Origin of the sequence: Aeromonas sp. BIGb0405, from assembly GCF_024807335.1 — a bacterium.
Lineage (GTDB): Bacteria > Pseudomonadota > Gammaproteobacteria > Enterobacterales > Aeromonadaceae > Aeromonas > Aeromonas rivuli.
In genome coordinates, this window is sequence record NZ_JANUEP010000003.1 from 1 (window position 1) to 115,343 (window position 115,343).

At 61.1% G+C, this 115,343-nt stretch carries 91 protein-coding genes, 4 tRNA genes and 1 riboswitch (1 of these 96 running past the window's edge); of the genes, 43 read left to right on the top strand and 52 right to left on the bottom strand.

The window, feature by feature from the left end; all coding sequences use genetic code 11:
* From rsxC to M2366_RS08520, 5 genes are all read right to left on the bottom strand, one after another.
* Positions 1–2,315 (bottom strand): electron transport complex subunit RsxC (gene rsxC / locus M2366_RS08495; RefSeq protein ID WP_259269461.1); only part of this gene is annotated, 2,315 nt, incomplete at its 3' end.
* 2 nt (positions 2,316–2,317) lie between these two features.
* Entirely contained in the window at positions 2,318–2,881 is a 564-nt protein-coding gene (gene rsxB / locus M2366_RS08500; protein WP_042042231.1) for an electron transport complex subunit RsxB, read from the bottom strand.
* A gap of 4 nt (positions 2,882–2,885) precedes the next feature.
* Positions 2,886–3,467, bottom strand: coding sequence for an electron transport complex subunit RsxA (rsxA, locus tag M2366_RS08505; protein WP_042042230.1), 582 nt, complete (start codon positions 3,465–3,467; stop codon positions 2,886–2,888).
* Between the two features lie 327 nt (positions 3,468–3,794).
* Positions 3,795–5,093, bottom strand: a complete 1,299-nt coding sequence (locus M2366_RS19900) for a PAS domain-containing methyl-accepting chemotaxis protein (RefSeq protein ID WP_396021339.1) — start codon at positions 5,091–5,093, stop codon at positions 3,795–3,797.
* Between the two features lie 343 nt (positions 5,094–5,436).
* Positions 5,437–6,474 (bottom strand): AraC family transcriptional regulator, encoded by a 1,038-nt coding sequence (locus M2366_RS08520; protein ID WP_259269462.1) that lies wholly within the window; start codon positions 6,472–6,474, stop codon positions 5,437–5,439.
* A 299-nt stretch (positions 6,475–6,773) separates the two neighbouring features.
* Between M2366_RS08520 and M2366_RS08525 the strand changes: the two genes are divergently transcribed.
* Entirely contained in the window at positions 6,774–9,194 is a 2,421-nt protein-coding gene (locus tag M2366_RS08525; RefSeq protein WP_259269463.1) for a glycoside hydrolase family 3 protein, read from the top strand.
* A gap of 84 nt (positions 9,195–9,278) precedes the next feature.
* Here the strand turns inward: M2366_RS08525 and M2366_RS08530 are convergent, their stop codons facing one another.
* Positions 9,279–9,716, bottom strand: a complete 438-nt coding sequence (locus M2366_RS08530) for a DUF4124 domain-containing protein (protein ID WP_259269464.1) — start codon at positions 9,714–9,716, stop codon at positions 9,279–9,281.
* A gap of 406 nt (positions 9,717–10,122) precedes the next feature.
* On the opposite strand from M2366_RS08530, the gene M2366_RS19905 reads away from it, so the two are divergent.
* Positions 10,123–10,206, top strand: coding sequence for a hypothetical protein (locus tag M2366_RS19905; protein ID WP_396021398.1), 84 nt, complete (start codon positions 10,123–10,125; stop codon positions 10,204–10,206).
* A gap of 146 nt (positions 10,207–10,352) precedes the next feature.
* On the opposite strand, the gene M2366_RS08535 is transcribed toward M2366_RS19905, so the two are convergent.
* Entirely contained in the window at positions 10,353–10,676 is a 324-nt protein-coding gene (locus M2366_RS08535) for a hypothetical protein (RefSeq protein ID WP_259269465.1), read from the bottom strand.
* A gap of 730 nt (positions 10,677–11,406) precedes the next feature.
* Between M2366_RS08535 and fabV the strand changes: the two genes are divergently transcribed.
* Positions 11,407–12,600: an enoyl-ACP reductase FabV gene (gene fabV, locus M2366_RS08540; RefSeq protein ID WP_259269466.1), complete on the top strand. Its 1,194-nt coding sequence runs from the start codon at positions 11,407–11,409 to the stop codon at positions 12,598–12,600.
* Positions 12,601–12,760: 160 nt separating this feature from the next.
* On the opposite strand, the gene M2366_RS08545 is transcribed toward fabV, so the two are convergent.
* On the bottom strand, positions 12,761–13,975 hold the full coding sequence (locus M2366_RS08545) for a pyridoxal phosphate-dependent aminotransferase (RefSeq protein WP_042042226.1): 1,215 nt from the start codon (positions 13,973–13,975) through the stop codon (positions 12,761–12,763).
* 369 nt (positions 13,976–14,344) lie between these two features.
* On the opposite strand from M2366_RS08545, the gene M2366_RS08550 reads away from it, so the two are divergent.
* Positions 14,345–14,587 carry a DUF1653 domain-containing protein gene (locus M2366_RS08550; RefSeq protein WP_224430665.1) on the top strand — a complete coding sequence of 81 codons (243 nt, stop codon included), beginning with the start codon at positions 14,345–14,347 and terminating at the stop codon, positions 14,585–14,587.
* A gap of 56 nt (positions 14,588–14,643) precedes the next feature.
* On the opposite strand, the gene M2366_RS08555 is transcribed toward M2366_RS08550, so the two are convergent.
* From M2366_RS08555 to M2366_RS08575, 5 genes are all read right to left on the bottom strand, one after another.
* A complete protein-coding gene (locus M2366_RS08555; protein ID WP_042042225.1) occupies positions 14,644–14,907 on the bottom strand; it encodes a GrxA family glutaredoxin in 264 nt (87 codons plus the stop codon).
* 140 nt (positions 14,908–15,047) lie between these two features.
* Complete coding sequence (gene dacB, locus M2366_RS08560) at positions 15,048–16,484, bottom strand: D-alanyl-D-alanine carboxypeptidase/D-alanyl-D-alanine-endopeptidase (RefSeq protein WP_259269467.1); 1,437 nt, start codon at positions 16,482–16,484, stop codon at positions 15,048–15,050.
* 166 nt (positions 16,485–16,650) lie between these two features.
* Positions 16,651–18,459, bottom strand: a complete 1,809-nt coding sequence (locus M2366_RS08565; protein WP_259269468.1) for a DEAD/DEAH box helicase — start codon at positions 18,457–18,459, stop codon at positions 16,651–16,653.
* A 103-nt stretch (positions 18,460–18,562) separates the two neighbouring features.
* Positions 18,563–19,600 (bottom strand): HlyD family secretion protein, encoded by a 1,038-nt coding sequence (locus M2366_RS08570; protein WP_224430663.1) that lies wholly within the window; start codon positions 19,598–19,600, stop codon positions 18,563–18,565.
* A gap of 10 nt (positions 19,601–19,610) precedes the next feature.
* A complete protein-coding gene (locus tag M2366_RS08575) occupies positions 19,611–19,940 on the bottom strand; it encodes a DUF3302 domain-containing protein (protein WP_084218196.1) in 330 nt (109 codons plus the stop codon).
* 233 nt (positions 19,941–20,173) lie between these two features.
* On the opposite strand from M2366_RS08575, the gene M2366_RS08580 reads away from it, so the two are divergent.
* A complete protein-coding gene (locus M2366_RS08580) occupies positions 20,174–21,811 on the top strand; it encodes a mechanosensitive ion channel family protein (protein ID WP_259269469.1) in 1,638 nt (545 codons plus the stop codon).
* A gap of 86 nt (positions 21,812–21,897) precedes the next feature.
* Here the strand turns inward: M2366_RS08580 and M2366_RS08585 are convergent, their stop codons facing one another.
* The 6 genes from M2366_RS08585 to M2366_RS08610 form a co-directional block, all read right to left on the bottom strand.
* Positions 21,898–23,331, bottom strand: coding sequence for a carbon starvation protein A (locus M2366_RS08585; protein ID WP_259269470.1), 1,434 nt, complete (start codon positions 23,329–23,331; stop codon positions 21,898–21,900).
* A gap of 234 nt (positions 23,332–23,565) precedes the next feature.
* Entirely contained in the window at positions 23,566–24,270 is a 705-nt protein-coding gene (gene btsR / locus M2366_RS08590) for a two-component system response regulator BtsR (protein ID WP_042042218.1), read from the bottom strand.
* A 61-nt stretch (positions 24,271–24,331) separates the two neighbouring features.
* A complete protein-coding gene (locus M2366_RS08595) occupies positions 24,332–26,002 on the bottom strand; it encodes a sensor histidine kinase (RefSeq protein ID WP_042042217.1) in 1,671 nt (556 codons plus the stop codon).
* A 354-nt stretch (positions 26,003–26,356) separates the two neighbouring features.
* A complete protein-coding gene (locus M2366_RS08600) occupies positions 26,357–27,595 on the bottom strand; it encodes an HD-GYP domain-containing protein (protein WP_259235900.1) in 1,239 nt (412 codons plus the stop codon).
* A 110-nt stretch (positions 27,596–27,705) separates the two neighbouring features.
* A complete protein-coding gene (gene adhE / locus M2366_RS08605; RefSeq protein WP_259269471.1) occupies positions 27,706–30,381 on the bottom strand; it encodes a bifunctional acetaldehyde-CoA/alcohol dehydrogenase in 2,676 nt (891 codons plus the stop codon).
* Positions 30,382–30,675: 294 nt separating this feature from the next.
* Positions 30,676–31,305 (bottom strand): 2OG-Fe dioxygenase family protein, encoded by a 630-nt coding sequence (locus M2366_RS08610; protein ID WP_259235902.1) that lies wholly within the window; start codon positions 31,303–31,305, stop codon positions 30,676–30,678.
* A 267-nt stretch (positions 31,306–31,572) separates the two neighbouring features.
* Between M2366_RS08610 and M2366_RS08615 the strand changes: the two genes are divergently transcribed.
* The 7 genes from M2366_RS08615 (at position 31,573) to M2366_RS08645 (ending at position 39,422) form a co-directional block, all read left to right on the top strand.
* Entirely contained in the window at positions 31,573–32,208 is a 636-nt protein-coding gene (locus M2366_RS08615; RefSeq protein WP_005906182.1) for a YchE family NAAT transporter, read from the top strand.
* A gap of 281 nt (positions 32,209–32,489) precedes the next feature.
* Positions 32,490–34,109, top strand: a complete 1,620-nt coding sequence (locus tag M2366_RS08620) for an ABC transporter substrate-binding protein (protein ID WP_259235903.1) — start codon at positions 32,490–32,492, stop codon at positions 34,107–34,109.
* A gap of 99 nt (positions 34,110–34,208) precedes the next feature.
* Complete coding sequence (gene oppB / locus M2366_RS08625) at positions 34,209–35,129, top strand: oligopeptide ABC transporter permease OppB (RefSeq protein WP_042042214.1); 921 nt, start codon at positions 34,209–34,211, stop codon at positions 35,127–35,129.
* A gap of 14 nt (positions 35,130–35,143) precedes the next feature.
* Positions 35,144–36,055 (top strand): oligopeptide ABC transporter permease OppC, encoded by a 912-nt coding sequence (gene oppC / locus M2366_RS08630; RefSeq protein WP_042042212.1) that lies wholly within the window; start codon positions 35,144–35,146, stop codon positions 36,053–36,055.
* Between the two features lie 92 nt (positions 36,056–36,147).
* On the top strand, positions 36,148–37,128 hold the full coding sequence (locus M2366_RS08635) for an ABC transporter ATP-binding protein (RefSeq protein ID WP_042042211.1): 981 nt from the start codon (positions 36,148–36,150) through the stop codon (positions 37,126–37,128).
* A complete protein-coding gene (gene oppF / locus M2366_RS08640; protein ID WP_042042210.1) occupies positions 37,129–38,124 on the top strand; it encodes a murein tripeptide/oligopeptide ABC transporter ATP binding protein OppF in 996 nt (331 codons plus the stop codon).
* Positions 38,125–38,468: 344 nt separating this feature from the next.
* A complete protein-coding gene (locus M2366_RS08645; RefSeq protein ID WP_259235905.1) occupies positions 38,469–39,422 on the top strand; it encodes a TerC family protein in 954 nt (317 codons plus the stop codon).
* 131 nt (positions 39,423–39,553) lie between these two features.
* Here M2366_RS08645 and alr read toward each other — a convergent pair whose 3' ends face one another.
* The 5 genes from alr to M2366_RS08670 form a co-directional block, all read right to left on the bottom strand.
* Positions 39,554–40,780 (bottom strand): alanine racemase, encoded by a 1,227-nt coding sequence (gene alr / locus M2366_RS08650; protein ID WP_224430655.1) that lies wholly within the window; start codon positions 40,778–40,780, stop codon positions 39,554–39,556.
* Positions 40,781–41,088: 308 nt separating this feature from the next.
* Positions 41,089–42,360, bottom strand: coding sequence for a dicarboxylate/amino acid:cation symporter (locus tag M2366_RS08655; RefSeq protein ID WP_259235907.1), 1,272 nt, complete (start codon positions 42,358–42,360; stop codon positions 41,089–41,091).
* A 187-nt stretch (positions 42,361–42,547) separates the two neighbouring features.
* Entirely contained in the window at positions 42,548–43,021 is a 474-nt protein-coding gene (locus M2366_RS08660) for a CC0125/CC1285 family lipoprotein (protein WP_042042206.1), read from the bottom strand.
* A gap of 186 nt (positions 43,022–43,207) precedes the next feature.
* Positions 43,208–43,284, bottom strand: a tRNA-Pro gene (locus M2366_RS08665).
* 236 nt (positions 43,285–43,520) lie between these two features.
* Positions 43,521–44,864, bottom strand: a complete 1,344-nt coding sequence (locus M2366_RS08670) for a dihydroorotase (protein WP_259269472.1) — start codon at positions 44,862–44,864, stop codon at positions 43,521–43,523.
* Between the two features lie 78 nt (positions 44,865–44,942).
* Here M2366_RS08670 and M2366_RS08675 point away from each other — a divergent pair, with 78 nt between their 5' ends.
* Positions 44,943–45,818 carry a 6-carboxytetrahydropterin synthase gene (locus tag M2366_RS08675; protein WP_259269473.1) on the top strand — a complete coding sequence of 292 codons (876 nt, stop codon included), beginning with the start codon at positions 44,943–44,945 and terminating at the stop codon, positions 45,816–45,818.
* A gap of 68 nt (positions 45,819–45,886) precedes the next feature.
* Here the strand turns inward: M2366_RS08675 and M2366_RS08680 are convergent, their stop codons facing one another.
* The gene (locus M2366_RS08680) at positions 45,887–47,887 is read right to left on the bottom strand and encodes a methyl-accepting chemotaxis protein (RefSeq protein ID WP_259269474.1); all 2,001 of its coding nucleotides are present in this window, start codon (positions 47,885–47,887) and stop codon (positions 45,887–45,889) included.
* A 261-nt stretch (positions 47,888–48,148) separates the two neighbouring features.
* Between M2366_RS08680 and hinT the strand changes: the two genes are divergently transcribed.
* From hinT to secF, 9 genes are all read left to right on the top strand, one after another.
* Positions 48,149–48,499: a purine nucleoside phosphoramidase gene (gene hinT, locus M2366_RS08685; RefSeq protein WP_259269475.1), complete on the top strand. Its 351-nt coding sequence runs from the start codon at positions 48,149–48,151 to the stop codon at positions 48,497–48,499.
* A 2-nt stretch (positions 48,500–48,501) separates the two neighbouring features.
* Positions 48,502–49,899, top strand: a complete 1,398-nt coding sequence (locus tag M2366_RS08690) for a COG3014 family protein (protein ID WP_259269476.1) — start codon at positions 48,502–48,504, stop codon at positions 49,897–49,899.
* Between the two features lie 51 nt (positions 49,900–49,950).
* Positions 49,951–50,352 carry a YcfL family protein gene (locus tag M2366_RS08695; protein ID WP_042042200.1) on the top strand — a complete coding sequence of 134 codons (402 nt, stop codon included), beginning with the start codon at positions 49,951–49,953 and terminating at the stop codon, positions 50,350–50,352.
* A gap of 93 nt (positions 50,353–50,445) precedes the next feature.
* A complete protein-coding gene (gene lpoB, locus M2366_RS08700) occupies positions 50,446–51,042 on the top strand; it encodes a penicillin-binding protein activator LpoB (protein ID WP_042042199.1) in 597 nt (198 codons plus the stop codon).
* On the top strand, positions 51,032–51,877 hold the full coding sequence (locus tag M2366_RS08705; protein ID WP_259269477.1) for a phosphotransferase: 846 nt from the start codon (positions 51,032–51,034) through the stop codon (positions 51,875–51,877). Before lpoB ends, M2366_RS08705 begins: the two co-directional genes overlap by 11 nt.
* 9 nt (positions 51,878–51,886) lie before the next feature.
* A complete protein-coding gene (locus M2366_RS08710; protein ID WP_259236208.1) occupies positions 51,887–52,744 on the top strand; it encodes a DUF6279 family lipoprotein in 858 nt (285 codons plus the stop codon).
* Positions 52,745–52,910: 166 nt separating this feature from the next.
* On the top strand, positions 52,911–53,309 hold the full coding sequence (locus tag M2366_RS08715) for a hypothetical protein (protein WP_259235914.1): 399 nt from the start codon (positions 52,911–52,913) through the stop codon (positions 53,307–53,309).
* Between the two features lie 140 nt (positions 53,310–53,449).
* Positions 53,450–55,261 (top strand): protein translocase subunit SecD, encoded by a 1,812-nt coding sequence (gene secD, locus M2366_RS08720; protein WP_259269478.1) that lies wholly within the window; start codon positions 53,450–53,452, stop codon positions 55,259–55,261.
* Positions 55,262–55,263: 2 nt separating this feature from the next.
* Positions 55,264–56,175, top strand: coding sequence for a protein translocase subunit SecF (gene secF, locus M2366_RS08725; RefSeq protein ID WP_259269479.1), 912 nt, complete (start codon positions 55,264–55,266; stop codon positions 56,173–56,175).
* A 72-nt stretch (positions 56,176–56,247) separates the two neighbouring features.
* Here the strand turns inward: secF and M2366_RS08730 are convergent, their stop codons facing one another.
* Positions 56,248–56,838, bottom strand: a complete 591-nt coding sequence (locus tag M2366_RS08730; protein ID WP_259269480.1) for a DUF924 family protein — start codon at positions 56,836–56,838, stop codon at positions 56,248–56,250.
* Positions 56,839–57,078: 240 nt separating this feature from the next.
* On the opposite strand from M2366_RS08730, the gene M2366_RS08735 reads away from it, so the two are divergent.
* From M2366_RS08735 to M2366_RS08745, 3 genes are all read left to right on the top strand, one after another.
* A complete protein-coding gene (locus tag M2366_RS08735) occupies positions 57,079–58,011 on the top strand; it encodes a DUF808 domain-containing protein (protein WP_042042192.1) in 933 nt (310 codons plus the stop codon).
* A 257-nt stretch (positions 58,012–58,268) separates the two neighbouring features.
* Positions 58,269–60,047, top strand: a complete 1,779-nt coding sequence (locus M2366_RS08740) for a M3 family oligoendopeptidase (protein WP_259269481.1) — start codon at positions 58,269–58,271, stop codon at positions 60,045–60,047.
* A 121-nt stretch (positions 60,048–60,168) separates the two neighbouring features.
* Positions 60,169–62,025 (top strand): M3 family oligoendopeptidase, encoded by a 1,857-nt coding sequence (locus M2366_RS08745; RefSeq protein ID WP_259269482.1) that lies wholly within the window; start codon positions 60,169–60,171, stop codon positions 62,023–62,025.
* Positions 62,026–62,041: 16 nt separating this feature from the next.
* Here M2366_RS08745 and M2366_RS08750 read toward each other — a convergent pair whose 3' ends face one another.
* A complete protein-coding gene (locus M2366_RS08750; protein ID WP_259269483.1) occupies positions 62,042–63,199 on the bottom strand; it encodes a diguanylate cyclase in 1,158 nt (385 codons plus the stop codon).
* Between the two features lie 177 nt (positions 63,200–63,376).
* On the opposite strand from M2366_RS08750, the gene ycfP reads away from it, so the two are divergent.
* The 4 genes from ycfP (at position 63,377) to M2366_RS08770 (ending at position 67,003) form a co-directional block, all read left to right on the top strand.
* Positions 63,377–63,916: an alpha/beta hydrolase YcfP gene (ycfP, locus tag M2366_RS08755; RefSeq protein ID WP_224430640.1), complete on the top strand. Its 540-nt coding sequence runs from the start codon at positions 63,377–63,379 to the stop codon at positions 63,914–63,916.
* A 77-nt stretch (positions 63,917–63,993) separates the two neighbouring features.
* Positions 63,994–65,286, top strand: coding sequence for an NAD(P)/FAD-dependent oxidoreductase (locus tag M2366_RS08760; protein WP_259269484.1), 1,293 nt, complete (start codon positions 63,994–63,996; stop codon positions 65,284–65,286).
* A gap of 389 nt (positions 65,287–65,675) precedes the next feature.
* Positions 65,676–65,993, top strand: a complete 318-nt coding sequence (locus tag M2366_RS08765; RefSeq protein WP_259269485.1) for a heavy metal-binding domain-containing protein — start codon at positions 65,676–65,678, stop codon at positions 65,991–65,993.
* Positions 65,993–67,003 carry a S66 peptidase family protein gene (locus tag M2366_RS08770; RefSeq protein ID WP_259269486.1) on the top strand — a complete coding sequence of 337 codons (1,011 nt, stop codon included), beginning with the start codon at positions 65,993–65,995 and terminating at the stop codon, positions 67,001–67,003. Before M2366_RS08765 ends, M2366_RS08770 begins: the two co-directional genes overlap by 1 nt.
* 124 nt (positions 67,004–67,127) lie before the next feature.
* Here M2366_RS08770 and M2366_RS08775 read toward each other — a convergent pair whose 3' ends face one another.
* Positions 67,128–69,389: an LTA synthase family protein gene (locus tag M2366_RS08775; protein WP_259269487.1), complete on the bottom strand. Its 2,262-nt coding sequence runs from the start codon at positions 69,387–69,389 to the stop codon at positions 67,128–67,130.
* A 253-nt stretch (positions 69,390–69,642) separates the two neighbouring features.
* Between M2366_RS08775 and M2366_RS08780 the strand changes: the two genes are divergently transcribed.
* A complete protein-coding gene (locus M2366_RS08780) occupies positions 69,643–70,719 on the top strand; it encodes a hypothetical protein (protein ID WP_259269488.1) in 1,077 nt (358 codons plus the stop codon).
* Between the two features lie 89 nt (positions 70,720–70,808).
* Here the strand turns inward: M2366_RS08780 and lysC are convergent, their stop codons facing one another.
* Both lysC and argA read right to left on the bottom strand, forming a co-directional pair.
* Positions 70,809–72,161: a lysine-sensitive aspartokinase 3 gene (gene lysC / locus M2366_RS08785; protein WP_259269489.1), complete on the bottom strand. Its 1,353-nt coding sequence runs from the start codon at positions 72,159–72,161 to the stop codon at positions 70,809–70,811.
* Positions 72,162–72,249: 88 nt separating this feature from the next.
* A riboswitch (Lysine riboswitch) is annotated at positions 72,250–72,475 on the bottom strand.
* 109 nt (positions 72,476–72,584) lie between these two features.
* Positions 72,585–73,913, bottom strand: a complete 1,329-nt coding sequence (gene argA, locus M2366_RS08790; protein WP_042042178.1) for an amino-acid N-acetyltransferase — start codon at positions 73,911–73,913, stop codon at positions 72,585–72,587.
* A gap of 286 nt (positions 73,914–74,199) precedes the next feature.
* Between argA and msrA the strand changes: the two genes are divergently transcribed.
* Positions 74,200–74,832, top strand: a complete 633-nt coding sequence (gene msrA, locus M2366_RS08795; RefSeq protein WP_259269490.1) for a peptide-methionine (S)-S-oxide reductase MsrA — start codon at positions 74,200–74,202, stop codon at positions 74,830–74,832.
* A 311-nt stretch (positions 74,833–75,143) separates the two neighbouring features.
* Here the strand turns inward: msrA and M2366_RS08800 are convergent, their stop codons facing one another.
* The 3 genes from M2366_RS08800 to M2366_RS08810 form a co-directional block, all read right to left on the bottom strand.
* The gene (locus M2366_RS08800; protein WP_224430632.1) at positions 75,144–75,479 is read right to left on the bottom strand and encodes a DUF3802 family protein; all 336 of its coding nucleotides are present in this window, start codon (positions 75,477–75,479) and stop codon (positions 75,144–75,146) included.
* A gap of 63 nt (positions 75,480–75,542) precedes the next feature.
* The gene (locus M2366_RS08805; protein ID WP_259269491.1) at positions 75,543–76,043 is read right to left on the bottom strand and encodes a GNAT family N-acetyltransferase; all 501 of its coding nucleotides are present in this window, start codon (positions 76,041–76,043) and stop codon (positions 75,543–75,545) included.
* Positions 76,040–76,396 (bottom strand): MmcQ/YjbR family DNA-binding protein, encoded by a 357-nt coding sequence (locus M2366_RS08810; RefSeq protein WP_042042173.1) that lies wholly within the window; start codon positions 76,394–76,396, stop codon positions 76,040–76,042. Before M2366_RS08810 ends, M2366_RS08805 begins: the two co-directional genes overlap by 4 nt.
* Positions 76,397–76,504: 108 nt before the next feature.
* Here M2366_RS08810 and M2366_RS08815 point away from each other — a divergent pair, with 108 nt between their 5' ends.
* Complete coding sequence (locus M2366_RS08815; RefSeq protein WP_259269492.1) at positions 76,505–77,293, top strand: alpha/beta fold hydrolase; 789 nt, start codon at positions 76,505–76,507, stop codon at positions 77,291–77,293.
* Positions 77,294–77,319: 26 nt separating this feature from the next.
* On the opposite strand, the gene M2366_RS08820 is transcribed toward M2366_RS08815, so the two are convergent.
* The 4 genes from M2366_RS08820 to M2366_RS08835 form a co-directional block, all read right to left on the bottom strand.
* Positions 77,320–78,273: a hypothetical protein gene (locus M2366_RS08820; RefSeq protein WP_259269493.1), complete on the bottom strand. Its 954-nt coding sequence runs from the start codon at positions 78,271–78,273 to the stop codon at positions 77,320–77,322.
* Between the two features lie 270 nt (positions 78,274–78,543).
* Complete coding sequence (locus M2366_RS08825; RefSeq protein ID WP_259269734.1) at positions 78,544–79,635, bottom strand: lipocalin-like domain-containing protein; 1,092 nt, start codon at positions 79,633–79,635, stop codon at positions 78,544–78,546.
* Between the two features lie 209 nt (positions 79,636–79,844).
* Positions 79,845–82,289: an FtsX-like permease family protein gene (locus M2366_RS08830; protein WP_259269494.1), complete on the bottom strand. Its 2,445-nt coding sequence runs from the start codon at positions 82,287–82,289 to the stop codon at positions 79,845–79,847.
* A 106-nt stretch (positions 82,290–82,395) separates the two neighbouring features.
* A complete protein-coding gene (locus M2366_RS08835) occupies positions 82,396–83,091 on the bottom strand; it encodes an ABC transporter ATP-binding protein (protein WP_404972795.1) in 696 nt (231 codons plus the stop codon).
* Positions 83,092–83,329: 238 nt separating this feature from the next.
* Between M2366_RS08835 and M2366_RS08840 the strand changes: the two genes are divergently transcribed.
* From M2366_RS08840 to M2366_RS08850, 3 genes are all read left to right on the top strand, one after another.
* Positions 83,330–83,794 carry a DUF4357 domain-containing protein gene (locus tag M2366_RS08840; RefSeq protein WP_224430625.1) on the top strand — a complete coding sequence of 155 codons (465 nt, stop codon included), beginning with the start codon at positions 83,330–83,332 and terminating at the stop codon, positions 83,792–83,794.
* Positions 83,795–83,957: 163 nt separating this feature from the next.
* Positions 83,958–85,388, top strand: coding sequence for a sodium:proton antiporter NhaD (gene nhaD, locus M2366_RS08845; RefSeq protein WP_224430624.1), 1,431 nt, complete (start codon positions 83,958–83,960; stop codon positions 85,386–85,388).
* 73 nt (positions 85,389–85,461) lie between these two features.
* The gene (locus M2366_RS08850) at positions 85,462–86,040 is read left to right on the top strand and encodes a pyridoxamine 5'-phosphate oxidase family protein (RefSeq protein WP_224430623.1); all 579 of its coding nucleotides are present in this window, start codon (positions 85,462–85,464) and stop codon (positions 86,038–86,040) included.
* Positions 86,041–86,150: 110 nt separating this feature from the next.
* Here M2366_RS08850 and M2366_RS08855 read toward each other — a convergent pair whose 3' ends face one another.
* The 12 genes from M2366_RS08855 to M2366_RS08910 all read right to left on the bottom strand — a co-directional run bounded on the left by M2366_RS08855 (position 86,151) and on the right by M2366_RS08910 (position 99,995).
* Positions 86,151–87,350, bottom strand: a complete 1,200-nt coding sequence (locus tag M2366_RS08855; protein ID WP_259269496.1) for a Bcr/CflA family multidrug efflux MFS transporter — start codon at positions 87,348–87,350, stop codon at positions 86,151–86,153.
* A gap of 121 nt (positions 87,351–87,471) precedes the next feature.
* Entirely contained in the window at positions 87,472–89,124 is a 1,653-nt protein-coding gene (locus M2366_RS08860; protein WP_259269497.1) for a hypothetical protein, read from the bottom strand.
* 76 nt (positions 89,125–89,200) lie between these two features.
* Positions 89,201–90,559, bottom strand: a complete 1,359-nt coding sequence (locus tag M2366_RS08865) for a hypothetical protein (RefSeq protein WP_259269735.1) — start codon at positions 90,557–90,559, stop codon at positions 89,201–89,203.
* 200 nt (positions 90,560–90,759) lie between these two features.
* Positions 90,760–91,332: a hypothetical protein gene (locus M2366_RS08870; RefSeq protein ID WP_259269498.1), complete on the bottom strand. Its 573-nt coding sequence runs from the start codon at positions 91,330–91,332 to the stop codon at positions 90,760–90,762.
* A gap of 128 nt (positions 91,333–91,460) precedes the next feature.
* Entirely contained in the window at positions 91,461–92,882 is a 1,422-nt protein-coding gene (locus tag M2366_RS08875; protein WP_259269499.1) for an FAD-dependent oxidoreductase, read from the bottom strand.
* 61 nt (positions 92,883–92,943) lie between these two features.
* Positions 92,944–93,774 carry an FTR1 family protein gene (locus tag M2366_RS08880; protein ID WP_259269500.1) on the bottom strand — a complete coding sequence of 277 codons (831 nt, stop codon included), beginning with the start codon at positions 93,772–93,774 and terminating at the stop codon, positions 92,944–92,946.
* Positions 93,774–96,767 carry a YncE family protein gene (locus M2366_RS08885; protein WP_259269501.1) on the bottom strand — a complete coding sequence of 998 codons (2,994 nt, stop codon included), beginning with the start codon at positions 96,765–96,767 and terminating at the stop codon, positions 93,774–93,776. Before M2366_RS08885 ends, M2366_RS08880 begins: the two co-directional genes overlap by 1 nt.
* Before the next feature lie 4 nt (positions 96,768–96,771).
* Entirely contained in the window at positions 96,772–97,221 is a 450-nt protein-coding gene (locus M2366_RS08890) for a hypothetical protein (protein ID WP_224430616.1), read from the bottom strand.
* A 213-nt stretch (positions 97,222–97,434) separates the two neighbouring features.
* Entirely contained in the window at positions 97,435–97,932 is a 498-nt protein-coding gene (locus M2366_RS08895) for a YqhA family protein (RefSeq protein WP_042042154.1), read from the bottom strand.
* Positions 97,933–98,233: 301 nt separating this feature from the next.
* A tRNA-Asn gene (locus M2366_RS08900) sits at positions 98,234–98,309 on the bottom strand.
* Positions 98,310–98,311: 2 nt separating this feature from the next.
* A tRNA-Asn gene (locus M2366_RS08905) sits at positions 98,312–98,387 on the bottom strand.
* Between the two features lie 204 nt (positions 98,388–98,591).
* Positions 98,592–99,995: a Na+/H+ antiporter NhaC family protein gene (locus tag M2366_RS08910; RefSeq protein WP_224430615.1), complete on the bottom strand. Its 1,404-nt coding sequence runs from the start codon at positions 99,993–99,995 to the stop codon at positions 98,592–98,594.
* A gap of 416 nt (positions 99,996–100,411) precedes the next feature.
* Between M2366_RS08910 and dauA the strand changes: the two genes are divergently transcribed.
* From dauA to M2366_RS08935, 5 genes are all read left to right on the top strand, one after another.
* Entirely contained in the window at positions 100,412–102,136 is a 1,725-nt protein-coding gene (dauA, locus tag M2366_RS08915; protein ID WP_259269502.1) for a C4-dicarboxylic acid transporter DauA, read from the top strand.
* Between the two features lie 285 nt (positions 102,137–102,421).
* Positions 102,422–102,509: transfer RNA gene (locus M2366_RS08920), tRNA-Ser, on the top strand.
* Positions 102,510–102,667: 158 nt separating this feature from the next.
* Positions 102,668–103,606, top strand: a complete 939-nt coding sequence (locus tag M2366_RS08925; RefSeq protein ID WP_259269503.1) for an AraC family transcriptional regulator — start codon at positions 102,668–102,670, stop codon at positions 103,604–103,606.
* Positions 103,607–103,977: 371 nt separating this feature from the next.
* The gene (locus tag M2366_RS08930; protein WP_259269504.1) at positions 103,978–106,119 is read left to right on the top strand and encodes a TonB-dependent siderophore receptor; all 2,142 of its coding nucleotides are present in this window, start codon (positions 103,978–103,980) and stop codon (positions 106,117–106,119) included.
* A gap of 98 nt (positions 106,120–106,217) precedes the next feature.
* Positions 106,218–107,003 carry a siderophore ferric iron reductase gene (locus M2366_RS08935; RefSeq protein ID WP_259269505.1) on the top strand — a complete coding sequence of 262 codons (786 nt, stop codon included), beginning with the start codon at positions 106,218–106,220 and terminating at the stop codon, positions 107,001–107,003.
* Positions 107,004–107,057: 54 nt separating this feature from the next.
* Here the strand turns inward: M2366_RS08935 and M2366_RS08940 are convergent, their stop codons facing one another.
* Complete coding sequence (locus M2366_RS08940) at positions 107,058–107,990, bottom strand: LysR substrate-binding domain-containing protein (RefSeq protein WP_259269506.1); 933 nt, start codon at positions 107,988–107,990, stop codon at positions 107,058–107,060.
* A gap of 161 nt (positions 107,991–108,151) precedes the next feature.
* On the opposite strand from M2366_RS08940, the gene metE reads away from it, so the two are divergent.
* A complete protein-coding gene (metE, locus tag M2366_RS08945; RefSeq protein ID WP_259269507.1) occupies positions 108,152–110,416 on the top strand; it encodes a 5-methyltetrahydropteroyltriglutamate--homocysteine S-methyltransferase in 2,265 nt (754 codons plus the stop codon).
* A gap of 101 nt (positions 110,417–110,517) precedes the next feature.
* Here the strand turns inward: metE and M2366_RS08950 are convergent, their stop codons facing one another.
* Entirely contained in the window at positions 110,518–111,636 is a 1,119-nt protein-coding gene (locus tag M2366_RS08950; protein WP_259269508.1) for a glycosyltransferase family 9 protein, read from the bottom strand.
* Positions 111,637–111,846: 210 nt separating this feature from the next.
* On the opposite strand from M2366_RS08950, the gene M2366_RS08955 reads away from it, so the two are divergent.
* Positions 111,847–112,968 carry an HPP family protein gene (locus M2366_RS08955; protein WP_259269509.1) on the top strand — a complete coding sequence of 374 codons (1,122 nt, stop codon included), beginning with the start codon at positions 111,847–111,849 and terminating at the stop codon, positions 112,966–112,968.
* A 30-nt stretch (positions 112,969–112,998) separates the two neighbouring features.
* Here the strand turns inward: M2366_RS08955 and M2366_RS08960 are convergent, their stop codons facing one another.
* Complete coding sequence (locus M2366_RS08960; RefSeq protein ID WP_259269510.1) at positions 112,999–114,930, bottom strand: amidohydrolase; 1,932 nt, start codon at positions 114,928–114,930, stop codon at positions 112,999–113,001.
* Between the two features lie 183 nt (positions 114,931–115,113).
* Between M2366_RS08960 and M2366_RS08965 the strand changes: the two genes are divergently transcribed.
* A protein-coding gene (locus M2366_RS08965; protein ID WP_259269511.1) for a TetR/AcrR family transcriptional regulator crosses the window boundary here: on the top strand, positions 115,114–115,343 show its beginning. It continues 469 nt past the right edge of the window; 230 of the gene's 699 nt are visible here — the first part of the coding sequence; it begins with the start codon at positions 115,114–115,116; its stop codon lies beyond the right edge, outside the window.

The window sequence follows — 115,343 nt, forward strand, 5'->3', positions numbered from 1 at the left end:
GCGCCGTCAGGCTGCGCTGCCTCTGCCGCCTTCTTGGCCTTGGCGCGGGCGATGGCGGCGGCAATGGCGGCTTTTTTGGGATCGGGTGCCTCGGTTGCGGGGGCGTCGTCACTCACCTGCGGTGAAACGGCATCGCTGGCACCGTCAGGCTGCGCGGCCTCTGCTGCCTTCTTGGCCTTGGCGCGGGCGATGGCGGCAGCAATGGCCGCTTTTTTGGGATCGGGTGCCTCGGTCGCGGGTGCGTCGTCACTCACCTGTGGTGAAACGGCATCGCTGGCGCCGTCAGGCTGCGCTGCCTCTGCCGCCTTCTTGGCCTTGGCGCGGGCGATGGCGGCGGCAATGGCGGCTTTTTTGGGATCGGGTGCCTCGGTCGCGGGGGGGTCGTCACTCACCTGCGAGGATGCGGTATCGACGGCTGCGCCAGGCTGAGCGGCCTCTGCCGCCTTCTTGGCCTTGGCGCGGGCGATGGCGGCGGCAATGGCGGCTTTCTTGGGATCGGGAGCCTCGGTCGCGGGGGGGTCGTCACTCACCTGCGGTGAAACGGCATCGACGGCTGCGTCAGGCTGCGCGGCCTCTGCCGCCTTCTTGGCCTTGGCGCGGGCAATGGCGGCTTTTTTGGGATCGGGTGCCTCGGTCGCGGGTTCATTGTCACGGACGGCGGAGGGGGAAGCCTGCGGCTCCGCCGCCTTGGCGGCACGGCGCGCCAGTGCCTCTTGCTTGCGCGCTTCCCGGGCTGCGGCCATGGCCGTGTTATCCAGGGCGCCCTCGTTGATGGGGGCATCCTGTTTGGCCTTGATCCGCGCCAGGGCGGCGGCGACCGGGTCTTCGCCACTGGCAGCGGCCATGGCCTGACGGCGCTGCGCCGCAGCCTCTGCGTGACGGGCCTCGCGAGCGGCCTTGTCCCGCTCGAAGCGAGCCTGCTTGGCTTCGAAGCGCAAGCGGGCACGTTCGGCCTTCTCGGCCTCTTCGCGAGCCTCGCGAATGTCATCCTTGGCAATCTTGTAGTACTGCACCAGGGGGATCTGGCTCGGGCAGACCCAGGCACAGGCGCCGCACTCGATGCAGTCGAACAGGTTGAGCTTCTCGGCCTTCTCATACTCCTTGGCACGGCTGTACCAGTAGAGCTCCTGGGGCAGCAGGGTGGCGGGGCAGACATCGGCGCAGGCGCTGCAGCGGATGCAGGACTGCTCGGGTTCGGGGGGGGGCAGCTCGACCTGGGTTGGCGCGAGCAGGCAGTTGGTGGCCTTGACCACGGGCACCATGGCATGGGGCAGGGTGAAGCCCATCATGGGGCCCCCCATGATCACCCGCTGGCCCGGCTCCGGCTGCAGCTCGAAACGCTTGAGGAGCCAGCGTACCGGGGTGCCAAGGCGCACCCAGGCATTGCCCGGCTGCTTGAAGGCCTCGCCAGTGAGGGTGACGATGCGCTCGATGAGCGGCTCGCCATCCATGACGGCGCGCTTGATGGCGAACACGGTGGCGACGTTGAGCACCATGATGCCAATATCGACCGCCCGGCCCCCCTTGGGTACCTGGCGACCGGTCAGCAGCTCTATGGTCTGCTTGGCGCCCCCGGAGGGGTACTTGGTCGGCACCTCTCGCACCAGGATGTCAGATTCGGAGTCGGCTATCTGCTGGCGCAGTGACGTGGCGGCGTCCGGCTTGTTGTCTTCCACGCCGACCAGGGTGAGCTTGGGTTTGAGCAGATGCTTGAGCACTCGGATGCCGTCGAGGATCTCGTCCGCGTATTCACGCATCAGCCGATCATCCGTGGTGATATAGGGCTCGCACTCCAGGCCGTTGATGATCAGGATCTCGGTGAGCTGACCATGGCCATCGAGCTTGCTGTGGGTCGGGAAGACGGCGCCGCCCAGGCCCGCTATGCCCGCACCTTGAATGCGCTCGAGCAAGCTGACCCTGTCCAGATTCCAGTAGTCAGGCTGAGGCTGACGTTCACACCAGGCATCTTCTCCATCGGGAACAAGGGTGATGCAGAGATCGGAGAGACCGGATGGGTGCGCAACGGTGTGCTGGCCGATGGCGCTGATCACCCCGGAGCTGCTGGCGTGCACCGGCACGAAGCGGCCACGTTCGAAGGCCGTGAGAGGTTGGCCCTTCTTGACCTTATCACCGACCTTGACCAGCAAGGCGCCAGCCTGGCCCGCGTGCTGGCGCACCGGAATGATAAGCTCGGGGGGCAGCCCGGCCTGCACGACAGGGTGCTGGCTCGACTGATGCTTGTTCTCTGGGGGATGGATGCCGCCATGAAAATCCCACAGGGCCCCGGCCTTGATGCGTTCGATAACAGACTGCATGACTACTCCACCATCTTGACCGGGATAACGACGCTATTGAGATCCCACTTCCAGTTATCGACCGTGGTGGGCACGGGGATCATCTCGATGCAATCGGTGGGGCAGGGGTCGACGCAGAGGTCGCAACCCGTGCACTCGGCGGTGATGACGGTGTGCATCGCCTTGGTTGCACCGACAATGGCGTCGACCGGACAGGCCTGGATGCACTTGGTGCAACCGATGCACTGATCCTCATGAATGAAGGCGACCTTCTTGATGGGCACGGCGGCGTGATCGCCCCCCATGGCCAGGGGTTCTACCCCCATGAGATCGGCGATCTTGCGCATGGTGGCATCGCCACCTGGTACGCACTTGTTGACGGCATCGCCATTGGCGAGGGCCTCTGCGTAGGGTTTGCAGCCCGGGTAACCGCATTGACCACACTGGGTCTGAGGCAGCAAGGCATCGAGCTGATCGACGATGGGATCGGCTTCAACCTTGAACTTGACGGCGGCAAATCCCAGGATGAGACCGAAGGCCAGGGCCAACAGCGCCAGAACCAGGATGGCAAACAATAAGTGAGTCATAGGGCTATATCTTGATGAGGCCGGTAAAGCCCATGAAGGCAAGGGACATCAGGCCCGCGGTGATCATGGCAATGGAGACGCCGCGAAACGGTGCCGGAACATCGGCGGCCACCAGGCGCTCACGCATGGCGGCAAACAGCACCAGCACCAGGGCGAAACCGGCGGCGGCACCAAAGCCATAGATGATGCTCTGGATGAAGTTGTGGCGCTCATTGATGTTGAGCAGGGCAACCCCAAGCACGGCACAGTTGGTGGTGATGAGGGGCAAAAAGATGCCGAGCAGGCGATAGAGGGTCGGGCTGCTCTTGCGCACCACCATCTCGGTAAATTGCACCACCACAGCGATCACCAGGATAAAGGCCAGGGTGCGCAGATAGCCGACCGAAAGCGGCAGCAGAATGTAATGTTCCACCAGGTAGGAGCAGGCGCTGGCCAGGGTCAGTACGAAGGTGGTCGCCAGTCCCATGCCGATGGCGGTCTCCAGCTTGCCGGAGACGCCCATGAAGGGGCAGAGGCCGAGAAATTTCACCAGCACGAAGTTGTTCACCAGCACGGTGCCAATCAGTAAAAGCAGGTACTCAGTCATCAGATTTGGATTATCCGCTGTGAAGGCGGGCGGTATTATCTGATGTTAGGGGGTCAGAAACAACCGCAAGCCCGCATGGTTATTATTGAATTCCTCCAGACGTTCCTGAAAAAGTCACTGGATGACCATGGCGCCGAGATGGGAAAGCAGAAGGGGCTGGGCAGGGCAACCGTTTATAGAGGCACGGCGCTGGGGTTGATGCTGACGCCATGGTGATACTGCGCACTGCCGGTTCCGTGGCGCCATCAGGCAGGGAATGCACCCTGCCCGATGGCCTCACTCCACTCAAGGCGCCGCGAAACGCGCCATCTCGGTTACGAAACTCCCTTACAAAGAGAGATTTTTGACGGTATCCGAGACCGAATTGGCATCCTTGATGATCTCTTCGATGACCTCCGAAATGATGCCTGCCTGTTCTTGACCCGCAATGGCATTGGTGGAGACCACGCCAACCGTCTGGGTGATCCGCGCGGTAATGCTGGAGTTCTGCTTGATCACCGCCCCTATCTCGCTGGTGGAGGTGCTGGTTCTGGCGGCCAGTTGCCGCACTTCGTCGGCGACCACGGCAAAGCCTCGTCCCTGCTCCCCGGCGCGCGCGGCCTCTATGGCTGCATTCAGCGCCAATAGATTGGTCTGATCCGCGATGCTGCTGATGGTGGAGATGATGGCTTCGATGCTTCTCGACTGCTGGTTGAGCAGTTCAATCTGGTTGGCCACATCACCGACGGAGGTGTTGATATGATTCGATGTGGTGAGCACCTTGTCGATCACCTGCCGGCCCCTGGCGGCGCTGGCCACCGTTTCGCCTGCAATGGCGCAGGCGGTGTGGGCGGCCTCCTTGATGGAGAGGGATTTCTCTACCCGCTCGGTGATGTCACTGGCCAGCTTGATGATTTTGACCACCTTGCCCTCATGGTTGAAGATGGGGTTGTAAGTGGCCTCGAGCCAGATCTTCTGACCCTGTTTGCCAAAGCGCATAAAGAGCCCGGTCTTGATGTCCCCTGAGCCCAGATCGCGCCAGAAGTGGGGGTTTTTCTTGTAAAAATCGTCATCACAAAACTGGCGGTGTGCCTTGCCTGTCACCTCGTCCAGCCGGTATCCGAAGCAATCGAGGAAATTCTGATTGGCGGTGATGACGGTGCCATCTGGCTCAAAGTCAATGACGGCCAGGGATTTGTCCAGTGCGGCCAGCAGCGCCTGGGTACGCTCCAGTGATGATTGCTGCGCAGTGACATCCGAAGCCACCTTGGCCACCTTGCTCACCTTGCCATCGACCATGATGGGGAAATAGGTGGCTTCGAGCCAGATGGCCTTGCCTGACTTGGATTGGCGGATAAAGCGACCATTGCGAAAGGCGCCGCCGCGAAGATCTCGCCACAGGGACTCATAGTCGCGGCTCTTGACGTCATCCGGGAAACAGAGTGCGCTGTGATGCTGACCCATCACCTCATCACGATTGAAACCCACAATCTTTAAAAAGAGATCGTTGACGAAGGTGACTATCCCCTCCGGGGTGAACTGGATGTAGGGAACCTGAGATTGGATGGCCTGTTCGAAGGCCCCCAGCTCCACCACTCTTGCCGCCTGTTCACTCGCTTCCTTGCTGGCTGTGCGTTTCCAGAACATAACAGAGCTCCTCCATGAGACCCTTGAATGACAGACTGACCGTAATCTGAGTAAATTAACAATAGCATCGCTATCCCATGAACCCTACTCGAATCACGGTGAACTTTTTGTATTTTTAATTTTCAGTGCCGATTAATTTATTGGATGAGGAGACTTGAAAATAGGCTAGTCCCTGCGTGGCCGGATAATCACAGGGTGATCTCCCAGTCATGCAGGATGCAGTCATAAATACGCATCAATTGGCACCCCATTATTATGGTGCCATTCGGGATGTGATTGCAGGCTTGGGGCGAGATTATCGGCGTCACACCCATTTACATGAGATCTATTTATATGAGGCCCATCAGATCCGCTGACCGAGCCGGCGCCGATAGTGCAGGGGAGAAGAACCCATATGGGTCGAGAAAAACCGCGAGAATACCGAGAGGGAAGAGAAACGCAGTCGTTCGCTGATATCCTGAACACTCAGGTTGGTTTCGGCCAGCCAGCGACAGGACTTATTTATTCGCACCTTTTTTAATAGCAGGCTGAGATTGGTTTCCTCCTGACCGAGGCGAATATTGATGGTCCAGCGACTCATGCCCATGACGGCACAAATATGATCCATGAAACTGGTCTCATCCTGGATATGGTCATTCTCGATGACCTCATCGAGCAGGGAATAGATCAGGGATGAAAAACCCTGTTCATGTTCCAGCGCCGCCACCTTGCGGGTGATCAGCTGGTGCTGATTCTTGTTGAGCAGGGGCAGATAGGTCTCGGCCGGGCTGGCCAGATCGGCCCCCTTGAAGTAGATGATGTTGGCCTCCTGCCCAAACTGGCAGTGGCAGCCGAAGGCATCATCGAGCCGCTTGCGCCCGCGCTCATCGCTCCCGCGCAGGGAAACGGCGCTCTTGGTGGTAGGGGCATAGAGACGGACGAGGGCCCTCAGCAGCATGAAATTGCCGATGGCGGAGTAGTTGCGCTGCGGCATGCCTGACTCCTCGACATAGCCGATGGCGAGATGCTCCCTCTCCTTGCGCAGGACGAAGTTGTCGCAGTTGCCGATGATGACCCGGTTGCGGATATAGCCGAGCACCGCCTCCTCGGCATTTTTCTGATTGAGGCAATAACCCACCAGCTCCGGAAATAGTGCGTAGGCCCCGCTGATGATCTGGTCATCTGCATCGGTTTGGCGCATGCGCTCTTGCCACAGAAAATCATATGGCTCCGTCTCTTTAATAAAGCGCAGATGCTGTTTGTCCGAGATGCGGCCATCACTCTTATCCAGCTCATATTGGCTGAGTTGACACTGCGCGCGGATGGCATCGGTATTAACGCCATTTTCGCGCAGGAAATGCAGCGTCGATCTGGCGATAATATTGGAAACGCTCTTCCCCATATAAGTCCCTTCATGCCTGATAAGTATTATTGTGCTGGCCAGGCAGCATCCTGCTGCGCTGCGCGATTAAGGCATCTTCCCGGTGAGATAACTGCGCGTCAGATCAAATGCAGTGAAACTTAACGTCTGTTGTTGTAACCAAATGTAACGCTGTGATGGCGGTGGTGATATTGAATATCACCACCGCCATGCACAATTCCCGCTCCCGGATGCAAAGCGGGCGCCCTTGTCTTCGCGCTACGCTGCGCAGGCTATTCTGGCTTGTTTGTTCACCTGAACATGGAATGAAAGGGAATCATATGAAACATAATAATAACCTCAACAGATGGAGTGGGGTTGCCATTGCCATCGCAGTGGCCCTGGTGGCGCAAGGATGTAATGACAACAGCTCCAGCGCCAAGACAGAGGTCAACAAGGATAACGCCTATTACCGCAATCTCGCCGAGGGGATGGTGCAGAAGATGACCCCCGAGGAGCGGCTGGGAATGCTGGTGGGGCCTGGCTATGTGTTTGCCAATGGCGCCTTCGTGGCCAACAAGGATGCCTTGAATAACCTCAAGAGCGATGTGCCCGGCAGCGTGGGCTACATCAACGGGGTTTACAACGCCGAGTCGGGTCTGGACATCGCGGCCAGCAAGCTGGCGGATGGGCCTGCCGGGGTGCGCATCACGCCGACCCGGGACGGGGAAGCGGGCACTTTTTATGGCACCGCCTTCCCGGTGGGGACCCTGTTGGCCTCGACCTGGGATGCGGCCCTGGTCAAGCAGGTGGGGGCCGCCATCGGCAACGAGATCAAGGAGTACGGGCTGGATGTCTGGCTCGCTCCCGGCATGAACATCCAGCGCGACCCGCTCAACGGTCGCAACTTCGAATACTTCTCCGAGGATCCGCTGGTGTCGGGAGTGATGGGGGCCGCCGAGGTGGCGGGGGCGCAGGCCCAGGGGGTGGGAACCACCATCAAGCACTTCATCGCCAACAATGCCGAGACCTCGCGCTCCATCGTGGACAACATCATCTCCCCAAGAGCCATCCGGGAGATCTATCTGCGGGGCTTCCAATACGCGGAGGAGCACGCCAACCCCTGGGCGGTGATGACCGCCATGAACAAGGTCAACGGCACCTACACCGGGCAGTGGGCCGATCTCAACACCGCTGTGCTGCGGGGCGAATGGGGCTTCGAGGGCTTCGTCATGAGCGACTGGTGGTCGGGGGACGGCAGCTATGCCGCGATGATCAAGTCGGGCAACGACCTGATTGAACCGGGTGGACCGGCCTTGCCATACGGTTACGGGGATGCCCTGACCGGCCTGCAGGAGGCCTATGCCGCCGGGGATCTGAGCGCCGATACCATAGCGCAGGGGGCGGTGCGGATCCTGACCCAGGTGCTGAAGATGCCATCGAACCAGGGCTATGTGGCCGGCAATGCGCCGGATCTCGACGGCCATGCTCGCCTCTCCCGGCAGGCGGCCAGCGACGGCATGGTGCTGCTGAAAAACAGCCAGGCCAGTCTGCCATTGACCAAGGGCAGCAAGGTCGCCTCCTTCGGGATCACCCAGATCAACACGCTGAAAGGTGGGGCCGGCAGCGGTGATGTGAACGCGGCCCATACCGTCAATATGGTGGACGGGCTGGCGCAGCAGTTCGCCGTCGATGCCGGGCTGAAGGAGTTCTATCGCAGCTTCTTCGAGGCGAACAAGACATCGAGCGACTTCGGTGGCATCTCCACCGTGGTGAGCTGCCCGGAGCCGGCGCTGAGCCTGAGCGACATCGGCGCCTACGCCGCCAGCAATGACGTCGCCGTCATCACCCTGGGCCGCAACTCCATGCAAGGGGTGGATCGCCAGAACCTGAAGGGCGACTACCAGCTGTCGGATGTGGAGCAGAGCCTGATCGACGACGTCGCGGCCGCCTTCCACGGCCAGGGCAAGAAGGTGGTGGTGGTGCTCAACATCAGTGGCGTCATGGACACCAGCGCCTGGCAGGATAAGGTAGACGGCATCCTGCTGGCCTACATGCCGGGGCAGGAGGCGGGCAATGCGGTGGCCGACTTGCTGTCGGGGGTCGTCAACCCCAGTGGCAAGCTGACCCAGACCTTCCCCCTCAGCTACACAGATGTGCCCTCGTCCAAGGGCTTCCCAGGTACCGACACCGACGGTGATGGCACCATAGATACCCACTACTACAACGAAGGCATCTATGTCGGCTATCGCTACTATGCGACCTTCGGCAAGGGGGTGAGCTATCCCTTTGGCTATGGACTCTCCTACACCAGCTTCGACTACAAGAACACGGCGATCACGGCCAACAACCTCACCGAGCAAGGGGGCAAGCTGAGCCTGACGACGACGGTGTACAACAGTGGCGACCTGCCGGGCAAGGAGGCCGCCCAGGTCTATGTGGCCGCGCCGGCGGGCACCCTCGGCAAGCCGGCCATCGAGCTCAAGGCATTCGCCAAGACCGGCCTGCTGGCGGCGGGGGCAAGCGAGACGCTGAGCTTCGAGATCCCGGCCACTTGGCTGGCCAGCTTCGACAACCTCAACAGCGAGTGGGTCATTGAGCCCGGCACCTACAAGCTGTATGTGGCCCGGTCCAGCGAGGTGTCGGCCATAGAGCCGCTGACCTTCACCCTGGCCAGCAGGCTGGTGGTCAGCAAGACCACGCCCGGCGCCCTGGCACTGCCGGCCGGGGTCACCGAGGCCGCTTTCGAAACCCAGTATTGAGGGGAGTAGCAAAGGGGGAGCCTTGGCTCCCCCTTTTCATTCCAGTTTGCAGGTTCAGGCGCCGACGTTGGCACCTGAGCCTGTCTATTTCTGCTGCTGAAGGGTCGTGATCTGCTTGTTCAGGGCCTCCATGTCGCTCTGATGGCGGCGGGTCAGGGACTGTATCTCGGCGGCGGAGCGTGGCTCGCCGGTCTGGGATGTCGTGGCCCCGTTGAACCTGGCGATCTCACCTTTCATCTTCTGCTGTTTGGCCTCCATCTCGGCGCGCAGGGTCGCAATCTGGCGCTGCTTCTGGCTGTCGGCCAGATTTTTTTCTATCTCCTGGGTCTGCTTGCTGGCCTCTGCCACCGCCTCGACCGGTGGGGTGTAGACGCGCAAGTCCATGGGTTTGGCGTCACCGCTGCAGGGGATGTCGCTGAAGCTGACGCGGCCGTTGACTGTGCATTGATAGACGGCGGCCTGGGTAACCAGCGGGGCTGTGAGAATCAGGCTGGTGAGGCAGATGACCAGAATGCGTGACATGGACTCCTCCTTGAATACGGTGCCTGCACAACCAAGCCTGGGCAGGTGACTTGCCGGTTGCATCGGGTATCTGAAACAGTAGTCGCTGCGGCTAGCTGCTTCATGACAGATTGCCACAGTTTATGAAGGTGTTCTGGCGTTGCCAGCCGGTTTGCCTGTGCGGTGGCTCTCATACAGCCCATCACTTCAAGGTGCTCCAGGGTAGTGACGGGGCTATGTGGGAAAAAACAGTACAAAATCCAATCGAAGTGCTAGTCCATCCACCGTTACATTCGGGCTATCGGCCCGGTCGCGCGGCCCTGCGCCATATTGTACCTATTGCTTGCCCCAGCCCGTGAGCCGGTGCTGATAGAGGTGCATTGCATGGGGGCGCGTTGATTACATTCCCAGCGGGGCGCACCCCAAGGTGACGTTGCGAGATAGGGCTATCCGGGATGAGTTCAACAGTCGCAATATAGCGAAATGGGGTCGCCAACATGGGCTGCCCTAAACCCATGCGGTAGTGGCGGAGCAGTGGCAATTGATCGGGCTCCGGTATCAGCCTGGATTGTTTGGATAGCAAGAGTGGTGCTGCTCATATCGAGTAAAACCCCGCCATGGCGGGGTTTTACTTTAAATAACCAGAGAGTCTTTATATCAGGCGTTGGCAGGGATGGTGCATGTAGCGAGGAATTGGCCGGAAGGTTGCTTTTGGTAAACAATGTGCCCACCTCGGCTATATATTTCCTCAACTATCTTAGTCCACTCGTCGCCATATTTATGTGTCACCTCCTTCTCCAGCGGGTCATGAATGACCAGAGACGGAGGGATTTCGAAGCCACTGCAGAGAATTGGCTTGATGCTATCAAGCTCTTCGAAATCACTAACAGAGATATCGCGAGCATCAATCGTAAATGTCAGTGAGCCGCCGTTTTTAATGAAACTTTGAAACTCTTGAGTTGTTGAGTCTATGATTGCCATCTCATCTCCTTAAAACATCAAGTCACAGTCATTTAAAATACTGCATAACAATATGCAGGAGCAAAAAAATACCCAGACGAGGGTCCTGTGTCAACCCTTTAATTGATGCCTAGATGTCGCGAAGTTATATTAATGTTTTTGAAAATTAAAATTAAAATTAAAATTAAACTTTAAATTTGTAATTAATATGTGTGAAGAACGTGTAATTAATGGCGTGGCACCTACTGAAATAGCAACCTTATTATACTTCTGTATTTCTAACCCATCATAAACCCTGTCATGGAGGCCCTCTGGTTCGCTGCGGATGACGTAACCAATCGAGGAGTCTTTATGTTGCCTGATATCTATTCTGCTACCACGGCTACCACCAGGACCAAAATAAGGCTGGTGACTATCAGGGAGTGATGTGGTGGTTGCATGAGGGGATGGGTGGCGATAGGCCCGAAGGCTTGCCATCTAGCCGGTGCTATCACTGGGCCTGCTGTTGATTCACCGGCCTTTTACCCCTCTCTAAACGGCTTTCGCACTGGGTCGTTTCCAGGTCGCTGAGGTTGATACACCCAATTGGGTTGAGGGTGTTGTCTTGCACCAACGGATTTTTCATTTTTCGCGGCGGGCGACGGCACTTTGCCGGTTTTCCAGGCAGTTCAACACATCAGAGCACCATAACGGGCCACAATGAGGTATCTTATGCCCCGATTTCATTCATTTAACGGTGTCGAGACCCAACATGATTATAAAACCCAAGGTTCGCGGCTTTATCTGTACCACCACTCACCCGGTCGGTTGTGAAGCCAACGTTCGTCGCCAGATTGCCTACACGAAAGCCAATGGCACCATTGCCAATGGCCCCAAGAAGGTGCTGGTGATCGGCGCCTCCACCGGTTACGGCCTGGCCTCGCGCATTGCCACTGCCTTTGGCTCCGACGCCGCGACCATAGGTGTCTTCTTCGAAAAGCCAAGCTCCGAGACCAAGACGGGTTCTGCCGGCTGGTACAACTCCGCCGCCTTCGACAAGGCTGCCAAAGAGGCCGGTCTCTACGCCAAGAGCATCAACGGCGATGCCTTCTCCCATGAGTGCCGTGCCAAGGTGATCGAGCTTATCAAGGCCGATCTGGGTCAAATCGACTTGGTGGTCTACTCCCTGGCCTCGCCGGTACGCAAGATGCCGGACACCGGTGAAGTGGTGCGCTCTGCCTTGAAGCCTATCGGCGAGACCTATACCACCACCGCCATCGATACCAACAAGGATCAGATCATCACCGCCACCGTCGAGCCGGCGAACGAGGAAGAGATCCAGAGCACCATCACCGTCATGGGCGGTCAGGATTGGGAGCTGTGGATGGCGGCCCTGCGTGATGCAGACGTGCTGGCCGATGGCGCCAAGTCCGTGGCCTACTCCTACATCGGCACCGATCTCACCTGGCCAATCTATTGGCATGGCACTCTGGGGCGCGCCAAGGAAGATTTGGACCGCGCCGCCACCGCCATCCGTGGCTCCCTGGCGGCCAAGGGCGGCACCGCCCACGTGGCCGTGCTCAAATCCGTGGTCACCCAGGCCTCCAGCGCCATTCCGGTGATGCCGCTCTATATCTCCATGGCCTTCAAGATCATGAAAGAGAAGGGCATCCACGAAGGCTGCATGGAGCAGGTGGACAGATTGATGCGCACCCGTCTCTACACCGGCGATCTGGCCCTGGATGACAAGGCCCGCATCCGCATGGATGACTGGGAGCTGCGTGAAGACGTGCAACAGACCTGCCGGGATCTGTGGCCTTCCATCACCACCGAGAATCTGTCCACGCTTACCGACTACACCGGCTACAAGCAGGAGTTCCTGCGCCTGTTCGGCTTCGGTCTGGACGAGGTGGATTACGACGCGGATGTGAATCCGGACGTGAAGTTCGACGTTATCGAGCTGTAATCTCGCCTGAGTTCCCGCCATGAAAAGGGCCCTGTCTGCTACGGACAGGGCCCTTTGCTATGAACGGCTCATGGGGCCGATAGGCGGGCCTCACCCGGTCCATCGCATCCATGTAAAGAGGCTCCCGTGGGAGCCTCTTTTCTACATGTCAATCAGCGACTTACTGCTTGTAACCCTTCAAGAAACGGGCGAGGCGACCAATGGCCTCTTCCAGTTCCTCTTCCCGTGGCAGGAAGGCCAGGCGGAAGTGATCCGGGGCAGGCCAGTTGAAGCCGGTCCCCTGCACCAGCAGCAGCTTCTCTTGCTGCAGCAGGTCGAACACCATCTTCTGATCGTCGCGAATGTCGTACACCTTGGGGTCGAGGCGCGGGAACAGGTAGAGCGCCCCCTTGGGTTTGACGCAGGAGACCCCGGGGATGTCGTTGATCAGTTCCCAGGCTTTGTCTCGCTGGCGACGCAGCCGCCCGCCCGGCAGGATCAGCTCATTGATGCTCTGGTAGCCACCGAGCGCCGCCTGGATGGCATGCTGCATGGGCACGTTGGAGCACAGGCGCATGGAGGCCAGCATCTCCAGCCCCTCTATGTAGCCCTTGGCACGGCCCTTGGGGCCGGTGAGGACCATCCAGCCCTGGCGGAAACCGCAGGCGCGGTAGGCCTTGGAGAGGCCGTTAAAGGTCACCACCATCACATCGTCGCACTGGGTGCAGACGCTGGTATGGGAGATGTCGTCGTAGAGGATCTTGTCGTAGATCTCGTCGGCGAAGATGATGAGGTTGTGTTGACGGGCTATCTCGATCAACTCCAACTGGAATTCGCTGCCGTAGACGGCGCCGGTCGGGTTGTTGGGGTTGATCAGCACCAGGCCGCGGGTGCGCGGGGTGATGCGGGCGCGGATGTCATCGAGATCCGGGTACCAGTCGGCCCCTTCATCACAGCGGTAGTGCACCGCATGGCCGCCGGAGAGAGTGATGGCGGCGGTCCACAGCGGATAGTCGGGGGAGGGCACCAGCATCTCGTCGCCGTTGTTGAGCAGCGCCTGCATGGCCATGACGATGAGCTCGCTCGCACCGTTACCGATGTAGATGTCATCGATATCGATCTTGCGCATCCCTTTTTGCTGGTAGTACTGCATCACCGCTTTGCGGGCGGAGAAGAGTCCCTTGGAGTCGCAGTAGCCCTGGCTCTGGGGCATGTTGAGGATCACATCCTTGATGAGTTCCTCCGGGGCCTCGAAACCGAAGGGGGCCAGGTTGCCGATGTTGAGCTTGATGATGCGGTGGCCTTCGTCTTCGAGACGGCGAGCCTCTTTATGCACAGGGCCGCGAATGTCGTAACAGACATCGTCGAGCTTGTGCGACTTGTCGATGGTGAGCATAGTGACTGAAATCCCCTGGAGCGCGTTGGCGAAAAGGCATGCTTAGAATCAAATTTCTTTGTCCCTATTCTTCACAGAATTGAATGCCAGAACAATCCTCTTTTTAGAATAATTCCCTGTTTATGACCGCTAAAACAGGGTTGCCAAGTTGTTATTTTTAGTGTTTTCGTTTGCTGATGATGCGGATTTCCAGTGAAAGATGGGGTGGTAGTGGTATATCAACCCTTACTGTATTGAATTACCACCCGCTTGTGGCACGATTAGCTTGCGTAAAAAAGTATCGTTTGGGGGCCTGGTTGGCCGCAGAGTGGTCGGTGTTCAGGGCAGTGCGGCGAAGTGCTCACCGATGGCACCATTGAGGAGAATAAGATGGCAGCGGACATGCAACCCCAGTTACCCGAGCCAGGCCGTTATCGTCATTTCAAGGGTGGCTACTATCGGGTGCTCACCCTGGCTTGGCACAGCGAGACCCGGGAGCAGCTGGTGATCTATCAATCCGAGCAGGATGGCGTGGTGTACGCTCGCCCCCTCGCCATGTTCATGGGGAGCGCCGAGGATCAAGGACAGGCCGTGAGCCGATTCGCCAGGGTGGCGAGTCAAGCCGGGGAATGATCGGCCATGAACATGAAAAAGGCGCCTCGGGGCGCCTTTTTGGTATTTCTATGGGTTTACTGATCGAGGCCCAGATTGGCTCTGGCATAGGCTTCGAAATCGGTGCAGCCACCGATGTGCTGCTCGTCCAGGAAGATTTGCGGCACTGTGGTGACGGGTTTACCCGCCTTGGCGGCCAAGTCATCCTTGGTGAGTCCTGCTACCTGGATATCCACGTATTTGAAGTCAAAATCATCGCGTTCCTCACGCAACTGCTCGGCCAGCATCTTGGCGCGCACGCAGTAGGGGCAACCGGGACGACCATAAATTTCTACAAACATCTTCTCTCTCCGATGATACGAGGGCGTTGATATGGGACAGGGCACAGCATAGCGGTGCCCCTGGGTCAGTCAAAGTGGAAATTGTCGATGCCTGCATTCGCCTTGTTCGATGGCACAGGCCCTGCCGGCATCGCGCCCAGTCACGGGCGATCGACGATCTGGAGCGGCTGCTGCTGGTAGATACCTTCGAGTATGCCTTTCTCAAAGACGGTCCATGGCCAGGGCGCCTTGCTGGCACGGTAGCGCTCATGGGTGGCGGGATCCTGGGAGAGGCCACGCTGGAACACCACGAACGCCTTGCGCTGTCCCCCGGCGGTATCGATGAAACCGGCCAGGTTGGAGGTGCCTGTGATGGTGCCCGTCTTGGCGTGCACCTTGTTTTTCATCATGGGGGCGGTGACGCTGCGTCGCCACGCCAGGGTGCCGTCAACCTGGGAGCTGGGCAGTAACTTGATAAAGCCCAGCTGGGCATCATTGCGCTGGATAAAGTTCAGCACAGACAGCATCTGGCGGGCACTGATGAGGTTATGGGCGGAGAGACCCGAGCCATCGGCCAGGGTGGCATTGCCCAGATCGATGCCCTGCTTGGTCAGGATGGCGCGGACCGCCATGGTGCCGCTGCGATAACTGCCCGGCTTGTTGTAGTAGTGGCGACCCACGGTCTTGAGGAAGGTATCGGCATAGGTGTTGTCGGATTTCTTCAGCATCTTGGCCAGCATCACCGGCAGCGGGGCGGAATAGTGGGTTGCCAGCGTCTCGGCACCCTCAGGCGCCTTGTGGGTCACGCGCAGCAGACCGTCATGCTTGACCCCGGCTCTGTCCATGGCCCAGCGAATGTTGTCCCAGCCCCAGGCCTCCACGTCGTGGATGGCAAAACGTAGCCCTTGAGGCTCCTTGTTCGGGGTGATACAGCCCTTGAGTTCGTAATGATTGCCCTTGGCCATGTCGACTTCCAGGGCGCAGAACTGGCGTGCCATGTCCCCATAGCTCATCACCTCCACGTTGTCGGCGCTGATGCTGATGGGTACCCCGGTGGCCACATGGCCGCTGGCGGGGCGGCCTATCTGGGTGGCGCTGACGGTGCCATAGGCACAGTTCTTGTCGATGATGACCGCAGAGACGGGGGCGGCGAAGCAGAGGGTCTGATCCCCCCAGGACCAGCCATTACCGCGTTCATAGCCGTTGTAGGCGCCGGTATTGACGTGGACATTGCCCTTGATGCGCGTGACGCCAAGCTGCTTGAAGAGGGCGAGCAGGTCCATCCGCGACAGGGTGGGATCGCCCACGAAGTTGATCCAGAGATCGCCATTGATGAGATCGCCCTGCTTAGCACCCGGCTTGACCTGGATATCGGTGGCGAAGCGAAAATCGGCGCCGAGCTCGAGTCGGGCAGCCAGGGCGGTGAGTACCTTCATGGTGGAGGCGGGGGCTATCATGTCATCGGCGTGGCGAGCGTACTCGACGCCATTGTTGCCCTGCACTATCACGGCATATTGACCGCCCTGGGGCGGGGTCAGCGGGGCAGCCAGAGCCGTCAGGGAAACGAAAGCACAAAAACCTGTCAAAAGCCGCTGCATAAAAACCTCTGTGTTAGCCGAGGGGCCGGCAGTGCGCTGTCGCCCCTCAGAATAGAAAAATCGTCTCTTTTACCCATCAGCCGGGTCCCGACCTTAGCCAAGGGTTGGCAGTGCGGCGCCTCATCATCGAGCATGGTCGCTGTCACCTGTCAGTCAGGCTCCGACGTTAGCCGAGGGTGTTGGCAGTGCGATACCGCCCCTCATAATCAAAAATCTTCTCTTTCACCTGCCAGAAGCGCCCTGACTTGCGGGCGATGACGAAATCGGGATGACGGAACTGGGCCTGTGCCGCAAGGACGCTATCCAGGGTGGCAAATTCGGGCTCCAGGCCCGGAGCGCGCCAATGATGACGCACAAAGGCCCGTTGAAACAAGCGTCGCGCCCCTGGGCTGTGGAAAGAAAAATACTCCATCAGGGTCAAACCATCCTCGTCGTGATAGGTCACCTCCAGCCGCTCCCCCTGTTTGCCGCGGCCGGCAGCCAGGGTCAGCCCGGCGGCGCGGATCACCATGCAGTCCTTGAGATTGAGGGCTTCCTTAAGCTTGTCATCCGGGTCGACCAGCAGCTGATCGCAGCTTTGGCAGCGGCGGGCAGCGATGTCGTTTTCACTGCCACAGCCGGGACAAATCTTGGCGCGAAAGCGGTAGTCGCACTCTTCCCGCGCGCCATCGTCATCCTCGAAGAATCCCTGGCAGCGCCGGCCATAGTGTTCAATCACCTGGCCATCCTCATCGGTCTTGCCCCAGAAGGTGTTGGCAAAACCACAGGCCGGGCAGGGTACCTGCACGGGTTCGGTGCCGGCATGGGGCCTGGGCTCCCCCACCTCGGGGGCGAACAGGTTGAAGTTGTTGCCCGCGTAGTCGAGTACCAGGCAATCCGTCTTGCCCGGCGAGAGGCGCAGGCCACGGCCGACGATCTGCTGGTAGAGCGAGACAGACTCGGTGGGGCGCAGCATCACGATGAGATCGACATGGGGAGCATCGAAACCTGTGGTGAGCACTGAGACGTTGACCAGAAACTTGATCTCCCGCCCTTTGAAGGCGCTGATGAGGGCATCGCGCTCAGGGCCCGGGGTCTCGCCGGTGATGAGGGCGGCGTGCTGCTCCTTGGCGACGAGCAGACCCTGGATCTCCCGGGCATGCTCGACGGTGGCGGCGAAGACCATCACCCCCTGGCGATCGACTGCGTACTCCAGCACCTGGCTGATGATGTGGGGGGTGACCCGCTGTTGGCGCTTGAGCTCGCCATTGAGATCCGCCTCGCTGAACAGGCCATTGCCCTTGGGAATCAACTTGCTGAAGTCGTAGTGGACTATGGGGGCATCAACCAATCGAGGCGGCGTGAGATAACCGTGTTTCACCATGTAGCGCAGCGGTAGCTCGAACACGCAGTCGCCAAACAGCCGTTCGCCCTGGCTCTTCACCATGCCGTGATAGTGGCGCCGGTAGATCCAGCCCAGCCCCAGTCGGTAGGGGGTAGCGGTGAGCCCGAGGATCTTGAGGGATGGATTGGCGATTTTAAGATGGTCGATCACCTGATGGTATTGGCTCTCCTCATCCAGTGATACCCGATGGCACTCGTCGATGATGAGCAGGGAGAAGCCTCCCGTGGCACTGATGGTGTCTACCGAGGTGGCTGCCACTGGTGAAACGGGATCGAAGGCGGCCAGATTGCGTGCCACAGATTGCACAGAGCCAAACACCACCTGGGCCTTGGCCTCCTTGCGATCCAGCCCGGCGGCGAAGATATCGGCCTTGAGCCCCCAGGCCTCATATTTGCCGTGATTCTGCTCCACCAGTTCCTTGACGTGGGCCAGCACCAGCACCCGGCCACGGGCTTTGCGGGCGAGCTCTGCGATCACCAGACTCTTGCCAGCCCCGGTGGGCAGCACCACCACGGCGGGATCCGGGTGCTTGCGAAAATGCTGGATGACGGCGTTGACCGCCTCTGTCTGATAGGGCCTGAGCACGAACATGATGGGGAAGCTGACTGATAAAAAGGGCTGGCGGGCATTATAGGGAGGGGAAGGGCTGGGCACAAACGACAGCGGGCCAGTCAGACTGGCCCGCTTGGGGTGATCAATGGAAGGGGAACAGGTAGTTGAGCCAGCTACCCATGCGCATCAGAATTTTACGCATGATGGCCACATGGTGGACATGTTCGGTGTAGATGGCGGCCTGGCCACTGGAGCCGGCGATTACCTGATACTTGGCCCACTCGGGATCGGTGATCTCGAGGACGATGGGCAGGCGACCCGGCAGCTGCGCCGTGGTCTGGTCGATGAGGCCCGCCTGAGCCTGAATGTTACCCGGCGCCATGGCGGGGATCACGGACTGCACCTTGGCTTTGAAGATCTTGCCTGGGATGCCGTCCAGCACCACTTCAGCCTCGTCCCCAGCCTTCAGTCGCTGCATGCTGTTCTGCCAGAACCAGCCGACATAGGAGTTGGCATCTTCATGAATGAAGGTCATCACGGGTCGATACATGAAGGGGGCGGCGATCATGCCGGGGCGCAACGCCAGTTGCACGATATGGCCATCGCTTGGGGCATAGACCACTGTCTGCTCCAGATCGTATTTGGCGATGTTTAGCTGGGCCTTGAGGTCATCCAGCGCTGCCTTTTGTTGATCAATCTGGGCGACGATATCGTCCACGTTGGCCTGGGTGACGTCGAGATCCCGTTGTTTGCCGATGCCACGGCGCATCAGCTCCTGAGCACGATCGCGATCCAGACTGGCAGAGCGCAGTCTGGCACTGAGGGCTCTGAGGAAATCTGTGTTGGAGGCGAGCCTGGCGGTCAGGCTGGCAACCCTCTCCTGGAATGGCTCTGCGTCGATACGAAACAGCACATCTCCTTTCTTGACAGGCTGATTCGGTTGGACTGGCACCTCGGTGACGCGGCCCTTGACCAGCGGCACCATGGGGGTGGAGACGTAATAGTTGCGTGCCAGCTCTGAATAGGGGTGGTTGTAGTTCATCAGTACGATGAGCGCCCCGATGATGAAGACCCCGCCCAGCACGGCCGTCGGCACAGTCCACTTGTTGAGGGGGATCTTGAAGAGCTTGAAGATACCGATACAGAGAGCGGTATAAGTAAGGATCAGTAGCAAGTCCATGAAATATTACCTATTTTTTGGGCTGTTCGAGCGTGGCCATACGGGCTTGCAAAGCGGCAAGCTCTTGCTTGATGGTAGAAAGATCATCTTCGTCCTGTTGCAGACGTTGACTGAACCCCCAGCCACGATCGGGGCGATAGATAGTGGCCCAGATCCACAGGAAAGGCCAAAGTACGTGCAATGTAAACAGACTGACCCAACCGGCCACGTGAATGGCATCTTGATGGGGGTGATTGCGATGTTTGGCAATTTCATACGGAATATCGTGAATGACGATAACTCCATAAAACATGACCAAGACGACGAATACCAAGATCCCCAAGGCAATGTAATCAAGCATCCTCAATTTCTCCCATATAAATTTCGAGCTGACACTTTCATCTCGTATCCGCAGTGTTCAGCGGCACATGATGACAGCATATTACCTCAGTGCAAGTGTGCAATAGAGGCGTCCATCTTCTGGTACAGCCTAGGTTCATTGGCCGGTTATTAATCACGCAAAAGAGTTTTTTTTCTGTAAAATCAAACAAGAAATTGATCCGGATCTGTGAGGAACAGAGAAATGGGGGCGCGATGAAAAAACTGTGCAACATGAGTTTGTGGTTGACCGGTCTGCTGTTGACTTGCCTGCTCTTGGCAAGAGTGGGCTGGGCGGCAGAGCCGAGGCGAGAGCCCACCGAGCAGGAGCTGGCCCGGACCCTGGTGCTGCTCCATGAACCTATCGTCATGTTTCAGGCCAAATTTGGTAGCCTGGACGGTGCGGATCGGGTGCGTCGGGTGCATGAACGCCTCGACACCATGAGTGCCGATGACTTGCAGACACCCATTACCGTCGTCGCAAGCCAGCGGCTCGGCTATGAGACACGGGAGTTCATGGTCAACGGCAAACGAGTCCTGGTGCTGGTGGACAAGGATCTGGACGATCTCGATGAGCTAACCCTGGATCAAGCGGCCGATCGCGTGCGGGGGCGATTGGAAGAGGTGCGACTCAAGTATCTGGAGCTGCACTCCACGCCTTATCTGCTCAAGGCCACCGGCAAGACTGTGCTGGCCAGCCTGGTTTTCTTCAGCCTTATATGGGGTCTGCAATGGATCCATCGTCGAGTCAGAAAGTGGCTCGCCAATCGACTGTTGCTGCAAAAGGGGTTGATCCCTCACCAGTGGCGCCAGGTGGCGGGCAATGTCGAGGTGCGACTACTGGGGCTGGTGACGCTGCTGCTGGTGTTCATGGTGACCTACGGCTGGCTCACCTACGTATTGGGGCTCTTTCCTCAAACCAGGGCCTGGAGCGATCGGCTGGGCAGCTCGCTGTTTACCCTGTGCGTCGACATGCTGGAGGGCATCATGGCCGCCATGCCGGGGCTGGTGACAGTGTTGCTCATCTTCGTCATGACCCGGCTCTTCATACGTATGCTGGGCATCATCTTTGATCGCATCGAACGTGGCCAGCTACGGATGCAGGGGCTGCATGCCGAGACGGTGGGGGCGACCCGTCGCCTGCTCTCCGTGGTGATCTGGTTGTTTGCCCTGACGGTGGCCTACCCCTATCTGCCCGGCGCCAATTCGGATGCCTTCAAGGGGGTGAGTGTCTTCTTCGGCCTCATGGTGACCCTGGGCTCGGCGGGGATCATGAACCACGCCATGAGTGGTCTGGTGCTCATCTACTCGCGGGCCTTGCGTCCCGGCGATCTGGTACAGATTGGCGAGGTGGAAGGCATGGTGACCGAGCTCAGCGCCCTGTCTACCAAGCTGGTGACGCGCCAGGATCACGAGGTCACCCTGCCCAACGCCGTGGTCGTGGGGGGCAAGGTGGTCAACCTCACCCGCCTCGCCGGCGAGAAGGGAGTGGCCCTGCTCACCAAGGTGACCATCGGCTACGACACCCCCTGGCGTCAGGTGCATGCCATGCTGGAACTGGCCGCCCGGCGCTGTGAGCGGCTCAATCAGGACGAGGCCCCGCTGGTGCGTCAGCTCAATCTGCAGGATTGGTATGTGGAGTACGAGCTGCAGGTGCGCATGAAGGCGGGGTTGCTGCCCGCGGTGGTCAAGACCGAGCTCCATGGCCATATCCAGGATGTGTTCAACGAGTTCGGGGTGCAGATCATGTCCCCCAACTTCATTGCCCAGCCGGAGCAGGCGGTGCTGGTGGCCAAGGAGCAGTGGTACCAGGCCCCGGCCGAAGCGCCCAAGGATCAGGCACCTGGCAACTGAGTCAGGGGTCTGCGTCTGATGACCTGACAAATGAAAAGGCCCGGCAGCGATGCCGGGCCTTTTGCTATTTCAGCGCGGGAGGGCGGTCAGCTCTCCTTGATTTCACTGGCGGTCTCGCTCGCATCGGTTGGCCTGAACTTGACCAGGAAGGCCAGGGTCAGCAGGGCAGTGCTAACCAAACCGATGATGGTCGAGATCTGCATCTCCATGCCAAAGCCGATGGGGGCATTGGCCAGGTAAGTGATGACCACGGCGGTCATGAACATGGCCGGTATGGTGCAAATCCAGTGCAGCTTGCCCTCCTTGGCGAGGTAGGCGGCGGCAGCCCACAGCATGATCACTGCGGTGGTCTGGTTGGCCCAGCCGAAGTAGCGCCAGATCACCCCGAACTCAGCCTTGGAGATGATGTAACCCAGCACAAACATGGGGATGGCAATCAGCAGGCGCTTGACGATGGGCTTCTGGGTCATGTTGAGGAAGTCCGCCACTATCAGGCGGGCACTGCGAAACGCGGTATCGCCGGAGGTGATGGGCAGGATCACCACGCCGAGGATAGCGAGGATGCCGCCGACGGTGCCGAGCAGGCCGGTGGAGACCTCGTGGACCACGGCAGAGGGGCCGCCATTGGCCAGGGTTGCGTTCAGGGCGTCCGTGCTCTCGTAGAAGGAGAGCCCCAGGGTGCACCAGATCAGCGCGATGACACCTTCGCCTATCATGGCGCCGTAGAAGATGAAGCGACCGGACTTCTCATTTTGCATGCAGCGCGCCATCAGTGGGGACTGGGTGGCGTGGAAACCCGAGACGGCACCGCAGGCGATGGTGATGAACAGCAGCGGCCAGAGCGGCAAGTCGGTGGGGTGCAGGTTGGAGAAGTCCATCCCTGTGTTGTAGAACCCCTTGCCCGATACCATGAGGCCGATCACCAGGCCGACCGACATGAACACCAGCAGGGCGCCGAAGATGGGGTAGAAGCGACCGATGATCTTGTCGATGGGGACTATGGTCGCGAGGATGTAGTAAGCAAAAATGGCCGCGATCCAGTAGACCATCTCGATGTGAGTCAGGCTGGAGAGCAGACCGGCCGGGCTCAGTACGAACACCACGCCGACCAGCATCAGCAAGATGACGGCAAACAGGTTCATGAAGTGCTTGGCGACCGTGCCCAGGTGCTCACCGACCACGGTCGGGACAGAGGCGCCCTTGGCGCGCACCGACAGCATGCCGGAGAAGTAGTCGTGCACCGCACCGGCGAAGATGCAGCCAAATACGATCCACAGCATGGCGACCGGGCCATAGAGGGCGCCGAGTATGGGGCCGAAGATGGGACCGACCCCGGCGATGTTGAGCAGCTGAACCAGGTAAATCTTCTTGTCGGACATGGGGACATAGTCCACCCCATCGGCCATGGTGATGGCCGGGGTTTTCAGCTCGGGTTTGGGGCCGAAAATCCGTTCGATGATTTTACCGTAAGTGAAATAGCCGGCGACGAGCAGGCCGACACAGAGGAAGAACCAGACCATTGTAACGCTCCATTACTTGTTATTGTGGTGTGCGCTGAGGAGTCTAGGTGGCCGGGCGGTGAAACTCATGGGAAAGAACCTGAGCGGCGTCTTGGCGTCCCGAGCGGCGAAGGATTGTGATCCGGTTCACGCTTGATGCCCGATGGGCCAGGCCTGCTGGAGGCCCGGCTTGCATGGCAAGGGGCCTAGCAGGGGTCTTTGGTCAAGGCGCCTTGGCCTGCTGGAGGAGGGCGGTTAGCTGAGACCGAACTGGTCTTTCAGTTCCTTGAGGTAGCGGCGGCTGACCGGCACCCGGGCGCCGCTCTGGGTGACTATCTCGGCCAGCTGGTTATCGAGCAGGGCGATTTCGAAGATGGCGGCAGGGTGGATCAGGTACTGGCGATGGCAGCGCAGCAGCGGACTCTTCTCCTCCAGGGATTTGAGGGTGAGCTGGGTGTGAAACAACTCCCCCTGACAGGCCACATGCACCCCGCCCAGATCCGAGAAGGCGTACTCCACCTGCGCCATGGGCAACAGTCTCACCCGGTTATGGAGATAGCCGGGAATATGGTGGATGGCCGGTGCCAGGGTCGCCATGGGTTGCGGCGTCATATCCTGCTTGAGCCGAGCCAGGGTCTTGTGCAGTCGGGCGGGTTCGACCGGTTTGAGCAGATAGTCGAAGGCCTGCTCTTCGAAGGCCTGAATGGCATAGTCGTCATAGGCGGTGACGAAGACGATGCGGGGCAGGGGATCGAGCATGGCGACCAGCTCCATGCCGCTGAGTTTGGGCATCTGAATATCGAGAAAGACCACGTCAGGTTTGAGGCTGTTGATCAGGCCGAGCGCCTCTATGGCGTTAGCCGCCTGCCCCAGGAGAACGATGTCATCATCCTGACCAAGCAGCAGGGCCAGCTCGTCGCGGGCATAGGGTTCATCGTCGACGATGAGAACGCGGATCATCTTCTCTCCTGGGACAAAGGGCTCTGTGTGGGACGGGTTGAGACCGGGGCGCAAGGCGGGTTCATGGGGTATCCCTGGGCAAGGTGAACGAGACCCGGGTCCAGTGCTCGGGTTCACAGTGAATGCTGATGCCATATTGCGGGCCGAAGGCGCTCTTGAGGCGCTTGTCGACAATGGAGATGCCTAACCCATCGCCATTGGCTCCCGGTTGCCAGCAACCGGCGTTGTCCTCGACGCTGATGGTCACGCACCCCTCATGCTCCTGGGCCAGCAATCGCAATCGCCCCTCGCCCAGCAGGGTGGAGATCCCATGCTTGATGGCATTCTCGATGAGAGGCTGCAGTGTGAAGCTCGGCAGACGCAGCTGGGCCAGATGCTCGGGGATCTCGTTGATGACCGTCAATCTGTCGCCGAAGCGGGCCAGCTCTATCTCTAGATAGGACTGGCAGTGCTCTTGCTCCTCTTGCAGGGTGGCCAGATCGCTCTGGCGCTTGAGGTTGTTGCGAAAGAAGCGCGACAGGTGCAATAGCAGCTCCCGGGCCCGCTCCGGGTTGCGGCGGGTGATGGCCCCTATGGTGTTGAGGGTGTTGAACAGGAAGTGGGGATTGATCTGGGCCTGTACCAACTTGAGCTCTGACTGCATCAGCAGGCGCTGTTGTTGCTCCAGTCGACCGCTGAGCAGCTGCTGGGAGAGCAGATTGGCGATCCCCTCGCCCAGGGTGTGATTGATCTTGAGAAACAATCGGGTCTTGGGCTCGTAGAGCTTGATGGTGCCAATCACCCCCATGTCCCCCTGCAGGGGGATCACCAGCACCGAGCCGAGCTCGCACTGGGGGGAGATGCTGCAGCGATAGGGTTGGCTGTTGCCATCGGCAAACAGCACCCGGTTCTCACTGATGGCCTGCTGAGTGAGGCGCGAGGTGATAGGGGTACCCGGCTTGTGGTGATCTTCCCCTATGCCGATAAACGCCAGGATCTGGTGAGTGTCCGTGATGGCCACGGCGCCGACCCCGGTCTCTTCCTTGACGATATGAGCAATCTTGTCGCTCGCTTCCACCGTGAACCCCTGGCTCATGATGCCGACGGTGCGGTTGGCGATGGTCAGGGCCTTGGCCGAGAAGACCCGGGAGAACTTCTCATACATCTGCTGTTGATCGCGGATCATGCTGATGAACAGGGCCGCGCCGCAGGAGTTGGCCAGGATCATGGGGGTGGCGATGGTGCGCACCAGCAGCAGTGCCTTATCGAAGGGGGCGGCGACCAGCAAGATGATCACCATCTGCATCACTTCGGCCACCAGGGTGACGAAGAAGGCGGTTCTGGGCTCGAACAGCGCATCGGTTCGACCCGCCCGCACCAGGCGCCAGTGCAGCAGGCCGCCGAGCAGCCCCTCGCAGGTGGTGGAGATGGCGCAGGCCAGATCGGTAAAACCGCCCATGCTGTAGCGGTGCAGGCCACCGGTCAGTCCGACCAGCAGGCCAACCAGGGGGCCGCCGAGCAGACCGCCAAGCACGGCCCCCACGGCGCGGGTGTTGGCGATGGCATCATCGATGTCCAGGCCCACATAGGTGCCCAGGATGCAGAAACCGGAAAAGAGCACATAAATGAGCACCTTGTGGGGCAGGCGCACCGAGAAATGCGTCAGCGGCCGAAACAGTGGCGTCTTGGAAAAGAGGTAGGCGATGACCAGGAAGACGCTCATCTGCTGCAGCAGTGAGAGGACCAATTGCATAAAAAACGTTCCTCATTGCTAGGGGGTCAGTGGATGACCATCCCCCCGCAACTGTGATCGGGATCTTGTTCTGTGGCGACTCTGTTGGTGCCTGGGGCGGCATTCTGCCAGAACATAAAATAAAAACTATATAAAATCAGCATGTTAAATTGATATTTGTGTAAATGAAAAACAATTGATATTCAGGAGGGGAGCATGAATGCATCCGCAGGATGTGCCACATGGAGGTGGCATGCTCCGCCCAGTCGTGAGACTGGGCGTTTTTTATCCATCCTCAGTCGACAACCGTTTTGTGGGTTTTCAGTCGATTATTCAAGTTTGTCCAATGAGTTATCCCCAGCTTCTGGGGATAACTCAAAATGCAAAGTAGTAACAAAAGCGTCGGCCCGGATTGAAGAAGTGGCGCTGGGCATCGTCCAGTTCCTCCGGTTTGAGGGAGGCGATGATAGTGCGCTCATCTTCGCGCAGATCGATGAGGGGAACCCCCTCGCTGCGCTGCCCCTTGGCATAGGGCAGGATCTTGGGCTTCAAGGGTTGGGTAGGCTCAGTGCTGACAACCAGGGCCAGGGCACCATCCGACAGCTGCACCAGAGATCCGGGGGGATAGACGCCGAGCAGTTTGATAAGCAGCTTGACCAAGGGTTGCTCGAATTTCTTCTGAGAGAGCTTGTAGAGCTGGCTGATGGCCTGATTGGGGGCGATTGGCTGACTCGTCCCCCTGGGGTGAAGCAGTTCATCAAAATAATCCACCAGACCGATGAGGCGCGCCAGTGGCGGGATCTCGCCGCCCTTGATGCCGAGGGGGAAGCCACTGCCATCTAGTCGTTCATGATGAAGATGGGCAACCTGACGGATCCTGGGTTCGAATGCCTGCCACTGATTGAGCATTTCCAGCCCGTATTGAGGATGCATATTCAGGTAATTTTGTTCAGAACGAGTCAGTTCGCCCCGTTTCTGGCTGATCTGGCTGGGCACTCTCAGCTCGCCGATATCATGCACCAGACCCGCCAATCCCACCTCCTCGATCGCCAGGGGATCCATCTCCAGCTCGCGGGCCATCAACATGGCAATAAAGGCAATGTTGAGGCTGTGTTGTAGCAGGATGTCGCTGTGGACACTGCGGATCAGATGCAGGCCGAGGGGACCCTGATGTTCACGCAGGCGGGCGGCCACATTGCGCACCAGCTGGGCGACATTGGCCAGCCCCTCATCGGGTTTCAAATTGAGGGCTCCGAGTGCTTCACGCAAATCCGACATGGATTGGCCAAATGCCTTGTCGGCACTGCGCAGGGAGCGGCGCCAGGCTTTGTCATCGAAGAGTGCCGTCTCAGTGGCGTGACTCGGGGCAGGGGAGTGCCCGGCAGGGGGTAATTCGACGGGGTCGTCACCTTGCAGCAAAGGGGCCAGCGGCAGGTCACTCTTGTCGGTGTCTACGGTGAGCAGGGCGAGATCCAGGTGGCGTATGATATCGAGCTGCTGTTGATCTTTGATCTTGAAAGCGTTGAACAGGAAGGGGTGTTGCTGCCAGCCCACGGGCAGGTGGACATAGTGGCCGATCCGCAACTGCTCGATAGATGCCTGCATCAGTGCCATACGCAACACCTGTTCGCCAAAAAGCCTATCAACAAGCTAGCAAAATTAAGCAGATAGACAAATAAAAAAGCCCGCGCATGTGCGCGGGCTCTTGTTATCGCTCTGACTTATCAGGCTTTGGCTTTCTTCTTGCTATCAACCTTGGCGTAGACTTTGGCTTCCACCTTGGCAGCAACCCGGACTTCCTCGCTGAAAGGACGGCCGTAGTAGGTATCCATCAGTATGGCTTTGAGCTCGGTGATCAGCGGGTAGCGCGGGTTGGCGCCGGTGCACTGGTCATCGAAGGCTTCCAGGGCCAGCTGGTCAACCTTGGCCAGGAAGTCGGCTTCGTTCACACCGGCTTCACGGATGGAGGCCGGGATGCCCAGGGTCGCTTTCAGCTCGTCCAGCCAGGCCAGCAGCTTCTCTATCTTGGCAGCGGTACGGTCACTGGCCGCAGTCAGACCCAGGTGATCGGCGATTTCGGCGTAACGACGACGAGCCTGCGGACGATCGTACTGGGAGAACGCGGTCTGCTTGGTCGGGTTGTCGTTCGCGTTGTAGCGAATGACATTGCTGATCAACAGGGCGTTAGCCAAGCCGTGCGGGATGTGGAACTCGGCACCCAGTTTGTGCGCCATGGAGTGGCAGACACCCAGGAAGGCGTTGGCGAATGCGATACCGGCGATGGTTGCAGCATTGTGCACCTTCTCGCGAGCAACCGGATCGTTGGCACCGTTCTGGTAGCTGGACGGCAGATACTCTTTCAGCAGCTTCAGCGCTTGCAGTGCCTGGCCATCGGAGTATTCGTTAGCCAGTACGGAAACGTAGGCTTCCATGGCGTGAGTGACCGCATCCACACCACCGAAGGCGCACAGGGACTTGGGCATGTTCATGACCAGGTTGGCATCGACGATGGCCATGTTCGGGGTCAGCTCGTAGTCGGCCAGCGGGTACTTCATGCCGGTGGCGTCGTCGGTTACTACCGCAAACGGGGTGACTTCAGAGCCGGTACCGGACGTGGTGGTGATACAGACCAGTTCGGCCTTCACGCCCATTTTCGGGAACTTGTAGATACGCTTGCGGATGTCCATGAAGCGCATGGCCAAGTCTTCGAACGCGGTGTCCGGGTGCTCGTACATGACCCACATGATCTTGGCCGCATCCATCGGTGAACCACCACCCAGCGCCAGGATAACGTCCGGCTTGAAGGAGTTGGCCATCTCGGCGCCCTTGCGGACGATGGACAGGGTCGGGTCGGCTTCTACTTCGTAGAAGACTTCCACTTCCATGTTCAGCTTCTTGAGCAGACGCACCACGTCGTCGGCATAGCCGTTGTTGAACAGGAAGCGGTCGGTGACCACCATTGCACGCTTCTTGCCTTCCAGATCACCGAGGGCGATCGGCAGGGAGCCACGACGGAAATAGATGGATTTCGGAAGTTTGTGCCACAGCATATTTTCTGCCCGTTTTGCGACTGTCTTCTTGTTGATCAGGTGCTTGGGACCGACGTTCTCGGAGATGGAGTTACCACTCCAGGAGCCGCAACCCAGGGTCAGGGAAGGAGCAAGAGCGAAGTTGTACAGGTCACCGATACCACCCTGGGTGGAGGGGGTGTTGATCAGGATACGGGCGGTCTTCATCTTGTCGCCGAAGTATCTGATGCGGTCGGCGTTGCGATCCTGGTCGGTATACAGACCTGAGGTGTGGCCGATACCACCGATGTTGACCATGTCACAGGCCATCTCGACGGCTTCTTCGAAGTTCTTGGCGCGGAACATACCCAGGGTCGGGGAGAGCTTCTCGTGAGCGAATTCATCCTCGGCGCACAGTTCCAGACCTTCACCGATGAGGATCTTGGTGGTGGCAGGCACAGTCACGCCAGCCATGGCCGCGATCTTGGTGGCCGGCTGGCCGACGATATCCGCGTTCAGCGCGCCGTTGATCAGCAGCACCTTACGGACCTTGTCCGCTTCATCTTTGGAGAGGATGTAGCCATCGTGGCTGGAGAAACGCTCTTTCACCTGGTTGTAGATGGAGTCAACCACGATGACCGCTTGCTCGGAGGCGCAGACCACACCGTTGTCGAAGGTCTTGGACATCAGGATGGAGGCGACGGCACGCTTGATATCGGCGGTTTCGTCGATGACGATGGGCACGTTACCGGCACCGACACCGATGGCAGGCTTGCCTGAGGAGTAAGCGGCTTTCACCATGCCCGGGCCACCGGTGGCCAGGATCAGGTTGATGTCGTTGTGCTTCATCAGCGCGTTGGACAGCTCGACGGACGGTTGATCGATCCAGCCGATGATGTCTTTCGGGGCACCGGCGGCAATGGCGGCATCCAGTACCAGCTTGGCGGCGGTATTGGTGGAGTTCTTGGCGCGGGGGTGCGGGGAGAAGATGATGGCGTTGCGAGTCTTGAGCGAGATCAGGGCTTTAAAGATCGCGGTAGCGGTCGGGTTGGTGGTCGGCACTATGCCGCAGATGATGCCTACCGGCTCGGCGATGATCATGGTGCCCATCTCGTCATCCTGACTCAGGATGCCGCAGGTCTTCTCATCTTTATACGCGTTATAGATGTATTCGGAGGCGAAGTGGTTCTTGATAACCTTGTCTTCGATGATACCCATACCGGACTCTGCCACGGCCATCTGGGCCAGGGGGATACGGGCGTTGCTGGCGGCCAGGGCGGCGGCGCGGAACACTGCATCAACTTGCTCTTGCGAGAAGCTGGCGAATTGACGCTGCGCTTCTTTGACGCGAGCAACCAGTGCATCCAGTTCAGCCAAATTGGTTACTGCCATGTTTATCTCCTGATGATTTGAAAACTGTTTAGTAAGACCTTGGCAATGCCCGGCAATTATAGACACCGTGTCAAGGAGAGCCTGACCACTATGGGGTATTTACAAGCCTTACTGAACTGCTTTCGCCATCGATTATAGGGCCGTCTCATGTCAGCAAAGCTTGATCTGGATCATGTGTAACAAAAGAACAAAAGAAATTTTATTTCAAAATACATGTTTTCAACATGTTATCGGCTTGTGGAGTTAAGCTGGCGGGGGATGAATGGGGCGTGAACGAATCTCACGCCATTTAAATCAAGCAGTTAGGACTATGACATCCCAGTGGCCCTGCTGGCCTGTGGGGAGGATGGGGGCGGCATTGTGGTAGAAGCGGCGATCATCGAGCACCAGATAGTCACCGGTTGTTAACGCTTGCTGGAAAAAGGGTTGTTCTTTTAATCCGTGGTAAAGCTGCAAGGCCCCGCCCGTGACCCCCTGGCTGCCACAGAAGAAGACGCCGATGAAGTCGAAGCCATCTTGATGCACGCCCTCGGGGGCGGGGGGAGTTGCGCTGCCGAGGGAGGCGCAGATCCGCATCTGATGCACGCCTATCTCGCGGCCGTCAGCCAGTGCCGTGTGGCGTGCGAAGGCGCTGAGCATGGCCAGGAAGGCATCATGCTGGGCAACGGCGGGCAGCAGATCGGGGTAGGTGCGGGGCACGTCGCCGAGAAACTTGTTGATGGCGGCGGCTTGGAAGAAGACGCCGTTGTCGAGGCGATGAAAGCCCTGGCCCTGTTTTTCGAAACGACCGTAGCGGCGGCGACGAAAATCACCGTCGATATAGGGATCTACCGGGAGTTGATCGAAAAACATACTCAGCCCGGCAACGAGCGTTGCTGGCAGGGTATCGAGTTGCCAATCCAGGGTGACGTCCATATCTATCATTGAAAACTCCTCTTTTTGTGAGATGAAATCTTGTTACCAAATCCGATGGCGAGATAAAACTCGAAATTATTTTACCGAAATGTTAAATCGTCACAATGTTTTTTAACAAACGATTATGTCGAAATTTGATAACACATTAGAGGAACTAACTATTGAGGGCGGGGAACGTGAGATTATTTGATTGGTGGCCGCACAAACTATGAGGTAAATTCGTGCACAATTTCTTACCTGCTGGCCCCAACGGGCGCTTATCTGTGGATGACTTGCGTGGCTGACATCGATTTTTCGTTATATCTGAAGTTCTTCATTGGCCTTATCGCCATTATCAACCCGCTGGGCCTCCTGCCTGTCTTCGTCAGCTTGACCAATCATCAGACACCGGCCGAGCGGATGAGGACCAACACCACGGCCAATATTGCCGTCATGGTGATCCTGTTGGTCTCCATGTACATGGGGCAACTGATCCTCGATGGCTTTGGCATTTCGCTGGCGTCGTTTCGCATCGCAGGGGGGTCGCTTATCACCCTGATCGCCTGGTCCATGCTGCAGGGCAAGCTGGGAGAGGTGAAACACAACAAGCAGGAGAAAGGGGAGCTGGCCGCCCGCGAGTCGATTGCCGTGGTGCCACTGGCGCTGCCGCTGATGGCGGGTCCGGGGGCCATCTCTTCGGTGATCGTCTATGCCAGTCAGAGCCATTGGCAGCAGCTGCTTGGCATGTCGCTGGTGGTGGCCATCTTCTCCTTCTGCTCCTGGCTGATTTTTCGCGCCGCCCCCTTGCTGTTCAAGTTGATGGGCAACACTGGCATCAACGTGGTGACCCGGATCATGGGCCTCATCATGATGTCCCTTGGCATCGAGATCATGGTGGCGGGCATCAAGGGAGTCTTCCCCAGCCTGATGTGAGCTGAGTCTGTTTTGTGCCAGCCGGTCCCCGTGACCGGCTTTTTATTGTTTCTTTTTCGTTAACCATTTCCTAGAATCGAGCGGCTCTGTGTATAAAAGCGCCGTTTCGGCCTATTTAAATGCTGGATAATTGCTTAAAAGCTGTTTATTTAACCAAGGATCCAGACCCGCTCTGATGATATCTATTGCATTATCAGAAATGACAGGGAATTATGCTGACTGCGTGCTCAGGCCCGCATTTATGACAAACGCATGGAATGTTCTTGTTGGAGTAAATGGAAATGACTCATAAAAAAACAATGATTAATACCCTTTTATTGGCTGCGCTATTCGGTGGAGCCACCCTGGCTCAGGCCGCCGACGTCCCCGCTGGTACCAAGCTCGCCCCCGAGCAATCCCTGGTGAAAGGCAACGGTTCAGAACCCGCCACCCTGGATCCACACAAGACCGAAGGAACGGTCGAATCCAATATTCTGCGTGACCTGTTCGAGGGTCTGGTCAGCTCAGGTCCCAAGGGTGAGACCCTGCCCGGCGTCGCCGAGTCCTGGGAAACCAAGGACAACAAACACTTCGTGTTCCACCTGCGCAAAGATGCCAAGTGGTCCAATGGCGATCCTGTCACCGCCCACGACTTCGTCTTCGCCTTCAAGCGCGCCGTGGATCCCAAGACGGGCTCTCCCTACTCCTGGTACATGGAAATTCCGACCATAGTCAACGCCAGTGCCATCATCGCCGGCAAGCAGCCTGCCGACACCCTGGGGGTCAAGGCCACGGATGACCATACCTTCGAAGTGCAGCTTGAAAAAGCCATTCCCTATTTCGTCAGCATGCTCTCTCACACCACCACTTATCCGGTACCCAAGGCGGTGATCGAGAAGTTTGGTGACAAGTGGACCCAACCGGAAAACATGGTTTCCAACGGTGCCTACAAGCTGAAGGATTGGGTGGTCAACGAGCGGGTCGATGTCGAGCGCAACCCCAACTATTGGAACAACGCCAAGACGGTGATCGAGAAGGTCACCTATCTGCCCATCCAGTCCACCAATGCCGAACTGAATCGCTACCTGGCTGGCGAAGTGGATCTCACCTACAACATGCCCATCGAGCGCTTCAAGCAGATGAAGAAGGAGCACCCGAACGAGGTGCAGGTGAGCGGCTATGTAGGCACCTATTACTACACCTTCAACACCAAGCGCAAACCCTATGACGATGTGCGAGTGCGTACCGCACTCACCTATGCCATCGATCGCAACGTGATCGCCGAGAAGGTGATGGGCAAGGGTGAGACCCCAGGTTATGCCCTGGTGCCGGACTTCGTGGACGGCTTCAAGCCGGTGGCTCCGGCCTGGTCCAAGCTGAGCCAGGCTGAGCTGGATGCCAAGGCCAAGGCGCTGCTGGCAGAGGCCGGCTACGGCCCGGGCAACCCGCTCAAGTTCGAGCTGCTCTACAACACCGATGACAACCACAAGAAGGTGGCCGTGGCCGTCGCCTCCATGTGGAAGAAGCTGGGGGTGCAGGTGAGCCTGGTGAACCAGGAGTGGAAGACTTACCTGGAAACCCTCAAGCAGGGTCAGTTTGATGTGGCTCGTCGCGGCTGGATTGCGGACTACAACGAAGCCTCCTCCATGCTGGATCTGATGCAGACCACCCACGGCAACAACGACGGCAAGTACTCCAACCCGACATTCGACAAGCTGATGGCTGAGTCCCGTGACCAGGTGGATGAGGTCTCCCGCAACAAGCTCTATGTTCAGGCCGAAGACATCCTGGCCAAGGACATGCCGATTGCGCCCATCTATCAGTACGTGACCTCCCGTATGGTGAAACCCTATGTGGGCGGCTACCCGGCCAACCCGCTGGATAACCTGTACAGCAAGGACATGTACATCATCGCTCACTGAGTACAATAAAAAAGTCGCATAACAAGCAGGCCCGCCAGACGGCGGGCCTTTAAATTAAAACCGCGACCCTTTGGAAGCAGTACAGGACAGGACATGTCTATGTTGAAATTCATCCTTAAACGTCTATTGGAAGCGATCCCGACCCTGCTGGTCTTGATCACCGTCTCCTTCTTCATGATGCGCTTCGCCCCCGGTAACCCCTTTACCAGCGAACGGGCATTGCCGCCGGAAGTCCTGGCGAATATCGAGGCCAAATATGGTCTGGATAAACCCATAGGCACCCAATACCTCACCTACCTGGGCAACCTGGTACAGGGTGATTTGGGCCCCTCGTTCAAATACAAAGACTTCAGCGTCAACGATCTGGTGAGCCAGGCGTTGCCAGTGTCCGCCAAGATAGGAGCATCGGCCTTCTTCTTTGCCGTCTTGCTGGGGGTAACGTTCGGCACCATTGCCGCCCTTAAACAGAACACCCTCATCGATTATCTGCTGATGTCGTCGGCCATGGCCGGGGTGGTGATCCCGGGCTTCGTACTGGCGCCGTTATTGGTGCTCTTCTTCAGTATCTATCTGGGCTGGTTCCCGGCCGGTGGCTGGCAGGGCGGCGGCATCCAGTTCATGGTGCTGCCGGTGTTTGGCATGATGATGTACTACATCTCCGCCATCTCGCGCATCATGCGCGGCAGCATGATAGAGACCATGAACTCCAACTTTATCCGCACCGCCCGCGCCAAGGGGCTGCCGCTGCACCACATCATTCTCAAGCACGCCCTGCGCCCGGCCATGCTGCCGGTGGTCTCCTACCTGGGCCCGGCCTTCGTCGGCATCATCACCGGATCCGTGGTCATCGAGACCATCTTCGGCCTGCCAGGCATTGGCCAGCTGTTCGTCAACGGCGCCCTTAACCGTGACTACTCCATGGTGCTCGGTCTGACCATTCTGGTCGGCGCCTTGACCATCACCTTTAACGCCGTGGTCGATATTCTCTATGCCTTCATCGATCCCAAGATCCGTTACTAAGCCGGGAGTGCATCATGGTTGTAAATAGTGAAAAGCGTGAAGTACTCGAAGCCTTCGCACAGAAAGTGGATGTGGTGGAGGGGCGTTCCCTGTGGAAAGATGCCCGTCGCCGTTTCCTGCGTAACAGAGCGGCGCTGGTGAGCCTGATCATCCTGACCATCATCGGTCTGGCGGTCATCATAGGCCCGCATCTGTCCCAATACACCTTCGACGATCCGGACTGGGGCGCCATGCAATCGGCCCCGGATCTGGAGACGGGACACTGGTTTGGCACCGACAGCCTGGGCCGGGATCTCTTCGTGCGGACCCTGCTCGGCGGGCGTATCTCGCTGATGGTCGGCATCATGGGCGCCCTGGTGGCCGTCATCATCGGTACCCTGTATGGCGCCGCCTCCGGCTTTATCGGCGGTCGGGTCGACAGCCTGATGATGCGGGTACTGGAGATCCTCAACGCCTTCCCCTTCATGTTCTTCGTGATCATGTTGGTGACCTTCTTCGGCCGCAACCTGGCGCTCATCTTCATAGCCATCGGCGCGGTGAGCTGGCTCGACATGGCGCGGATCGTCCGCGGCCAGACCCTGAGCCTCAAGAGCAAGGAGTTCATCGAGGCGGCCCATGTCTGTGGCGTCTCCAAGTGGAAGATCATCACCCGGCACATAGTACCGAACGTGCTCGGCATAGTGGCCGTTTACGCCACCCTGCTGGTGCCTGGCATGATCATGTTTGAATCTTTCCTGAGCTTCTTAGGCCTCGGTGTGCAGGAGCCCATGACCAGTTGGGGTGCCCTGCTAGATGAAGGCTCCAAGTCGATGGAAGTGGCCCTCTGGCAACTCTTGTTCCCCGCCGGTTTCATGGTGGTGACCCTGTTTTGCTTCAACTTCCTCGGGGATGGTCTGCGTGACGCGCTCGATCCCAAGGATCGCTAAACGTGCAGCCAGGGCGTGCTAACAGGCGCCCATGGTCTGGTCATGCATCCCGAAGGATTGATAAGAGCCACGAGGTTCGATAAGGAATTTTTATGAAATTACTGGATGTAAAAGATCTGCGGGTCGAGTTCAAGACCCCGGACGGCAATGTGGTGGCGGTCAACGATCTCAACTTCTCCCTCTCGGCCGGTGAGACTCTGGGAATAGTGGGAGAATCTGGTTCAGGCAAGTCTCAGACGGCCTTCGCCATCATGGGCCTGCTCGCCAAGAACGGCATCATCACCGGCTCGGCCAAGTTCCAGGGGGAGGAGATCCTCAACCTGCCGGAGCACAAGCTCAACAAGATCCGCTCCGAGAAGATAGCGATGATCTTCCAGGATCCCATGACCTCGCTCAATCCCTACATGAAGGTGAAGGATCAGCTGATGGAAGTGCTGATACAACACAAGGGGATGAGCAAGGCTGCGGCCTTCGAGGAGTCGGTGCGCATGCTCGATGCGGTGAAGATCCCCGAGTCGCGCCAGCGGATGAACATGTATCCGCATGAGTTCTCCGGTGGCATGCGTCAGCGGGTGATGATCGCCATGGCGCTGCTCTGCCGCCCGCAACTGCTCATCGCCGATGAGCCGACCACGGCGCTGGACGTGACGGTACAGGCCCAGATCATGACCCTGATGAACGAGCTCAAGCGCGAGTTCAACACCTCCATCGTCATGATCACCCACGACTTGGGCGTGGTGGCGGGGATCTGCGACAAGGTGCTGGTGATGTATGCCGGCCGCACCATGGAGTACGGCAAGGTCAACGACATCTTCTACCGTCCTAGCCACCCCTATACCGAGGGGCTGCTGCGTGCCATTCCCCGCCTCGACACCGAGGGGGAGATCTTGCCGACCATTCCGGGCAACCCGCCCAACCTGCTGCGTCTGCCCAAAGGCTGCCCCTTCCAGGAGCGCTGCCACAGGGCCAGCGAGATCTGCGGTCAGGAGTCGCCGCTCTTGCTGCCCTTCAACGATGGCCGCGCTCGCGCGTGCCACTGGGTATCGGATGCCATGGTCAAGGGAGTGAACTAAATGGGTACTGACAAGAAACTGCTGCTGGAAGTGTCCGACCTCAAAGTCCACTTCAGCATCAAGAGTGACAAGGCCTGGCCCTGGGCCAAGCCCTCGACCCTCAAAGCGGTCGATGGGGTGACTCTGCGTCTGTATGAAGGGGAGACCCTGGGCGTAGTGGGGGAGTCCGGCTGTGGCAAGTCCACCTTTGCCCGGGCGCTGATTGGCCTGGTGCCCGCCACGGACGGCAAGGTGGTCTGGCTGGGTAACGACTTGACCAAGCTCGATCAGAAGGCCCTGCGTGAGAAGCGCAAGGAGATCCAGATGATCTTCCAGGACCCGCTCGCCTCCTTGAATCCGCGCATGACCATAGGGGATATCATCGCCGAGCCCCTTATCACCTTCTATCCCAAGCTCTCCAGGAGCGAGGTGGAGGGCAAGGTGCGCGCCATGATGACCAAGGTGGGGCTGTTGCCCAACCTGGTCAACCGCTACCCCCATGAGTTCTCCGGCGGTCAGTGTCAACGCATCGGTATCGCCCGGGCCCTGATCCTCGAACCCAAGATGATCATCTGTGACGAGCCGGTCTCGGCGCTGGATGTCTCCATCCAGGCGCAGGTGGTGAATCTGCTCAAGTCCATCCAGAAGGAGATGGGGCTGTCGCTCATCTTCATCGCCCATGACTTGTCCGTGGTGAAGCACATTTCGGATCGGGTGCTGGTGATGTATCTGGGCAATGCGGTGGAGCTGGGCAAGGGCAAGGAGATCTACGCCAATCCTCTGCACCCCTACACCAAGGCGTTGATGTCGGCGGTGCCGGTGCCGGATCCTGATCTGGAGCGCAGCAAGGTGATCCAGATCCTGGAAGGGGACTTGCCGTCGCCGATGAATCCGCCGTCCGGCTGCGTGTTCCGTACCCGCTGCCCGGTGGCCGGTCCCGAGTGCGCCAAGACCCGGCCTGTGCTTGAGGGGAACTTCGACCACGCCGTCTCCTGCCTCAAGGCAGACCCGCTCTGACGTATCGCCGTCATGCAGATAACAGGGCGCCTCTGGGCGCCCTTCTTTATGGGTGCTCCCTGCTGCTGCGGGGGGAGAGGCTGGGTGCGGACCGATCCGCTCATCGGATTGCTATATCTTTATCAGGCACTTGGCAGCACCAGGAGGGCCTGCTAGTATCCGCGGCACAAGGGGAGTAACTTCTCGCCGGTCTGTCGTCATTACGGTGTCTTTGCAGCGCAAAGCACCCGGCACCCGGGCAGCCAAGGCTGTAAGTGAGACCTTGCCGAGAGGCAAGGTGTATCTGCTCCAAACGCGAACCCATGCCTCCGGTCATGGGTTTTGTCGTTTTTAAGGAGGACACAATGGGTGAATGGTGGATGTGGTTGGGGTTCTTCGCCCTGGTGTTGACCCTGCTCTGGGTCGATTTACGTTTCGTGGGGGGCGGCAAGTCTCATAAGGTTTCCCTCAAGGAGGCGGGAGCCTGGTCCCTGGTCTGGGTGAGCATGGCGCTGCTCTTCAACCTGGCCATCTGGTACTGGGTTGATGTGAATATGGGTCGCGAGATGGCGAACCAGAAGGGGTTGGAGTTCCTCTCCGGCTACCTCATCGAGAAGGCACTGGCGGTGGACAACGTCTTTGTCTGGCTGATGCTGTTTGGCTATTTTGCGATCCCGGCCGAGCTGCAGCGCAGGGTGCTGCTGTACGGGGTATTGGGCGCCATCGTGATGCGGGCTGGCATGGTGTTTGCGGGCAGCTGGCTCATCGAGCAGTTCCACTGGATCTTGTATCTGTTCGGCGCCTTCTTGCTGCTGACCGGTGCCAAGATGCTGTGGGCGGCCGACAAGGAGCCGGATCTTGCCAACAACCCCTTGTTGAACTGGATGCGCCGTCGCGTCAAGGTGACCGAGCAGCTGGAAGGGGAGAACTTCTTCGTCTGGCGTGATGGTGTGCGCTACGCCACGCCGCTGCTGCTGATCCTGGTGCTGGTTGAAGTGAGTGACCTCATCTTCGCGGTGGACAGCATCCCGGCCATCTTCGCGGTGACCACGGATCCCTTCATCGTGCTCACCTCCAATATCTTCGCCATCATGGGGCTGCGGGCCATGTACTTCCTGCTGGCCGGTGTGGCCGAGCGTTTCAGCCTGCTGAAATACGGCCTGGCCTTCATCCTGATGTTTATCGGAGTCAAGATGCTGCTGCTCGACATCTTCAAGATCCCGACCGGGGTAGCCCTGGGGGTGGTGGCCAGCATACTGGTGCTCAGCATGGGGCTCAGCCTCTGGCTGACGCGCAAGCAAGTCAAATCGGCGAGCTGATCCGCAGCCCTGGCGCGCGGGTATAACGGCGGCGGTGCCAGAGGATAATGAAATGAAAAGGGCTCCTAAGGGAGCCCTTTTCTATGGGCATTGATTGCCCGCTCGCGCGCCGTGCCACAGGGGCGGCAGGATTAACGCTTGATGATGCGCGGGTTGCTGTAACCCCAGACGGTGTACATGTCCGCCAGCAGGGCGCCATTGTACTCTTCCAGATCTGCCTGTTTAATCTCGTTATCCCCCTGACGGCCAAACATCACCACCTCATCACCGGGTTTGACCCCCTTGATGTCGGTCACATCGATCATGACGGTGTTCATGGAGGTCTTGCCCACCACCGGGGCCTTCTGGCCGTTGATGAGCACGGAGGCCTTGTTGCTCATGGCGCGGCGATAGCCGTCCGAGTAGCCCATCGGCAGGTTGGCCAGCACGGAGTCCCGCTTGAGGGTGAAGGTGCGATCGTAGCCGACCGTGTTGCCCGCCGGGAAGTGACTGACTGCCGCTACCTGGCTCTTGAAGGCCATGACGCGTTTGTATTCGGTGTAGGAGGGGATGGAGTCGCCATAGATGAGGCCGCCCGGGCGAACCATGTCCAGATGTGCTTCGGGCACTTCCAGGGTGGCGAAAGAGTTGGCGCAGTGCAGGGTAAGCTTGCTGCGATCCAGCTTGCCCGCCTCGATCAGCCACTGGGAATCGAGCTTGAACTGGGCCAGACCCAGCTTGACGTCCTCTTTCTCCTCCACCGGGAAGTGGGTCATGATGCCGACCGGGGTGATCCCCTTGAGGCCGAGTATGGCCAGGGCTTCACCCTTGGCATCCTGGGCGCGCAAGTCCAGACCGTTACGGCTCATGCCTGCCGAGTTGAGGCCAATGTGCACCGGTATCCGGGTCTGGTGGCGCTGGGCTATCTCGCTGATGATGGTCGCGTTTTCCAGGCCGCCGACCAGCTCTTCGAGCTTGTAAGGCACCGCCTGCTCGACTTCGGCCGGGGTCGCGGCGCGGACTCGCATCAGACGACCGGTGAAGCCCTTGTCCCGTGCCACGCGGGCCTCTTCGTTGCTGGCGATGCCGATGCAGGGGATGCCGGCGGCAACCACCGAGGGCACCAGCAGATCGATGCCGTGACCATAGGCGTCGGCCTTCATGATGGCGCAGATCTGCGGGCCCTTGTCACCGAGGCGAGTCTTGAGGGTCTGCAGGTTGTGATCGAAGGCTGCCAGATCCACTTCCAGCCAGGCATTGGCGGCGCTGTATTGCTGGCCATTGCGTTGATCGTCCGCCTGGGGCAGGTAAGGGGCGGCAACGGCCTGGCCAGCCATCAGGCCGAAGATCAGGGTCGCGAGCAGGGTTTTCTTGTTCATGGGATGTCCTGTTTTGTTGAGGCGAGGCGGCTGGGCATCGAGGGGCAGATCGGGATCCGCCCCTGGATGCTACCAGTGGCTAATAAATGCCTTGTTATTGATTTTTATGTATTTAACGGGGTTTGGACCCGGATGGGAGTGTACCGTATGGTGCTCTTTGTGGCACGTCTTTAGGTCACGTTTCCCTGAGGTGATCAGAGGCTGAAGGGGAGCAAGACAGGGGACAAATGCCCGGCTGTGCCCCGTCTCGGGGCGGGAGGGGGCACAGCCGGGCGTTGAGCCATTGACGGAGCGAACCTCGCCCCTCATCAAACGGGTTGGCGAGCCTCTTTCGAGGCGGCATGGGGCGCTTGGGTCTCCTCTTCCAGACAATCCTCGGTCTTGGCGATCACGCAGGCGGCGATGGCGTTGCCGAGCACATTGGTAGCGGAGCGACCCATGTCGAGGAAGTGGTCTATGCCGAGCAGCAGCAGGACACCCGCCTCCGGGATATGGAACTGGTTGAGGGTGGCGGCAATCACTACCAGGGAGGCCCGTGGCACCCCGGCCATCCCCTTGGAGGTGACCATGAGCAGCAGCAACATGGTCACCTGCTGGGCGAAGGAGAGCTCGATGCCATAGGCCTGGGCGATGAACATGACCGCAAAGGTGCAGTACATCATGGAGCCATCCAGATTGAAGGAGTAACCCATGGGCAGCACGAAGCTGGCGATGCGCTTGTCACAGCCGAACCACTCGAGGCGTTGCAGCGTCTTGGGATAGGCCGCCTCCGAGCTTGCGGTCGAGAAGGCGAGCAGCACGGGCTCTCGGATCAGGGCCAGCAGGCGCGGGGTGCGCTGGCGCAGGAAGAGGCTGCCCATGGCGATGAGCAGCAGCCAGAGACAGGCCAGGGCCAGATAGAACTGGGCCATGAAGCTGCCATAGGTGGCGAGGATGCCGAGCCCCTCCTTGGCGACCATGGCCGAGATGGCGGCAAAGACGGCAAAGGGAGCGAAATTCATCACATAGCCGGTCACCTTGAGCATGATCTCGGCGCTGCTTGCCAGCAGCATCACCACCGGCTTGGCGGCATCACCGAGTGCGGCGGCGGCCAGACCGAAAAACAGCGAGAACACCACGATTTGCAGGATCTCGTTGTTGGCCATGGCCTCGATCAGGCTCTTGGGGATGGCATGAGCGATAAAGTCACGCAGGCTCAGGCTGGCGGCGCTGATGCCGCTGCTGGCGGACTCGGGTGGCAGAGGCAAGGAGAGGCCGCTGCCCGGCTGCATCAGGGTGACCATGAGCAGCCCCAGGCTCAGGGAGAGCAGGGAGGCGAGCATAAACCAGCCGAGGGTCTTGGCGCCGATCCGGCCGACGGTGCGGGTATCGCCCATCTTGGCGATACCGACCACCAGGGTGGTGAACACCAGGGGGGCGATGATCATCTTGATGAGGCGCAGGAAGATGTCGGTGAGCAGGGTGACGTTGTCTGCAAAAGCGGGGGCTTCGCCGGGGGCAAAGAGTCGATAACCCTGACCGGTGGCGATGCCAAGCAGCATGGCGATCAGGATGGCGAGGGTCAGCTTGTTCATTTTCATGGGGAGAGATCCGGGCAACGCAAGGAGTCGGGATGGGGTGGCGAGTGCCACGACAGCCGTGCCAGATCGCCAGAGGAGGGCGATCACGGTTTGCAGCATGCCCAAAGGCGAGCACTAACACCAGCGTCGAGTCACACTTTTCATACTGGTCTTAGGTGTATCAAGGATGTTATTTAATTAATTGTTACTATTTACTGTTGCTAATTGTTATTTTATTGAGATATTCAGCTGACAAGCTGCCATCCCCCTTGGCCTGGTGACGCAGGCGCAGGTTGAGCAGGGCAGAGATGCGATGCTCGACATGCAACTGCTCCATGAAGGTGTCTGGCTCGTACTCATCGAAACCAAACTGAGGGCGACGGGGGGTCGCGCGCACGGCATCCCGGGCAATCTCCAGACTCAATACCTCTATCCAGCCATAGCCTCTGGACAGGGCCAGTTCCCCGGCGCGTTTGAGCACGTATTTGCGCGCCGTCTCCCTGTCCACCAGATCGTTGCCGACGAACTCTATCTGCCAGCGATCCGGGCCGAGCTGGGTCTGGGAGAAGCCAGTCTGACCATTCCACATTGACTTCTCACTGTCATAGGGGGTCGCGCAGCCGCCCAAGAGCAGGGTGCAGACCAGCAGGAGAGAGGGCAGAGGAGAGCGACAAGATGGCATGAGATAAACCCTGGGCAGAGACGATAGCTGATCACAACACAGGGATCGGTTTTGGGCAATCATCCACCTGGCTGGAGGAGAGCAGGGAGAGGGTCAATGCCATCCGTGATGAGGGAAAAGGGGGAGGGGAAGGATCGCGGATAAAAAAAGGCCCAATCTGCTGATTGGGCCTTTCTCGGGGAATGATGGTCGGCGTGAGAGGATTCGAACCTCCGACCCCTGACACCCCATGACAGTGCGCTACCTGGCTGCGCTACACGCCGACTGTGTCAGCTTGGCTGACGGGGGCTGAGTTTATGGAGATGGCCCCCCCCTGTCAACCAGCAAACAGCGACTTTGACGCGTTCGCCTGCTTTGCACGCAATTAACGGTTAAAGGTCAGCCGTTTGCCCAATGGCAAGCCGGTGAACTGACCGTTTTGCCGGGTGATCTGCCTGTCATCTTCATGCCAATGGGGTTGGGAGCGACAGCCTTTGAATGGCTATCGCTTCCCTCGCTGTCAGCGGTTAAAGGTCAGCCGTTTGCCCAATACCTGGTCGGTGACCTGACCGTTCTGCCAGGCAATCTGACCATTCACCAGGGTCATCTCTATGCTGCTCTGGAAGCGATAGCCGTTGAAGGGCGACCAGCCGCACAGATAGAGCAGGTTGTCGTCATTGACCACATAGGGCTTGCCCAGATCCAGCAGCACCAGGTCGGCGAAGTAGCCTTCGCGGATGTAGCCGCGATCCTGCACCTGGAAGCGCTCGGCCACCGCGTGGGAGGTCTTCTTGACGATAGTTTCCAGGGAGAAGACGCCGTTGTGGTAGAGCTCGAGCAGGGCCTGCATGGAGTGCTGCACCAGGGGGATGCCGGACGGCGCCTTGAAGTAGCTGTTCTGCTTCTCTTCCCAGGTGTGGGGGGCGTGGTCGGTGGCGATGATGTCGAGCACATCGTTGCGCACCGCATCGAGCAGCGCGTGCTGATCGGCCGCGCTCTTCACCGCCGGGTTGCACTTGATCTGGCTGCCCAGGGTGTCGTAGTCCGCCTCGTTGAAGAACAGATGATGCACACACACCTCGGCGGTGATGTTCTTGTCCTTGAGATCCTTCAAGTCCGGGCTGGCGGTGAAGAGCGACAGCTCTTTTGCCGTGGTCAGATGCAGCACGTGCAGTTTGGCGCCGTATTTTTTCGCCAGGCCCACCGCCATGCTAGAGGATTTGTAGCAGGCATCGGCGCTGCGGATGCGGCCGTGCTCGCGCATCGGCACATCCTCGCCCCACTTGGCGCGGGCCTCGTCTTCGAGCACCTTGATAGACGGCGTGTCTTCGCAGTGGGTCACTATCATCACCGGGCTCTCCCGGAAGATGGCCGCCAGGGTCTCCTGGTTGTCGACCAGCATGTTGCCGGTGGAGGCGCCCATGAAGATCTTGATGCCGCAGGACTGCTTGGGATCGAGCTTCTTGATCTCTTCCAGGTTGTCGTTGGTGGCACCCAGATAGAAGCTGTAGTTGGCGGCAGAGCCTTTGGCGGCGATCTCGTACTTGGCTTCCAGGGCGTCGATAGTAGTTGTCTGGGGATTGACGTTGGGCATCTCCATGAAGCTGGTGGTGCCACCGGCTACGGCGGCGCGGGACTCGCTCGCTATGGTGCCTTTGTGGGTCAGACCCGGCTCACGAAAATGGACCTGATCGTCAATCATGCCGGGGATCAGATGGCGGCCTGCCGCATCGATCACCACGGCGTCCGGGGCATCGATCTGGGGGGCGATCTTCTTGATACGCTCGCCCTCGATCAGCACATCGGAGGCGTAGATGCGCCCTTCGTTGACCAGGGTTGCGTTCTTGATAAGCAATGTGTTCATGGCGGGTCCAGTTCCTTTGTCGGTGAGCGCGGGTCATAATAGCGCAATCTGTCCCTACTCTGTAGCAAGGCCTGAGTAATGAAGTTATTTGTAAGAGATTTGACCGTGATCGACTCCAGCTACCTGTGTGAACGCCGTGGCATGGTGGGTGAGAGCTGGCTGGTGGACGTGGAGCTGGGCGGCGAGCTCAACGAGATGAGCATGCTGCTCGATTTTGGTCGGGTGAAGAAGCTTATCAAGGCGATCATCGACCGCGAAGTGGACCACAAGCTGCTGGTCCCGGCAGACAACGCCCTGGTGCGCATCGAGAGTCTGGCCGGGGGAGAACAGTGCGTCGACTTGCTGCGCCAGGGCAGCTCAATCCACCTGCGCTGTCCGGGGGAGGCCTTTGCCTTTATCCCCGGTGCCCAAGTCGACAAGGAGTCGGTGACCCGCTACCTGCTGGCGGTACTGGCCAAGGAGCTGCCGGGCAATATCCGGGATCTGTCGCTGACCCTGCGCCACGAAGCCATTGTCGGTGCCTTCTATCACTACAGCCATGGCCTCAAGAAACATGATGGCAACTGCCAGCGCATCGCCCACGGTCATCGCTCGCCCATCGAGATAGAGGTGGAAGGGGAGCGTGATGAAGAGCTTGAACAGAATTGGGCCGAGGGGTGGGCCGATATCTACCTCGGCACCGCCGAGGACCAAGTTCCCCTGGCCGAACTGGCCCTGAGCGCCGTCGCCGCGCCACTGCTTGGCGAGCAGCACATCGGTTTCAAGTATGTGGCCCCCCAGGGGCTGTTCCAGCTCGCCATGGTCAGAAGCGAGGTGGAGATGATCGACACCGACACCACCATCGAACTGCTTGCCCACCATATTGCCCGTGAAGTGAAGAAGCAGGTGGGGGACAAGTTCGTCAAGATTGTCGCCTATGAAGGGGTGGGCAAGGGCGCCATCGCCTACGCCTGATGCGCCATGGATAAACAACAAGGCCCCGAAAGGGGCCTTGTTGTTGCTGGGGGCGCCGTCAGAGGCGATCAGGCACTGAGCCGGAACCGCTTGACCAGGCTCTCCTGCTGCTCGGCCAGGGCATCGAGTTGCTGGCTGGTCTCGGCCACCCGGGCGATGCCCTGGTAGTTGAGATCCGAGATATCCGAGATGCGATTGAGGTTGGTGGCGATGTCGGCGCTGGTCGCCTGCTGCTGCTCGGCGGCCGAGGCTATCTGGCTCGACATGTCGCTGATGAGCACCACTATCCCCTGCACCTCCTCCATGGCGTTGTTGGCCTGGGAACTCTGGTTCATGCAGCTGTCCATCTCATGGGAGCACTCCTGCATCACGGTTACCGCCTTGGCGACCCCTTGTTGCAGGTTCTCTATCATGGTCTGGATCTCGCTGGTGGATTGGGAGGTGCGGCCCGCCAGGCTGCGGACCTCGTCGGCCACCACGGCGAAGCCACGGCCCTGTTCGCCGGCCCGGGCTGCCTCGATGGCGGCATTGAGCGCCAGCAGATTGGTCTGATCGGCAATGCCGCGAATGACGTCGAGAATGTTGCCAATCTGGCCGCTCATGGTGCTGACCTCGGCGATGACAGCCCCGGTCTGCTGCAACTTGCCCGCCAGCTGGTGGGTAGTGCTGATATTGCCCGCCATCACCTGGCGTCCGGTTTCGGAGGCTTTCTCCACATCCATCACCCGCTCCAGGGTCTGGTTGGCCGCCTGGGCAACCTCGCGCACCGAGGCTTCCATCTCGGTCATGGCGGCGGCGACCGAGGCGGTCTCCTGACGCTGGGTCTCCAGATCCGCACGCACCGACTCCGTGGTGTGGCGGTTGCCGTGGGCGGCATCATTGAGCTGGGTCGAGGCCTGGCTCAGCTGGGTGAGGACCTCGCTCATCTGGGCGATCAGCAGGTTGACCTGACTGCCGAGCTGACCGAATTCGTTGCGGCTCTTGAAGCCGACGCGCAGTGTCATGTCCCCCTGGGTCACGTCGGTCAGTACCCGCAGCAGCTCCTTGAGTGGGCGGCGGATGGCCCGGCCCAGGGTGAGAGCGACCAGGATGGCGACCAGGATGGCGAGCACTATGCTGACCCCTTGGGAGAGGGTGCTGCGCTGCTGTACCTGTTCCGAGGCGGCAATGCTGGCATTCATCAGTTGCTGGCTCTGGGCCGTGATGGCATCGAGCTGTTCCTGGATGGCGATGATGAGCTGGCTGGCCTGCTTGCTCTTCTCCAGCAGGGCGGCTTGTTGCGTCATCAGGGTCTGATACTGGCCGAGCAGGCCGTCGCTGGCGGTGGTGTCGCGCACGAAGGCGCGCACGTTGTGACCGACGTCGTTGTCGAAGCTGGGCAGCTCTTTTTCCAGATCGGCGATGGTGCCGTTGAAGCCGCCAATCTGCATCTTGTTGCGCTTGAGCGCCGCTTCGATGGGGCCCGTCATGCTCTGATTGAGGGCATCCATGGTGGAGAGCTCGATGGTGGAGAGCTGGGTGGTCAGCTTCTCGGAGAGCATCTTGATAAAGCTGTCCTCTTGTCCCGCCATCATGTCGCTCAGGTTTTTCTTGAACTGGGGCAGGGTGACCTGGAATTGTCCTTTGGCCTGATTGACCTTGTGCAGCTGGCTGAGCAGGGCCTGGTGTTCGGTGGGCAGGGTCTGGGTCAGCGCCTGATAGCTGGCGACCTGCTCCTTGAGGGCGTTGAGCGGTGCTTGCAACTGGGGCTCATTGCCGGCCTGGCTGCTCAGGGCCTGGAGGCGACCCTCGACCTCGGTCTGGGCGGCCTCAAGGGCGTTGATCTCTTCGGGTAGCGCCTTGGCATCTTGCTCGGTCAGCACGTCGTTGAGCCGCTTGTTGGCGCTCAGCAGGCTGATCTGGGTCTGGCTGCTGGCCTGCACCAGGGGCATGGATTGCTGGGTGACCTGATGCAGGGCCTGGCCGAGTGCGCGCTGGCTGTGAAAGGTGAAAGCAGAACTCGCTATCATCACGGCGACCAGGATGGCAAACCCGAGATAGACCCGCTGCAAGATGGAGAGGTCAGACATACTTAGTTTCATTATTGTCCCGCTGTGATGCAAAAGTCCCTTGCCTGAATCCCCCGTCCCTTTGTTACCCTACGGACTTCGTGGTGGGCACCGGGGATCCTTACTGTTCTCGCTATCGGTATTTTTAACAATAACTGAAGGCTTTGTGACAACGGCTGTCGCAAAAATCGCCCTGTGTCACACTTGGCGAAGCCCAGTGGGATGGAATGGGCTCTTTAGAGTCTTAATTTGAATTTTTCTTTTTAACGCAAGGAGTTATCCATGGCCGATGAAACCATTTTCAGCAAAATCATCCGCAGGGAAATCCCGGCCGAGATCCTTTATCAGGACGATCTGGTCACCGCTTTTCGCGACATCTTCCCCAAGGCGCCGACGCATATCCTCATCATTCCCAATGTGCTGATCCCGACGGTCAATGACGTCGAAGCCGAACACGAGCTGGCCCTTGGCCGCATGTTCACGGTGGCGCGCAAGCTGGCCTCTGAGGCGGGCATCGCCGAGGATGGTTATCGCCTCATCATGAACTGCAACCGCCATGGCGGGCAGGAGGTGTATCACATCCATATGCATCTGGTTGGCGGTCACTCCCTGGGCCCCTTGCTCACCCTGTGAGGATGCGGTTGACCGGGCTGCGCCCCTTGCTGCTCTGCGCCGTTTTGGGGCTGGGCGGCTGCGCCAGTTGGCAAGACCTGTTCGTCTCCTATTCGGTGCAGATGACGCCGGTGCGCAATGCCCTGCTGCAGGGCAAGGCACTCGACGCCATCGGGGAAGTGCGTGAGCTCGAACCCGGCGATGATGGCTATGTGCTCAGCCGGTTGGAGCTGGGGCGTATCGCTTCGCTCGCCAATCAGGCCCCGCAAAGCCGCAAGGCCTGGGAGGCGGCGGACCTGGCCCTCAAGGCCGACGATGAGCAGGCCCGCTTTCGGGTGAGTCAGGGGCTGGCCCAGGCCGGCAGTCTGCTGACCAACGATCAGACCCTCGGCTATCAGACGCCGGATTACGAGCGCACCATGCTGCACCACTATCTGGCGCTGGATTATCTGCAGCGCGGGGATCTGGAAGGGGCCCTGGTCGAAGTGCGCCGCGCCAATCAGGTGCAGGAGCGGGCCCTGCGAGAGCGGGGTGATGAGGTTGCCAAGGCGAAGCAAGAGGCCAGTGTGCGCCAGGCGCTGTCGCGGGCGCCGGATCTCGACCGCCTCACCGGCCAGGTCAAGAACGGCTTCCAGAATGCCTATACCTTCTATCTGTCCGGGGTGCTCTATGAGGCGAGCGGGGATCTCAACGATGCCTGGGTAGACTATGGTCGCGGCCTGGAGATAGCCCCGGATAACCCGGCCCTGCAAGGGGCCATGCTGCGTCTGGCACGGCTGCGCGGCTCGGCTGCCGAGTTGGCGGCCACCGAGCAGCGCCTCGGTCGCAAGGCTCCGCCTCTGGTGCGGGGGCAGGGTAGGGTGGTGGTGTTGTTCGAAGATGGGCTGATCCCGGCCCGCCGCGAACTCTTCCTGCCACTGCCGCTCTTTACCTCAAGGGGGGATTTTCGCACCTTTACCGTGGCCATCCCCTACTACGATAATCGCGGCGCCGAGGTGGGGCCGCTCAGTGTCGGGGTGGGCAACCAGGCAGGCAGCACGGCGCCCCTGGTGCGGCTCGAAGCCCTGGCTGCCAAGGATCTGCAGGAGCGACTGCCCGCCATGTTGAGCCGTCAGGCACTGCGTCTGGTCGCCAAGGAGCAACTGCGCCGCAGCGCCGCCAAGGAGGGGGGCGATGTGGGCAACCTGGTGGTCGGCATCTTCAACACCTTGTCTGAGCGGGCCGACACCCGCAGCTGGCTGACCCTGCCTGCCCAGGCATCGAGTTGGGAAGCGACGCTTCCCCCGGGCTCGCAGCAGTTGAGGTTAGGATCAGGCAGTGGGAGCAAGACCCTGCCCATCGAGGTGCGTGCCGGGCATACCACCCTGGTGTGGGTCAACCGGCTCGGTGCCAATCTCGTCACCCGGGTGATGATGCTCTAATCCCCCCAGGCCGGGTGCCTGGGGGGGAGATATTCATATGAGGAGTAGAAGATGAAACGAATCGTCCTGGCTTGCGGCCTCGCCTTGGGGCTGTCGGCCTGTGCCACCAACACCAGCGGTGTTGCCCTGTCGGCGCCAAGTGGCGGCGCGGCCCAGATGCAAGTGGATAACAGCACTCTTGACCTGCACCTGCGCGAGCTGGCCAGGCGCCAGCAAAATGGCCTGATGCAGGTCAACGTGGAGATAGTCAATGAGCGCCGTGGCGACAATCCTCTGCAATACCTGTTCTACTGGTATGATGCCAGCGGCCAGGAGGTCGCGTCTGATGGCCGCGGCTGGACGCCACTCGTGCTCCATGGTCAGCAGGTTCGGACACTGTCGGCCCTGGCGCCGACCCTGGATGTGAAGGGTTATCGGCTCTCCGTCCGTGAAGTGATTGAAGAGTCGAACTGATGAACCCCTGCCGCCGCGCGGCGGTGGCTTGAGGTGTCAGGCACCAGGGGTGCTGACACCTTGCATGTACTTAGTGATTGAGGAAACGAATCGATGAAGATGAATCATGCCTTGCTTATCCTGGGCGGCGCCCTGCTGCTGGGCGGCTGCTCCAGCACCACCGTCAGCTATGGCGATCCGACGGCCACCGAGACGGTGACCGTGGATTACGGCTCGAGCGACTTGCAAGCCATCGCCGACAAGATGGCGGATTCCATGTTGAGCTCGCCGGCGACCAGTGAAATCACGGCAGGGGGTCGCCCCGTGATGTTCATGGACTCCATCCGCAACAAGACCTCGGAGCACATCGATACCGAAGCCGTGAGCGACACCATCCGCACCAAGTTGCTGCGCTCCGGCAAGTTCCGTTTCGTCGACATGAGCAAGGTGGCGGCGGTCAAGCAGCAGCTCGAATATCAGCAGAGCAGTGGCATGGTGGATCCCGCTGCCATGGTACGGCTTGGCAAGCAGACCGGTGCCCGCTACATGGTCTATGGCAACCTCAGCAGCATCGTCAAGGACAACGGCAAGGTGAAGGATGTCTACTACCAGATGACCATGAATCTGATGGATCTGGAGAGCGGCGAGCTGGAGTGGGCCGATCAGAAAGAGATCCGCAAACAGGCGAAGACATCGACCTTTGGCTGGTAATGAACAACAGCGCCTGCTGGCGAGCCTGCCCGCTCCCTGGCGGGAGGGGCGGCTCGAACCACTGGGGCTCGGGCTGACCAATAGCAACTATCGACTGCGCCTCCCCTCGGGGCGCAGTTACTTTTTGAGGCAGGGTCACCCAGACCCGGCACGCCTTGGCATCGACAGGGCGACCGAATGGCAGCTCTATCGGGGGGCCATGGCCGCCGGGCTGGCACTGCCTTGCCATTATGGGGACCCCGATCGCGGCATACTGCTGCTCGACTGGTGCGAGGCGCCGAGCTGGGCGCAGGCTCCCCTCCCGCAGCGTCAGGCGCTGCCCGCCCTGGCTCGGCTGCTGGCTCGGCTTCATCAACTGCCGGTACCGACCGTCAGGATGGCGGTGCGCGCCCATGCCCGGGGCTACCGCGAGGGGCTCAAGGCACCCCCTCCCTGGCTCGACAAGCTGGAGGCGCCTCTACTCGCCAGCCGGGAGCCGGACGGTTGCTGGCTCCCTTGCCATCACGATCTCAATCCGGCTAACTTGTTGGGAGAGCGACCCTGGGTCATCGATTGGGAATATGGCGCAGCGGGTCACCCCGGTTTCGAACTGGCCAGCATAGTGCGCACCCATGGTTGGGGTCTGGAGGAGATGGCAGCGCTTGAAGACTGCTATCTTGAAGAAATTGAACGGCTTGCCCTGGGCCAGACGCCACGTCCCCTGGATTTTCAGGGGGCGGCCTTTCTGCCCTGGGTCGATTACATCGCCCTGTTGTGGGCCCTGCTCATGGCCGAGCAGGCTCCCGATGCGGCCTATGCCGAGCTGATAGCCCATCATCGCCAACGACTGGAGTAACCCATCTTGATGACACACCCTTGGCGCAAGAAAACACGAGTCTGGCTGGCGGGTCTGGCCTGCCTGCTGCTGGTCGGTTGCTCGACCCGGGTCATCTACTACTGGCTTGACGTCGGCATCGTCTGGCAGCTCGATGACTATTTTTCCCTGAGCAGCAGCCAGAAGAGGCTGCTCGATCAGGAGGTGAAGGGGTTGATGAGCTGGCACCGTCAGCATGAGTTGCCGCGCTATGCCAAGGATCTTGCCGCCCTCTCCCGGGCGGTGGCGAGTCCCATGACACCGGCTCAGGTATCCCGACATCTGGATGTCACCCAACAGAGCCTGACCCGTACCCTGGAGAACACCATACCGCGGGCGGTGCGGCTGGCTCGCACCCTGACCGATGCCCAGGTCGATGCTTTCATGAAAGACAGGCTGGCGCGACAGCAGGAGCGGGAGCAGGATTTTGCCAAGGATCCCAAGGAGAAGGTGCTGCGCGAGTCGACCGAGAAGATGAACAAGCGATTGGTATTCTGGATAGGCGAGGTCAAACCCGCCCAGGCGCCCCTGGTGGCCCGCTGGGTTGAGTGGCAATACGAGATGATGCCGCCCTGGATTGAGTACCAGAGAGCCTGGGTCGGCGAGCTGGATCAGCTGCTCAGGCAGCGTGCCAGCCCCGACTTCGAGCAGCGGCTCACCAAGCTGCTGGCCGAGGGGGATGGTCTGATGGACGGCCGTTTCACCGGTTATACCGAGCAGTCCCGCCAACGTACCGTCCAGTGGTTGAGCGACTTGAGTGGCTCCCTGGATCTCAAGCAGCGTGCCCACCTCTACAGCCTGCTCAAGGGTTATGCCAGCGACTTTGAACAGATGACCCAAGGTAAATAGCGCCATTTATCACAGGGTTGCTCGGGTCGGTAGGGCAAAGGCCGGTCCGTTCAGCCCTTGCTGCCGACGAGCCCCTGTGATAGCTTGCCCACAGTGGGCGCCAGCTCACAATTTTTTTCGGAGCCTTATGTCGTCCCATCGTCCAAATACAGTGAAATGGATAGTGATGAGCCTGCTCATCGCCTTCATGCTGCTGTTTTCTACTCTTCGAGTGGATGGACATCTGGTGGCTGCTCCCCAGGAAACATCCCTCTCCCAGAGCGCCTTCCATGGTGCGAGCACACCTGAGGAGGGAGCCGTCAAGTTTATCGGCACCCATCAGAGCCATCTGCAGCGGCTGGAACACTCCCTGCGCAACCATGGCGACAGGCAAGATCGCGACTATCAGCTCATCCATGACTGGTCAGCTGCCGTCAGCCTGCTACTGCTGGGGGGCCTGTTGCTCTGCCTCCCGCTGCTCTATCAGAAACACAGCTTCAGAGACAAGTTCAGGGGCATACATCGCCGCTGGCTCTCCCGCCGACACCTGCAATACCGCTTCTCCCAGAGCGCCGTTCACGGCTGATCTTCGGTCACATCAGGGTAGTTTCCCTCGCTGACCGACGGGCTCGTCCATCGGACGCCAGCCCCCATTTCGATTGATTTTCTGCGTCTGCTGCGACTATCGCGGCGATCGCCATGCCTGTTTCGAATTGGATCCTTGCCATGAACAGTGTGAGAAAAAAACCGCGCCTGCTGCACAACCGCACCAGCGCCTGGCAGTACGCCTTGTTGCTGCTGATGTTATTGACCTTCGGTTTCTATTCCCTGCCCACCTTCTTCGGTGAGCAGCCTTCCCTCGGCCTGCATGGCCAGTCGAGCCTGAGTGCCAGCGATGCCAAGCTGCTGGCCACAGAGGGCATAGTGCTGCAGCAGACCATCGCCTCGGCGGACAAGCTGGAGCTGGTGTTTGCCGATCAGGGGGATCAGCAAAGAGCCAAGCAGTTGCTCGAGCAGCAGGGCCATGACAGCGCCGCCCTGACCCTGGAGTTTCATGCCAAGGCGCCGACCTGGATCAGCCAGCTCGGCGCCACCCCCATCAAGCTGGGGCTGGATTTGCGGGGTGGCTCGCAGCTGCTGATCGGGGTCGATCTGGACTTCGTGCTGGAGAATCAGACCAAGAATCTGGTGGATAACCTGCGCACCGGCCTGCGGGAAGCCCACTTGCGCGGGGGCAATGTGAGCCGGGTAGCGACCGGGGAGGTGCGCATAGTGCTGCCAGAGGGGACGGAGCAGGGCGCCTGGCTCACCCTCGTCAAGGAGAGTGGCGGTGTGCGTCAGGGCCAGTGGCTGCTGACTCGATCGGGCCAGCAGCTGACCCTCAAGATGAGCGAGGCCGAGCGCACTCTGCTCGCCAATAACGCCGTCACCCAGAACCTGTCGATCCTCAAGAAGCGCATCAATGAGCTCGGCATCGTCGAGGCCTCGGTGCAGCGCCAGGGTCAGGATGGTATCCGCATCGAGCTGCCCGGGGTCCACAACCCCCGTCAGGCCAAGGAGGTGATTGGCGCCACGGCATCCCTGGCCTTCTATCAGGCCAAGCCGGACAGCCGCTTTGTCATGACCGACAAGGAGGGACGCAGCGTCGGGCTGGATCGCAAACCGGTGTTGACCGGCGATCACATCGTCGATGCCCGTGCCAGCATGGGAGAGATGGGGCAGCCTCAGGTCGGCATAGTGCTCGATGCCCTGGGGGGCAGCAAGATGAGCCAGTTCAGTCGCCAGCATGTGGGCAGCCCCATGGCAACCGTGTTCACCGAGTACAAGACGGGCAGCAGCGGCAAGTTGCGGGCTCACAGTCAGGTGATCAACGTGGCCACCATACAGACGGCGCTCGGCAACCAGTTCCGCATCACCGGGCTTGGCAGCATGCCGGAGGCACAAGAGCTCGCCATGCTGCTGCGCGCCGGGGCCCTGACCGCGCCGCTCAAGATCCTGGAAGAGCGCAGCATAGGCCCCACTCTGGGGATGCAGAACATAGAAGCGGGATTTAGCGCCCTGGTGTTTGGCATGGTCGGCATGATGGTGTTCATGTTGTGCTGGTATCGCAAGTTTGGCTGGGTCGCCATCACGGCGCTGTTCGGCAACTTGTTGATGCAGGTGGGCATGCTGGCGGTATTGCCCGGCGCCGTATTGACCCTGCCCGGCATCGCCGGTCTGGTGCTCACGGTCGGCATGGCGGTGGATACCCATGTGCTCATCTTCGAGCGGGTCAAGGACAGGTTGCGTGAAGGTGCCAGCCTGGCGGGAGCCATCGATTTTGGCTACCGCTCGGCCTTCAGCACCATCTTCGACGCCAACATCACCACCCTGATCAGTGCCGTGGTGCTCTACGCCATCGGCTCAGGCCCGCTGCAAGGCTTCTCCATCACCCTGATCCTGGGACTGGTTTCCAGCATGATCACCGGTATCTGGGGCACGCGCGCCATCATCAATCCCATCTGGGGCAAGAGCAGCCAACGGCTGCAGAGGGTTTAATCATGTTTCATCGCTTCTTTTCCATGAGCCTGACCCGCTGGCGTTATCTGGGGCTGGGCCTCTCCGTGCTGCTCACCCTCGCCAGTCTCGGGCTGCTGGCCATCAACGGCCTGCAACTGGGACTGGATTTCACCGGGGGCATCTTGCTGGAGTTCAAGATCCAGACCCTCAAGGATGCCCATGAGATCAATGCCTTGCTCGGGGAGCCTCTGCGCGCTCTGGTGAGCCTGCAACCGGCCGGGGTCCCCGGTGAGTGGCTGATCAAGCTCCCCCCCGAGGGGCTGACCATGCCTGCCCAGGAGCTGGCCGATCGGCTGGCGACGCAGCTTGGCCTGCCGGTCGAACTGCTGCGCACCACCATAGTGGGCCCCCAGGTGGGCGCCGAGTTGTTCCAGCAGGGGATGATGGCGGTGCTGGTGGCCTCTATCGCCATCTCCGTCTATCTGGCGTTTCGTTTCGAATGGCGTCAGGCCGTCGGCATCTTGCTGTCGGTGCTGCATGATGCCGTGGTCGCCCTGGGGCTGCTTGCCCTGTTCCATATCGAGTTCGACCTCAACGTGATCGCCGGCCTGATGGCGGTGATCGGCTACTCCCTCAACGACAGCATCGTCATCTCGGACAGGCTGAGGGACATCTTGAGCTCCCGCACCCGGTTGGGGATGCATGAGTGCAGCGATATCGCCATCAAGGCGACCTTCAGCCGCACCATGATCACCTCGGGCACCACCCTCTTTACCGTGGGAGCCCTGCTGCTGTTTGGCGGCGATGCCCTCCATGGCTTCGCCTTCACCCTGTTCGCCGGCATATTGACCGGTACCCTCTCCTCCATCACGGTGGCCTCCACGGTGCAGGAGCTGCTGGGGCTGAGCCCTGCGGCTTACCAGAAGAAGGAGGCATTGCCCGAGGCGGCCTGAACGAGCGTCAATCCAATGCGTACGAAAAACGGGCCTTTGGCCCGTTTTTCAATGGCGATGAGGGGGGGCCAGTCAGAAGCCCGAGCCCGGCTGCGTGAGAAAGGCGCCCTCCTCGGTCGTATTGGGGCGGCCCAGAATGGCATTGCGATGGGGGAAGCGACCGAATCTGTCCACTATCACCCGATGGCGGCGGGCAAAATCGAGGTAGCCCGCGAAGGTCGAGCCGGGCTGCTCGGCGGCCAGGGCGTCGAACAGGGCGACACTGCGCGCCTGATGTTCCCGCTGCTCCGAATGCTCGAGGGGCAGGTAGTAAAACACCCGCGCCAGGGGGGAGAGTGCCTTGTCCGCCCCCAGGGACAACCCGGCCAAGGTGAGGGCCAGGGCCTTGGCGTCCTGAGCAAAAGAGCCCGGGGTGCCGCGGTGAATGTTGCGCGGCAACTGGTCCAGCAGCAGGATCAGCGCCAGCCGCCCGGTGGGCACCTCGGCCCAGTGGGCCAGGGTGCCGGCGCTTGCTTGCTCGGCCAGCGCGCCAAAGCGTTGGCGGATCAGGAGGTCGGTGTCGCGGCTTTTACCCCACCAGAGCGGGGCTTGTCGCTTGGCACGGCTGGCATCGTCGGTGTCATCGCCAAACCAGAAATCGAGCAGAGGCTGCCAGGGTTGCATGGAAACTCCTTGGGCTAGGGGGGGTGAGTGCGGATGCAGCAAAGGACAAACGACTCAGGGGTGCTGCCGAAACGGCGGCTTCTCGTTACACTGTGCCATCTTTAGTCCGAAATAAGGAAGCCACCATGATGCCTGGAACCCGCTCGTTGGCCGAGATGGCGCAGATCACCAAGGGAGTGACAAAGAAGAGTGTCTCGCTACCGATGGATTTCCCCGCCACTGACATGAGGAATAATTGATATGGCCGGAGCCAGTCTGCTGACCCTGCTCGATGATATTGCGACCGTGCTCGATGATGTCGCCCTGATGACCAAGGTCGCCGCCAAGAAGACGGCGGGTGTGTTGGGGGACGATCTTGCCCTCAATGCCGAGCAGGTCTCTGGGGTGCGCGCCGAGCGTGAGCTGCCGGTGGTCTGGGCCGTGGCCAAGGGATCGTTTCGCAACAAGCTGATCCTGGTGCCCGCCGCCATTGCCATCAGTGCCCTGATCCCCTGGCTCATTACTCCGCTGTTGATGCTGGGGGGCGCCTATCTCTGTTTCGAGGGCGCGGAGAAGCTGGTGCACAAGTTTCTGCCCCACCAGGAGACGGCGGGTGAGGATGTGCAGGGGAGCGCCGCATCTCATCCTCCTATCGAGGACCTGGTCGGCTATGAGCAGCAGAAGGTAAAGGGGGCCATTCGAACCGACTTTATCCTCTCCGCCGAGATCATCGTCATTGCCCTTGGCACGGTGCAAGGTACCAGCCTGAGCTTGCAGATTGCCGTAGTGGCGGGGATAGCGCTCTTGATGACGGTCGGGGTCTATGGCCTGGTGGCCCTCATCGTCAAGCTCGATGACATCGGCTTGCACCTGTTGAAGAAACCGGATGGCGGCCTGTTGCGTCAGGGGTTGGGCCGCGGCTTGCTGGCGGTGGCCCCCAAGTTGATGCACCTGCTGGCGCTGGTGGGCACCATTGCCATGTTCATGGTCGGTGGTGGCATCCTGGTCCATGGCTGGCCCTTCGTGCACCACCTGGTCGAGGGGGCTGCGGCGAGCGTGCAGACACTGCCGACGATGGGCAGCGTACTGGGTGCCCTGACGCCGACCCTGCTCAATGCCCTGATCGGTGTGCTGGCCGGTCTGGCATTGGTGGCGCTGATGAGCATGGTGAGCAGGCTCAAGCCCGCCAAATAACACCGCCAGCAAGAGAGGCGGTGGCGCTTGCCTCTCTTGCGCCTCCCCATACTCAGTCACGCCGTGATCAAACAGTACAGAGTGCGCCCCGCTGGTCGGGGCGCACTGCTTGCTGGCGTTCCCTGGCTATCAGGGGCGGGTGGCGCGCATATATGGGGGATGGTCAGGGGGTCGGGCTTCTCCTAGCATGCTGACCAGCCTCTCGTCAGAAGAGGTTTGTCATGGATGCAGACAACGCGACACAACCAAGGAGCCTTATGAACCGCATGATCTGGCGTGATGAGCACATCTTCGCCGCCCCCGACTGCCCGGCCATTGACCAGCAGTTTGCCGACGCCGAACCGGCCCTTCATCGCCTGGAGTGCCTGATCGCCGAACCGGCCCACCGCCATGAGCCGGCCGCCCTGCGTGCGCTGCTGCGCGCCATTCGCGCGCAGACGAAAGGGCTGACCGAACTCGCCTGGAATAGCGGCGTCTATGGCTATAACCGGCTCAGTCGCAACGGCCAGGACGAGGCGGCCAAGACCCTGTTATCCCGAAGTACTCGTCTCTCGTCGCGCCTGGCGCAGGTTACCAAACCGGTGACCCTGTTCTGGCTGGAGGCTGCGCCGGCGCTGGTCGAGACCCTGCTTCAGGATCCGGAACTGTTCGAGCTGGCGCATCAGGTCCGTCATCAGCGTGAGCTGCAAGATCAGCAGTTGGGTCTGGCCTGCGAACAGCTGCTGGAGGGGCTGGCGGTGGATGGCCTGCAGGCCTGGGGCGAACTCTACGACAGCCTGGTTGCCAAGCTGATGCCGCAGATAGCGGGGGAGTGCATGGGGCTGGCCCAGGCCAGCAACCTGCTCAGTCATCCGCAGCAGGCACGGCGCAAGGCCGCCTGGTTTGGTATTCGCGCCGCCTGGGAGGAGGAACAGGAGACGGTGGCCGCCATCCTCAATGCCATCAACGGCTGGCGCCTGGAGCTCGCCCGCCAGCGGGGAGGGCAGCGCCAGCTCGATGCCCTGGATCTCTCCTGTCACCAGAGTCAGATCAGTCGCCAGACCCTGGATACCCTCTTGAGAGTGACGCGGGAGCGCCGCACCCTGGGTCAGCGCGCCCTCAAGGGCAAGGCACTGGCATTGGGATTGCGCGATTATGGTCCCTGGGATCTCTATGCACCGGCGCCGGTGAGCGAGCCCAAGCTGATCGGTTTTGAGCAGGCCATTACCCTGATTGCGGAGATCTTCGCCGAGTTTGACCCCGAGATGGGGGCCTTCGTGTTGATGATGGCCGAGCGCGGCTGGATAGATGCGGCGCCGAGCGAGCACAGACGCAGCGGGGCTTACAGCACGGAGTACGCCCATCCCGCCGAACCCAGGGTCTTCATCACCTATGAGGGGACAGTGGATAATCTGACGACCCTGGCCCATGAGCTGGGCCACGCCTGGCACAGCTGGTTGCTGCGTGACCTGCCGCTGGAGCAGCGTGACCACCCCATGACCCTGGCGGAGACGGCCTCGCTGTTTGCCGAAACCCTGGTGCGTGACGCCCTGTTCGAGCGCAGTCAGGAGGTGAGCGAGCGGCGCAACATCGCCTCGATGGACGCCGACAGTGCCGCCTCGCTGCTGGTCGATGTCCCCGCACGCTTTGAGTTCGAGTTGTCTCTGGTGGCGGCCCGCCGCGAAGGCTATGTCGGGGCCAGTCAGCTGAGGAGCCTGATGAAGTCGGCCATGGAGCAGTGGTATGGTGACAGCCTCAGTCGCCATGACGATCTGTTCTGGGCCAGCAAGGGTCATTTTTCCATTTCCGAGGTGGGTTTTTACAACTACCCCTATCTGTTTGGCTACCTGTTTGCCCTCAGTCTCTATGCCCAGAAGGTGCGGGAAGGGAGCGGCTTTGCCGAGACCTATCGCGCCCTGCTCACCGACACCGGCAGGATGAGCGCCGAAGATCTCATTGCCAAACACCTGGGGGTGGACATCCGGGAGCCCGACTTCTGGCACGAGAGCCTGAACTACGTGGAGGAGGGAGTCGAGCGCTTCGAGCGCTTGATCTGAGCCCTGCCTCCCTTGCCAACCTATGGGTGGGCTGCGCCCGCTGAAGAGGCGGCGCAGCCCTGCTTGGGTGCCCCTTCACCAGCGGATGTGTGCCCGCAACCAGCCTGAAAAGAGAGAATCGATGCGCCAAGATACCGTCTATCCCCAATGCTGGGACAATCAACACATCTATCCCGGCCTCGATAGCCTGGAACTGGAGGCCGATCTGGCCCAGGCTCGCAGCCGTCTCATCGAGCTGGCTGATGTGATGGGCGAGCTGGAGACGGCGTGCGAGGAGCCGGCGGCGCGGCTGGCACTCCTGCGCAAGGTGCGCCAGCGCGCCCAGGGCATTCGCAACATCGGCTGGAATATCGCCGTGCTGGCGGCCAGTGCCGCCAGCCAGAATAGCCGGGACCCGCTGGCCAAAACCCAGGCCTCTCGCGCCCGCGCCCTCAATGCCGACTTGTTCAAGACCCTGGCGCCCATGGAGCAGTTGCTGCTCACCCTGCCCGGTGCCGACTTCGAGGCGCTGATGAGAGACCCCCTGCTGGGGGAGGAGGCCTTTCGGCTACGCCACGAGCGGCGCCTGGCGGATCAACGGCTGCCGGTGGCGGCGGAGCAGCTGGTCATTGGTCTGGGCAGCGATGGTCTGCACGCCTGGGGCAACCTCTACAACGAGCTGGCGGGCCGACTGCGGCTGCGCGTCGATGACCGCGAGCTGGGGCTGGCCCAGGCCAGCAACCTGCTCGGCAGCGCCGATCGCGCCGTGCGCCTGCAAGCCCAGGCGGCCATCAGTGCCGCCTGGGAGGCAGAGCAGGAGACGGTGGCCGCCATCCTCAATGCCATCAATGGCTGGCGCCTGGAGCTGGCTCGCCAGCGCGGCGCCCAAGCCGGCCGTCCCCTGGATGCCCTGGCTCTCTCCTGCCATCAGAGCCGCATCGAACCCGTGACCCTGGAGGCCATGATGAGCGCCACCTATGCGCGGCGTGAACTGGGTCAGCGCGCGCTGGGGGTGATGGGGCGTCGGCTCGGCATCAACCGGATGAGCGCTGCGGATCTGGCCGCCCCCGCACCGGCAGCTTCGGGGCCAGGCATCCCGTTTGAGCAGGCCATCGAGTGGATAGCCGAGGCCTTTGCCAGCTTCGATCCCGAGATGGGGGAGTTTGCCCGCATGATGGCCGAACGCGGCTGGATTGATGCGGCGCCGAGCCCTGGTCGCCAGAGCGGCGCCTACTGCACCAAGTTTGCCGATCCCGTCGAGCCCCGGGTCTTCCTCACCTATGAGGGCAGCATGAGAAACCTGGTGACCCTGGCCCATGAGCTGGGGCATGCATGGCACAACTGGTTGCTGCGCGACTTGCCCATGAGCCAGCGAGCCTATCCCATGACATTGGCGGAGACGGCCTCCATCTTCGCCGAGACCCTGGTGCGTGGCGCCCTGTTTGAACGCGCCGAGGCGGGGGATCGGGACGCCATCGCCTGGATGGAGGCCGACAGCGCCGCGACCTTCTTGCTCAATATCCCGGCCCGTTTCGACTTCGAGCAAGCCCTGGTGCGCGAGCGGGCCCAGGGCTATGTGGGCAGTGCCCGGCTCAAGGAGCTGATGGATGAGGCGTGGGGGCGCTGGTACGAGCAGAGTCTGGGGGAGTACTTCCCGCTGTTCTGGGCCGCCAAGGGGCACTTCGCCATCCCGGGGCTGGGTTTTTACAACTACCCCTATCTGTTTGGTTACCTGTTCAGCCTGGGGGTCTATGGCCAGTTGATGGCGCGCAAGGCGCGGGGGGAGGCGGGGGTGGCGCAGGCCTATCGCGCCCTGCTGCGCGACACGGGGCGCATGAGCGCCGAGGCCCTGGTGCTGGAACATCTGGGGCTGGATATTCGCACCACCGCCTTCTGGCAGCAGAGTCTGGACAGGGTGGAGGAGGCGGTGAACCGTTTTGCCGATTTGAGTCAGGAGCTGTCCGGGGCCACCGAGGTTGCAATGTCCGGGGCGCGATAGCCTGGGAGGCCGGCTTTCAACTCATCTGCGCGGCCAGATCCTGCTGACTGGCGACGCAGTTGCGACCGCGTCGCTTGGCGAGGTAGAGGGCGAGATCGGCCTGTTTGAGCAGCTCGAAGAGGCACTCCCCCTGACTGGTGGCCACCCCAATGCTGACCGTGACATGGAGCGCGCCCTGTTCGCTGGGCAGTGGCGTGGCGGCTATCTGGCTGCGCAGGTATTCGGCGCGGCCATGGGCATTGGCGATATCCTCCCCCGGCAACAAGATGGCGAACTCTTCACCGCCGATGCGGGCCAGGGTGGCGGATAGCCCCATGTGATCGGTGAACTGCCGGGCGAGGTGGCACAGCACCCTGTCGCCCACATCATGACCGTGGCGATCGTTGACCTGCTTGAAGTGATCCACATCGATGAGCAGCAGCGACCTGGATGCCGCGGGCAGCTCGCGCCATCTGGCCTCAAAGCCGCGTCGGTTGAGGAGCTGGGTCAGGACATCACGTACCGAGAGGTCGTTGAGCTTGCGGGTGTTGCGCAGCACCACCATGAACAACTGCCCCAGCTGCAGGGCGATGGTGAGCAGCCAGATCACCAGCAAGGCCAGGATGTTGTGACTCGAGGGGTAGACGAAATCCTGGGCCGGGATCGGCAGGCTCTGGGCCATCATGATCCGCTCTCCCCAGGCCAGGATGGCGGCCAGCCCCAGCAGGCAGATCAGCCAGCTCAGCGGCGTGCCCAGCTGTTGGCGCAAGGGGCGGGCCGAGTAGCAGATCATCAGGAAGCCGCTGACCCCGGAGAAGAGGGCGAGCAGCAGCAGACGCAGGTCCATGTGCTCTGGGGCAGGTCCGGCCCAGATGAGCAGCAAGGCGCCGAGCAGGGTCACCAGTGACCAGCGGCGCCAGGGGAAACGGCCTCTGTCGAAGCAGTAAGCCCGGCCCCACAACAGGGTGAAGCCGCAGAGCACCAAGACATCGGCGCCGGTGTAGGTGAGCCAGGGGGTCAGGGTGCCCCGCAGGGCAAACAGCGCCAAGGCACCGGCCCAGCACAGGGAGTAGGCGGCGCCGAGCAGGCCGGTTAGCCGCTCACTGCGCACCAGCCAGGCGGTCAGGGACCAGAGGATCCCATACAGCCCCATCTGGGCCGCCAGTAGCAGATAACTCAGAGCAATGGCGTTCACAGCGACCCCATCCGTGGTCTTTTTGTGTTTGAAGAGTAGCAAGTTGTGACGGGAAGGTCGGACGCAGCTGACGATGGCCGGCGTGATCCAAAGCAAGAAAGCCGCATGTTTTGGTGGCGTGGGGCCCGCCTGCTGCGGTAGTTTCGATAGAACCGACACAGAGTCTGAGGTCTTACCATGATCATCTATCTGCATGGCTTTGATGCCACTAGCCCTGGCAATCATGAGAAAGTGCTGCAGTTGCAGTATATCGATGATGATGTGCGCTTCGTTCATTACAGCACCGTTCATCCCCGTCACGACATGAGTCACCTGCTCAAAGAGGTGAAGAAACAGCTCGACATGAGTTCTGATCCCAAGCCCCTCATCTGCGGCGTGGGCCTGGGAGGATACTGGAGCGAGCGGATCGGTTTCCTGTGTGGCATCAAGCAGGTCATCTTCAACCCCAATTTGCACCCGGAAATCAACATGGAAGGGCGCATCGACCGGCCTGAGGAGTATCAGGACATAGGCACCAAATGTGTGTCAGAATTTCGTAATAAAAACTCAGGAAATTGCCTGTGCATCCTTTCCGTCCAGGATGAAGTGGGTAATAATGCGGACATTGAGCGTGAATTGAAGAATTATTACAACATCGTGTGGGATGAGACAGAGAGCCACAAGTTCAAGAACATCTCTCATCACCTGCAGCGGATGAAGGCCTTCAAAGAGGCCTGATGCAGTCACGTCATGGAATTCAACTTCAAGGGAGCCGCCGGCTCCCTTAGCTTTAAATGAGACTGAGGAAATTCACCATGACCAATATCGTTGTCGTCGGCGGCGGGGCTGGCGGACTGGAGCTGGCGACCAGCCTGGGCCGCAAGCTGGGCAAGAAGAACAAGGCGCAGGTAACCCTGGTGGATCGCAATCGCACCCACCTGTGGAAACCCCTGTTGCACGAAGTGGCCACCGGCTCCATGGATGCGGGCATCGATGCCCTGAGCTACCAGTCCCATGCCAAGAACCACGGTTTTGACTTCCAGCTCGGCAGCCTGACCGCCATCAACCGTGATGAGAAGCGCATCGTACTGGCCCCCATCCACGATGAGGACGGCAAGCTGGTGGTGCATGAGCGTGAAGTGCCTTACGACATCCTGGTCATGGCAATAGGTTCAGTGTCCAACGACTTCAATACCAAGGGGATCCGGGAGCACTGCATTTTCCTGGACAGCCCCTCCCAGGCACACCGCTTCCACGATCAGATGATGAACCGCTTCTTGCAGTTCGCGACGGAATACAAGGAAGGGGACAAGGTCAAGATTGCCATCGTCGGTGGCGGCGCCACCGGGGTCGAACTCTCCGCCGAGCTCTACAACGCGGTGGAGCAGCTCTATGCCTATGGCTTCAAGAACCTCACCACCGACAGCCTGAAGGTGAGCCTGGTCGAAGCGGGCCCGCGCATACTGCCTGCCCTGCCAGAGCGCATCAGCGGCGCAGCCCACCAGGAGCTGGTCAAGCTGGGGGTGGATGTGCGCACCGGCACCATGATCACCGAGGCAACGGCCGAGGGGCTGCACACCAAGGATGGCGAGCTTATCGAAGCGGATCTGATGGTGTGGGCCGCTGGCATCAAGGCGCCGGACTTCATGAAGGAGATCGCCGGGCTTGAGACCAACCGCATCAACCAGCTGGTGGTGCACCAGACCCTGCAGACCACCCGTGACGAGAACATCTTCGTCATCGGCGACTGTGCGGCCTGTCCGCAGCCCGATGGCAAGTTCGTGCCGCCTCGCGCCCAGTCTGCCCACCAGATGGCAACCCAGGCCTACAAGAACATCCTGGCCAAGCTGGCAGGTGGCGAGATGAAGCCTTATCTCTACCACGATCACGGCTCCCTGGTCTCCCTGAGCCGCTTCTCCACCGTCGGCAGCCTGATGGGCAACCTGATGCGCGGCTCCATGATGGTCGAGGGCTACATCGCCCGTCTGGTGTACATCTCCCTGTACCGGATGCACCAGGTCGCCCTGCACGGTTATGTGAAGACCGGTCTCATCATGCTGGTGGGTCGCATCAACCGGGTGCTGAGACCGACCCTGAAGCTGCACTGAGTCATTGCACGTCGCCCATGGCAGTGGGCACGATTAAGAAAGGGAGAGGCTAGGCCTCTCCCTTTTTTTGTCTGTTGCTGGGGGCAGTCACCAGCAGGCTGAGGGGCAGACGCAGTCGCTGTGGTTTCATCCATATCCTTGTTGAGTCAATCTTGATGATCCGCGTGGCGCTTCGCACAACCTGTGCTGACCTCGTTGAGTTTGAGTGAGGCCAATGAGCATGCCATGAGGCATATAAAATCATATTTTTATGGTAAATCAAGGCCTTGCTCTATTCTGGCCCGTTCATGATTTGCCCATGGGAAGCGGTGAGGGGTGCCGTTTTGATACCGGCCTGTTACTCTGAGGGCTCTGCGCATGGTGCGCGATCACCACTACAAGGAGATCCCATGATCCTCTCAACCACCCCCACCCTGGAAGGTAAAACCATTCGCGAGTATCGCGGCATCGTGGTCGGCGAGGCCATCCTCGGCGCTAATGTGTTCAAGGACTTGTTTGCCGGTATTCGCGACATCATAGGCGGACGTTCCGGCGCCTATGAGAAAGAGCTGGCCCGGGCCCGGGAGATTGCCTTCGATGAGCTCAAAGAGCGCGCCCAGGCGCTGGGCGCGAACGCCGTGGTCGGCATCGATCTCGATTATGAAGTGGTCGGTCAGAACGGCAGCATGTTGATGGTGAGCGTCAGCGGCACTGCCGTGGTGATCTGATGGGCCCCCTTTTTCCTCCCAGACTCAAGCGCGGGGAGTGCATCGGCTTCTTTTCGCCCTCCAGCGCGGCAACCGCCTGGGCGCCGACCCGTTTCGCCCGGGCCAGAGAGTATCTTGAGGGGCAGGGTTTTGTGCTCAAGGCGGGCAGCCTGACGGGTCAGCAGGAGAGTTGGCGATCCGGCTCCATCGCGGCGCGGGCCGATGAGCTCAATGCCCTCATTCGCGACCCGCAGGTGCGCGCAATCATGTCGGTGATCGGCGGCAGCAACTCAAACTCTCTGCTGCCCCATCTCGATTACGAGGCGCTGCGCCGGGATCCCAAGATAATCATCGGCTACTCGGATGTGACGGCGCTGTTGCTGGGCATTCAGGCCAAAACAGGGTTGGTTACCTTCTACGGTCCGGCACTGGTGGCCTCCTTCGGGGAGTGGCCACCCCTGGTCGATGAGACGTTGGCTGCCTTCCTTGGGATCTGCGTTGGCGAGGCTTGTCCCTTGCCCTATCTCCTGCCGACCCCAACCCACTGGACCGACGAGCGGCTCGATTGGGAAAACCAGAGCCGCGCCAAGCAGTGCCAGCCAAACCGGCTGATCTCGGTGGGCGGCGGCCGGGTGCGGGGCAGGCTGATCGGCGGGAACCTCAACACCCTGGCGGGGATCTGGGGCTCTCCCTATATGCCTGCCATCGAGCAGGGGGACATCTTGTTGCTCGAAGACAGCCTCAAATCCGCCGAGACGGTGGAGCGCTCGTTTGCCCATCTCAAGCTGTGTGGCGTCTTCAGCCGGATTGGCGCCCTGCTGCTTGGCAAACACGAGGGCTTCAACGATCAGGGCAGTGGCAAGGGCCCCCTCGATATCCTGCTGGAGGTGATTGGCGAGCCGAGCTTCCCCATATTGGCTGAGTTTGATTGTGCCCATACCCACCCCATGTTGACCCTGCCCCTGGGGATCCAGGCCGAGCTGGATCTTGACCGCCAGCAGTTGCGACTGCTTGAGCCTTGGTGCTCTTGAGCGCGCCTGACCCCATGGAGAGGTGAGAAAGAGGCCGCCTGGGGCGGCCTCTTGTCTGATGCATCTCGCCCGGCCCGGTATCAAGAAGCACGGCGAGAGGGGCCCTTGGCAACGGCGCTGGCCGTCAGGGCAGGCTGTCCGGGCGGAAGCTCTCGCGGATCTGCGGCACCAGGGGCGCGGCCTTGAACCCCTTCTCTTCCCCCAATACCGGATGGAGCAGCGGCTTGTCGGCCAGCGGCGTGAGATCCCCGGCCAGCAGGGCCCGGGTCTCCTGGCCCATCTGATAGAGCTGGCGCACGGCGCCAAACTGGCGTTCGAGTTCGATGCTGCCATCATCCCGGGTGAAGGCCATCATGGGGATCTGGTAGCCGGCATCCCGGGGGGCTTGCTTGCCATGAATGCCCTCGCTGGCCGACATCAGGAAGGGCTGATGATCGCCAAAGGCGAGCACCAGATAGCGCTTGTCACTGCCATCGAGCACCTTGAGCAGGTATTCGAGGGAAGCCATGGCATCGACCACCCCCGTGTAGTAGGTATTGAGCAGTTGCCGCTGGGCCGGAGCCATGTCCGGGCAGGCCTTGTCGAGTTCCTGGGCCTGATAGCGGGCCGCATCGAAGGGGCCATGGCCCTGCATGGTGACCGCATAGGCAAACAGCGGCTGGCTGTCTTGCTCGCTGCGCCTTAGCAGGTGATCGATGAGGGCATGGTCCGAGACATAGAGTCCCTTGTGCTCCAGGCTGGTGAAACGATCGATAAACCAGCGCTCCTCATAGCCAAGGGCAGGAATGGCCTTCTCCCGCCCCCAGAATTTCTCGGTATAGGGGTGGGCGAACAGGGTGCGATAACCGCTCGCCCTGGCGGTCTGGGCCAGGCCCGGCACCCGGTCACGCAAGTAGTAGTAAGGCACTATGCCCTGCTTGAGCAGGCCGACCGGCAAACCGGTATTCATCTCGAACTCCGCCAGCACCGTCATGCCCCCCGTGGTGGGGGAGTGAATGGTTTTTTGCCACTGCTGCACGCTGGCGGGCAGGTTGAGGGTGGGGGCGGGGGCACAGATGTTGGCCTTCCAGTCGAGCCAGAGGGATTCGTATTGCAGCACGATCACCAGATCCCAGCGTGGCGCCGTCTGGTTTGGCAGCTGGCTCAGCTGCGGGGTGAGATCATTGGCCTGCAACGGATAACGGAAGATATTGCCGCTTTGCAGCATCTCGTTGACCAGGTTGAACAGGTAGAGGCCGGGGCCTGAGCGGATGATGTCTCTGTGATAGTTGACCGCCCTGTCCACGTAGCGGATGTTGGCACCGAGCAGCAGATTGCCCGCCTGGGTTGCGAACACGCACAGGGCGAAGAAGGCGACGGTGGCGGCCAGGGCGCGCAGCACCCAGCGGGACAGGGCGAAATACCAGCAGAGCCCGATCAGCGCCAGGCCTGTCAGCCAGGGCAGCACGGGATGCTGTTCGGTGAGGATCCGCGCCAGGGCCAGCAGATTGCCGAGATCGTCCCCGCCAAGGGGCACGCCGTAGATGGCAATCTTCATGAAATTGGCGAGCAGACCCACGGCACATAACAGGGTGAATATCAGCCCCATGTAGAGATTGAAACCGGCAAGGGCGCACAGCCCCCAGCCCAGCACCATGCTGCCCCATGCCAGGTAGTAGTGCTCGGGTCGAAAGCCGGACCAGAGCAGGAACTCACCGACCCTGAACACCACGAAGCCATGGAGCAACACGAAGGTGAGGTTGCCGAGCAGCAGGCAGCCGAGCAGGCGCCACCAGAGGTTCTGGCGCAGCAAGGGCAGGCAGATGCGCAAGATGGCGGCGCAGATCAGCAAGGCCAGCCCAAGGCTTATCAACAGGTAGCTGAGATTGAAGCCCTGCTCCGGTAGGGGCTGCAAGATCTGGCGAAACTCGCCGCTCTCCTCCCGGTCTGCCAGCAGCAGGCCGACCCTCAGCTGATAGTGGTTAGACAGCGCATCGTCCGGCGCCCTGAGCGTGCTGTTGATGTCGAGGGTGCAGCCTTGCTTGCCACACTTCTGTCTCTTGTCGGCCCGCTGGCGCAGCTGGTCGATACGCTGGCCCTGCTCGCCGAGCAGCTCGACCAGTACCCGATCGCTGGCTTGCAACGGCTTTCTCAGTTGCCACTGGCTGTGCACCACCAGATAGAGACCGCGATTGTCACTCTTGTAGAGCAGGGAGTGGCGCACCAGGGTGGCGACCGGGTTGTCGGCCGGGCCCAGTATCAGCGGCGTGGCCGGGCTCAACAGATTGGCCGGGCCCAGCTTTGGCAGCAGCAGGGTAAACAGCAGCAGCACAAACAGCAGTGCCAGGGTCAGGGCTGGCAGCAGAGAAACCCGTAGGGAATGGCGGCCGGGGTGAGAGAGAGACATAAGGGCTCATCCTTTGAGCGTTGCGAGGCAGACTTGGCTTGTTTTAATTTTGACCCGATGGTGCTGGGCTTGTTCCAGCTTGTCAATTTAATGACAGATAAATGAATTGATGCTGAAGCCTGGATGGCGCTTGTGTGATCGGGGTCCGCTGGCGGTGGTTCTTTCTGTGATGAAAGCGGCATCATCAGATGAAGGGGCTGGCGGGCCAAGCACAGAGCTGTTTACTCTCTCAATAACGATGGGGGAGGCTGCAATGAATCCTAAGGTTGTTGGACGCCAGGCGAGATTGCTGCAGATGTTGCAGCGTGATGAAGAGATCCAGATCGGCCGTGAGCGCGATTGCCCTCTGACCCTCGCACAGTTGCAAAGCCTGCACGAGGGGCACCCCGCCGTGCTTGAGGTGTATCACAGTGGCCTCACCGCCCAGGTGTTCCACCTCAAGGTCGAGGGGCATCACTGGTGCCTCAAGCGGCGCCTTCCCGAGTCGCGAGTGGCCAACATTGATGGCCAGACCGCCTTTCTCACCGAGCTGGAGCGCAGACGGGAGATAGAGGCCCTGCGCGAACAACACCCCACCCTCTTGCCCCATGTGGTCTGCACCAGCTTTGGATCGGCCCGGGCCGGCATACTGCTCTCCCCCTGGTTGCGTGGCGACCCTGTGCAGCGCCTCAATGAGCGTAATCTGGCCCAGATGCTGGCGGTACAGGGGGAGCTGGCGCGCTGGGGATGGTTTGACTGGGATCCGAGCCCGGGCAACCTGCTCGATGATGGCCAACAGATCAGCGTGTTCGATTTTGGCTACATGTGGCCCTTCGACCCCCGCTTCGAGTTCAACTCCAATGGCCTGTGCGATCCGGCGTTTCATGTGGTGGAGAGGCTCGAGACCCGCACCCTGTCAGGACTCTGGCTCGGGGTTGCCAATCCGTTGCCGCAATTTGCCTACTGGCGCGGCCTCACCCTGGCCTGGGCCGAGCAGGAGCTGGCTCGCCTTGGCCGGGAGGGGGCCTGCGAGCCCGTGCTCGCGCGGCTGGTGGCCCTCGAGCAGGAGTGGCGCACCGCCCTGGCAAGCGAGGAGGGGCTGGCGGCCAACTGGCTCAAGGACATGTACCGCAGCCATTGGCTGGACGTGCAAGACGACCTCAGTGGCCAGAGCTGTACCCCGCTCACCCTCAAGCGCCTCGACTGGCTGGAGCATGCCCTGGGCCACTGTTATGAGGAGCTGCTTGCCGGGGGCACCCAGATCAACCAGAGCCAGGGTGAGCTGCTCGCCCTGCTGGCGAGCCAGCGCGAGCAGGCCAAGGGCTGGCAGCTCACCCCTGAGCGGGTGTGAGTCACAGCGTGACACCGCCCCTCTGAGGCGCTGGCCACAAACAACAAGGGCGCCTGATGGCGCCCTTGTTGTCGTCAAGCCCGGCTGGCTCAGTCGAGCAGCTCCTGGTGCAGGCGATTCACTATCTGGTTAGCCTCGCCCTCGTTGACCAGGAAGCAGAGGTTATGGGCGCTGGCGCCATAACAGATCATGCGGATGTTGTGATCGCGCATGGCGTCGAACACCCGGCTGCCGACCCCGGTTGCCTCGCTCATCCGGTTGCCGATGAGGGCCACCAGCGCGAGCCCCGTCTCTACCTTCACCTTGCACAGCTGACCCAGCTCGGCCAGTACCTTGTCGCCGAGCACGGGCTCGCCGTTGCTCTGGCTGCCGGTGTGATCCAGGGTCAGCGACACGCTCACCTCAGAGGTGGTGATGAGATCCACCGAGATGCGGTGACGGGCGAGTATGCCGAACACCTCGGCTAGGAAGCCGTAGGCGTGGAACATGTTGAGGCTGTGCAGGGTGACCAGCACCTGCTGGCGGCGCAGGGCCACGGCGCGAAACAGCGGGCTGCTCTGGGTGCTGGCGCGGATCCAGGTGCCACCGGCCTGGGGATCTTTGCTGGAGCCGACAAACACCGGGATATCGCAGCGCACGGCGGGTTGCAGGGTGGAGGGGTGCAGCACCTTGGCGCCGAAGGTCGCCATCTCGGCCGCCTCTGAAAAACTGATTTCGGGAATGGGACGAGCGCGGGTCACCAGACGTGGATCCGTGGTGTAGATACCGGGAACATCGGTCCAGATCTCGATGGCGGCGGCATCCAGGGCCTCGGCAAAGAGGGCGGCGCTGTAGTCCGAGCCACCCCGGCCCAGGGTGGTGGTGCGGCCATCGCCGTCGGCGCCGATAAAGCCCTGGGTGATGACGAGGGTGTCGCCGAGCAGAGGGGCCAGCGCTTGCTGGCACAGGGCGCGGCTGGCATTCAGATCCACGCTCGCCTTGCCAAAGCGGCTGTCGGTGCGCAGCAGTTGGCGCGCATCCTGCCACTGGGCCTTGACGCCGCGCTGGCACAATAGCTCGGTAAAGAGGCGGGTGGACATGAGTTCGCCACAGGCGATGAGGCGATCGGCCAGCTCGGCATCGGTGTGCTGGGTGGCTTGCAGCGCCATCTTGCGAATGTCGCCGAGCAGGCCATGGATGATGGCAGAGGCTTCGCTCGGCTGGCCGAGGTCTTGCAATATGCTCTGCTGGATATCGGCCAATTTGCCGAGTTGCGCCTCGCGCTCCCCTTCATCGAGCTCGCCCTGGGCCAGGGCGACCAGCAGGTTGGTCACGCCGGAGCTGGCGCTCAGCACCACCAGGCGGGTTGCCGGGTTGGCCAGCACTATGTTGGCGCAGTTGTTCATGGCGGCGGCATTGGCGACGCTGGTTCCGCCAAACTTGGCGACATTGAAAGGGTTCATTGCATGCTCCTGTCTAAATATCAAAAATCCGGATCCGTGGGGGAAATAGACAGGGGAGGGCAGAAAATGGCAGGAATAGCGAAGGATCCCGGCCAGAAGCGCTCCACCTGTAGAACCCATCCAGTACCCGACCAGAGTCTGGTGCGGGTATTGGATGAACACTACCGATGACAACCCGGGGGATTCAGCCCCCGTAGCCGACGATGAGGAGACCAGTCTCCTGCACCATCTCGGCGCTGCTCCCCCTCAATCGGCATCATAGGACGCTGGTGTCCTGCTCCGATCTACCTGGGCAACGCTCCTCTTCTGGCTCCATCCGCTGGGGATGGAGTGCAATTAGAAATAACCCGCGTTGGATTGCACTGTCAATCGAGTTTCGAAAAAAGTTCAATCTCCCATCGAAGACAGCACAAAATCAACAGCTTAAAAAATAGTCTTCGACAAAACCTTGGAGCGGCGCTGCCAGTTGTAGAGCCGCTGACGCTCCACCGGCAGGGCCTCGACCTCCAGGGGCTCGAAACCGCGCTCCCGGAACCAGTGGATGGAGCGGGTGGTCAGCACGAACAGCTGGCGTATGCCGAGCCGTTTGGCCCGCTCAGCCACCTTGGCGACCAGCTGATCCCCCCGGTTGGAGTTGCGATACTCGGGATGGATGGCGACGCAGGCCATCTCGGCCATGGCCTCTTCCATGAAGCAGTAGAGGGCGGCGCAGCCGATGATGAGGCCGTCACGCTCTATGATGGTGAACTTGTCGATCTCCATCTCCAGCTGCTCCCGGGAGCGGCGCACCAGGATCCCGTCCTCTTCCAGCGGGCGTATGAGATCCAGGATGCCACCAATGTCCTCTATGGTGGCGGCGCGGGCCTGTTCGGCGCTCTCGCGCACTATCTGGGTGCCCAGCCCCTCGCGGCTGAACAGCTCCTGCAGCATGGCGCCATCTTCCTGGTAGCTGACCAGGTGAGAGCGGGGCACACCGCCGCGACAAGAGGCGATGGCCGCTCTCAGGTAGCGAGCCGTGCCGGACATCTCCTCACCCGCCTGCTCCAGCTCAATCAGGTACTCCTCCGCCTGCTCGGGGAAGAGCTCGGAGACGGCCTGACCATGACGGTCCATGACCCCCTGGCTTGAGCTGAAACAGATCAGCTTGTCGGCCTTGAGATCCACCGCGATGCGGCGGGCCACCTCTTCGGAGGTGAGATTGAAGCTCTCGCCGGTGACCGAGCAGCCGATGGGGGAGATGAGCACCAGGTTCTGCTGATCGAGTTGGCGAACGATCCCCTCGACGTCGATGCGGCGCACCCGGCCACTGTGGTAGTAGTCGACCCCGTCATCGACTCCCAGGGGCTGGGCGGTGACGAAGTTGCCACTCACCACGCTGATCCGTGCGCCCTGCATGGGGGTATTGGCCAAGCCCATGGAGAGCTTGGCGGTGATGTCGAATTGCATACCGCCACTGACCTGCTTGATGAGGGCGAAGCTCTGATCGTCGGTAACTCTGATCCGCTTGTGGTACTGGGCGTCTATGTTGGCGCGGGCCAGGGCTTCATCGTTCTGGGGGCGGGCGCCGAACACCAGCACGAGGCGGATCCCGAGGGTCTGCAACAGGGCGATGTCACTGACAATATTGGCAAAGTTGGGATGAGCGACCGACTCGCCCCCCATCATGAGCACAAAGGTGGCGCCCCTGTGTACGTTGACATAGGGGGTGGACTGCCGAAAGGCATGGACCAGGCTGGGTTCACGTTCACGCACTCGAGATACATCCATAAAAAAACAGCAATGGGCCCAATATATGAAAATAAATTCACAAATCAAGACTAAATATTGATTTTGTGCGATTTATTGCCGATGGGGAGGCAGGGCTGGTCTACCTGAGGGAGATGACAGGGGCAGGATGGGCGCCAAGGAGAGTGGCCCCCGGGAGGCGAGGGCGGTTGATCCAAACGGGCAAACTCCTTATCTTCACAGCTCTTGCCGATGTCAGGGACAGGCGGCGTGCCAGCGGCGCGAGCCTGCCTCGCTATTTAAGGATGAACAGATGGAACAGATGTTGTCAGCCGACCAGGCCCTGCCGGGTCGCGATGAAGCCATGGTGATTGGTCAGGTGCACGCGGTCAACGGTCACCCGACCCAGGGTCCCTGGCCCGAGGGCCTGGCCCGGGCCTGGTTTGGCATGGGTTGCTTCTGGGGAGTCGAGCGCCTGTTCTGGCAGCTGCCAGGCATCTATTCGAGCACGGCTGGCTATCAGGGCGGGCATACCCCCAATCCGACCTATAAAGAGGTGTGCAGCGGTCAGACCGGGCACGCCGAGACGGTGCAACTGGTGTTCGATCCGGCGCAGATAAGCTACCAGGATCTGCTGCGCCTGTTCTGGGAGCATCATGATCCGGCCCAGGGCATGCGCCAGGGCGGGGACGTGGGCAGCCAGTACAGATCCGTCATCTTCTATGCCGATGAGCAGCAAAAAGCGCTGGCCGAGGCGAGCCTGTCCGCCTATCAGGAGGCCATGGTGGCGAGCGGTGATACACGCACCATCACCACCCAGATAGTGCCGTTTGCGCCCTACTACTACGCCGAGGATTATCATCAGCAATATCTGCATAAAAATCCGGAAGGCTATTGCGGCCTCGGTGGCATAGGCGTCTGCCTGCCCCCCAGTCTGGCCCGTTAATGCCAGGAACGTTTCCTTTCGGAGCTTGTTATCAGGGGTTGCAAAAAAGTTGAAATAAAGTGGAACAAAAAAGGAACTTGCGGCCACAGGAGTAGACTAACTAGATAGCAGCCAAGGATGGCCGCGATGCCAGACACATGATGAGCCTCCCAACCATGATAGCAAGCGGGGCCGCCCTCCAGGGGGCGGCCCTTCTCATTTCCGCTTATCAATCAAAACATTGCGAGCCACTTGCCGGGTCAGTTTCCAAGATCAGAGCGCGTGAGGGAGCCAGAACCCCCCTTTCATTTGACACCCTTTGCGGGTCGGGGTCAGTTGATGGCGCTGTCGAACAGGTTCTTGATAAGGTCAATAAATTCGTTCAAAAAAGCAAGTTGCGGCTCGGTCGGGGCCTGCAGCCAGACGGCGGAGAGCACCTCTTCCAGATCGGCGACCACCGCATCGGCCTCCTGCATCATCACGAAACGCAAGGTGGCATCGAGTTGGGGGTTTTGCTCGCACAGGGTCATCAGACTGCTGGCGACTCGCTCGCTGACCAGATCTTCTATGGTCAGGCTCCCTGGCCCCTGCTGGTGGCCCTCGAACAGGCTGAGCCGTTCAACCAGATATTCAATCAGTGCTATGTAGCCATCACTCTCAACCACCATGGGGTCTCTACCTCATCGAAAAAATCAGGGCGTATTCTAGTGGCCAGGCTCAGCTTGGCAAGCTCATCCGTGTAAGTTCAGGTGCAGGCGGTGACGGGTGAAGCTGACACCGCCTCGGCTTACCTGCTCCAATCCGTCCAGCTCAAAGCCATGGCGCAGGAACAGCGGGTAGCTGAACAGGCTCGCTTCGGTGTCGATGCACGTCAGGTCCAGGGCCCTGGCCTCTTGCAGCAGGCGGCGAATGAGCAAACTGGCCAGTCCCCGTCTGCGCAGCTCCGGCGCCACATAGAGCAGGCCGAGATGGCCATCCGGGCTCAGGGTGATAAAGCCCTGCAAGGTGTCGCCCTGCTCCAGTACCCAACCGAGATGAGCCTGCAACTGGTCGGCAAAGCCGGGATGCTGGCCCCCCCGGGCCCACTGCTCGACCTGCTCCGGGCTGTAGTGCTCGGGGCCAAGTTCGCGCACAGTGCGTTCGAACAGGGCTGCGAGGCGCGGGATGTGGGCGGCGCACAGTGGCACGCAGCGCAAGGTATCAGTGCCTGATGATGGTTGCGATATCGTCATGATTTCACCGCCTGCGGTCGTTTGGCCTTGGGCAAACCCGCCACCACCCGCTCATAGGAGTGCAGGATCCAGCCCTGCCAGAGCTCGCTGTCCAGCTTGTCGCTCAGGGTCACCGTGTTCCAGTGCTGCTTGTTCATGTGCCAGCCGGGTTTCACTTCGGGGTGGATCTCGCGCAGCAAGAGCGCCAGCTCAGGCTCGCATTTGAGGTTGATGGTCAGCGGCTCGGCCTGCCAGTTGACCAGGGCGAACATCTTGCCGGCGATGCGATAGACCAGGAACTCCGGGCCGAAGGGGGTATCCTCCTGGGCGCCGGGCAGGCTGAGCAGAAATTCACGCAAAAGAGAGAGGGTCATGCGGGGCTCCGTGCTGGTCCGATGATGAGTGACAGCATATTCAGCGGGGCGCCCCTTCTGTTAATATGCTCGCCGAGTATATCCCCCAACCCCCCGGGAGCCCATAAGATGTTGTACCACAAGACCTTTGAGCTTGGCCCCGATCGGGATTGGGTGGTGTTCGTGCACGGCGCCGGTGGCAGCTCCAACATCTGGTTCAAGCAACTGCGCGCCTATCGGGAGCACTTCAACGTGCTGCTGCTGGATTTGCGCGGCCACGGCCAATCCCACCAGTTACAACAGGTGGTCAAGGGGCACTACAGCTTTCGGGCCGTGACCGAGGACATCCAGCGCCTGCTCGATCACCTGCGCATTCCCCGCGCCCATTTTGTCGGCATCTCCTTGGGCACCATCCTCATTCGCCACCTGGCCGAGCTCTGCCCCGAGCGGGTCAAGAGCATGGTGCTCGGCGGCGCCATACTGCGCCTCGACATCCGCTCCAGGGTGCTGGTGCAGCTTGGCCGGGTCGGCCAGCACATACTGCCCTACATGTGGCTCTACCGGCTGTTCGCCTTCATCATCATGCCGCGCCAGCACCATCAGGAGTCCCGCAACCTGTTCGTGCGCGAGGCCCGGAAATTGTGCCAGAAGGAGTTCAAACGCTGGTTCCGCCTCGCCGCCGAGGTGAACCCCCTGATGCGCTACTTCAAGGAGCGCGCCCTGCCGATCCCGACCCTCTATGTGATGGGGCAGGAGGATCACATGTTCCTCGCCCCGGTGCGCGAGCAGGTCGCCCGCGACCCCTACAGCCAGCTTGCGATCATCGAAGCCTGCGGCCATGTCTGCAACGTGGAGCAGCCGGAGCACTTTAATCGCCAGTCGTTGGCGTTTATCTCCAGCCAGACGGTCACGGCTTAAGCCATTTAATCGAAACAATGGAATACTTAAGCAAATAGATCCCCTTGTGAATCTCTTAGTTTTTTTGTATGCAAGTATCTTTTACCCTGCATAGTTTCACTAACATCAGAACCGTCAGAAATTTCAAGAACTGTAGAAACAGCATATCCCGTAATTTTAATATCACCAACTTCATCAAGCTCTCTACCTATACGAAGAACACAAGTGATTGTGGAACCATGTTTGAAAGCTACTTTTTCTAAGAGTACATCCTCTTTGAATTGAGCATCTAGCATATCAAAAGTTATAGTTGTTTCTTCATATATACCTTTCCATCTGTAGCGCCCCTCCTTTAAGACTGGCGATACAATTTCTATTACAGCAGACTCATCAATTTCGGAGTTAAGCTTGTTGGAGGATAGTATGAATTTTTTGAAATTCACTCTATCAATTATTCTTTCACTTTCAAGTGGTTCAAAATTATTATCGAGAATATTGAAGCCTATTTTCTGAACTTTATGATATCCAGTTAGATGGGAGTATAGGTTCGAGCGGCGTTTAACAAATTTAAGGCTTTTGTCTACATAGCTTGCAGCCTTTCTGATAACTGTTTGATCAATATTTTCTACTGGTTTTTCTTGCAGTTCAAGCTTGAGTTTTTGAATGTTTAATTTTTTCTCTTCTATTGTAAGTTGTTTTATCTCTTTTTCTAAAGCCTCTATCTCTGGGTCACTAATAGGAATACGAGATAACAGTATTGATACAATGGCTAATAATATGGTTATTTGATTGCCGTGAGAGCCAAGAAGTTTCCAAAATTCTCTAAAACCGCCTTCTGCATAAGCTTCGCTGTTAACAGTTACATCCATATTTAATATGTCAGCGGCTTCAATTAAAATAGCTAGAATTTCCGCTTCACAACGATTGCGTATGATTGCATCTATATTATGGCTGTCATCTGTAAAATAATAATGGAGTTCTAGTTTGTCTGCATGTTCCATGTGGCATTCTCGTTAATATTGTCTCAGATGAAGGGGGCGCGTTAAATAGATGGCTGTTTATAACTACTCCGATAGATTTTATTAGCAAAGCATAATCTAACTTGTACACGGATTTTCTCATCTTGTAGTCGATGACATAAATCTTATGTAAAAAGCAATAAAGGGCCCATCTGAGGATGGTATCAAGCACCCTCCAATATGTTGAGTGAAAATCTATCTAATGCATGGAATTTGAACGATTTTTTGAAGTCGATCAGATTTTTATGGTGCTCAATACCCCGTCATCTCCAGATAGCCCAGCCCTTGGGCATCGCCCTCCACGGTCACAGCCCCCTCCCAGTAGTCGAAGCGGCCGGTCATGGCCTGATTGGGCTGACGCGCCTTGATAACGAGATTCAAATCGGCGGCTTCCAGCTGCCACTCGACGGGGTAGTCTTGCCCCTTGGGGCCGCGCCAGGTTTTACCCGAGGTGAGGACGATGGATTCCGGGGCGAGCAGCCGGCTGCTGCCGTCCCGTTCGATCAAGATGCCGTAACGGTTCTCGGGCTGGTTTTCTGGATTGGCACGGCCCGCTTTGGTGCGCAGGCGAAACAGCATCAGCTCGCGACCATCGTTTAATTGCAGGGAGAACCAGTCCCAGCCCGATTGCCAGTCGGCCAGTACCGAGCTGCTCCATTCGTGATCGAACCAGCCTTGCCCCGTCACGGAGCGCACCTCCCCGTCGAGGGTCAGGGTGCCGGTCAGCGCCAGTCTGGGGTAGGAGTAGTAGAGGGAGGCGTTACCCGGGCTCTTTTCGCTGTAGCCCTCCTTGCCTTGCAGCACCATGGGTTTAAGGGCGTTTACTCGCAGCTCCAGCTGACCAATCTTGCTATCGACCCTGAGGGTTGCCGGAAAGAGATCAGCCCCTCGGGTTGCCTTGTGGGAGCGCAGTGACCACTCCCTGAGCCAATATTCCCCCTTGCTGGCCCCCGCCAGCCCCGGCCCCTGGCGGCTGCTGCGCTCGTCCTGCAGGTGCTTGCCTGTGGCGAGATCCGTGATGGCAAACTGCGCGAGCCAGAGTTGAGGGCTGAGCCAGGGATTGCCGCTGGCCCCCTCGCTGTTGGTGGATATGCCCTGGCCAGCTACGCCGTGGCGAAACAGCGTCCATTGCAGGCCATAGTCACGCCCCTGTTCATCCTTGAGGTTGCCGGTGAGATACCACCACTCGGATCTGTAGTCCGGGTGGGCCCCGTGATCCCGGGGCAGTTGCACGATCTCCCCCGGTTTGACCTTTCGTGCGCCATCCTCTTGTGCGCCGAGCACCTCCCTTAACTGATCGGCCCGGGCGAGGCTTGGGGCCAATAATGCCAGCCAGAGCGCCATCACCGCTGAGCCAAGCTGCTTGTTGGTCGGTGTGACGAGCCCGGCCAGCGGATGAGCATGGCGGGTCTTGCACAGTTGGCTCTCCTTGCCGTTTGCGAGGGGCTGGTTCATATAGCTTTCCTTGCCACCCACGATGAGTCGGCCAGTGCCGAGGGGCTGATCCATGGGGCCTTCCTTGCCGTTTGCGAGTGTGATGGGTAGGGGCTGATTCATATGGCCTTCCTTGCCGCCAGCCAGGCGGCCAGGGCCGAGGTGAGCGGCGCTAGCGAGAGGGCAGTAGCGGCGTGCAGGGGGGCGGGTTCAAACACCAGAGTCCAGCCAAAGGCGCGGGGGTTGACCACCTCAATCAAGATCCAGGCCAGGCCATAACCCACCGGCAGGGCCAGCAGGGCGGTGAGCAGACCAAGGCCCGCCCCTTGCAAGATGAGCAAGCGGCGGCAGCGGGCAGCGGTGAAGCCCAGGCTTTGCAGGGTGCGAAACTCCGGGGCCCGCGCCAGCCCCAGCACCATGAGTGACGAGGCGATGCCGATAAAGGCGATGCCGAGGATCAACAGTTTGAGCAGCTCGGTCACCGCGAAGGTCTGCTCGAACACCTTGAGGGCGGCCGTGCGAATGGCGGGGGCGAACACTTGGCTGGCACTGGGCTCAAGGGCCCGCAGCCGCTGACTCAGGGCCTCAGGGGTGGCAGTGAACAGCGCCAGGGAGTGTGCAGCGCCCGCTTCGAACTCATGGAGCAACTGGCCCTTGTCACTGCTGTAGTCGCGATAGATGCCGCTTATCTGTACCTCTCTGGGCCCGCTTGATGTCTCAACGGAGAGCCTCTCCCCGACCGTCGCGGCAAAGTGGTTGGCGAGGGGCTCGCTGGCCAGCACCTGATCGTTCCCCGTGGGCCAGTGACCGGCCAGCAGGGGATAGGCGCGACGCATGGGAGGGATCAGGTCCATCTGTACCCACTCTATCGCGTGCTCGCCGACGCGAGCCAAGGTGGTGCTGCGCCGGGATAGCTGTGTCAGCTCGGGCAGGGCTTGAATGGCGGCCAGTTCATCTGCGGTAAACCAGCCCCGCTCACCGGGGCCGCGGGCGGGGGGGCTGACATAGAGATCCGCCACCAGCCGCTGGCCGAGCCAGAGCTCCACGCTGGTGCGAAAGCTCGACACCATGACCCCGATGCCGATAGCGGCGGCGATGGCCAGTTGCAGGGCCATCAGGGCGATGGCGGTGCGGTTCAGGTGATAGCGGGTCTCGGCCAAGGCCAGACGCAGGGAGAGGGGCCAGGAGTGGGAGCCCTGGTTGGCGAAGCGGCTGAGGAGCCCAAGCAGCCAGCGCAGTCCCTCGGGCAGCCAGAGGGCCATGGCCAGCAACCAGGCCGCCGCCATCAACAGTGCGCCGATAAGACCGGTTGCTGGCCAGACGGCGCAGAGCCCGCACAGCAGCAATAACCCAGAGGCCGCCGTGCGGCGCCAGCGGGTGCGGCCAGGGGGTTGCGGGGGGCTGTCTCGCAAGGTCAGCGGCGGTTGGCGCAGCAGCTGCCACCAGCCGGGGAGGGCGGCGAGCAGGGCGCCCCCCATACCGATAGCGGCGGCCTTGAGGGGCACCCAGGGCGAGAGGCGCAGCAGCTCGATGGGGTTGGGGCCATAGAGGCTGGCCAGGCTCTGGGAGACCTGGCCCATCAACGCCTCGGCCAGCACCATGCCCAGCAATATGCCAAGGCCGGTGCCGACCGAGGCGATGAGCAACAGCTCCAGGGCGAGCAGGCGCAGCAGCCGATAGGGCGTCGCCCCCAGCATCAGCAACTGGGCCAGTTGCGGGCGGCGCACGCTCTGCACGAAGCTCATGGCGTTGAACACCAGGAAGAGCCCCACCGCCATGGCGAGCAGGGAGAGGGCGCTGAGATTGAGGCCAAGGGCATCGCCGAGCTGACTGGCGTCCAGGACCGGGCTGATGGGCACCAGCCAGAGCGGGGCGGGCAACAACCCCTGCACGGCGGCGACCTGGGGGGCCGTCAATTTGAACAAGATGGCGTCGAGTCGCCCGCGCTTGCCGGTCAGCTCCTGGGCGATGCCGATGTCGGTGATGATCAGCTGCTCCATGGGCAGGGCGCCGGGTGAAAAGGTACCGGCCAGGGTGAGGCGCAGTGGCGCCGCCCCCTGGTTGAAGCGGTGAAAAGCGCGCGTCTCGCCGACTCGCCAGCCCAATCGCTCGGCCTCACTGTTGGCCAGCCAGACGCCGTTTTGCGCCAGGGCCTTCTCCCCTGGGCGCAGCGAGAGGCCGGGCAGTGCTTGAGCCGCATCCTGGGAGAAGAGGGATCGCAAGGGGCCCGGGTTGAACAAGTCCATGCCGAGCAGTTGCAGGCTGCGTCCTTGCTCATCCTTGAGCCAGTCGCGGGTCTGGGGCATGGCCTCGAGTCCGGGCAGACTGCGCACCAGTTTGACGTAGAGGGCCTCATCGAGCAGGGCGCCGGGCGGAGACGATAGCCGGTAGTTGGCCTCCCCCGCGAGCTGGCTGCGGGCGGCGAGGAAGTTGCTGCGCGCACTCTGGTTGAGCAGGTCGATGGCCACCACCAGGGCGCTGCCGAGCAGAAGCCCGCACAGGCTCATCAGCAATAGCCAGGGATGACGACGGTAAAGCCGCAGCAAGGAGCGAAAGATCAGCATGGTATCTGCTTTTGGCTTACCCCGGCGCTGTTGAATAACGAGCCGCACAGGCTCATCAGCAATAGCCAGGGATGACGGCGGTAAAGCCTCAGCAAGGAGCGAAAGATCAGCATGGGGAGGCAGGTTGAGGTGGATGGCGCTCTAAGGGTTGCAAGCGGCCCGCACTCAGCCGCAACACGCGATCGGCCAGGGCGGCGTAGGCGGGGTTATGGCTCACCAGTAGCAGACCGGTGCCGCGTTCGCGCACCGCAGCAACCATGAGCGCCATCATCTGATCGGCGTTCTCCTCATCCAGGCTGCCGGTGGGTTCGTCGGCCAGGAGCCAAGCAGGATGGTGGATCAGTGCCCGCCCCAGCGCCACCCGTTGTCGCTGGCCGCCGGAGAGTTGCTCGGGCCAGGCGTGGCGTTTTGCGCCAAGGCCGAGCTCGTCGAGCAGCTGCGTCAGCGCCGCCTCATCCTGGGGCTGACCGTTGATCTCCCTGGGCAGGCGCAGGTTCTCGGCCACGGTCAGGGTCGCCAGCAAGTTGAAATCCTGATAGACGATGCCAAATTCGCGGCCCCGCAGCTGCGCCAGTGCGTGGGAAGACAACAGATCGAGCCGGGTATCGCCGAGCCAGATCTCGCCGCTGTCGGGGGCGATAAGACCGGCAATCAGGTTGAGCAGGGTCGATTTGCCGCAGCCACTCTGGCCGAGCAGCAGGCAGATCTCCCCCGGCATCAGGCAAAAATCCACCCCCTGCAGCAGGGGCTGCCTTGTGCCGTCCCCCTCGAACCCTTTGTGGAGTTTGACAACCTTTAACAGACTGACCTCCTTGATCCTGTTCTTGTGGATCTGGTTGAGCCTTGGCATGTTACTCTCCCTGAGCCCGCCGACTGACTCGGCGGCGCGTTATCCGAGTCTGGGGCCACTATAGGCCAAGGGGGAGGCGCTCGTCTTGGGCGAGGCGTGATCCGGGCAGCAAAACGGAGCGGGATCCTGTCTGGATCCTGTCTGGCAGAGCTGGGTAGAATAGGGCATCGTGGCTTAGAGGATGGCAAGGATGTTACACAAGCAGGTCAATTTTATCGTCGATGGCAAGGGCAACAAACAAGCGGCTGTGGTGCCCATCGACATCTATAACGAGCTGATGACACTGCAAAAAGCCCTGGCAGAGACCAAGCCGGGCGAGCGGGAAATTTATCACTTCAGCGGCAAGGGGGCAGAGGCCCACGGTTACCCGGTCGGCAAGCGGCAAAATCCGGGCTTCATGGTGTTGGCGGGCTCCACTGCCAATGGGGTGGACGCGGCCTCCCTGCGCGAGGCGGTGATCGAACTGCGTGAAGAGTTGCTCGCCAAGGGCGTGCTTGAGCCGAAGGAGCAGGGCTTCCTCTTCACCCAGGATCAACTGTTCAATAGCCCGAGTCTCGCGGCCAGCCTGGTGGCGGGCAATAACCGCAGCGGCCTGGATGCCTGGCACAACAGCAGCGGCCATACCCTGAAACAGTCAGGTTTCGGAAAAAAATAGCCAGGATGCCGGGCTTTTCTGGAGCCTGGCCAATTGCTTTTCCCACGGCTCAACGAGGTGCGTGTTTTCGGGCAGCAATACTGAAAAGCTTGATATGGATACAATTTATTTTTGTATCGGCTGCTAGCATCAAGGCCAGACAGTTCTCAACGGAAGAGCAGTTATGTCTGGTTTTATACGCCTCATGGCCCTGCTTGGGCTCAGTCTGTTTTCCTGCGCCAGCGTCGCCAACAGTGGCGGTATTCCCCTGACCGACAGCGGTGTTGGCTGGTTTGCCGTGGCCATCTTCGTCTTTGCCTATGCCCTGGTGATGGCCGAAGAGTACCTGCAACTGCGCAAATCCAAACCTGTGTTGATCGCGGCCGGTATCATCTGGATATTGATTGGCATCGTCTACGCCGAGCAGGGGCTCAGTACCCTGGTCCACGACGGGTTTCGCCACAATTTGCTGGAATATGCCGAGCTGATGCTCTTCCTGCTGGTGGCCATGACCTACATCAACGCCATGGAGGACCGGCTGCTGTTCGATGCCCTGCGTGCCTGGTTGGTGCGATCGGGCTTCGGGCTGCGCACCCTGTTCTGGCTCACCGGTGGCTTGGCCTTTTTCATTTCGCCGATGGCAGACAACATGACCACGGCGCTGTTGATGTGCGCCGTGGTCCTCAAAGTGGCCAATGGCGATCGCCGCTTCGTCAATCTGGCCTGCATCAACATAGTGGTGGCGGCCAATGCGGGCGGGGCCTTCAGCCCCTTTGGCGATATCACCACCCTGATGGTGTGGCAGGCTGGCAAGGTGCAATTCGGCCAGTTCTTGTTGCTCTTTATTCCCTCTTTGCTCAACTTCCTGGTGCCCGCCCTGCTGATGAGCCTCATGGTGCCGCGCCATGCCCCCAATGCCCTCCGTGAGGTGGTGGAGCTCAAGCGGGGAGCCCGCACCATAGTGCTGCTCTTTATCCTGACCATAGTGACCGCCGTCCTCTGCTATCACTTCCTGCTGCTGCCCCCTGTGCTGGGCATGATGATGGGGCTGGGTTATCTGCAATTTTTCGGTTTCTACCTGCGCAAGACGCTGCCAGGTTCCCTGGCGCGTAAGCGCGCCCTCTACGAGCGCACCGGCGATCATGAACGCTTGCGGCGCCTGGGATCGGTCGTGCCGTTCGATGTATTCAACAAGATAGCGAAAGCCGAATGGGACACCTTGCTGTTCTTCTACGGGGTGGTGATGTGTGTCGGCGGGCTCGGCTTTATGGGCTATCTGGAGCTGGTCTCCCACTTCCTCTACGAGGGTGGACAGCAGACCTGGGCCAACATCGCCATCGGGCTGCTCTCTTCCATGGTCGACAACATCCCCGTGATGTTTGCCGTGCTGTCGATGGATCCGAATATGCCCCTGGGGCAGTGGCTGCTGGTGACCCTGACGGCGGGAGTGGGGGGGAGTCTGCTCTCCATCGGATCGGCCGCCGGGGTGGCGCTGATGGGGCAGGCTCACGGCATGTATACCTTCTTTGGCCACCTCAAATGGCTGCCTGTCATCCTGCTTGGCTATCTGGCGAGCATAGGTGCTCACCTGTGGCTCAATAGCGCCCTGTTTTGATATGCTCGTCCCCAGGAAAGGCGCTCATCAGGAGCGCTGCGTCATCGCCTGATAAAGCTGAGGGAACAAGCAGATGGGACAGTTATTCGAGGCGCTTTCACCGCGTCATTGTGCCTTTATCGAGGCGCAGAAGATCTTTTTTGTCGGCACGGCGGCAGAGGAGGGCACCGTCAATCTCTCGCCCAAGGGGGGTGACTCTGTGCGGGTCATTGATGGCAACACCCTGGCCTGGCTCAATCTGACCGGCAGTGGCAACGAGTCGGCGGCCCATGTGTTGCAGAACCCGCGCATGACGGTGATGTTCTGCGCCTTCGAGGGGGCGCCCATGATACTGCGGGCCTATGGCCAGGCACGGGTACTGCATCGCGGCGATCTGGACTGGGATGAGGCGATGGCGCTGTTTCCCCCCAGCGTGGCGGCCCGGCAGATCTTCTTGCTCGACATCGATAGCGTGCAGTCCTCTTGCGGCATGTCGGTGCCGCTGTACGACTATCAGGCTGACAGGGTGGACTTGGCCAACTGGTCGACGCGTCAGGGCGAGGAGGGTATCCAAGCCTACTGGCGCAAGAAGAACCAGCAGAGTCTGGATGGCTTTGAGAGCGAGATAGTGGCCCGCAGCGGCCTGGCGGCGGTGCAAGACCCCGAGCAATAAGTCAGCGCGCTCCCCGCGCCAACCCGCGCTGCTACCGCTAAAACCCGGTGACAAGAGCACGAAAAAGCCCTGTCTGAACAGACAGGGCTTTTTCGTGGGAGAGACAAGCCTCAGCTTGTGGCGGGACGGCCGCCGGCCAGCAACCAGTAGCAGAGGGTCGCCCCCAGGCCACAGCCGGCGATGGCGATGGCCATGGGCAGGGGAGATTGCGGCGGGTTGAGGTTGACCAGGATGCCAACCAGGGCGCCGACCCCGAATCTCAGGGTGCCCGCCAGGGCAGAGGCGGTACCCGCCGCCTGGTGAAAGTGGCCGAGCAGGCCCGTCATGGCATTGGCTCCCACCAGACTGATGTGGCCGACAAACAGCACTATGGGGATGACGATGCCCCAGAGGCCGCCGCTCTCACTCCAGGCGTTATAGACCAGCAGAAGGCCGGCCAGGGGCAGCACCGTCAGACCGTATTGCAGCATGCGCTCCGAACCCACCCCCTTCACCAGTCGGCTGTTGGCAAAGGTCACCAGCATCATCAGCAAGATATTGAGGCCGAACAGCCAGCCATAGTGCTGGGTCGGCACATGGAAATATTCGATATAGACATAAGGGGAGCCACTCAAGAAGGCGAACATGCCCGAGCTGGAGAGGGCGCCGCACAGCACATAGCCCATGGCGCGGCGGTGGCTCAGCACGCCCCAGTAGTTACGCAAGATCTGGCCCAGACGCAGGGGTTGGCGCAGCTCGGGCTTGAGGGTCTCCGGGATCTTCCACTGCATCACCACGCAGATCAGCAAGCTGATGGCGACCAGCAGCCAGAAGATGAGGCGCCAGCTGGCATGGGCACCGATATAGCCGCCAATGATGGGAGCCACCAGGGGGGCGAGGGTCATCACCAGGATCACGAAAGACATGGCGCGGGAGAAGGCATCTTTCTCGAACATGTCACGGAGCAGGGCATTGACCACCACAGAGCCCGCCGCCCCTCCCGCGGCTTGCACCATGCGCCAGGCCAGCAGTTCGGGCAGGGAGTCCGCCATGGCGCAACCGACCGAGGCGATGGAGAACATCACCAGACCCGCCAGTATCACCGGTTTGCGGCCAAAGCTGTCGGCCAGCGGGCCATAGAACAGCTGGCCGATGGCAAAACCGCCGAGGAAGGCGCTGATGGTGAGTTGGGCGCCATCAATGCTGGTGGCCAAGTCCTGAGCGATGTTGGGGATGGCGGGCAGATACATGTCCACCGCCAGCGGGGTGAGACCGGCGAGGGCACCGAGCAGGATAAACAGGAAGCGTGGCGAGAGGGGCGTCTGTGGCATAGAGAGTCCGGGGTTGGGATGACGGCGTGACAAAGGGGTGAGTCTAGCAGCTTTGCCCGGGCAGCGGCCACATCCAGACCGGATATGGCCGCCCATTGAGTGTTGGCACATCGATTGTGGCCTAGCCCCCCTCGGAGATGGGGCGGGCATGCACCAGGGCGCGGTAGCTCAGGTAAAGCCAGAACAGCCAGGCCAGCAAGGAGACGCCATAGCCAGCTAGCTCTGGCCAGCGCGGTGCGAGGCGCAGGGTCAGGCGGTGATGACCCGCCGGCACCCAGACCTGGATCAGCCCCTGGTGATTGGCACTCACGGCCAGGGGGAGACTGTCATCGAGCCAGGCTTGCCAGCCGGGATAGTCATACTGGTGCAGCAGCAGCCGGGCCGGGGCCTTGGCCGTCACCTCAAGTTCGAGGTGGCGCGCCTGCCAGTGCCTGACTTGCCACTGGACATCGGCTTGCTGCGTGACGATGGGGGGCTGGAATTCCTCCTTCCAGGCGAGCCTTGTGGGGGTGAACTCCCCCTTGGGCACCTGGCTGGGCCTGTACTCCCGGGCGCTGCGCTTGCTGTCGAATTCGGCGTCCAGCACCGCCTTGTCGGGGGCCTGGGTGAGGGGGGCATGCTTCACATAGGCCAGGGAGGAGGCCAGCGTCAGGAGCAACAACCCCCACCAGCCATAACGCCAGAGGCCTGGCGCCGGTGTCGCCAATGCCACCACGGCCAGGGTGGCCAGGGTCAGGATCAGATTGCAGCGCCAGGGAAACTGCACCTGTTGCAGGGGGGGCAGCAGCCACCACAGGGGTTGGCTCACCGGCAGCATCATCAGGAAGGCCAGCACCCCCACCACGCCCCAGCACTGCAGGCTGGTTCGCCTGGGATCGGCCGCCCCGGCCCAGGCAAGCAGCAGCAGCCCCAGGGTCAGGATGGTCAGCCAGGCCAGCTGGCCGCGAAAATACCAGTCATGCCATCCGCTGGGTAATCGGTCGAGGAAGTTGCGGCGAAAATCGAAGATGCCACCGCGCATCAGCTCCATGGAGATGGCACCTTGATCGAGCAATGCAGGAAACAGCAACATGGCCGCCATCCCCATGCCCAGCCCCTGGGCGGACAGGGATTGCCAAAGAGCGCCAAGCGCCGCTGTCTGGCGGGCGTGCAACAACCCCAGCAGGGTGACGAGCCCCAGAGTCAACAGCAGACTGGGCAGGTGGGAGAGCGCCAGCAACGCCACGGCCAGGGCCAGCAAGGTGGGGCCCATGGGCCTGTTGCGGCAGATGAGCTCCTGGCCCAGCAAGGCAAGGGGGGCCCAGACGAAGGCCCAAAACTCGGCGAGGGCGAAGCGGGCATAGAGATCGATGGCCAGGTGATAGGGCAGGGCGAGATAAAGCAGACTCACGGCCAGGGCCCGTCCGCAAGAGGTCAAACGGCACAGCCAGAGATAGGCGAAGAGCCCGGAGAGAAACAGCGCCAGGGTCGCGCTGGCCAGCAAGGGATAGATGGCCCTGTGGGGCGCAAGATCGGGGCCCGCAAAGAGTGCGCTGACATAGTAGGGCAACGGCGGATAGAAGAAGAAGGTCGGGCTGCCAAAACCGCCATTCATGGCCATCAACCAGCGAGGGTAGGGTTCACCCTGCCAGAGCTGCGCCGCAAAATAGTGACCGGAGAGCAGGTGATGGAAGAGATCATGACCCTGGCTGCCCCCCTGCCACCAGAGAGGCATCAGCAGGGCGCCCGTCGCCATGAGCAGGGTGAGGGGAACCAGGCAGAGGCGGTATGTCATCCAGCATGATCTCGGTAGTGGGGGATGCGGGCTGAGTGTAGTCGAGCTCTGTCTGAGACAGATCCTCTGGATCGCTTCAAGAGGGGGGGATACCGAGCCAGAGCCCGGGCTCAGCGCGAAAACGCGGCGCGAACCAGAGGGGCGTGAGAGGGGGGCTGCGGCTGGTCAGCTCGGACAGGGGACGACGGCTGAGCCGGCAGGCACCCTCGGCCAGGGCTAGACGAGCATCCCCCTCATACCAGGCATCCGTGATGGCCAGGGAGCTCTGTTCCCGCAGCAGTCGTACCCCCCATTGGGTGACGAGGGCCGGACAGCGCTGCTCGGCCAGCTGTTTCGCCGCATACAGGGCCGCAGGCCGCGCCGGGGTCAGGGTAGTGCAGAGCAGCCAGAGGCCGAGCAGACAGAGCAGCAGGGGGAAGGGGGGGCCAAGATGGCCGGGAGAGGAGCGCCCTGGGACAAGGCGGCGCCCCCATCCTGCCCCCGTCTTGCCGGGCGTGACCAAGGCGCCAGCGGCCAGCAGCAGGCTGAGCAGCAACAGGGGGGCCAGATGGCGGGGGTTATCCGGATTTTGGCCAAACAACGTCCAGAGCAGCAGGGCAAGCCACCCCAGGCCATAGCGGCTGACCAGTGCCCGCCCGCTCGCCGCCGCCATGTTGCGCAGACCTAAGCCGATGAGGGGCAAGGCCAGCGGCCAGAGCGGGCTGAACTGGGTATTGAGCGTCTGAGCCCAGCTCAGCAGGCGATCCCCATGGGCCACCGCCGTGTTGCCCCACAGGGTGAAATGACCGCTGGTGAAGCGACGCCCCTCGCTAAAATAGGCCCAGCCATCCCCCTGCCAGACAAAGGCCAGGCAGAGCAGCCCCACCAGCAGGATAGGCAGCAGCAAGAACCGGATGCGCCCTCCTTGCCAGCCGAGCAGCCCTGGCAGCAGGGCCAACACAAAGTACGAGGGGCGAAGGCCCAGCATGATGCCGACAAGCAACCCGGCCAGCATGAGTCTGCGCGCGCTCAAGGGAGAGTGGCCGCTTGGCGTCAAGGCGAGCAGGGCGCCGAGCCAGGCGGCCAGTGCGGGGCCATCGGACAAACCTGCCAGCCCCAGGGCGGGCACCAGCGGCAGACCCAGGCCAAGCAACCAGAGGGGAGCGAGCAAGGTGGGAGCCTGCCAGCGACGCACCACCAGCCAGGCGAGCAGAGGCGGGATAGGTGCCGTTCCCAGCAGGCTGGCATAGTGCACGGCGGCAATGGGGTCTGCCAGCCCCAGATTGAGCAACCGGGCCAGCCAGATGAAGACGGGGTAGCCCGGAAAATGGGGGGCAAACTCCAGCACGCTGAAACGCGTCACCCCGTGGGCAAAGTTCAGCGCATCGTCGGAATCGAGGGCCACCGGGAAGGAAAATAGCCAGCCGAGCCAAGCCAGTTGCAGCAGGGCAAGCAGCCAAATGGTGGTGGTGCAGGGGGAAGCCCAATGCCGAGACCTTGTCTTCCCCCTCAACTCCACCCCTTCTCCCGCAAGGGGAGAAGGGGGCAAACCGGCGTTCGGGTGCATCTATCGGCAGGCTGTGGGTAGGGTGGGTAGCGCGAAGCGATACCCACCGTTTGTCACCGCGAGATGGCGCAATGATTGGCAGGTGGTCATCAGAGTGGCGCCAGCACAGCCATCAGCGCTTTCTCGGCTTCTACGAAGGCGGCGGCATCGGCGGGCTTGGCACCCACCCCGAACACCCCAGGGTTGCCGATGGCATCGAGCACCTGGGCCAGCGCCTGATCGGCGGCCTGGCGATCCCCTTCACTCAGGGAGGGGAGGATCAAATCCAGGAAGCGCTTGCTCTTGACCACCAGCACCTTGGCGGTTTGATAGTCCCCCAGATTCTGGCTGGCACCTTCCAGGCGACGCTCGATCTCCGCCTTGTAGGCGCGATTGAGCAGGGCGGCCGTGCCCTTGGCATCCTTGGCCGCGATGGCGGCCGCCAGGGGCGCTTGCAGTGTCACCTTGTGGTGCTGCTCCAGGTAGCCGAGCTCCTCGGCAAGGCTGGCCAGTATGGCGCTGCCATCCTGGCCTTCGCTGGCGGCGGTGAGCAACTGCTCGCGGGCATCGATCAGCGGCTCCTTACCGGCGGCGGCGTAGGAGTAGGCCTGTGCCTGTCCGCTGAGGGTCAGCAGCGGGCCTGTCAGTAGGGCGAGGGCGATCAAGCCGTGGCGTATGGTCATCCTGTTCTCCTTCGTTGATGTATTCAGCCGGGCTCAGGCCACGCTCTGGGTTTCAATCATGCTGTTTTCATTGCGATGATTGAAGATGTTGCGGCGTCGGTTTGCCTGTTGAACACCTGTCACCATCCTCAGGCCACGCTCTGGGTTTCGATCACAGTATTTTCATTGCGATGATTGAAGATGGCATGGCGTCTGTCCACCCCGTCGATCACCATGTCCGCAGCCATCATCCCCATCTCCATGGCGGTGTCGGTGAAGATGTAGCGAAACGTCCCCTGACGGCCGGTCATGATGAGGTTGCCAATCGGCATCAGCGCCTGGATGGCCGCGTCGCGTCGGCCCTGATAACCGAGATCCATCAGCGGATAGGCATATTCACTGCGCGCCTCGAAGGTCTCATCGCCCAGCTTCTGAGTATCTACACCAAGCGTTGCCAGATCCTCTGTCACCCGGCCCCGCAGCTCGGCCAGCGGTGCCTGCCAGGTGGTATCCCCCGGATTGCAGGGGACTTCCAGCATCACTGATGTTTGCCCCATCGGCGCCATAAAGGGGCTGCGCCGGCGCGGCTCCTGCAGGCGGGTCGCCAGAATATGGGGGTCTGAGAGGTACTGCCAGGTGTTGTCCGACAGGTTCTCTTGCGCCAGGGGCATATTGACGAAGCGCAGGGATCGGTAGTGGAGATCGCACGGCAAGCCCAGATGCTGGCAGGTGAGCGGCAGGGGCAGGGTGGAGATCACCTGATCAAAGAGCTCGCTCTGCTCAACGTTATCTTGTGACCAATAGACCCGTTCGATCCGACCATCGACCTGCTCCAGGCGGCTGATGGTGGCGCCTGTCTTGACCGTCACGCCTTCTGCCACCAGCCGCTCCCCCAGGGTGGTGAAGATCTGGCCGAAACCATACTTTGGATAACGATACTTGCGGGCATAGGTGCGCACCGAGAGGTTGCCCTTGCGCCTTGGCAGCAGGCGGCGCGCCACGTCTTTGAGATCGATGAGACTGATGCGCTGACCGGCCCAGTCGGCGGAGAGTTTGTCCGGGTTGATGCCCCACAGCTTGGCGGTGTAACCCTCGAAAAACTGGCGGTAGAGGGTGCGGCCGAAGTGGCTCTGGATCCATTCGGCAAAGCTCGCCTTGGCGAAATCGTCCGGTTTCCTGGCGAAGGGCAACAGCAGCAAATCCTTGAGCGCCCCCGCCATCAGGGGGAGCGGCGCGGTCTTGAGCAGATTGCCGAGGTTGAGGGGGTAGTCGTAGGTGCGCCCATTGAAGCGGATGACGCTCTTGCGCTCGGCGTGGAGCAGATCGTCCCCCATCAGCTCGTCGATAAAGGCGAGCAGCTCGGGGTTCTTGGTGATGAAGCGGTGGCCGCCGTAGTCGAAGCGATAGTCACCATCGCGCCCCTTGAAGGTCTGGGTGGCGCACATGCCGCCGACCACGGCCTCCTGCTCGAACAAGGTGACCGCAAAACCCGCCTGGCACAGGCGCCAGGCGGCCATCAGACCGGCGGGACCGGCCCCCAGCACTGCAATTTTCTTCATGTTATCGCCCATCAATACCTGTCCGAAGAGGAGAAAAGGGGGCCCGCAGGCCCCGCGACATCCATCGCCTGACTCAGGCCTTGCCTGCGTCGACCGGCCTGTAACTGCGATGCCAGAGGGTGACAAAGATGGCCAGATAGGTGGCCCAGGTCAGCAACTGCAAGCCGGCCGGTGAGGCATTGTAGCCAAACAGGGCGCGCAGGAAGGTGCCGAACACCCCCTGATCGTCGAGGATGTGGCTGATGTTGAACACCGGCGTGGTCCAGAAGGTGATGACGCCGGCCGCCTGCAACATGTTGACGGCGGACGACAGCAGGCCGGCGGCGATGATGATGATGAGCAGGCCGGTCCAGCGGAAGAAGGGGGCCAGCGCCACCTTGCGGGTGGAGCGCAGCAGCCCCCACACCAGCACCACAGAGACCAGCAGCCCCGCCAGTGCCCCCATCAATCCCTCGTGCAGATCCACCCCTTGCCCGGAATAGATCAGGGCCGAGAAGAAGAGCACGGTCTCGAACCCCTCCCGCATCACCGCCAGGAAGGCGAGCAGCACCAGACCAAACAGGTTGCCGCCGTCGATGGCAGCGTCGATACGCGCCGTCATGGCCCCCACCTGGGACTTGGCCTGCTTCTGCATCCATATCGCCATATAGGTAAGCACCAGGGTGGCGAAGATCAGGATCCCCGCCATCAAGAGGTGGTTGTAGCGTTCGCTCTCAAATTGACTCACCACCACCTGGAACAGGAAGGCCACCACCAGCGAGGCAATCAGGCCAAGGCCCACCCCCAGATAGATGAGCTTGTTGTAGCGACTGGCGCCAAGCTTGGCGAGGTAGGAGAGGCAGATGCCCACCAGCAGGAAGGCTTCCAGCCCCTCGCGCAGGGTAATGAGAAAACTTGCAAACATCAGTGTTCATGCTCCGTGTCAGGGGAGGGGGGAGTCGGCGTTAACTGAGACAGCTGCAGCCGGTTGAGTAGCACTATGGGTGGCTCGGGCAATTGTGGCTCGGCGGCGCGCACCGCCTCATTGACCCATTTGGGATAGGTGCGGAAATTGAGTCTGATGTCGGCGCTGAAGGGGCCTTGTGCGTCCGCAGGCAGGGGCCAGGCTTCATCGCGCCAGCCATCGGCCGGGATGCGGGTATCTTCCAAGAGCTTGGCGTAGCGCCAGAACTTGAGCCCCACCGGCTTGCCCTCGGCATCGCCAAACACTTTTCTGAACAGCCGCGCGTCCTCAGGCACGGCGCCATCCACCGGCTGGCCGCTGCGCAGCACCGTCTTGCCGCTGGCATCGGTGACGGTCAGCTCCAGCCAGAGCTCCCGAAAATCGGCGACCCCGGTGGGCAGGGCGTGGCCTGCGCCGACGTTGGTCACCCGCACCACCAGTTGCTGCCCATCGGCAGCCTGTTCGATACGGGCGCTGAGGGTGGCACTGGAGCGCAGCAGCGCCAGGCTCTCCTGCTCAAGCTCGGGATTGCGCAGCCCCACCAGCTGGTGCTGGGCACCGGTGAAGTTGTGGCGATAGAGGCGTTGTTTATAGGTGCCATTCTCGGTGGAGCGGCCCGCCACCGGGGCACCGCCGTTGCCGGGCTCGGGGTTCATGTGGCAGTCGATGCAGCTGCGCCGCCTGGCGGGATCCTTGGCCTTGGCAAAGCTGGAGTTCTCCCACTCATCCCAGGTATTGACGATGTTGGCGCCGCTGCCCGGGGCAAACTCGTTGTGGCAGGACTTGCACAGGGCCGCATCCTGGTAGAAATCCTGCTGGTAGGAGGCCTTGTGCATGGCCGGGCGGGCATTGATCTGCCGCTCTGCCAGCCAGTGGCGGGCGCTGCCGCCGGGGGCATCTTCGAAGACGTAACTCTCTCTGTCCTTGAGATTGACGGTGACGGCGGCATTGCCCCCCGCGTCTTCCAATCGGGTGATGCGATGGCAGAACAGACAGCTGGTGCCCTCTTCCACCACGGGCTCGCCGGCCTTGTGGGCGGCAATCAGGGAGGCGCCGCCCTGCTCGAACAGGTGGGAGCCCTTGGGCAGCTCCGTCTGGCCGTTCAGCACCTGCTGGGGCATGTGGCAACCCTGACACCACTGGCCGAAGGCTTCCCCCTCGGTCTCCCGGGCCAGTTGCTGCACCACCTTGTAGTAGGGGTGAGAGTTGCCCATCAGCCGGTGATTGCTATCGCTCCAGTCGGCGAAAGCCTGCTGGTGGCAGTTCTGACAGGAGGCGGAGTTGAGCCACTCCTTGGGATGGGTGGTCGGCGCCCTGGCGGGATCCGTGCGGGGGGCATCGAGCCGCAACCAGCTGGCGAGGTAGGGGAGGTTGCCATCGCTGGTCACGAAGGCGTGCAGATCCTCCATCATCGCCTTCACTTCCGATTGCGGATTGGCGGGATCCACCGCCTCTGCGCCGTCACGGGGGTCGTGGCCCATGCCGCCCTGGGTCTGCTGGGTCATGCGCAGGTATTCACCGATAAAATCTCCCGCCACCATGTTGGTGAGATTGGCGTGGCCGTTGATGGCGTTATCTTTGCTCGATTGACGGTGGGCCTGCATCAGGAAGCGGTTGGTGAAGTTGAAACCATCCAGATGGCAGGAGTTGCAGCTCATCCAGTTGTCCCCCGCCATGGGGAAACGGCGGTTGGCATCGTTTTGACCGAGGGTATTACCCAGATTGAACAGCCGCTCGCCGCGCTTGAGCGGTTCGGGGCGGGGATCCGTCTCTACCAGTTTGGCGAAGTGGGGCACATCCACCGTGACTCGGGCGAAGGGGCCGGGGCCACCACTATTAAGGCGGGTGAGATCCTGACTCATGGCGTTTTGCACCAGAATATGGTCGCCATCGATGAGCAGGTCGCGCGGGTTCTGGCCCGGCAGGTGGCGCAGCAACTGGGTCGCCTTGGCGCCTCCCTGGAACTTTTTGCGTCTGTGGCGGTTGCTGTTGGATTTGCCGCTGCGCGACAGGTCAAACACCAGCAGGTCTTCGGAGCCCGCCAGGGTCAGGTAGACCCGCTTGCCATCGGCGGCGAAGCGCGCGGCGAAGGGGTTGGAGACGATCTGGCTGCGGTTGCCGACGCTGGGCAGATTGATCTGCAAGAAGAGCTGCTTTCTTTCATCCACCCGCTCTTTCTCTTCATCGAGATCGATGATGGAAACCGCCGGGAAGACGGTGCTCTGAAACTGGAAGGGGTGACCGAAGCTCCACAGCACATGGGGCAGCCAAGCCTCGCTGCCATCGGGGGAGAGGGCGATGCCATCGAGCAGGCGCGGCAGGCCCTGGGAGCCGCTTGGGGTATCGCTGTGGGTCTCGGCCAGGGTAATGATACGGGGCTCTGCCAGAGAGGGGGCTGCGGGATCCTTCTTGAGCGTGGCCAGGTCGTAGATGGCCAGCTGGCCGGTCATGGCATGGGTCAGCAGCAGGCGATCGTCATCGGTGAGCGCCAGCCCGCGCGGGGTCTCGGCGGTCGCCACATCCAGCATCAGGGCGCCGTCGAGATCGTAGGCTTGCAGGCGCGCCGCCTCAAACAGCGTGACCCAGAACCAGCGCCGCTTGGGGTCGAAGATGACCCCATAAGGTCTATGGCCGGTGGGGATCGCCCTCTCCAAGTCGAGATCTTCGTCCAGCAGCAGCAGGCGATCGCCGCTGTAGTCGGTGACCAGCAGGTTGCCGTTATCGGCTCTTGCGAGCTGACGAAGATCCCCGCCAAAGTGCACCTCTTTGAGCCGCTCACCGCTGCCCCGTGCGAGCAGGGTGACGGAGCCGCCACTCTGATTGGCCGTGACGAGGCGGGGGGCATTCCCCTCCTCATAAGCGGCCAGGGCCGAGCCCATCTGCTGGGCTTGGGCCTGGGGGGCGCCGAGCAGCAAGAGGCAGGTGAACAGGCAGGTGAGCAGCAACTTCAACATGGGATCAGGAACGCCATCTGAGCAGGGTCCAGCGCCAGGCGTGGCGCAAGACCAGAGGAGTGAGCGAGAGTGCACTGAGCCAGTGGGCCCAGCTTGCCAGGGAGCCCAGGCTGTCCCCCGGGGTGCCATGCAATAGCAGCAGCAGGCCGCTGCCGAGGCAAGTCAGCAGCAGGCCTTCGATGATGCGGCCCGTGGCGCGCAAGAACGGCTTGCGGCTATGGCGCAGCAGCCGGCGATGAGAGAGCCAGAAGGCACCAAACAGCAGGGGGAACAGGGAGAGCGAAAGCATGACGTGGAGAAACAGATTCCAGCGCGCCAGGGACCAGATCGGGGTCAGCGGCTCCCACAACAGCAGGCCGGAGAAGAACATCAGATAGAGGCTGCCCTCGGCGGCCTGATGGTGATAGGCCAACCACTGCCAGAGGTATCGTGGTGAGAGGGAAAGACGGGTCATAACGGCTCCACTGCCGGGGAATGACCCCAGGCGGAGCAAGTCTACAATGGGGTAAGAGCAATGAAAAGAATTATCAATTCGTTAATCAATGAATAGAAGCTGAATAAAACCCCTGGGCCAGTTCAGCCTCTCTGCTTGCCGTCTGTGACCCCGCCGCCGATGCCCGCCGTCTCGTCCAGCCAGGATACACCATCCCTATTACGGCCCTGCTGTTCAGGGCTTTTCGGGATGGTGATCCGCCAGTCGCTCGGTGATGGCGTAGATGAGTGCGGCGGTGGAGAAGGCGAGAAACACGATGACAGACCACTTCATCTCGGTCTCGTTGCCGACCCCATCTTCGAGGAAGGCCTTGAGCACTTCTATCCCGGCAATGGTCACCAGGGAGTTGATGACAATGAGCTTCAGGGAGGCGAAGTTGATCTTGTATAGCCAGTTGTCGCCGAGGGTCTCCCGTTGCTCCGGGGTCTTGATGAACTGCACATAGCCGCACAGGGCAACCAGGATCAGCATCTGGGCCACCAGTACAAAATCCACCAGGGTCAGCACCCCGGTCACCAAGTCCAGATAGTGGATGGTGAGGATGTCGCGGCACAGTTCGTAGAGCTTGAGGGCAAACTTGACCATCAGCAGCAACACGCTGAGCAGCATGCAGACATAAAAAGGCAGCATCATGAGACGGCTGCCAGTGAGCAAGAGATTGAAGCGGCCCATGGTGATTCCTTGGCGGGGGCAGGGGTGGAGATTATGACTCAGATGGCGGCCATAAAACATGCCGGTTAACGATCTAGTCTGCTGAGCGAGAGCCTGAACAATTCACCCGGCTGAGCCGAGCGAGAACGGGACCGAAGTCATTGCTTGTCGAAGTTGAGCCGAGCGAGAACGGGGCGTGCCGATTGTTCAGCGCGCGAGGTATGTGGGAGAGCATGCAGTGAGAGAGGGTTGGCTCAGCGTGACACAATGAAGGGATAGACATGAAAAAGCCCGCTTAGTTTCCTAAGCGGGCTTTCGAATGTGGCTCCCTCGACAGGACTTGAACCTGTGACATACGGATTAACAGTCCGCCGTTCTACCGACTGAACTACGAGGGAATTGGCTCCTCCTGCTGGACTTGAACCAGCGACATACGGATTAACAGTCCGCCGTTCTACCGACTGAACTAAGGAGGAATTGCCTGTCTCGTTGAGACAGCGCGCATATTAAAGAGCCGGGCGCCGGGTGTCAAGCTGGCGCTCGGCTACAAATATCACTTTTGATGCTGTTTGCCGAAAACTTGGCCGTTATGGGGTATTTTCAGCACAATCAGCAATTTGCCAGCGAATACCCCTCAACTATCAACTACCTGGACAGGCGGGCAACTGGCCCGCCTGCAATCAGGCGATGATGATGAAGCCGACGAAGGCAATGGCTGCGGTCAGCAGGGCATAGGGCAACTGGGTCACCGCATGACTGACCAGATCGCAACCTGAACCTTGGGCGGCCAGTACGGTGGAGTCGCTATAGAAGCAGGCCTGGCTACCAAACGAGGAGGCTGACAGCAGGGCGCCTATCACCAGCGGAATATCGGCGCCGACCGAGTGAGCCAGGGGCATGACGATGGGGATGGTGACCGCGAAAATCCCCCAGGAGGAGCCGGTGGCAAAGGCCAGCACCGCCATGGAGACGAAGACCACGGCAGGCAGCATCTGCGGCGTCATGTAAGGGGTCAAGCTGTTGATCACGTATTGCGGCAGGTGCAGCTGATCACAGATGTCCTTGAACACGAAGGCGGCTATCACGGTGCCGATGGCGGGCAACATGGTTTTGAAGCCGTCAATCATCTGCTCCATCATCTCGGCAAGGGGCATCAGCCGCTGGGCCATGTAGTAGGGGATGGTCAGCAGCAGGGTGACCAGCAGCCCCTTCCAGATGTCGATGTCGAAATAGACGGTGAAACCGACCAGCATGGCCATGGGCACCAGGAAGTTGTGCAGCTTGCCGGCGCGATCTGCCTGGGCAAACTCCTCCTCGATGGACTTGACCGCATAGCTGTCCGGGGTGAGACCCGCATCTTGCATGAGTTCACTATCGCTGACTCGCATGGCGCCGACGCTGCCATGCTGTGCCCGCAACTCTGCCCGCTTCATGGGGCCTATGGCCGGCACGATCCCCAGGATCACCAGCAGCACCATGAGCACGGCCAGCCAGGCATAGAGCATGTAAGGAATCGCCTGGAAGTAGACGTTGATCCCCTCGCCCGTTGCGGCCACGCCGTTATTTTCCAGCAGACCACCGAAGAAGACGGCCCAGGTGGAGAGAGGGACCAGCACGCAGACCGGGGCCGCAGTGGAGTCCACCACATAGGCCAGCATCTCTCGGGAGACCTTGAAGCGGTCGGTGACTCTCTTCATGGTTTCACCCACGGTCAGGGCGTTGAGGTAGTCATCGATGAAGATGACCAGCCCCAGCATGAAGGTCATGAAGAGGGAGGATTTCGGCCCCTTGGCCAACTTGAGTGCCTGTTGACCGAACGCCATGGCGCCGCCGGTGCGCACCAGCAGGGCGATGAGGGAGCCAAAGCTGCCGCATACCAGGATCAGCCAGCCGATCGTCTCATCCTGCATGGTACGCAGGGAGACCTCGGCGAAGGTATCGAGGGCATCGAAGGGGTTGGCGCTGAGCAGCAGCAGACCCGCAACCGTCCCTATGATGAGGGAGAGAATGGGGCGGCGCAGCCAGATTGCCAGTACCAGTACGACGATGGGAGGGATGAGACTCAGGGCAGTCGGTTCGGACATGCGCATAGGGTCCTTTTATCGGAACCGGCCTTGGCCGGCATACTAAAAGAGAGTGCCCGGCAAGGTGATGTCGAGGGGCAGTACTGCTTCTTATCGGGGTGACAGGGGAGGGGAGAGGATCCCACCGCGCAGCCACCGACTCCGGCCAAAAACATCGGCGCAGAAACTAAGGCTCATTGGGTGCTGAGTCAACCGAAAATCCGCCCAATGAGGCAAAAATCGGCAATATGGCGGCTATCTTGGTTATTCACCGAAGAGTGTACCCTTTCATTGATCCCGGCCATCGAAATCGGATTGGCTATCGGTTAAGGTTGCATGAGATACCATCGCCGCGTCGACGCTCTTGCCGGCCCTTGATGATGATCGGGTGCCGGCTCCGTCGGCCTTTGTCTCTCTGTTCTGGTATTACGACACCAATGCATACTAAAAAAGCACCACTCCCCGTGAGGCTCGCCGTGGCGTTACGCCAATCCTGCCTGGATGAACCCTATACCATGACCCGCCTGGGGCGCGATTTGGTGGCCGGGATCACGGTCGGCATCATCGCCATTCCGCTGGCCATGGCCCTGGCCATCGCCAGCGGCGTGCCGCCCCAGCATGGGCTCTACACCGCCATCATCGCCGGTATTGTCATCGCCCTGACCGGTGGCTCGCGCTACTCCGTCTCCGGCCCTACCGCTGCGTTTGTGGTGATCCTCTATCCGGTCGCCCAGCAATTCGGGGTCGGCGGCCTGCTGGTGGCGACCCTGATCTCGGGTCTCTTCCTGGTCGCCATGGGGTTGGCGCGCCTGGGCCGCCTCATCGAGTACATCCCCCCCTCGGTCACCCTCGGTTTTACCGGCGGCATCGCCATCGTCATCGCCACCCTGCAAATAAAGGACTTCTTCGGCCTGCAGGTACCCGAGATGCCGGAAACCTATCTGGGCAAGGTGGAAGCGCTGGCCCACGCTCTGCCTGGCTGGCAGTGGGGGGATACCCTCATCGGTGTGACCACGCTGGCGGTTTTGCTGCTCTGGCCCAGGCTCAAGTTGCCGGTGCCGGGCCATCTGCCCGCCGTGCTGGTGGGGGCCGGGTTGGGTGTCGCCCTGCACGGTTCAGGTATCGAGGTTGCCACCATCGGCAGCCAGTTCCACTATCTGTTGCCGGGTGGCGGTCAGGGGGCGGGCATTCCCCCTCTGGCCCCCACTCTGCTGATGCCATGGTCCCTGCCCGGGCCCGATGGACAGCCGGTGAACTGGGATCTGGCCGCCATCCAGCAACTGCTGCCTGCGGCCTTCTCCATGGCGATGCTGGGGGCCATCGAATCCCTGCTCTGCGCCGTGGTGCTCGATGGCATGACGGGGCGCAAGCACAGCTCCAACACCGAGCTGGTGGGGCAGGGGCTGGGTAACATAGTGGCGCCCTTCTTTGGGGGCATCACGGCCACCGCCGCCATTGCGCGCTCCGCCGCCAACGTGCGAGCCGGGGCTACCTCGCCCATCTCGGCGGTGATCCATGCTCTGGTGGTACTGGCCGCCGTGCTGGTGCTGGCTCCCTGGCTCTCCTGGCTGCCGTTGTCCGCCATGGCGGCCCTGCTGCTGCTGGTCGCCTGGAACATGAGCGAGGCGCACAAGGCGGTAGAGCTCATTCGCCGTGCGCCCGGTGCGGATGTGCTGGTGCTGCTGGTCTGCTTGTCGCTCACCGTCATCTTCGACATGGTGATTGCCATCACTTTCGGGGTGATCCTGGCCTCACTGCTCTTCATGCGCGACATTGCCAGAATGACCCTGTTGCAGGACTTGGGGCAGCACAAGCGTCATCAGCATCAGGTGCCAGAGCAGGGCCTGCTCTACCGCATCAACGGCCCGCTCTTCTTCGCCGCCGCCGATCGGGTATTTGGCGAACTGGCCGAGCAGGTACAGGGCCACCGCGTGCTGGTGTTGCAGATGGATGCCGTCTCCATCCTGGATGCGGGAGGTCTGTCGGCATTTCTCCATTTCAAGCAGCAGATGGCCAATACCGGGGTGGAGCTGCGCATTGCCGAGTTGCAATTTCAGCCCCTCAAGACCCTGGCGCGGGCCAAGGTGGTACCCGTCCCAGGCCAACTGGCATTTTACGGCTCCTTGGAAGAGGCGTTGGCGGAAGAACAGGCCCCCGGATAAGCCAGATAAACGGGGTTTAATGGGGGAGTTGCCAAGATTTTCACCAATTGGTGTGAATCTTGAGCAAACGACATAAAAAGCAATAAATTGCGTTGACCCATGCAGGCCCATCCCTTACATTACGCCCCGTTGTCGCCGCCATGGCCGTGAGCAACCCTGGTGATTGAACAGGTAAAGCAGCAGTCGAAAATTTGGTGGGATGTCCGAGTGGCTGCCCACCGACGAAGTCGGAAGAGAAGCACGCAACCCGTGCTCCGCAAGCCACTTCAAAGCAGTAAAAAATTTGGTGAGGTGTCCGAGTGGCTGAAGGAGCACGCCTGGAAAGTGTGTATACGGCAACGTATCGAGGGTTCGAATCCCTCCCTCACCGCCATATTGAAAAGCCCGACTCAGGTCGGGCTTTTTGCTTTCTGGTTCCTGCAGATGTTTGGCTCCTTGCCTCGATTGCCAGGGCCGCCACGCCTTGATGATCCTGTACCCGCCCTTGGGGAATATGCCACACTGACCCCCCTTGTTGTCAGGGCAGACGCCATGCCAGATCTCGCTCATCCCACAGCCCCCTGCGGCCAGACTCCCAGTGAGCCTGCGCATTTCACCCGCATAGAACGGGTACTGAGTCATATTCATCAGCACCTGGATGAGCCGCTTTCGGTGACCGAGCTGGCGGCGCTCAGCTGCTGGTCACGCTGGCAGTTGCAACGGGTTTTCCAGAGTGAGACAGGCCTGACGGTGGCGGCTTATGTGCGCGAACTCAAGTTGAGTCAGGCCGCTGTCGCCTTGCTTGGCGGTCGGGATCGGATACTGGATCTGGCCCTGCGCCACGGTTATGACTCGGAGGTGAGTTTCAGTCGCGCCTTCAAGCAGCAGTTTGGTTGCTCGCCACTCGCCTATCGCAAGCGGGGGGTCAGGGTCGGGCTGCGCCAGCCCATCAGTCAGCTGGGGCCGCGGGGTCTGGGGGAGGGCAAGTGGCTGCAAGTGCGAGTCGAGACGCGGCCTGCCTTCAGCTTGCTGGGACTGCGTGGCGAGATCCGTGGCCTCTTTGCCGAGCAGCCCGATTTTCAACAACAAGTACCCGCCATCTGGCAAAGGGTGCAGGCCCTGCCTGGGGGAGAGCAGTTGCACGGCGAGCCCCTGCTTGGGGTGAGCGATCTGCGTGTCCATCAGGATGAGGCGCACCGTTTCCCTTACTGGGCCGGGATTGAGCTGCCTGAATCGCAACCGGATGAGCCCCTCATATTGGCGGGTGCCGAGTTGCTGCGGGTGCCGAGCCAGACCTATGGGGTGGTCACCCATCGCGGGCCCATCGCCCTGTTGCCACACACCTTGAGCTGGTTTATCGAGCAGTGGTTACCCCAGTCCGGTTATCGGGGTCTGGATGGCCTGGAGCTGGAGGCCTATCCCGCCAACTATCAGGGCAAGGCACCAGAGGCCTCTATGAGCTACTGGCTGCCCATTGTCCCCTTGTCATAGCCCATAGCTCATAGCCCAGAGGAGCGGCCCTGATCCTGCAAACCTGGCACTGGCCGCTGGGATCTCGATCCGGTGCCGCCATGGCTGGCAGCACCTTGCCCCTTGTCCAACCTATGGGGTCAGCCTTTCCCCTCGCTCCCAGGCATCCTCTCTCCCTCTGTTTTCTATTGCCCCGCCGCAAGGGGGAACGCCCCCTCTGCCATTGAGGCTGCCCGATATTGACCCTGAACAACATAATAAAGCCTCGTAAGAGACTGATTGTGGGGAGCTTCCTGGGCAAGATGCCCCAAAATGTTAAGTCTGGCGCAAAATAGCTGATTAAAATGCAAATGATATTTGTTACTATTCAATCATTGGCATTCGAGGATCAGATGTACCCACTTCACCCCCCATTGACCCTGGTCGCGGCGACCCTCTCCACCCTGTTTGCGGGACAGACACTGGCAGCCCAGACGGACGTACTGGCTCCCGGTGCTGACACCATGACGGTACTGGGTCAGACCTATCGCAACACGGCGACCAAGACCAAGCTAGACCCTATCGAAACGCCGCAGGCCATCTCCGTGGTCGATAGCCAGACCCTGGAACAACGGGGTGCCAGTTCGGTGAGCGAGGCGTTGCGCTATGTGCCTGGGGTCAATACCGAACTGCGGGGGGGCTCGGTCAATCGCCTGGATCTGTTCAACATTCGCGGCTTTGACAACTACCAGAACTTCTATGACGGCTTGCTGTTGCAATATAACGATTGGAACCTGCAGCCCCAGATAGACCCTGTTGCCATCGAGCAGCTGGAGGTGTTCAAGGGGCCGACTTCCGTGCTTTATGGCAGCATGCCGCCGGGCGGCATGGTCAATCTGATCGCCAAGCGGCCACAGCGCGAGGCCAGGCACAGCGTCAGCGTGGCGGGGGGAACGGGGGATCTGCGTGAGGTGACCCTGGATACGACAGGCCCCATCAATGACACCTTTGCCTACCGGATGGTGGGCCTGGCCCGTCACAAGGATGGCCAGGCGGTGACTTCGGAAGAGGAGCGCTATGTGCTGGCCCCCTCCCTGGACTGGCAGCTCGGCGAACGCACCCTGCTCAACCTCAATGTCTATTACCAGAAGGATCCGGCCGCGGGCATCTATACCACTGTCCCGGCCAAGGGCTCGGTCAATGACAACCCCCTCGGCAAGCTCGACAGTGACACCTTCCTCGGTGACGAAAACTGGAACCAGTACAACCGGGAAGTGGCGCTGTTTGGTTACAAGCTGAGCCACGATTTCAATGCCAACTGGCAGTTCCTGCAAAATGCCCGCTACATGGATGCGTCAGCCAGGCAGCACAACACCTATAACGCGGCGTTGGCGGCAGACGATCGTACCCTGGCTCGTAACGCCTATCTGACCGACGAGGAGTCCAAGGGGTTCGTCATCGACAACCAGCTATCTGGCAAGCTGCAGACCGGATCGATGGAACACAACCTCTTGCTCGGCGTCGACTACCAGTATCTGGATGCCCAGGTGCTCTATCGGGATACCCTCGACTATTCGGCCCCCAGTATCGACATTTTCAATCCCGATCACAGCCAGATTGACCCTGATAGCCTCAACTTCATCTATCAGGATCGCAAGCAGATCAAGCAGTACCAGACGGGGGTCTATCTGCAGGATCAGCTGCGCCTCGACAGACTGGTGGCCATCGGTGGCCTGCGCTATGACAGCTACCGGATGGACACCGACAGCGACACGCTCTACAGCGGAAGTGCCGGCCACACCCTGGCCAAGATCGATCAGGATAATCTCTCCTTCCGTCTGGGCGCCCTCTATGAGCTCGATTACGGTATCTCGCCCTATGTGAGTTATGCCGAGAGCTTCGAGCCGGTGCCGGGGGCGGACAAGCATGGCGAGGCGTTTGATCCCGCCACCGGTGGGCAGTGGGAGGGGGGTGTCAAGTACCTGTCTGAGGACATGAGCAAGACCCTGACCCTGTCGGCATTTCGCATCACCAAGAAAAATGCCCTGGTGACGGATCCGGACAACGTCTACGGGCCCAAGCTGCAGACCGGCGAGATGGTCTCCAAGGGGTTGGAGCTGGAGGGGCGCATCGACGTCACCAGCAACCTGGAGTTGAGTGCCACCTATACCCTGCTCGACATGGTGATCAGCAAGGATACCACCAGTTTGCAAGGCAAGACCCCGGTCTGGGTACCGGATCAGACGGCCTCCCTGTGGGCTGACTACCGCCTCGAACAGGGCCCAGCGGCCGGGCTGCGCCTGGGAACTGGTTTGCGTTACGTGGGGGAGGCCGAGCTCGATGCCGCCAACAGCGACAAGGTGCCCGACTATGTGCTGATGGACATGGCCGCCTCCTACGACTTGGCCCGGCTGAGCCAGAGCCTGAAAGGGGTGGAAGCCTCCGTCAGTGCCAGCAACCTGTTCGATACCACCTACTACTCCTGCTACGACCAGAGCAACTGCTGGTTCGGTGCCGAGCGCAACGTGGAGGCCAGACTCAAATACGTATTCTAAGCTTGCGCCCCGGCCGGACGCCGGGGCCCTCTTATCAGGGCAGCCCACCCCATGACAACCCCTCTGCCGGCCCGCTGGGTGAGCCGGGGCTTGGCCGCGTGGCCGCACAGGAGCGGGCACTTGGCCTGGCGGCTTATGAGCGGCTGTTCCTTGCCGCCGGGGAGCTCATTCCCTCCCTCAAGGGGCAGCTGATGGAGGGGGAGAGGCCGTTGCTGGTCACGGCCGACGGCACCATGGCCCCCGCGGCGGTGGCATTGGCACTGCATGATCACTGGCGGCTGGCACACCCGGAGGCGGGCCCCGCCTACTGGCTGACCCGCAGTTGGGGCATGCTCAGCTGGCAGTCCATCTACCTCGCCATGGTGGCCGTCTATCGGGTGGGAACCGTGCCTGCGCTGGACAAGTTGGGGCTGGGGTATAGCGCCGGTCTGGTATCGGGATTCAGCTTGCCCCTTGACCCACTGATCGGGGGCCAGCAGGAGCTGTTGATCGAGGCGGCGGGCAGGCGACTGCGTCGTCATTGGCAGGAATTGTTCGAGATGCTTGCCAGTGAGATGCGGCTGCGGCCCGGCTTCGTGCGCCCGCTCCTGGCGGACGATCTGCTGGCTGCCCTGGTGCGAGTGCCGGATTTCTTCGGGGAGATAAGCCCCGAAGTGGTCGCGGCCCATGCGCCGCTCTGGCTGGCCGCCTGTGGCTTGCCCGCCGAGCATCTGGCCGGGTGGTGCCAGGCGTCAGCGGAGGTGGCGAGCGCCTCGCCCGGTTATGTCCGCCAGCGTTGTTGCCTGCACTACAAGCGCCGTGATGGCTCGCTGTGTGAGAATTGCCCCCGGCGGCAAGATGCAGCGGCTCGTTGCGATGATGAGACGGGGCAAGGGTTGGAATAAGTGTGTTAAGTGTTGGTCAAGGCCGCCCAAGGGGCGGCTTTTTCATGTCCCGAGTCAGGCCCCCATCTTGACACGAATGCGCTCGAACAGGCTCTGCAGGCAGGGCTGATCCCGATCGGCGGCCCGCACCGCGCCATACATGTGGCGGCGCACCCCGCTGCCCAGGGGGCGCGCCTCGAGCAAGCCCTGGCGCACGAACTCCTCGCTGGCCCAGCGCGGCAGGGCGGCCAGCCCAAGCCCGGCGGCGGCCATCTGCAACATGACCGAGGTGTTGTCCACCGGCTTGCAGCGCTTGGGTTCGACGCCAGCCGGTTGCAAGAAGCGGCTGAACACGTCCATGCGGGCCCGCTCCACCGGGTAGACCAGCAGCACCTCCTGCTTGAGATCCTCCGGGGCTATCCGGGCCTGCTGACAGAGGGGATGGTCCGGCGCCATCACCAGGGTGAGGTCGAAGGCGAACAGGGGCTCGAAGTGGAGATCCCCGCGGGCCTGCACGTCCGAGGTGAGCAGCAAGTCGAGCTGGCCGCCGAGCAGGGCGCTGATGGCATCGAAGCCGGGCACTGACTCCACCTCCAGATCTACCCCGGGCCATTGGCGGCGAAAGTCCGGCAACAGCGGCAGCAGCCACTGGATGCAGCTGTGGCAATCCAGCGCCAGGTGCAGCCTGCCCGCGTCGCCGCTGTGCAGAGCCAGCAGCTGGCGCTCGGTCTGGGCCAGAGCGGGCAGCACCTGACGGGCCAGGGCCAGCAGATGCTGGCCGGCCGCCGTCAGCACCAGGGGGCGGCTCTTGCGCAGATAAAGCTCCAGGTTGAGGCGGGTCTCCAGCTCTTTCAACTGGTGGGAGAGGGCGGACTGGGTGAGGTTGAGGCAGAGGGCCGCCCCCGCCAGTGAGCCCTGCTCGGCCAGGGCGCTGATGGTCTTCAGGTGCTTGAGATCTATGCCCGCGTTGGTGTTCTGATGGCTGGTCGACTGGTTGGGCACACCCATGGCACTGCTCCTTTGTGCGTCAGTTGAGGATTTCTTGAGAGCCAGTTGAAGAGGATTCAATAGCCAAGGCCACCTTATCTCGTCACTCTAGATGTGTAAACATCTGGATGGCTAAATCATCCAGTTTCCCATCAGATGAATGAGCATAAGGAATTGGACCTATGACACGAGCACACACCCTGGGCTTCCCCCGTATCGGCGCCAAGCGCGAGTTGAAATTTGCCCTGGAATCCTACTGGCGCGGCGAGACCACCCAGGCCGAGCTGGTCACCGTGGGCAAGAGTCTGCGGGAGCGCCACTGGCAGGCCCAGCGTACCGCCGGGGTCAACCTGCTGCCGGTGGGCGACTTCGCCTGGTACGATCAGGTGCTCGGTACCAGCCTGCTGGTGGACGCCGTGCCTGCCCGTCACCGCCATGGGGACACCGATCTCGACACCCTGTTCCGGGTGGCCCGTGGCCGTGCGCCGACCGGCCCCGCTGCTGCCGCCGCCGAGATGACCAAGTGGTTCAACACCAACTATCACTACCTGGTGCCCGAGTTCAGCCGTGATCAGCGCTTCAAGCTGGGCTGGAGCCAACTCTTTGAAGAGGTGGAAGAGGCCAAGGCGCTGGGACTGCCGGTCAAGGCGGTGCTGCTGGGCCCGGTCTCCTACCTCTGGCTCGGCAAGGAGAAAGAGAGCGGCTTCTCTCGTCTGGAATTGCTCGACCGCCTGCTGATCGTCTATCAGGAGATCCTGGCGAAACTGGCATCCCAGGGAGTGGAATGGGTACAGATAGACGAGCCGGCCCTGGCGCTGGACCTGCCGGACGAGTGGCGCCTGGCCTACCTCAACGCCTACGAGCGCCTGAGCGGTCCCTGCAAGCTGCTGCTCACCACCTATTTCGGTTCCGTGGCCCATCAGCGCGACATCATCACCAGCCTGAAGGTGGATGGCCTGCACCTGGATCTGGTGGCCGCCCCCGAGCAGCTGGAGACCCTGGTGCCGCATCTGCCGGCCCAGTGGGTGCTTTCCGCTGGCGTCATCAACGGCCGCAACGTCTGGCGTGCCAACCTGGGCAAGCTGGCGCCGACGCTAAAAGCGCTGAAGGATAAGCTCGGCGAGCGGCTCTGGGTGGCCTCTTCCTGCTCCCTGCTGCACAGCCCGGTGGACTTGACCCTGGAGCACGAGCTGGACGGCCAGACCCGCAGCTGGTTCGCCTTCGCCCTGCAAAAGTGCTACGAGCTGGGGCTGCTTGCCGACTACCTGGACGGAGGGGATCTGGACAAGATCAGCGCCTACAGCCAGCCCATCGTCGATCGGGAGTCCGACAGCCGGGTCCACAAGCGGGCGGTGCAGTCGCGTCTGGCCAGCCTCACCAACAGCGATTTTGACCGCCAGAGCGCCTATCCGGTGCGCGCCGAGGCCCAGCGCACCGATCTCAAGTTGCCGCTCTTGCCCACCACCACCATAGGCTCCTTCCCGCAGACCTCCGACATCCGGTTGCTGCGCCAGGAGTGGCGGGCCGGTCGCATCGACGACGCTGCCTACGAGGCGGGCATTCAGGCCCAGATCAAGGACGCCATCGCGCGTCAGGAGGCCATAGGGCTGGATGTGCTGGTGCACGGCGAGGCCGAGCGCAACGACATGGTGGAGTATTTCGGCGAGCTGCTGGACGGCTTTGCCATCACCCGCTTCGGCTGGGTGCAGAGCTATGGCTCCCGCTGCGTCAAGCCGCCGGTGATCACCCGGGATATTGACCGCCCGACCCCCATGACGCTGGCGTGGACCAAGTTCGCCCAGAGTCTGACCGACAAGCCGGTGAAGGGGATGCTGACCGGCCCGGTGACCATACTCTGCTGGTCCTTCCCCCGGGAAGACGTGAGCCGCGAGCAGTCCGCCCTGCAAATTGGCCTGGCCATTCGCGACGAGGTGGCAGATCTGGAAGCCGCCGGCATCAAGATCATCCAGATCGACGAGCCGGCGATCCGCGAAGGGCTGCCCCTGCGCAAGCAGGATCACCAGGCTTACCTGGACTGGGCGGTGCGCGCCTTCCGTCTGAGCGCAAGCCCAGTGGTGGACAGCACCCAGATCCACACCCACATGTGTTACAGCGACTTCAACCTCATCATAGAGGCGGTGGCGGCGCTGGACGCGGACGTCATCACCATAGAGACCAGCCGCAGCCAGATGCAGTTGCTCGAGGCGTTCGAGCGCTTCAACTACCCCAACGAGATCGGGCCGGGCGTCTACGACATCCACTCGCCGAACGTGCCGAGCCAGGGCTGGATTGAGGATTTGATCCGCAAGGCGGCCAGACAGATCCCGGCCGATCGGCTCTGGGTCAACCCGGACTGCGGCCTCAAGACCCGCGGCTGGGAAGAGACCACGGCTGCCCTCAAGGTGATGGTCGATGCGACCCGGGCGCTGCGAGCCGAACTGGCCTGAGCAGGCTCTTACCGCTCGGCAGACAACGCAAGAGCACTGAGATAACGGCAGAGGGAAGGCGCAGGCCTTCCCTCTTTTTTGCATGGGTCCCTTATGCCCCCTCAGGGGGTAAGCAGCAGGGGGGCGCCGGTTTGCGGGTATGGTGCTGGGCTTTGCGGCCGGAGCCACCCCTGCGATGGCACCTCCCGCGCCAGCGCCTCGGCCAGCCAGTGCCCGTCGAGGGGGATGGCGTTGCGATCCTCGATCACCAGATTGAGGTGCTGGGCACCGAGGCAGCCGTAGCGCGCCGGGTCTGTCTGGGTGAAGAGGCCGAGGCAGGGCACGCCGCTCGCGGCCGCCAGATGTAGGGGACCTGTGTCGCAACTGACGAAGAGGGCGAGGCCGCGGGTGAAGCGGGCCAGCTCGCTCATGCTGGCCAGGGATAGGTGCGGATCCCCCAGCAGGGGTTGGGGGGAAGCCGGATCTTCGAGCTGGATCAGCAGGGCATCCGGACTGTGGCGGCGCAGATCCCCGAGCAGTCGCCGCCACTGGGTGGCGGAGAGCCCCTTGCCCTTGCGGGCGCCGGTGAAGAAGCCGATGAGGGGGCGGCCCGGGTGGGCCCGCCGCAACGCGGCCAGCGGCGGGCAGGGTGCCTGGATCGCGCTGCCAAGCTCAATCTGCTCCGCCGGGTTGCCATGGCAACCGAGCAGTTGCAGGGGCTGGTGGGCGTAGTGGCAGCCACTGTCGGGGCTAAGGGGCTGATCGAACAGGGCATCCCCCCTGGCGTCGTCAAAGCCGATCTTCTCGCCGGCCCGCACCCAGGCGGCGATCAGGTGATCCGTGCTGGAGGCAAACGGCACATAGACGCTGTCATAGTGCCGCTGGCGCAGGCGCCACAGCACCGCCAGGGCGCCGATCAGCTGCTTGCCCTGCATGCGGACCCGATGGATGGCCCCCAGTTGCAGATCGGCGAGAAAGGGGAGCAAGGGGCCGCCGCTGCACACCAGCTCGATCTCGGCGTTGGGGTGATCCCGTCTCAGCCGCTGCAGGAAGGGCAGCAGGAAGAGGTTGTTGCCGATGCGGTTGGTGCTGCGAATGACCAGGATCCGCCGGGGCGCCTGAGGTGAGGAGGGCAGACGGCCCCGTCCGGCCAGCCAGGCGAGGGTGGCCCGCTCCAGCCCGGCGGTCCAGCTGCGGCGCTGGCCATCGAAGCGACGCAGGGCATCTCTGAGAGTCTTCATAGCGTTTGGCTCCGTTCATGAGGATGGCAGCAAGGTGACAGCCGACCCTTAAGCCAGCGTTAAGAGGGAGGAAAAAGTGCCGTGGAGCCGGTGGCGGCAGGATCAGCGGGCGATAAGCCGGGGGGTCAACCCCTGGCGGGCTGGTATTGGACCGGGGTTACTGGCTAGAATTGCGCATTTGAAATAAATGTTATCGTCTTCGGGAGCAGGATGCAGTTCAGGGATTTTTTGCCGGTATCGACCAATACCAGCCTCAAAGAGAGTTGTTACGGCGCCCTCGGCGCCTTCGTCGGATTGCTGGGCACCGCCTGGCTGTGCCAGTGGGGGCTGGGGCTGGAGGTGCACTGGCTGATCGCCCCTATGGGGGCCTCCGCCGTGCTGCTGTTTGCCGCCCCGGCGAGCCCCCTGGCCCAGCCCTGGTCCATCCTGGTGGGCAACGGGGTCTCGGCCCTGATGGGGGTGCTGAGTGCCAGCCTGGTGCCGGACATGGCCCTCGCCTCGGCCCTGGCGGTGATGCTGGCCATCGCCGCCATGTTCCTCACCCGCAGCCTGCACCCGCCCGGCGGGGCCGTGGCCCTGACCGCCGTCATCGGCGGCGAGGGGATCCGGGCGCTGGGGGTGGGTTATGTGCTGCTGCCTGTGCTGCTCAACTCCCTGCTGTTGCTGAGCCTGGGGCTGCTCTACAACCGCGCCCTGGGGCGCCGTTATCCCAATGGCGGCAAGGTGGCGCCCAATCGTCACCAGACGGCGGATCCCCAGCCGAGCGCCCGGCTCGCGACCCAGGACATCGACTTTGCCCTGGACAAGCACGGGGAGCTGCTCGACATCAGCCGCCAGGATCTGCAGGAGCTGCTGCAGGAGGCCCAGTTGCACGCCCTGCGGGGGCGAGTGGGCACGGTGCGCTGTCAGGATGTGATGTCGCGGGATCTGGTGGTCAGCTCCCCAGAGGCGTCAGCCATGGCGGCCTGGGATCTGCTCTCTCACCATCAGATCAAGGCGTTGCCGGTGGCGGACGAAGAGGGTCGATTGGCGGGCATCATCACCCTGCATGATCTGATGATCGACAGGGAGAGCCGCCAGCCCAGGGGGCGGGAGGCGCTCGAGCAATTGCGGGTGGCGGATCTGATGACCCGGGAGGTACAGACGGCACGGCGCTACCAACCCCTCTACGATCTGGTGGCCGCGTTTTCCGACGGGGGCTTGCACCATATGCCTGTGGTGGAAGGGGAGCGGCTGGTGGGCATCATTACCCAGTCCGACATGGTGGCGGCCCTCTTCACCCTGGCCCTGCAACCCGGGCAGGCGGAGGAAGCTCCCGCCTGCCAGCCATAAGAAGCGGGCCCCTTGCGGGGCCCGTTTTGTTCAGGGTTTGGGGTAGACGGTCTCCCCCATGAACACCGTCTGCTCGACCCGGGTCTGTGCGATCTGCTCCGGCGTGCCGGCCTTGACCAGGGCGAACAGGTCCCGGTCCAGCACGATGAAGTCCGCCGACTTGCCCGCCTCGATGGAGCCGGTGATGTCCCCCTGGCGTACTGCCCTGGCGCCGTTGATGGTGTAGGCGGCCAGCATCTCGGCAAGGGAGGTGCGCTGACTGGCCCTGAAGTCGTCGCCACTGCCGGCCGCCTTCACTATGCCGGCGGCCATGTTCTCGAACGGGCGCGGGTCCCGGCTGTCCACCGGGGCGTCGCTGCCCGCCACCAGCACGGCGCCAGCCTGGCGCGAACTCTCGACCGGGTAGAGGGCGTCATGGAGATAGCCCATGGGGTCGTAGATGGCTTCGCTCAGGGACTGTCCCACCCTGGTTGGCTGGATGAAGGGGCTGACCAGCATGTCGTAGGCAAGCTGGGGCGTGGTCCAGGCATAGGTGAAGGTGAGGTAGAGGCCAAGCTCGCCGAGGCGTTTCTGATCGTCTGGGTGCACCACCTGCAGGTGGGCCAGGGTGTGGGGGATGCCGCTCTCCCCGTTGCTGGCGCGGGCCGCCTCCAGGGCATCGAGGGCCACCCGGGTGCTGCGATCGCCGATGCTGTGCATGTGGATGCCAAACCCGGCCCCATCCAGCGCAGTGACGTAGCGGGTCAGATCCGCCTCCTTGTAGTTGACGATGCCGTTGCTGCCCGCATCCTCGCTGTCCGCTGTGATGCTCACCTCGCCGCTGTCGGGATCCAGGGCCAGATGGGGATGCAGGTAATTCCCCAGCATGCCGGCATTGGGCAGGAAGGGGGGGCTGGTGAAGGGATCCCCCTCCAGCACGCCGTCGAGGAAGATCTTGACCGCATCGGCCTTGATGAGGGGGTTGCCTGCGAAGGCGTCACGCACCTGGTTCGCCTTGGCCAGGTGCCCGTCAATGTCCAGCTTGCCGCTGTAGTCATCCTGGTTGAAGCAGGTGGCAGCGGTGACGCGCATGTGCAGCAGATCCTGGTCCTGCATCTTGCGCAGCCGCTCCCGGATAAAGTCGTTGGCGCAGGCATCCTGCACCCCTGTGATGCCGCGGGACGCCATCAGCTCGGAGATGGCGGGGAGTATCTTGTCATACTGGGCCGCCGCCTGTTCCCCCTCTGCGCTCAGCACCCCGGTGTCGGGGACCGCAATGGCGCTGCGGGCCGCGTCCCGGATCACGCCGGTTGCCAGATCCACATAGGGAATGAGGGCCTCGAACACGCCGTCCGGGGCCAGGGTGGTGGCATTGAAGCCGACCACATTGCCGTCCTCGTCCTGTGCCAGCGCCAGCGCCTGAGAGTTGTAGCCGCCGGCATGGCCGTCGACCCCGGCCAGCATCACGGGGTTGTTCGGCGCCGCCGCATCCAGGGCCGCCAGCAGGGTGGCATGGGTGGCGGTGGGGGTGTTGCCGTCATAGGGCGACCACTGGTTGACCACCAGCCACTCCCCGGGGGCCGGGGCGTAGCGGGGCAGGCACTCGCTGATCTTGGCCGCGAGCTGATCCAGGTTGACGCTCTGGCCGTCCAGATCGCACATGTCGAGCGCAACAGTGCCGAGCAGGTGGATGTGGTTGTCGTGCAGGCCAGGCATCACCATCCTCCCTTGCAGATCCACCACCTGGGTCGCACTGTTCTTCAGGGCCTCGGCTCCCGCGCGGGAGCCCACGTAAGTGAATTTTCCCCCTTGCACCACCATGGCCTCGGCCTGGCTGCGTTGCCCATCCTGGGTGTGGATCTTGCCGTTGAGATAGAGGGTGTTGCCGGGGGGCGGCTCACTGCTGTCTTGCTGGCAGCCGAGCAGGCCACTCACCAGCAGGGCGATGGCGCCCAGCCTGAGACGGGGGTGTTTGCTATCCATAGCGCGCTCTCCTTGGGTTAATTGCAGTTTTTACTGCAGATATGAGCACTTATGGTTATTGCAGCTATTCTGAAAAATGCCAGTGATTGCTGCACTTTTTTTGACTTGTGTTTACCTTGTCTCATCATGTAGTTATGACAACCAGTTGCCCCTTGGGGGCGCAGACCGCATCGGGGGAAGAGAATGTCACAACATGTGCTGCCGGCCGAACTGTGCATGCGGCGCCAACCCAGGCAACTGCGCAGCCAGGAGGTGGCGAGCCGCATCGAGCAGGCCACCCTGGCCCTGTTGCAGGAGCAGGGGTTTGCGGCCCTCAACACCAACGCCATCGCTGCCCGCGCCGGGGTGGGCATCAAGTCGCTCTACCACCTGTTTCCCAACAAGGAGGCGATCATCTGCCGGCTGGCCCTGGA

What these genes read in the sequence shown, in the direction of transcription:
- rsxB (WP_042042231.1), bottom strand. Translation starts at nt 2,881, where the DNA reads ATGACTCACTTATTGTTTGCCATCCTGGTTCTGGCGCTGTTGGCCCTG.
- rsxA (WP_042042230.1), bottom strand. Translation starts at nt 3,467, where the DNA reads ATGACTGAGTACCTGCTTTTACTGATTGGCACCGTGCTGGTGAACAAC.
- M2366_RS19900 (WP_396021339.1), bottom strand. Translation starts at nt 5,093, where the DNA reads ATGTTCTGGAAACGCACAGCCAGCAAGGAAGCGAGTGAACAGGCGGCA.
- M2366_RS08520 (WP_259269462.1), bottom strand. Translation starts at nt 6,474, where the DNA reads ATGGGGAAGAGCGTTTCCAATATTATCGCCAGATCGACGCTGCATTTC.
- M2366_RS08525 (WP_259269463.1), top strand. Translation starts at nt 6,774, where the DNA reads ATGAAACATAATAATAACCTCAACAGATGGAGTGGGGTTGCCATTGCC.
- M2366_RS08530 (WP_259269464.1), bottom strand. Translation starts at nt 9,716, where the DNA reads ATGTCACGCATTCTGGTCATCTGCCTCACCAGCCTGATTCTCACAGCC.
- M2366_RS08535 (WP_259269465.1), bottom strand. Translation starts at nt 10,676, where the DNA reads ATGGCAATCATAGACTCAACAACTCAAGAGTTTCAAAGTTTCATTAAA.
- fabV (WP_259269466.1), top strand. Translation starts at nt 11,407, where the DNA reads ATGATTATAAAACCCAAGGTTCGCGGCTTTATCTGTACCACCACTCAC.
- M2366_RS08545 (WP_042042226.1), bottom strand. Translation starts at nt 13,975, where the DNA reads ATGCTCACCATCGACAAGTCGCACAAGCTCGACGATGTCTGTTACGAC.
- M2366_RS08550 (WP_224430665.1), top strand. Translation starts at nt 14,345, where the DNA reads ATGGCAGCGGACATGCAACCCCAGTTACCCGAGCCAGGCCGTTATCGT.
- M2366_RS08555 (WP_042042225.1), bottom strand. Translation starts at nt 14,907, where the DNA reads ATGTTTGTAGAAATTTATGGTCGTCCCGGTTGCCCCTACTGCGTGCGC.
- dacB (WP_259269467.1), bottom strand. Translation starts at nt 16,484, where the DNA reads ATGCAGCGGCTTTTGACAGGTTTTTGTGCTTTCGTTTCCCTGACGGCT.
- M2366_RS08565 (WP_259269468.1), bottom strand. Translation starts at nt 18,459, where the DNA reads ATGTTCGTGCTCAGGCCCTATCAGACAGAGGCGGTCAACGCCGTCATC.
- M2366_RS08570 (WP_224430663.1), bottom strand. Translation starts at nt 19,600, where the DNA reads ATGGACTTGCTACTGATCCTTACTTATACCGCTCTCTGTATCGGTATC.
- M2366_RS08575 (WP_084218196.1), bottom strand. Translation starts at nt 19,940, where the DNA reads ATGCTTGATTACATTGCCTTGGGGATCTTGGTATTCGTCGTCTTGGTC.
- M2366_RS08580 (WP_259269469.1), top strand. Translation starts at nt 20,174, where the DNA reads ATGAAAAAACTGTGCAACATGAGTTTGTGGTTGACCGGTCTGCTGTTG.
- M2366_RS08585 (WP_259269470.1), bottom strand. Translation starts at nt 23,331, where the DNA reads ATGGTCTGGTTCTTCCTCTGTGTCGGCCTGCTCGTCGCCGGCTATTTC.
- btsR (WP_042042218.1), bottom strand. Translation starts at nt 24,270, where the DNA reads ATGATCCGCGTTCTCATCGTCGACGATGAACCCTATGCCCGCGACGAG.
- M2366_RS08595 (WP_042042217.1), bottom strand. Translation starts at nt 26,002, where the DNA reads ATGCAATTGGTCCTCTCACTGCTGCAGCAGATGAGCGTCTTCCTGGTC.
- M2366_RS08600 (WP_259235900.1), bottom strand. Translation starts at nt 27,595, where the DNA reads ATGGCACTGATGCAGGCATCTATCGAGCAGTTGCGGATCGGCCACTAT.
- adhE (WP_259269471.1), bottom strand. Translation starts at nt 30,381, where the DNA reads ATGGCAGTAACCAATTTGGCTGAACTGGATGCACTGGTTGCTCGCGTC.
- M2366_RS08610 (WP_259235902.1), bottom strand. Translation starts at nt 31,305, where the DNA reads ATGATAGATATGGACGTCACCCTGGATTGGCAACTCGATACCCTGCCA.
- M2366_RS08620 (WP_259235903.1), top strand. Translation starts at nt 32,490, where the DNA reads ATGACTCATAAAAAAACAATGATTAATACCCTTTTATTGGCTGCGCTA.
- oppB (WP_042042214.1), top strand. Translation starts at nt 34,209, where the DNA reads ATGTTGAAATTCATCCTTAAACGTCTATTGGAAGCGATCCCGACCCTG.
- oppC (WP_042042212.1), top strand. Translation starts at nt 35,144, where the DNA reads ATGGTTGTAAATAGTGAAAAGCGTGAAGTACTCGAAGCCTTCGCACAG.
- M2366_RS08635 (WP_042042211.1), top strand. Translation starts at nt 36,148, where the DNA reads ATGAAATTACTGGATGTAAAAGATCTGCGGGTCGAGTTCAAGACCCCG.
- oppF (WP_042042210.1), top strand. Translation starts at nt 37,129, where the DNA reads ATGGGTACTGACAAGAAACTGCTGCTGGAAGTGTCCGACCTCAAAGTC.
- M2366_RS08645 (WP_259235905.1), top strand. Translation starts at nt 38,469, where the DNA reads ATGGGTGAATGGTGGATGTGGTTGGGGTTCTTCGCCCTGGTGTTGACC.
- alr (WP_224430655.1), bottom strand. Translation starts at nt 40,780, where the DNA reads ATGAACAAGAAAACCCTGCTCGCGACCCTGATCTTCGGCCTGATGGCT.
- M2366_RS08655 (WP_259235907.1), bottom strand. Translation starts at nt 42,360, where the DNA reads ATGAAAATGAACAAGCTGACCCTCGCCATCCTGATCGCCATGCTGCTT.
- M2366_RS08660 (WP_042042206.1), bottom strand. Translation starts at nt 43,021, where the DNA reads ATGCCATCTTGTCGCTCTCCTCTGCCCTCTCTCCTGCTGGTCTGCACC.
- M2366_RS08670 (WP_259269472.1), bottom strand. Translation starts at nt 44,864, where the DNA reads ATGAACACATTGCTTATCAAGAACGCAACCCTGGTCAACGAAGGGCGC.
- M2366_RS08675 (WP_259269473.1), top strand. Translation starts at nt 44,943, where the DNA reads ATGAAGTTATTTGTAAGAGATTTGACCGTGATCGACTCCAGCTACCTG.
- M2366_RS08680 (WP_259269474.1), bottom strand. Translation starts at nt 47,887, where the DNA reads ATGTCTGACCTCTCCATCTTGCAGCGGGTCTATCTCGGGTTTGCCATC.
- hinT (WP_259269475.1), top strand. Translation starts at nt 48,149, where the DNA reads ATGGCCGATGAAACCATTTTCAGCAAAATCATCCGCAGGGAAATCCCG.
- M2366_RS08690 (WP_259269476.1), top strand. Translation starts at nt 48,502, where the DNA reads ATGCGGTTGACCGGGCTGCGCCCCTTGCTGCTCTGCGCCGTTTTGGGG.
- M2366_RS08695 (WP_042042200.1), top strand. Translation starts at nt 49,951, where the DNA reads ATGAAACGAATCGTCCTGGCTTGCGGCCTCGCCTTGGGGCTGTCGGCC.
- lpoB (WP_042042199.1), top strand. Translation starts at nt 50,446, where the DNA reads ATGAAGATGAATCATGCCTTGCTTATCCTGGGCGGCGCCCTGCTGCTG.
- M2366_RS08710 (WP_259236208.1), top strand. Translation starts at nt 51,887, where the DNA reads ATGACACACCCTTGGCGCAAGAAAACACGAGTCTGGCTGGCGGGTCTG.
- M2366_RS08715 (WP_259235914.1), top strand. Translation starts at nt 52,911, where the DNA reads ATGAGCCTGCTCATCGCCTTCATGCTGCTGTTTTCTACTCTTCGAGTG.
- secD (WP_259269478.1), top strand. Translation starts at nt 53,450, where the DNA reads ATGAACAGTGTGAGAAAAAAACCGCGCCTGCTGCACAACCGCACCAGC.
- secF (WP_259269479.1), top strand. Translation starts at nt 55,264, where the DNA reads ATGTTTCATCGCTTCTTTTCCATGAGCCTGACCCGCTGGCGTTATCTG.
- M2366_RS08730 (WP_259269480.1), bottom strand. Translation starts at nt 56,838, where the DNA reads ATGCAACCCTGGCAGCCTCTGCTCGATTTCTGGTTTGGCGATGACACC.
- M2366_RS08735 (WP_042042192.1), top strand. Translation starts at nt 57,079, where the DNA reads ATGGCCGGAGCCAGTCTGCTGACCCTGCTCGATGATATTGCGACCGTG.
- M2366_RS08740 (WP_259269481.1), top strand. Translation starts at nt 58,269, where the DNA reads ATGAACCGCATGATCTGGCGTGATGAGCACATCTTCGCCGCCCCCGAC.
- M2366_RS08745 (WP_259269482.1), top strand. Translation starts at nt 60,169, where the DNA reads ATGCGCCAAGATACCGTCTATCCCCAATGCTGGGACAATCAACACATC.
- ycfP (WP_224430640.1), top strand. Translation starts at nt 63,377, where the DNA reads ATGATCATCTATCTGCATGGCTTTGATGCCACTAGCCCTGGCAATCAT.
- M2366_RS08760 (WP_259269484.1), top strand. Translation starts at nt 63,994, where the DNA reads ATGACCAATATCGTTGTCGTCGGCGGCGGGGCTGGCGGACTGGAGCTG.
- M2366_RS08765 (WP_259269485.1), top strand. Translation starts at nt 65,676, where the DNA reads ATGATCCTCTCAACCACCCCCACCCTGGAAGGTAAAACCATTCGCGAG.
- M2366_RS08770 (WP_259269486.1), top strand. Translation starts at nt 65,993, where the DNA reads ATGGGCCCCCTTTTTCCTCCCAGACTCAAGCGCGGGGAGTGCATCGGC.
- M2366_RS08775 (WP_259269487.1), bottom strand. Translation starts at nt 69,389, where the DNA reads ATGTCTCTCTCTCACCCCGGCCGCCATTCCCTACGGGTTTCTCTGCTG.
- M2366_RS08780 (WP_259269488.1), top strand. Translation starts at nt 69,643, where the DNA reads ATGAATCCTAAGGTTGTTGGACGCCAGGCGAGATTGCTGCAGATGTTG.
- lysC (WP_259269489.1), bottom strand. Translation starts at nt 72,161, where the DNA reads ATGAACCCTTTCAATGTCGCCAAGTTTGGCGGAACCAGCGTCGCCAAT.
- msrA (WP_259269490.1), top strand. Translation starts at nt 74,200, where the DNA reads ATGGAACAGATGTTGTCAGCCGACCAGGCCCTGCCGGGTCGCGATGAA.
- M2366_RS08800 (WP_224430632.1), bottom strand. Translation starts at nt 75,479, where the DNA reads ATGGTGGTTGAGAGTGATGGCTACATAGCACTGATTGAATATCTGGTT.
- M2366_RS08805 (WP_259269491.1), bottom strand. Translation starts at nt 76,043, where the DNA reads ATGACGATATCGCAACCATCATCAGGCACTGATACCTTGCGCTGCGTG.
- M2366_RS08810 (WP_042042173.1), bottom strand. Translation starts at nt 76,396, where the DNA reads ATGACCCTCTCTCTTTTGCGTGAATTTCTGCTCAGCCTGCCCGGCGCC.
- M2366_RS08815 (WP_259269492.1), top strand. Translation starts at nt 76,505, where the DNA reads ATGTTGTACCACAAGACCTTTGAGCTTGGCCCCGATCGGGATTGGGTG.
- M2366_RS08820 (WP_259269493.1), bottom strand. Translation starts at nt 78,273, where the DNA reads ATGGAACATGCAGACAAACTAGAACTCCATTATTATTTTACAGATGAC.
- M2366_RS08825 (WP_259269734.1), bottom strand. Translation starts at nt 79,635, where the DNA reads ATGGCGCTCTGGCTGGCATTATTGGCCCCAAGCCTCGCCCGGGCCGAT.
- M2366_RS08830 (WP_259269494.1), bottom strand. Translation starts at nt 82,289, where the DNA reads ATGCTGATCTTTCGCTCCTTGCTGCGGCTTTACCGTCGTCATCCCTGG.
- M2366_RS08840 (WP_224430625.1), top strand. Translation starts at nt 83,330, where the DNA reads ATGTTACACAAGCAGGTCAATTTTATCGTCGATGGCAAGGGCAACAAA.
- nhaD (WP_224430624.1), top strand. Translation starts at nt 83,958, where the DNA reads ATGTCTGGTTTTATACGCCTCATGGCCCTGCTTGGGCTCAGTCTGTTT.
- M2366_RS08850 (WP_224430623.1), top strand. Translation starts at nt 85,462, where the DNA reads ATGGGACAGTTATTCGAGGCGCTTTCACCGCGTCATTGTGCCTTTATC.
- M2366_RS08855 (WP_259269496.1), bottom strand. Translation starts at nt 87,350, where the DNA reads ATGCCACAGACGCCCCTCTCGCCACGCTTCCTGTTTATCCTGCTCGGT.
- M2366_RS08860 (WP_259269497.1), bottom strand. Translation starts at nt 89,124, where the DNA reads ATGACATACCGCCTCTGCCTGGTTCCCCTCACCCTGCTCATGGCGACG.
- M2366_RS08870 (WP_259269498.1), bottom strand. Translation starts at nt 91,332, where the DNA reads ATGACCATACGCCACGGCTTGATCGCCCTCGCCCTACTGACAGGCCCG.
- M2366_RS08875 (WP_259269499.1), bottom strand. Translation starts at nt 92,882, where the DNA reads ATGGGCGATAACATGAAGAAAATTGCAGTGCTGGGGGCCGGTCCCGCC.
- M2366_RS08880 (WP_259269500.1), bottom strand. Translation starts at nt 93,774, where the DNA reads ATGTTTGCAAGTTTTCTCATTACCCTGCGCGAGGGGCTGGAAGCCTTC.
- M2366_RS08885 (WP_259269501.1), bottom strand. Translation starts at nt 96,767, where the DNA reads ATGTTGAAGTTGCTGCTCACCTGCCTGTTCACCTGCCTCTTGCTGCTC.
- M2366_RS08890 (WP_224430616.1), bottom strand. Translation starts at nt 97,221, where the DNA reads ATGACCCGTCTTTCCCTCTCACCACGATACCTCTGGCAGTGGTTGGCC.
- M2366_RS08895 (WP_042042154.1), bottom strand. Translation starts at nt 97,932, where the DNA reads ATGGGCCGCTTCAATCTCTTGCTCACTGGCAGCCGTCTCATGATGCTG.
- M2366_RS08910 (WP_224430615.1), bottom strand. Translation starts at nt 99,995, where the DNA reads ATGTCCGAACCGACTGCCCTGAGTCTCATCCCTCCCATCGTCGTACTG.
- dauA (WP_259269502.1), top strand. Translation starts at nt 100,412, where the DNA reads ATGCATACTAAAAAAGCACCACTCCCCGTGAGGCTCGCCGTGGCGTTA.
- M2366_RS08925 (WP_259269503.1), top strand. Translation starts at nt 102,668, where the DNA reads ATGCCAGATCTCGCTCATCCCACAGCCCCCTGCGGCCAGACTCCCAGT.
- M2366_RS08930 (WP_259269504.1), top strand. Translation starts at nt 103,978, where the DNA reads ATGTACCCACTTCACCCCCCATTGACCCTGGTCGCGGCGACCCTCTCC.
- M2366_RS08940 (WP_259269506.1), bottom strand. Translation starts at nt 107,990, where the DNA reads ATGGGTGTGCCCAACCAGTCGACCAGCCATCAGAACACCAACGCGGGC.
- metE (WP_259269507.1), top strand. Translation starts at nt 108,152, where the DNA reads ATGACACGAGCACACACCCTGGGCTTCCCCCGTATCGGCGCCAAGCGC.
- M2366_RS08950 (WP_259269508.1), bottom strand. Translation starts at nt 111,636, where the DNA reads ATGAAGACTCTCAGAGATGCCCTGCGTCGCTTCGATGGCCAGCGCCGC.
- M2366_RS08955 (WP_259269509.1), top strand. Translation starts at nt 111,847, where the DNA reads ATGCAGTTCAGGGATTTTTTGCCGGTATCGACCAATACCAGCCTCAAA.
- M2366_RS08960 (WP_259269510.1), bottom strand. Translation starts at nt 114,930, where the DNA reads ATGGATAGCAAACACCCCCGTCTCAGGCTGGGCGCCATCGCCCTGCTG.